The 113810-nt window shown below is 57.7% G+C and carries 104 protein-coding genes and 1 tRNA gene (2 of these 105 only partly in view); 39 read left to right on the top strand and 66 right to left on the bottom strand.

Annotated features, from left to right (window positions below):
- The 8 genes from ACR3EM_RS06965 to ACR3EM_RS06930 form a co-directional block, all read right to left on the bottom strand.
- Window positions 1-924, bottom strand: the 5' portion of a protein-coding gene (locus ACR3EM_RS06965) for a c-type cytochrome (RefSeq protein ID WP_480470071.1). It extends 339 nt beyond the left edge of the window; the window shows 924 of its 1263 coding nt (coding positions 1-924); its start codon is at window positions 922-924; its stop codon lies off the left edge, out of view.
- Window positions 925-2133: a formate dehydrogenase subunit gamma gene (locus tag ACR3EM_RS06960; protein WP_480470070.1), complete on the bottom strand. Its 1209-nt coding sequence runs from the start codon at window positions 2131-2133 to the stop codon at window positions 925-927. It abuts the gene before it with no gap.
- 73 nt (window positions 2134-2206) lie between these two features.
- Window positions 2207-2800, bottom strand: a complete 594-nt coding sequence (gene fdh3B, locus ACR3EM_RS06955) for a formate dehydrogenase FDH3 subunit beta (RefSeq protein WP_037307340.1) — start codon at window positions 2798-2800, stop codon at window positions 2207-2209.
- Window positions 2801-2812: 12 nt separating this feature from the next.
- Window positions 2813-5707, bottom strand: coding sequence for a formate dehydrogenase subunit alpha (locus ACR3EM_RS06950; RefSeq protein WP_480470069.1), 2895 nt, complete (start codon window positions 5705-5707; stop codon window positions 2813-2815).
- A 105-nt stretch (window positions 5708-5812) separates the two neighbouring features.
- Window positions 5813-6001 carry a ubiquinol-cytochrome c reductase iron-sulfur subunit N-terminal domain-containing protein gene (locus ACR3EM_RS06945; RefSeq protein ID WP_068334771.1) on the bottom strand — a complete coding sequence of 63 codons (189 nt, stop codon included), beginning with the start codon at window positions 5999-6001 and terminating at the stop codon, window positions 5813-5815.
- A 61-nt stretch (window positions 6002-6062) separates the two neighbouring features.
- Complete coding sequence (locus ACR3EM_RS06940; RefSeq protein ID WP_480470068.1) at window positions 6063-6674, bottom strand: TorD/DmsD family molecular chaperone; 612 nt, start codon at window positions 6672-6674, stop codon at window positions 6063-6065.
- A 4-nt stretch (window positions 6675-6678) separates the two neighbouring features.
- Window positions 6679-7266, bottom strand: a complete 588-nt coding sequence (locus tag ACR3EM_RS06935; RefSeq protein WP_480470067.1) for a DUF3306 domain-containing protein — start codon at window positions 7264-7266, stop codon at window positions 6679-6681.
- Window positions 7263-7817, bottom strand: a complete 555-nt coding sequence (locus tag ACR3EM_RS06930; protein ID WP_480470066.1) for a DUF3305 domain-containing protein — start codon at window positions 7815-7817, stop codon at window positions 7263-7265. The genes ACR3EM_RS06935 and ACR3EM_RS06930 overlap by 4 nt, the downstream gene beginning before the upstream one ends.
- Before the next feature lie 251 nt (window positions 7818-8068).
- Here ACR3EM_RS06930 and ACR3EM_RS06925 point away from each other — a divergent pair, with 251 nt between their 5' ends.
- Window positions 8069-10024, top strand: a complete 1956-nt coding sequence (locus ACR3EM_RS06925; RefSeq protein ID WP_480470065.1) for a 4Fe-4S binding protein — start codon at window positions 8069-8071, stop codon at window positions 10022-10024.
- Here the strand turns inward: ACR3EM_RS06925 and ACR3EM_RS06920 are convergent.
- Window positions 10018-10746 carry a hypothetical protein gene (locus tag ACR3EM_RS06920; RefSeq protein WP_480470064.1) on the bottom strand — a complete coding sequence of 243 codons (729 nt, stop codon included), beginning with the start codon at window positions 10744-10746 and terminating at the stop codon, window positions 10018-10020. The two genes, ACR3EM_RS06925 and ACR3EM_RS06920, sit on opposite strands and share 7 nt — an antisense overlap.
- On the opposite strand from ACR3EM_RS06920, the gene ACR3EM_RS06915 reads away from it, so the two are divergent.
- The 4 genes from ACR3EM_RS06915 to ACR3EM_RS06900 are packed head-to-tail and all read left to right on the top strand — an operon-like array spanning window position 10745 to window position 13111.
- Entirely contained in the window at window positions 10745-10882 is a 138-nt protein-coding gene (locus ACR3EM_RS06915; protein WP_480470063.1) for a hypothetical protein, read from the top strand. The genes ACR3EM_RS06920 and ACR3EM_RS06915 overlap by 2 nt on opposite strands.
- The gene (locus ACR3EM_RS06910) at window positions 10879-11940 is read left to right on the top strand and encodes an Mrp/NBP35 family ATP-binding protein (RefSeq protein WP_480470062.1); all 1062 of its coding nucleotides are present in this window, start codon (window positions 10879-10881) and stop codon (window positions 11938-11940) included. Before ACR3EM_RS06915 ends, ACR3EM_RS06910 begins: the two co-directional genes overlap by 4 nt.
- The gene (locus tag ACR3EM_RS06905) at window positions 11937-12635 is read left to right on the top strand and encodes a biotin/lipoate--protein ligase family protein (protein WP_480470061.1); all 699 of its coding nucleotides are present in this window, start codon (window positions 11937-11939) and stop codon (window positions 12633-12635) included. Before ACR3EM_RS06910 ends, ACR3EM_RS06905 begins: the two co-directional genes overlap by 4 nt.
- Complete coding sequence (locus ACR3EM_RS06900) at window positions 12632-13111, top strand: DUF6505 family protein (RefSeq protein ID WP_480470060.1); 480 nt, start codon at window positions 12632-12634, stop codon at window positions 13109-13111. Before ACR3EM_RS06905 ends, ACR3EM_RS06900 begins: the two co-directional genes overlap by 4 nt.
- Here ACR3EM_RS06900 and ACR3EM_RS06895 read toward each other — a convergent pair.
- The 8 genes from ACR3EM_RS06895 to acs all read right to left on the bottom strand — a co-directional run bounded on the left by ACR3EM_RS06895 (window position 13108) and on the right by acs (window position 22502).
- Window positions 13108-13608 (bottom strand): flavin reductase family protein, encoded by a 501-nt coding sequence (locus tag ACR3EM_RS06895; RefSeq protein ID WP_480470059.1) that lies wholly within the window; start codon window positions 13606-13608, stop codon window positions 13108-13110. The genes ACR3EM_RS06900 and ACR3EM_RS06895 overlap by 4 nt on opposite strands.
- 87 nt (window positions 13609-13695) lie before the next feature.
- On the bottom strand, window positions 13696-15108 hold the full coding sequence (locus tag ACR3EM_RS06890; protein ID WP_480470058.1) for a 3'-5' exonuclease: 1413 nt from the start codon (window positions 15106-15108) through the stop codon (window positions 13696-13698).
- A gap of 2 nt (window positions 15109-15110) precedes the next feature.
- Complete coding sequence (locus ACR3EM_RS06885; RefSeq protein WP_480470057.1) at window positions 15111-15629, bottom strand: hypothetical protein; 519 nt, start codon at window positions 15627-15629, stop codon at window positions 15111-15113.
- Between the two features lie 27 nt (window positions 15630-15656).
- Window positions 15657-17480: a DUF294 nucleotidyltransferase-like domain-containing protein gene (locus tag ACR3EM_RS06880; protein ID WP_480470056.1), complete on the bottom strand. Its 1824-nt coding sequence runs from the start codon at window positions 17478-17480 to the stop codon at window positions 15657-15659.
- Between the two features lie 108 nt (window positions 17481-17588).
- Window positions 17589-19373, bottom strand: coding sequence for a sodium:solute symporter family protein (locus tag ACR3EM_RS06875; protein WP_480470055.1), 1785 nt, complete (start codon window positions 19371-19373; stop codon window positions 17589-17591).
- Between the two features lie 5 nt (window positions 19374-19378).
- On the bottom strand, window positions 19379-19663 hold the full coding sequence (locus ACR3EM_RS06870) for a DUF4212 domain-containing protein (protein WP_480470054.1): 285 nt from the start codon (window positions 19661-19663) through the stop codon (window positions 19379-19381).
- Window positions 19664-19846: 183 nt separating this feature from the next.
- Window positions 19847-20530, bottom strand: coding sequence for an adenylate kinase (locus ACR3EM_RS06865; RefSeq protein ID WP_480470053.1), 684 nt, complete (start codon window positions 20528-20530; stop codon window positions 19847-19849).
- A gap of 7 nt (window positions 20531-20537) precedes the next feature.
- Window positions 20538-22502, bottom strand: coding sequence for an acetate--CoA ligase (gene acs / locus ACR3EM_RS06860; protein WP_480470052.1), 1965 nt, complete (start codon window positions 22500-22502; stop codon window positions 20538-20540).
- 397 nt (window positions 22503-22899) lie between these two features.
- Here acs and ACR3EM_RS06855 point away from each other — a divergent pair, with 397 nt between their 5' ends.
- Genes ACR3EM_RS06855 through ACR3EM_RS06845 form a run of 3 tightly spaced genes read left to right on the top strand, consistent with a single transcriptional unit; the run spans window position 22900 to window position 26012 of the window.
- Complete coding sequence (locus ACR3EM_RS06855) at window positions 22900-23916, top strand: C4-dicarboxylate TRAP transporter substrate-binding protein (RefSeq protein WP_480470051.1); 1017 nt, start codon at window positions 22900-22902, stop codon at window positions 23914-23916.
- A gap of 59 nt (window positions 23917-23975) precedes the next feature.
- Window positions 23976-24605, top strand: a complete 630-nt coding sequence (locus ACR3EM_RS06850) for a TRAP transporter small permease subunit (RefSeq protein ID WP_480470050.1) — start codon at window positions 23976-23978, stop codon at window positions 24603-24605.
- A gap of 3 nt (window positions 24606-24608) precedes the next feature.
- Window positions 24609-26012 (top strand): TRAP transporter large permease, encoded by a 1404-nt coding sequence (locus ACR3EM_RS06845; RefSeq protein WP_480470049.1) that lies wholly within the window; start codon window positions 24609-24611, stop codon window positions 26010-26012.
- Window positions 26013-26276: 264 nt separating this feature from the next.
- On the opposite strand, the gene ACR3EM_RS06840 is transcribed toward ACR3EM_RS06845, so the two are convergent.
- Genes ACR3EM_RS06840 through rocF form a run of 3 tightly spaced genes read right to left on the bottom strand, consistent with a single transcriptional unit; the run spans window position 26277 to window position 29167 of the window.
- On the bottom strand, window positions 26277-27320 hold the full coding sequence (locus ACR3EM_RS06840; protein ID WP_480470048.1) for an ornithine cyclodeaminase: 1044 nt from the start codon (window positions 27318-27320) through the stop codon (window positions 26277-26279).
- 6 nt (window positions 27321-27326) lie between these two features.
- Window positions 27327-28247: a citrulline utilization hydrolase CtlX gene (gene ctlX / locus ACR3EM_RS06835; RefSeq protein ID WP_480470047.1), complete on the bottom strand. Its 921-nt coding sequence runs from the start codon at window positions 28245-28247 to the stop codon at window positions 27327-27329.
- Complete coding sequence (gene rocF, locus ACR3EM_RS06830) at window positions 28247-29167, bottom strand: arginase (protein WP_480470046.1); 921 nt, start codon at window positions 29165-29167, stop codon at window positions 28247-28249. The genes ctlX and rocF overlap by 1 nt, the downstream gene beginning before the upstream one ends.
- 86 nt (window positions 29168-29253) lie before the next feature.
- Between rocF and ACR3EM_RS06825 the strand changes: the two genes are divergently transcribed.
- Window positions 29254-29682: an Lrp/AsnC family transcriptional regulator gene (locus ACR3EM_RS06825; protein ID WP_480470045.1), complete on the top strand. Its 429-nt coding sequence runs from the start codon at window positions 29254-29256 to the stop codon at window positions 29680-29682.
- An 89-nt stretch (window positions 29683-29771) separates the two neighbouring features.
- Window positions 29772-32378, top strand: a complete 2607-nt coding sequence (gene mprF / locus ACR3EM_RS06820; RefSeq protein ID WP_480470044.1) for a bifunctional lysylphosphatidylglycerol flippase/synthetase MprF — start codon at window positions 29772-29774, stop codon at window positions 32376-32378.
- Window positions 32379-32381: 3 nt separating this feature from the next.
- On the opposite strand, the gene ACR3EM_RS06815 is transcribed toward mprF, so the two are convergent.
- From ACR3EM_RS06815 to ACR3EM_RS06800, 4 genes are all read right to left on the bottom strand, one after another.
- A complete protein-coding gene (locus ACR3EM_RS06815) occupies window positions 32382-33932 on the bottom strand; it encodes an efflux transporter outer membrane subunit (protein WP_480470043.1) in 1551 nt (516 codons plus the stop codon).
- A gap of 11 nt (window positions 33933-33943) precedes the next feature.
- A complete protein-coding gene (locus ACR3EM_RS06810) occupies window positions 33944-35089 on the bottom strand; it encodes an HlyD family secretion protein (RefSeq protein WP_480470042.1) in 1146 nt (381 codons plus the stop codon).
- A gap of 21 nt (window positions 35090-35110) precedes the next feature.
- Window positions 35111-35473 (bottom strand): DUF3302 domain-containing protein, encoded by a 363-nt coding sequence (locus ACR3EM_RS06805; protein ID WP_480470041.1) that lies wholly within the window; start codon window positions 35471-35473, stop codon window positions 35111-35113.
- Between the two features lie 92 nt (window positions 35474-35565).
- A complete protein-coding gene (locus ACR3EM_RS06800; RefSeq protein WP_480470040.1) occupies window positions 35566-36336 on the bottom strand; it encodes a DeoR/GlpR family DNA-binding transcription regulator in 771 nt (256 codons plus the stop codon).
- 182 nt (window positions 36337-36518) lie between these two features.
- On the opposite strand from ACR3EM_RS06800, the gene glpD reads away from it, so the two are divergent.
- Window positions 36519-38087: a glycerol-3-phosphate dehydrogenase gene (gene glpD, locus ACR3EM_RS06795; protein WP_480470039.1), complete on the top strand. Its 1569-nt coding sequence runs from the start codon at window positions 36519-36521 to the stop codon at window positions 38085-38087.
- 47 nt (window positions 38088-38134) lie between these two features.
- Here glpD and ACR3EM_RS06790 read toward each other — a convergent pair whose 3' ends face one another.
- The 3 genes from ACR3EM_RS06790 to metG form a co-directional block, all read right to left on the bottom strand.
- The gene (locus ACR3EM_RS06790; protein ID WP_480470038.1) at window positions 38135-41272 is read right to left on the bottom strand and encodes an efflux RND transporter permease subunit; all 3138 of its coding nucleotides are present in this window, start codon (window positions 41270-41272) and stop codon (window positions 38135-38137) included.
- Between the two features lie 3 nt (window positions 41273-41275).
- The gene (locus ACR3EM_RS06785; protein ID WP_480470037.1) at window positions 41276-42454 is read right to left on the bottom strand and encodes an efflux RND transporter periplasmic adaptor subunit; all 1179 of its coding nucleotides are present in this window, start codon (window positions 42452-42454) and stop codon (window positions 41276-41278) included.
- Window positions 42455-42732: 278 nt separating this feature from the next.
- Window positions 42733-44451, bottom strand: coding sequence for a methionine--tRNA ligase (gene metG, locus ACR3EM_RS06780; protein WP_480470036.1), 1719 nt, complete (start codon window positions 44449-44451; stop codon window positions 42733-42735).
- Between the two features lie 211 nt (window positions 44452-44662).
- On the opposite strand from metG, the gene ACR3EM_RS06775 reads away from it, so the two are divergent.
- Window positions 44663-45559 carry a hypothetical protein gene (locus tag ACR3EM_RS06775; RefSeq protein ID WP_480470035.1) on the top strand — a complete coding sequence of 299 codons (897 nt, stop codon included), beginning with the start codon at window positions 44663-44665 and terminating at the stop codon, window positions 45557-45559.
- A gap of 5 nt (window positions 45560-45564) precedes the next feature.
- Here the strand turns inward: ACR3EM_RS06775 and ACR3EM_RS06770 are convergent, their stop codons facing one another.
- The 7 genes from ACR3EM_RS06770 to ACR3EM_RS06740 form a co-directional block, all read right to left on the bottom strand.
- Window positions 45565-46785: an MFS transporter gene (locus tag ACR3EM_RS06770; protein ID WP_480470034.1), complete on the bottom strand. Its 1221-nt coding sequence runs from the start codon at window positions 46783-46785 to the stop codon at window positions 45565-45567.
- A gap of 80 nt (window positions 46786-46865) precedes the next feature.
- A complete protein-coding gene (locus tag ACR3EM_RS06765) occupies window positions 46866-47462 on the bottom strand; it encodes a YceI family protein (protein ID WP_480470033.1) in 597 nt (198 codons plus the stop codon).
- Window positions 47459-48673 carry an MFS transporter gene (locus tag ACR3EM_RS06760; RefSeq protein ID WP_480470032.1) on the bottom strand — a complete coding sequence of 405 codons (1215 nt, stop codon included), beginning with the start codon at window positions 48671-48673 and terminating at the stop codon, window positions 47459-47461. The genes ACR3EM_RS06765 and ACR3EM_RS06760 overlap by 4 nt, the downstream gene beginning before the upstream one ends.
- Window positions 48674-48735: 62 nt before the next feature.
- Window positions 48736-49356 (bottom strand): ImuA family protein, encoded by a 621-nt coding sequence (locus ACR3EM_RS06755; protein WP_480470031.1) that lies wholly within the window; start codon window positions 49354-49356, stop codon window positions 48736-48738.
- Window positions 49357-49404: 48 nt separating this feature from the next.
- Entirely contained in the window at window positions 49405-49986 is a 582-nt protein-coding gene (locus ACR3EM_RS06750) for a retropepsin-like aspartic protease family protein (protein ID WP_480471901.1), read from the bottom strand.
- A gap of 42 nt (window positions 49987-50028) precedes the next feature.
- Complete coding sequence (locus tag ACR3EM_RS06745; RefSeq protein ID WP_480470030.1) at window positions 50029-50649, bottom strand: MarC family protein; 621 nt, start codon at window positions 50647-50649, stop codon at window positions 50029-50031.
- The gene (locus ACR3EM_RS06740; RefSeq protein WP_480470029.1) at window positions 50646-52499 is read right to left on the bottom strand and encodes an ABC-F family ATP-binding cassette domain-containing protein; all 1854 of its coding nucleotides are present in this window, start codon (window positions 52497-52499) and stop codon (window positions 50646-50648) included. Before ACR3EM_RS06740 ends, ACR3EM_RS06745 begins: the two co-directional genes overlap by 4 nt.
- A gap of 109 nt (window positions 52500-52608) precedes the next feature.
- On the opposite strand from ACR3EM_RS06740, the gene ACR3EM_RS06735 reads away from it, so the two are divergent.
- On the top strand, window positions 52609-53811 hold the full coding sequence (locus tag ACR3EM_RS06735; protein WP_480470028.1) for a multidrug effflux MFS transporter: 1203 nt from the start codon (window positions 52609-52611) through the stop codon (window positions 53809-53811).
- Window positions 53812-53913: 102 nt separating this feature from the next.
- Window positions 53914-54336, top strand: coding sequence for a nucleoside-diphosphate kinase (ndk, locus tag ACR3EM_RS06730; RefSeq protein WP_155143779.1), 423 nt, complete (start codon window positions 53914-53916; stop codon window positions 54334-54336).
- Window positions 54337-54393: 57 nt separating this feature from the next.
- Here ndk and ACR3EM_RS06725 read toward each other — a convergent pair whose 3' ends face one another.
- Window positions 54394-54741 (bottom strand): TfoX/Sxy family protein, encoded by a 348-nt coding sequence (locus tag ACR3EM_RS06725; protein WP_480470027.1) that lies wholly within the window; start codon window positions 54739-54741, stop codon window positions 54394-54396.
- A 97-nt stretch (window positions 54742-54838) separates the two neighbouring features.
- Between ACR3EM_RS06725 and ACR3EM_RS06720 the strand changes: the two genes are divergently transcribed.
- A complete protein-coding gene (locus ACR3EM_RS06720) occupies window positions 54839-56062 on the top strand; it encodes a cytochrome P450 (protein ID WP_480470026.1) in 1224 nt (407 codons plus the stop codon).
- A 58-nt stretch (window positions 56063-56120) separates the two neighbouring features.
- Here ACR3EM_RS06720 and ACR3EM_RS06715 read toward each other — a convergent pair whose 3' ends face one another.
- The 10 genes from ACR3EM_RS06715 to ACR3EM_RS06670 form a co-directional block, all read right to left on the bottom strand.
- On the bottom strand, window positions 56121-57482 hold the full coding sequence (locus ACR3EM_RS06715) for a sensor histidine kinase (RefSeq protein ID WP_480470025.1): 1362 nt from the start codon (window positions 57480-57482) through the stop codon (window positions 56121-56123).
- Window positions 57475-58155: a response regulator transcription factor gene (locus tag ACR3EM_RS06710; RefSeq protein WP_480470024.1), complete on the bottom strand. Its 681-nt coding sequence runs from the start codon at window positions 58153-58155 to the stop codon at window positions 57475-57477. Before ACR3EM_RS06710 ends, ACR3EM_RS06715 begins: the two co-directional genes overlap by 8 nt.
- A gap of 166 nt (window positions 58156-58321) precedes the next feature.
- Window positions 58322-59758, bottom strand: a complete 1437-nt coding sequence (locus ACR3EM_RS06705) for a DegQ family serine endoprotease (protein ID WP_480470023.1) — start codon at window positions 59756-59758, stop codon at window positions 58322-58324.
- Between the two features lie 747 nt (window positions 59759-60505).
- Window positions 60506-61108, bottom strand: coding sequence for a nucleotidyltransferase family protein (locus ACR3EM_RS06700; protein WP_480470022.1), 603 nt, complete (start codon window positions 61106-61108; stop codon window positions 60506-60508).
- A gap of 31 nt (window positions 61109-61139) precedes the next feature.
- Window positions 61140-63548: a GcvT family protein gene (locus ACR3EM_RS06695; protein ID WP_480470021.1), complete on the bottom strand. Its 2409-nt coding sequence runs from the start codon at window positions 63546-63548 to the stop codon at window positions 61140-61142.
- Between the two features lie 73 nt (window positions 63549-63621).
- Window positions 63622-64377, bottom strand: a complete 756-nt coding sequence (locus tag ACR3EM_RS06690; RefSeq protein WP_480470020.1) for an HpcH/HpaI aldolase family protein — start codon at window positions 64375-64377, stop codon at window positions 63622-63624.
- 39 nt (window positions 64378-64416) lie between these two features.
- A complete protein-coding gene (locus ACR3EM_RS06685; RefSeq protein ID WP_480470019.1) occupies window positions 64417-65724 on the bottom strand; it encodes an HlyC/CorC family transporter in 1308 nt (435 codons plus the stop codon).
- 63 nt (window positions 65725-65787) lie between these two features.
- Window positions 65788-66744, bottom strand: a complete 957-nt coding sequence (locus ACR3EM_RS06680; protein WP_480470018.1) for a site-specific tyrosine recombinase XerD — start codon at window positions 66742-66744, stop codon at window positions 65788-65790.
- Between the two features lie 2 nt (window positions 66745-66746).
- Window positions 66747-68273, bottom strand: a complete 1527-nt coding sequence (locus ACR3EM_RS06675) for a hypothetical protein (protein ID WP_480470017.1) — start codon at window positions 68271-68273, stop codon at window positions 66747-66749.
- Window positions 68263-68412, bottom strand: coding sequence for a hypothetical protein (locus ACR3EM_RS06670; protein WP_480470016.1), 150 nt, complete (start codon window positions 68410-68412; stop codon window positions 68263-68265). Before ACR3EM_RS06670 ends, ACR3EM_RS06675 begins: the two co-directional genes overlap by 11 nt.
- 79 nt (window positions 68413-68491) lie before the next feature.
- Between ACR3EM_RS06670 and ACR3EM_RS06665 the strand changes: the two genes are divergently transcribed.
- Both ACR3EM_RS06665 and aroB read left to right on the top strand, forming a co-directional pair.
- Window positions 68492-69082, top strand: a complete 591-nt coding sequence (locus ACR3EM_RS06665) for a shikimate kinase (protein WP_480470015.1) — start codon at window positions 68492-68494, stop codon at window positions 69080-69082.
- Window positions 69082-70194 carry a 3-dehydroquinate synthase gene (gene aroB, locus ACR3EM_RS06660; RefSeq protein ID WP_480470014.1) on the top strand — a complete coding sequence of 371 codons (1113 nt, stop codon included), beginning with the start codon at window positions 69082-69084 and terminating at the stop codon, window positions 70192-70194. The genes ACR3EM_RS06665 and aroB overlap by 1 nt, the downstream gene beginning before the upstream one ends.
- A gap of 9 nt (window positions 70195-70203) precedes the next feature.
- Here the strand turns inward: aroB and ACR3EM_RS06655 are convergent, their stop codons facing one another.
- Both ACR3EM_RS06655 and ssb read right to left on the bottom strand, forming a co-directional pair.
- Window positions 70204-71274 (bottom strand): site-2 protease family protein, encoded by a 1071-nt coding sequence (locus ACR3EM_RS06655; protein WP_480470013.1) that lies wholly within the window; start codon window positions 71272-71274, stop codon window positions 70204-70206.
- Window positions 71275-71293: 19 nt separating this feature from the next.
- Complete coding sequence (gene ssb / locus ACR3EM_RS06650; RefSeq protein WP_480470012.1) at window positions 71294-71782, bottom strand: single-stranded DNA-binding protein; 489 nt, start codon at window positions 71780-71782, stop codon at window positions 71294-71296.
- Window positions 71783-71982: 200 nt separating this feature from the next.
- Here ssb and ACR3EM_RS06645 point away from each other — a divergent pair, with 200 nt between their 5' ends.
- A complete protein-coding gene (locus ACR3EM_RS06645; protein WP_480470011.1) occupies window positions 71983-72561 on the top strand; it encodes a lytic transglycosylase domain-containing protein in 579 nt (192 codons plus the stop codon).
- Window positions 72562-72616: 55 nt separating this feature from the next.
- Here the strand turns inward: ACR3EM_RS06645 and ACR3EM_RS06640 are convergent, their stop codons facing one another.
- From ACR3EM_RS06640 to ACR3EM_RS06625, 4 genes are all read right to left on the bottom strand, one after another.
- Window positions 72617-74704, bottom strand: coding sequence for a dipeptide ABC transporter ATP-binding protein (locus ACR3EM_RS06640; protein WP_480470010.1), 2088 nt, complete (start codon window positions 74702-74704; stop codon window positions 72617-72619).
- Window positions 74705-74795: 91 nt separating this feature from the next.
- Entirely contained in the window at window positions 74796-76259 is a 1464-nt protein-coding gene (locus ACR3EM_RS06635; protein ID WP_480470009.1) for an ABC transporter permease, read from the bottom strand.
- Window positions 76260-76272: 13 nt separating this feature from the next.
- A complete protein-coding gene (locus ACR3EM_RS06630) occupies window positions 76273-77319 on the bottom strand; it encodes an ABC transporter permease (RefSeq protein ID WP_480470008.1) in 1047 nt (348 codons plus the stop codon).
- Between the two features lie 118 nt (window positions 77320-77437).
- A complete protein-coding gene (locus ACR3EM_RS06625) occupies window positions 77438-79108 on the bottom strand; it encodes an ABC transporter substrate-binding protein (RefSeq protein ID WP_480470007.1) in 1671 nt (556 codons plus the stop codon).
- Window positions 79109-79120: 12 nt separating this feature from the next.
- On the opposite strand from ACR3EM_RS06625, the gene ACR3EM_RS06620 reads away from it, so the two are divergent.
- Complete coding sequence (locus ACR3EM_RS06620) at window positions 79121-79348, top strand: hypothetical protein (RefSeq protein WP_480470006.1); 228 nt, start codon at window positions 79121-79123, stop codon at window positions 79346-79348.
- Window positions 79349-79450: 102 nt separating this feature from the next.
- Here ACR3EM_RS06620 and miaA read toward each other — a convergent pair whose 3' ends face one another.
- The gene (gene miaA, locus ACR3EM_RS06615; protein ID WP_480470005.1) at window positions 79451-80344 is read right to left on the bottom strand and encodes a tRNA (adenosine(37)-N6)-dimethylallyltransferase MiaA; all 894 of its coding nucleotides are present in this window, start codon (window positions 80342-80344) and stop codon (window positions 79451-79453) included.
- 97 nt (window positions 80345-80441) lie between these two features.
- Here miaA and pyrH point away from each other — a divergent pair, with 97 nt between their 5' ends.
- A complete protein-coding gene (gene pyrH / locus ACR3EM_RS06610) occupies window positions 80442-81185 on the top strand; it encodes a UMP kinase (protein WP_480470004.1) in 744 nt (247 codons plus the stop codon).
- Window positions 81186-81221: 36 nt separating this feature from the next.
- Here the strand turns inward: pyrH and ACR3EM_RS06605 are convergent, their stop codons facing one another.
- Window positions 81222-81602: a VOC family protein gene (locus ACR3EM_RS06605; RefSeq protein ID WP_480470003.1), complete on the bottom strand. Its 381-nt coding sequence runs from the start codon at window positions 81600-81602 to the stop codon at window positions 81222-81224.
- 274 nt (window positions 81603-81876) lie between these two features.
- Here ACR3EM_RS06605 and ACR3EM_RS06600 point away from each other — a divergent pair, with 274 nt between their 5' ends.
- The 11 genes from ACR3EM_RS06600 (at window position 81877) to ACR3EM_RS06550 (ending at window position 93894) form a co-directional block, all read left to right on the top strand.
- Window positions 81877-83103 (top strand): aminotransferase class V-fold PLP-dependent enzyme, encoded by a 1227-nt coding sequence (locus ACR3EM_RS06600; RefSeq protein ID WP_480471900.1) that lies wholly within the window; start codon window positions 81877-81879, stop codon window positions 83101-83103.
- A gap of 47 nt (window positions 83104-83150) precedes the next feature.
- On the top strand, window positions 83151-84575 hold the full coding sequence (locus ACR3EM_RS06595) for a cryptochrome/photolyase family protein (RefSeq protein ID WP_480470002.1): 1425 nt from the start codon (window positions 83151-83153) through the stop codon (window positions 84573-84575).
- A gap of 69 nt (window positions 84576-84644) precedes the next feature.
- Entirely contained in the window at window positions 84645-85853 is a 1209-nt protein-coding gene (locus ACR3EM_RS06590) for a class I SAM-dependent methyltransferase (protein ID WP_480470001.1), read from the top strand.
- Between the two features lie 15 nt (window positions 85854-85868).
- A complete protein-coding gene (locus ACR3EM_RS06585) occupies window positions 85869-86309 on the top strand; it encodes a TrgA family protein (protein ID WP_480470000.1) in 441 nt (146 codons plus the stop codon).
- 30 nt (window positions 86310-86339) lie between these two features.
- Entirely contained in the window at window positions 86340-87455 is a 1116-nt protein-coding gene (locus ACR3EM_RS06580) for an NUDIX domain-containing protein (RefSeq protein ID WP_480469999.1), read from the top strand.
- A 69-nt stretch (window positions 87456-87524) separates the two neighbouring features.
- Window positions 87525-88559 (top strand): cysteine synthase A, encoded by a 1035-nt coding sequence (locus tag ACR3EM_RS06575; protein WP_480469998.1) that lies wholly within the window; start codon window positions 87525-87527, stop codon window positions 88557-88559.
- Window positions 88559-90994, top strand: coding sequence for a DUF3772 domain-containing protein (locus ACR3EM_RS06570; RefSeq protein ID WP_480469997.1), 2436 nt, complete (start codon window positions 88559-88561; stop codon window positions 90992-90994). The genes ACR3EM_RS06575 and ACR3EM_RS06570 overlap by 1 nt, the downstream gene beginning before the upstream one ends.
- Window positions 90995-91051: 57 nt before the next feature.
- A tRNA-Ser gene (locus ACR3EM_RS06565) sits at window positions 91052-91141 on the top strand.
- 242 nt (window positions 91142-91383) lie between these two features.
- On the top strand, window positions 91384-92301 hold the full coding sequence (locus ACR3EM_RS06560; protein ID WP_480469996.1) for a hypothetical protein: 918 nt from the start codon (window positions 91384-91386) through the stop codon (window positions 92299-92301).
- A gap of 169 nt (window positions 92302-92470) precedes the next feature.
- The gene (locus tag ACR3EM_RS06555; RefSeq protein WP_480469995.1) at window positions 92471-92839 is read left to right on the top strand and encodes a group I truncated hemoglobin; all 369 of its coding nucleotides are present in this window, start codon (window positions 92471-92473) and stop codon (window positions 92837-92839) included.
- Entirely contained in the window at window positions 92836-93894 is a 1059-nt protein-coding gene (locus ACR3EM_RS06550) for an adenylate/guanylate cyclase domain-containing protein (RefSeq protein WP_480469994.1), read from the top strand. The genes ACR3EM_RS06555 and ACR3EM_RS06550 overlap by 4 nt, the downstream gene beginning before the upstream one ends.
- A gap of 4 nt (window positions 93895-93898) precedes the next feature.
- Here ACR3EM_RS06550 and ACR3EM_RS06545 read toward each other — a convergent pair whose 3' ends face one another.
- The 9 genes from ACR3EM_RS06545 to guaA form a co-directional block, all read right to left on the bottom strand.
- Window positions 93899-94513: a TetR/AcrR family transcriptional regulator gene (locus tag ACR3EM_RS06545; RefSeq protein WP_480469993.1), complete on the bottom strand. Its 615-nt coding sequence runs from the start codon at window positions 94511-94513 to the stop codon at window positions 93899-93901.
- A 59-nt stretch (window positions 94514-94572) separates the two neighbouring features.
- Entirely contained in the window at window positions 94573-95442 is an 870-nt protein-coding gene (gene ppk2 / locus ACR3EM_RS06540) for a polyphosphate kinase 2 (protein WP_480469992.1), read from the bottom strand.
- A gap of 49 nt (window positions 95443-95491) precedes the next feature.
- On the bottom strand, window positions 95492-96412 hold the full coding sequence (locus ACR3EM_RS06535; protein ID WP_480469991.1) for an alpha/beta fold hydrolase: 921 nt from the start codon (window positions 96410-96412) through the stop codon (window positions 95492-95494).
- A gap of 22 nt (window positions 96413-96434) precedes the next feature.
- Window positions 96435-97352: a homoserine O-acetyltransferase MetA gene (gene metA, locus ACR3EM_RS06530; protein WP_480469990.1), complete on the bottom strand. Its 918-nt coding sequence runs from the start codon at window positions 97350-97352 to the stop codon at window positions 96435-96437.
- A 38-nt stretch (window positions 97353-97390) separates the two neighbouring features.
- Window positions 97391-98263 carry an ATPase gene (locus tag ACR3EM_RS06525; RefSeq protein ID WP_480471899.1) on the bottom strand — a complete coding sequence of 291 codons (873 nt, stop codon included), beginning with the start codon at window positions 98261-98263 and terminating at the stop codon, window positions 97391-97393.
- 49 nt (window positions 98264-98312) lie between these two features.
- Entirely contained in the window at window positions 98313-99209 is an 897-nt protein-coding gene (locus ACR3EM_RS06520; protein WP_480469989.1) for a DMT family transporter, read from the bottom strand.
- 96 nt (window positions 99210-99305) lie between these two features.
- Window positions 99306-100523 (bottom strand): OmpP1/FadL family transporter, encoded by a 1218-nt coding sequence (locus tag ACR3EM_RS06515; protein ID WP_480469988.1) that lies wholly within the window; start codon window positions 100521-100523, stop codon window positions 99306-99308.
- A gap of 118 nt (window positions 100524-100641) precedes the next feature.
- Entirely contained in the window at window positions 100642-101547 is a 906-nt protein-coding gene (locus tag ACR3EM_RS06510) for a DMT family transporter (RefSeq protein ID WP_480469987.1), read from the bottom strand.
- Window positions 101548-101642: 95 nt separating this feature from the next.
- Window positions 101643-103202 (bottom strand): glutamine-hydrolyzing GMP synthase, encoded by a 1560-nt coding sequence (guaA, locus tag ACR3EM_RS06505; protein ID WP_480469986.1) that lies wholly within the window; start codon window positions 103200-103202, stop codon window positions 101643-101645.
- Between the two features lie 70 nt (window positions 103203-103272).
- Between guaA and ACR3EM_RS06500 the strand changes: the two genes are divergently transcribed.
- Both ACR3EM_RS06500 and ACR3EM_RS06495 read left to right on the top strand, forming a co-directional pair.
- Window positions 103273-103713, top strand: a complete 441-nt coding sequence (locus ACR3EM_RS06500) for a GNAT family N-acetyltransferase (protein ID WP_480469985.1) — start codon at window positions 103273-103275, stop codon at window positions 103711-103713.
- A 135-nt stretch (window positions 103714-103848) separates the two neighbouring features.
- The gene (locus ACR3EM_RS06495) at window positions 103849-105393 is read left to right on the top strand and encodes a trimethylamine methyltransferase family protein (protein WP_480469984.1); all 1545 of its coding nucleotides are present in this window, start codon (window positions 103849-103851) and stop codon (window positions 105391-105393) included.
- On the opposite strand, the gene ACR3EM_RS06490 is transcribed toward ACR3EM_RS06495, so the two are convergent.
- On the bottom strand, window positions 105394-105693 hold the full coding sequence (locus ACR3EM_RS06490; RefSeq protein WP_480469983.1) for a DUF6477 family protein: 300 nt from the start codon (window positions 105691-105693) through the stop codon (window positions 105394-105396). It lies immediately after the preceding gene.
- A gap of 240 nt (window positions 105694-105933) precedes the next feature.
- Between ACR3EM_RS06490 and ACR3EM_RS06485 the strand changes: the two genes are divergently transcribed.
- Together ACR3EM_RS06485 and ACR3EM_RS06480 are read left to right on the top strand one after the other, a co-directional pair.
- A complete protein-coding gene (locus ACR3EM_RS06485) occupies window positions 105934-107031 on the top strand; it encodes a DUF6456 domain-containing protein (protein WP_480469982.1) in 1098 nt (365 codons plus the stop codon).
- Between the two features lie 44 nt (window positions 107032-107075).
- Complete coding sequence (locus tag ACR3EM_RS06480) at window positions 107076-107999, top strand: hydrogen peroxide-inducible genes activator (protein WP_480469981.1); 924 nt, start codon at window positions 107076-107078, stop codon at window positions 107997-107999.
- 50 nt (window positions 108000-108049) lie between these two features.
- On the opposite strand, the gene ACR3EM_RS06475 is transcribed toward ACR3EM_RS06480, so the two are convergent.
- Complete coding sequence (locus ACR3EM_RS06475) at window positions 108050-108598, bottom strand: redoxin family protein (protein ID WP_480469980.1); 549 nt, start codon at window positions 108596-108598, stop codon at window positions 108050-108052.
- A 264-nt stretch (window positions 108599-108862) separates the two neighbouring features.
- On the opposite strand from ACR3EM_RS06475, the gene lipA reads away from it, so the two are divergent.
- Both lipA and ACR3EM_RS06465 read left to right on the top strand, forming a co-directional pair.
- The gene (gene lipA, locus ACR3EM_RS06470) at window positions 108863-109813 is read left to right on the top strand and encodes a lipoyl synthase (protein ID WP_480469979.1); all 951 of its coding nucleotides are present in this window, start codon (window positions 108863-108865) and stop codon (window positions 109811-109813) included.
- Window positions 109810-110955: an amidohydrolase gene (locus tag ACR3EM_RS06465; RefSeq protein ID WP_480469978.1), complete on the top strand. Its 1146-nt coding sequence runs from the start codon at window positions 109810-109812 to the stop codon at window positions 110953-110955. Before lipA ends, ACR3EM_RS06465 begins: the two co-directional genes overlap by 4 nt.
- Before the next feature lie 171 nt (window positions 110956-111126).
- On the opposite strand, the gene hpt is transcribed toward ACR3EM_RS06465, so the two are convergent.
- Window positions 111127-111666: a hypoxanthine phosphoribosyltransferase gene (gene hpt, locus ACR3EM_RS06460; RefSeq protein WP_480469977.1), complete on the bottom strand. Its 540-nt coding sequence runs from the start codon at window positions 111664-111666 to the stop codon at window positions 111127-111129.
- Between the two features lie 72 nt (window positions 111667-111738).
- On the opposite strand from hpt, the gene ACR3EM_RS06455 reads away from it, so the two are divergent.
- Complete coding sequence (locus ACR3EM_RS06455; RefSeq protein ID WP_480469976.1) at window positions 111739-112182, top strand: type II toxin-antitoxin system RatA family toxin; 444 nt, start codon at window positions 111739-111741, stop codon at window positions 112180-112182.
- Between the two features lie 38 nt (window positions 112183-112220).
- The gene (locus tag ACR3EM_RS06450) at window positions 112221-113516 is read left to right on the top strand and encodes an MmgE/PrpD family protein (RefSeq protein ID WP_480469975.1); all 1296 of its coding nucleotides are present in this window, start codon (window positions 112221-112223) and stop codon (window positions 113514-113516) included.
- Here the strand turns inward: ACR3EM_RS06450 and pyrC are convergent.
- Window positions 113513-113810, bottom strand: partial view of a dihydroorotase gene (gene pyrC / locus ACR3EM_RS06445; RefSeq protein WP_480469974.1) — the 3' portion only. 740 nt of this gene lie beyond the right edge of the window; the window shows 298 of its 1038 coding nt (coding positions 741-1038); its start codon lies off the right edge, out of view — the gene reads right to left on this strand; the stop codon is at window positions 113513-113515. The genes ACR3EM_RS06450 and pyrC overlap by 4 nt on opposite strands.

The following is a 113810-nucleotide window of genomic DNA, read 5'->3' as shown; positions in this document are numbered from 1 at the left end:
GCTGGGCTCGGCATCGGCCATCTGTTCGCGATCGCCCAGTGCTGAAACGGGCCAGCTGTACATTGCCTCATCAATGCCGCCTGCATGGATGTTCTGGCCGTCCGCAGAAAAAGCCAGCGCCCAGACCGGACCGCGCAGTGTGGCACGGAAATCCTGAGTGATGCGCCAGTCAGCCGTGTCGATGACCATGATGTAACCCTCGCCATCGCCGACAGCCAAAAGCTTGCGATCGGGGCTCAGCGCCATGGCAAGAATAGGACGCCGGTCGAGGGTAAAGTCACGCTCTTCCCTGTTGGTCAGGTTCAGAATGCGGGTCACGCCATCAACGGCACCATAGGCGATCCAGCCGTCTTGAGTGTTCAGGACCAATTCGTTGATGCCAAAGCCATGTTCGATCAATCGGTCCGTTTCCTGACCACTGGCGACATCCCAGATACGAAGGGCACCATCGACGCCTGCCGAATAGAGCTGCGACCCGTCCGGAGTAAAGACAACGGCATTCACGCCGCTGCCAGTTGGTCCAAGCATAGTCGGTTCTGACCCGTCAACGGGCCACAGCCCGACGGCGCCGTCCCAACTTGCCGTCGCAACGTGGGTTTTTGATGCCGCGATGCCTACGATCTTGCCCTTGTGCCGACCGACCACGTCACCTCCGGGCCAGCGTCGCAATGTGAAATCATCTCCGGCGGAATAGATCGCGGTGCCGTTGAAAGCGACCGAGTTCACTGCCGCCTCGTGACCCTCCAGCCATTCCGGTGATTGTCCGGTCCACAGACCGACTGAATTGTCGAAACTGGCCGTTGCGATTCGCCCGTCCGGCGCAGTCGCGATCCCCATGATCGGCCCGCCGTGACCCTTGAGCGTGAAAAACTCAGACCAGGCGGGCAGGGGGATCAGTACAATCGCAAGAACCAGCCAGCGCATCTATTCTGCGGGTGAGGCCGCTGCCTTGCTGGCCTCTTTTTCCTGCACCTCTTCCAGCCACAGCGAATGATGCTCGCGCGCCCATTGCTCTTCGACTTCGCCGGTTCCCATGGCGTCGAATGCGCCCTCCATGCCAACCGAGCCGAGGTAAATATGAGCGATGATGATCGCGATGAAGACATAGGCTATCATCACGTGCCAGACTTGGGCATATTGCATCTCTTCCTGCGGTGACATCTGTACGGGTAGATTCAAGCCCAATGCTTGCGGAATACCGGTCGAATTGGCGATCTGGAATGTCTTGGCGAACATCGGCAGCTCAAACGGGAACAGCAGCGACAGGCCAGACAAGCTGATCGAGGCGCCCAACAGGATGCAGGCCCAGAAGATAACCTTTTGACCGGCGTTGAATTTCTTGGCGGGTGGATGGCTTCCTTTGGTGAATAGTCCACCCCCAGCGGCCAGCCATTTCAGATCGGTCTTGTTGGGGATGTTATGGGCGATCCAGTTCACAGTGACGATGATCAGACCAAACATGAAAGCCCAGGCGAGGTTGTTGTGCAGCCACTTGCACCCCTGCGCGATGGTGGCGAACCCTTCCTTGCCGAAGATCGGGATCAGGAAGTCGCGGCCATATAGCGTCAGCAGGCCAGTGATGCCGAGCACAAGGAACGACCCCGCAAACAGCCAGTGACCGAACCGTTCGAAGCTGTTGAAACGAAGGACCGTGCGACCGGTTTTTTCTCCGTCGATGCGGATTTTTCCTCGGATCAGGAAGAACAAAACAATGATCGCGAGCATTCCGCCCAGAATGTAGGTTCCGTATTCACGCAATGGGCCGGTGCGGAAATTCAACCACCACATCCCCCCGTCTTGAATCAATACGCTGTCCGCAGGACCCTGAGATGAAACGGTGACATCCGCAGATCCGTAGCGCAGGGCGCGGTAGACGTCGCTGTCAGAGGCGACACCGCGGGTGCCGAACTGCCCCAGCAAGCCTTCCACATTGCCCTGTCCGGTGTTTTCCGACCGGTAGCTATTGTCGACCTTCTCGCCGCGTTGACGGGCCAGAATGTCCTCAAGCGTGGTTGCGCCGCCAGTCGTGGACCGGTCGGCCGTCTCTGCAGAGGCAGGATCCTCATTGGTTTGGGCGACCGCAACTTGGGTCAGTGTCAGCGACAGCAGGAATGCGATGAGTAAGCGCAACATCGGAACCTCAATAAAAATCCAATGCAGGATGACCCGCAGATGCGGGTCATCCGTTTTGCTTTAGCAGACGGGATCAGCCGTCTTTCTGGTCGTAGGCAGTGCCCCAACCCCATGCGCCCGAGCCAAACCCGCGTGCAACAACGCGCTCACGGTAGATGGCCGAGACCACGTCGCCGTCACCGGCGAGCAGGGCCTTGGTGGAACACATCTCGGCGCAGATAGGCAGTTTGCCCTCGGCGATCCGGTTGCGACCATATTTGGCGAACTCTGCGGTCGAGTGCGTTTCCTCGGGGCCACCGGCACAGAAGGTACACTTGTCCATCTTGCCGCGCGATCCGAAGTTGCCCGCCTGCGGGTATTGCGGCGCGCCGAAGGGGCACGCGTAGAAGCAATAGCCGCAGCCAATGCACAGGTCCTTGGAGTGCAGGACGACCCCTTCTTCGTTCTGATAGAAGCAGTCGACCGGGCACACCGCCATGCAGGGCGCATCCGAACAATGCATACAGGCCACCGAGATCGAGCGTTCACCCGGGTTGCCGTCATTGATCGTCACCACCCTGCGGCGGTTGATGCCCCATGGCACCTCGTGCTCGTTTTTGCACGCGGTGACACAGGCGTTGCACTCGATGCAGCGTTCAGCGTCGCAGAGAAACTTTGCTCTAGCCATTTATCGTCCTCCTTACGCTGCCCAGATTTTGCAGAGAGTACACTTGGACTCCTGCATCTGGGTCACTGAATCGTAGCCATAGGTCTGTGCGGTGTTGGAGCTTTCGCCCAGTACATAGGGATCGGCACCAGCAGGGTATTTCTCCCGAAGGTCCGCACCTTGGAAATGGCCGCCGAAGTGGAAGGGCATAAAGGCCACACCGGCACCGACCCTGTTGGTCAGCATCGCCATCACCTTGACCTTTCCGCCTTCAGGACCTTCGACCCAGACCTGTTGCCCATCACGGATACCAAGGTTGTTGGCATCGCGCGGGTTGATCTCGACGAACATGTCCTGCTGCAGCTCGGCCAGCCACGGGTTCGACCGGGTTTCCTCGCCGCCACCTTCGTATTCAACCAGACGACCAGACGTGAGGATTATCGGGTAATCCTTTGAAAAGTCGTTCTTCTGGATCGAAGCATAAAGGGTTGGCAGGCGATAGGCATGCCGGTCCTCGTAGGTCGGATAGTCCTCCACCAGATCGCGCCGGTTTGTATAGAGCGGCTCGCGATGAAGCGGGATCGGATCCGGGAAGGTCCAGACGACCGCGCGTGCCTTTGCGTTCCCGAAGGGCGCACAGCCATGCTTGATCGCGACCCGCTGAATACCGCCCGACAGGTCGGTTTTCCAGTTGGTCTCTGGTCCCGCAACGGCGTCGATTGCCGCGCGTTCCTCGGCCGTCAGATCGCCATCCCAACCAAGGTCCATCAGCATCTGCATCGTGAACTCGGGATATCCATCCTGAATTTCCGATCCAACGCTATAGACCCCTTCGGCCAACAGGTTGTCGCCATCGCGTTCCACACCGAAACGGGCGCGGAAAGTCAGGCCACCTTCGGCCACCGGTTTGGACATGTCATAGAGGTTCGGTGTCCCGGTATGACCCATCTCAGCCGTTCCCCAGCAGGGCCAGGGCAGACCGTAATACTCACCGTCGTTGGGTCCGCCAATGGCTTGCAGCGTCGTTCTGTCGAACGTGTGCTGGTTGGCCATATGACTTTTCAGACGTTCCGGTGACTGCCCAGTATAGCCGATGGTCCAGAGGCCCGAGTTGAACTCACGTGTGATGCTTTCAACATTCGGGGTTTCCGGGTCGTCCATCTCGATGTTGCGGAAGAACCGATCCGCCCAGCCAAACTTGTTGGCGAACTTGGCCATGATGACCTCGTCCGGCAAGCTTTCGAACAGGGGTTCGACGATCTTGTCGCGCCACTGCAGCGACCGGTTCGAGGCGGTGACCGAGCCACGGGTTTCGAACTGCGTACAAGCGGGCAACAGATAGACGCCATCGGTGCGGTCATGCAGAACGGCCGAGACGGTGGGATACGGGTCGATCACGACCAGCATGTCCAGCTTCTCCATCGCCGTCTTCATTTCCGTCATTCGGGTCTGCGAGTTGGGCGCGTGGCCCCACAGAACCATGGCGCGGACGTTGTTGTCCTGATCCATGTTGGCCGGGTCTTCCAGAACACCGTCGATCCAGCGGGAGACCGGGATACCGCGCTCATTCTGCAGCGGTTTGTCCTTGCCTTCCTTGTCCTTGATCGTGGCGAACTGACCAGCCAGCCACTCGGGCTCTTCACCCCAGACACGGGCCCAGTGACCCCATGCACCTTTCGACAGACCGTAGTAGCCGGGCAAGGTGTGAGACAGAACACCAAGGTCGGTCGCGCCCTGCACGTTGTCATGGCCGCGGAAGATGTTGGTGCCACCACCCGAGGTGCCCATGTTGCCCAACGCAAGCTGAAGCACGCAATAGGCCCGGGTGTTGTTGTTACCATTGGTGTGCTGTGTACCACCCATGCACCATACAACGGTGCCGGGGCGGTTGTTTACCATGGTCCGGGCCACGCGGCGCAGCTGCGAGCCGGGCGTGCCGGTGACGCGCTCAACCTCATCCGGGTTCCACTTGGCAACCTCTTCACGGATCTGGTCCATACCCCAGACACGGGTGCGGATGAACTCTTTGTCTTCCCAGCCGTTGTCGAAGATGTGCCACAGGATACCCCAGATCAGCGCGACGTCGGTGCCGGGGCGGAAGCGGACATATTCGTCCGCATGGGCCGCGGTGCGCGTAAAGCGCGGGTCGCAGACGATCAGCGGCGCATTGTTCTGCTCTTTCGCACGCAGGATATGCAGCAGTGAGACGGGGTGCGCCTCGGCCGGGTTGCCACCGATGATGAAGATGGCTCGGCTGTTGTGCATGTCATTGTACGAATTGGTCATGGCGCCGTAACCCCATGTGTTCGCAACGCCCGCAACAGTGGTCGAGTGGCAGATACGGGCCTGATGATCCACGTTGTTCGTGCCCCAATAGGCGGCGAACTTGCGGAACAGATAGGCCTGTTCGTTGTTATGCTTGGCCGATCCTAGCCAATAGACGCTGTCTGGACCGGACTCTTCGCGGATACTCATCATGCCGTCGCCGATCTCGTCGATCGCCTGTTCCCAGCTGATGCGCTTCCACTCGCCGCCTTCCTTTTTCATCGGATACTTCAGGCGGCGCTCGCCATGGGCGTGCTCGCGGACCGAGGCCCCCTTGGCGCAGTGTGCTCCCAAATTGAACGGGCTGTCCCAGCCGGGTTCCTGCCCGACCCAGACACCGTTCTGAACTTCGGCAACGACTGTACAGCCGACCGAGCAGTGAGTGCATACGGATTTGATATTCTCAACGGCGGTGTTTGCCGCCGTCTGGGCGCTGGCTGGCGTCACGGTTCCACCCGTGGTGCTGATCGCGGCAAGGCCGCCGATCGTCAGGCCCGAGCCACGCAAAAATGCGCGGCGATCGACGGTTTTCTCGCCGACCTGGGACAGGATACTTGTCCGCTGGGGGCGTCTCGCAACCCCGTTGGTCTTTTTCCTAAGCATTTCTTTCCTCCCTTGCGCGCCGTGTAAGCCACGGCTGGCTTGGTACTTCGCAAAACCGACGTCAGGGCCAATCGCAACCGTCTGTCGGGTGTGACTTCGTCCGGGTTAGAACCGGGCGCTGTCGAGGTATGCGCGCGTGTGCGCGGTGTCCTGCATCCGGGTCTCGTCCGTCGGCAGCTCGGCTGCTTCGGCTTGTCCGGTCAGGCTGGCGGCGGCGACAGCAGCGGGTGCTGCGGTTCCGGCCAGTTTGAGGAAGTCGCGGCGGGTTGCGCCTTCTTCCTTGGTCTTGCTCATGGGCTTCTCCTTTCCCATTTGCAGTTTAGCGCCCCGAAGAACGCTGGCGAATGACAGCGGTTCACGCTGCCGTCATTCGGAAGGCTTCACGCTCAATCTCCATGAACACTCGACCGGCCGTACCGACCGAGGCATAGAGGACCGAGTTCTCGGCACCTTCCAAATCCGAATAGAAATGCGCGGCCCAGGGGCCGATATGTTTGTTCCAGAACGCCTTTTGATCGTCGAGCGAAGCAGGCGCGCCAAACCGACCGACGATCATGCCCGCCATCATCTCCATCAGCGAGGCGATGTTGTCTTCGGGTTCATAGACATTCTGTGCCCGCGTGATCCCACGCGCTGCCATGTCATTGCGCAACTGGGCCAGCGGTTTTTCGTTCAGGAACCCGGTCAAATAGAAAGAGGCATAGGGCAACAGTTCTCCCCGACCTAAGCCAATGAACAACGCGTTGAATTCGCGCTCTGCCGCGGCAGGTTTGGTGACCTTGGCCACCCGTGCCATCGCCTGAATGGCCTGACCCAGATCCGAGTCATCACCGCCCAGCCCGGCCATCTGATCCAGCAGCAACTGATCAGGGGGACCGGCCAGTAGCAAACCGAGAAAATTGTAGAAATCCGCGCGCAGACGATCCTCAGCCGAGATATCCAGGGTTTGCGCGTTGTCTGCGGTCATAGAGTTATCCTTCGAATTCAAATTTCATGCGGCGTGGAGCAGGGGCGAGTTCGATCTCCTCCGGCTCTTCCAATTCCGCCATCTGCGGGGCTTCCGGTTCAGGTTCGACGGTGTTGATCAGTTCTTCACCTAACTCGATCATCTCGGACGCGTCAGCCTCTGGTTCTGCTTCGGAAACCTCTGCCTCTGCCTCGGCGGCGAGCGCTTCGATGTGCGCCAGCATGCCCTTGCCAACCTGATAGGCCGTCTGGAGGTTCTCGATTACGCAGGCGGCGTCTGTATAATCTTCTCCATAGTCGACCAACCCGTCGACATTGGCCAACACCGGGTTTAGCCGCCATAGGCGACGCAAGGCGCGGCGGCGCAGACGATCTGGGACGGCCTTGGCCATGAAGCCCGAGACATCATCACCTGCTTGCAACGTGTCGGGATCGGGAAGATCAAACTCGGCCAAAATCTCGGCGTCGCTCTTTTCTTCCAGTTCAGCTTGTTGTGCTGCGATGATCTGTTCTTCTGCCACCAGAGCGTCGGCTTTGGCTTCGGCTTGAACGGCGGCCTTGCGGCGGGACCAGAAATCGCGGGTCTCGGTCATTGCAGCACCCTGCGCGGTGCGCGGTAGACATCCGAATCCTGGCGAATGCGTGCGTCACCTTTCCCGTCTTCGACAAGATCAACGCGTTTCTTGTCGCGGCGGCGTTTTACAAACACCTCATCATGGTGATGCTGCAGGGTGAAATCCCGTAGCCATGCGATCAGGCCTTCGGTCATGGGAATCTTTTCGACGATCTCTTCACCGGTATCGGCGTAGTCCTGACCTTCGTAGGGGGAAGCGGTGATCAACACGGCATTCAATGGGGTTTCGCCCTTCAACTCATCTCGTAACACGAGATACAGCGACGGCTGCCCATCAGACAGGTTGACCATGTAAGCCTCGGTCTCGTCGGCCCACAGTGTCAATGTCAGTGTTGCAGCATGATATTCGACGGCTTCACCTTCACGGCGTAGTTCCTGCCAATCGGCTGGTCTGGCGCCAGGTAGTAAGGCGACCGCGCGCCAGTTCCATCGGGCCCAACGTGTGACCCCGGGTGTTTTGCGCACAACGACGCCAACCGGCATTTCAATCTGGCTTGCGGCCTTGGCCACTGGCTCCTCCCCTGAAGGCTCTCCCCTGCCTTCGCCTGCATGTACTATGGTACATAAAGTGACGCCCTGCCAAGTCCAGTTAGGTCTCAATCTGTCGTATTCACTATTACTTTATCCGCAAATGTAGACTGCGGCGCTGATGAATGGTGAAAAATAGTGCATATTTTTGGAATTTCGCAGGGCCTTCGCATTGTCACGGCGCGGATTAGGTCTAAGGTGCAGACGGTCAGCAAGCAGAGCCGGGAGGGGATATGGCCAGCAAGCTAGTGTTGTGCGATTGCGAAGGGACGCAAACGCTGAATGCAGATGGCATTTCTTCGGCCTGTGAGGTGAATTGCAGCAGGGTGCATACTGCGCTCTGTACGCGCGAGCTTGCAGTGGCGGCCGAATATCTCAAAAGCGGCGAACAAGTGGTGATTGCCTGCGGGCAGGAAAGTACGGTTTTCAGCGAACTTGCCGAGGAACTGGGTGTCGAAGAGCCTGGTTTTGTTGATCTGCGCGACCGGGCCGGATGGTCCGAGCAGGGCGCAGACGCGGCACCCAAAATGGCTGCACTGGCTGCTGAGGCGATGGTACCGCAACCGGTCACATCCAGCGTTGATGTCATCAGCGAAGGCACCTGCTGCGTTATTGGCCCCGGTGAGGTTGCCTATCCATTGGCCGAACAACTGGCTGGCGTATTGGCGATGACGGTTCTTGTGACGGATGATGCCGAACCCCTTAGCCGCTCGTTTGATGTCGCCAAGGCACGGGTGCGCAACCTGACGGGCGCGTTGGGTGGGTTCACCTGGCACCTGGATCAGGTGCAGCAACTGGAGCCTGGCGGGCGGGGAGGTTTCAGCTGGAGCGCCCCCCGTGACGGGGCGAAGTCGCGCTGCGATATTGTCGTCGATCTAACCGGTGAAACGCCTTTGGTTACGGCCCCCGACAAGCGCGAGGGCTATTTGCGCGCCGATCCCCGTGATGCAGCGGCAGTGGCTCGTCTTGCTTTCGATGCGGTGCAACTGGTCGGGACATTTGAGAAACCGCTCTATGTCAGACTGGATGAGACCCTTTGTGCCCATTCGCGAGCCGAGCAAACGGGGTGTTCGAACTGTTTGGATATCTGCCCGACCGGAGCAATCACTCCGGCAGGTGATCATGTGGCGATTGATCCGATGATTTGTGCCGGGTGCGGTGAATGTTCGGCCCTGTGTCCGTCGACCGCCATAACCTATGAAGACCCGCCAGTTTCAGCCGTGTTATCGCGGATGCACATTCTGGCGCGAACATTCCGGCGCGCGGGCGGCACTGCGCCACGCTTGCTGGTACATGATGCGCATGGGGCGGAGATGATCCGCATGGCCGCTCGGTTCGGACGGGGGCTGCCCGCGGATGTCATTCCGTTGGAGCTGAACGTAGTCTCAGGTTTTGGTCACGCTGAAATGCTGGCTGGTCTGGCGCATGGTTTCGCCCGTGTCAATATTCTGATGGGTCCAAAAACCGAACGCGATGCGCTGGATCGGGAACTTGTGCTGGCGCAGGCCATCGCGGGGCAGGGCGTGCTGAGCCTGATCGATGAGGCCGACCCGGATGCGCTGGCTGATCTGCTTTACAAACAAGAGGTGCTGCAGCCTTTGACGGAACCGGTTCTGCCGCTGGGCAATCGCCGTCAAATCGCGCGACTGGCGGCGCAGGCTCTGAACCCGGACGCCGACGCACCCTTGGCCTTGCCCGAAGGCGCGCCCTATGGCGCGCTTGCGGTGAACACCGATACCTGCACATTGTGCCTGAGCTGCGTTTCTCTGTGTCCCTCGGGTGCGCTGATCGATAACCCGGACAAGCCGCAGTTGAACTTCCAGCAAGACGCCTGTCTGCAATGCGGGATCTGCCGCACGATCTGCCCCGAACAGGCGATCACGCTGGTGCCTCAGCTTGATCTGAGCGACAAAGCTCTGTCGCAGCAGGTGCTGAATGAGGAAGAACCATTCGAATGCGTCGAATGCGGCGCTGCCTTTGGTGTCAAATCGACGGTAGAGCGGATCATGAAGAAGCTGTCAGGGACGCATCCGATGTTCGCGACCTCGGATCAGGCGCGGATGATTCAGATGTGCGACGATTGCCGGGTGAATGCGCAGTTTCACAGCACCGACAATCCGTTCCAGTCGGCCGCCAGACCACGGGTTGTCACCACGGATGACTATTTCTCAAAACGCAAGGATCACTGAAATTGCAGCGGAGCGCCCAGATCGGCGGCGCGGAGGGCGGCGACGAAAGCCAGAATTGCCTCAAGATCGTCAAGGCTCATCTCGACCGGGTGGATGGGCGAAGGGCGTTCGGGCGGGAAGGGCTCGGTGACACCTTCAATCTGCGTGAAGGCGGGGTGCGGGTTCAGAGCAAAGAAAGCCTGAAACCGCTCGGACCAATCCGGCATCGCGCGCAGCACCGCAAAGGAAGGGGTCGAGCCCAGACCGTTCATGCGGTTCTGCGGGCCGATCACATGACACCGCCCGCAATGGGTCATCGACAGATCTTCGCCCAGCAGCGCGTTGCCGTCGATTTCGACCTCTTCGGTGACCGTGACAATTTCGAAACTTGCGCTGAAGGGCGTGCCATCAGTGGGGGCAAAACCTTCGACCGTGCGTTTACCGATGTCGGATTGCAGCCAGTCGCGGAACCTTACCTGTTTAGCGCTGTCATCGATGCGCAGGTGATAGATTACCCCGTCACGCGCAAAGACCGGATAGCCAGGCGGGGACGAGGCTAGTGACATGACGCCACTTTCATCCGCAACAACGCGTATCCCGGTCTTGAGAGAGAAGCGTGGGAGAATATGTTGCAGAAGACCCGAGTCTGACACCTCGTCCGGGGCGGCAAGGCCAAGCGCCTCTTGCGACCAAGAGGGGGTGGCGGTGAGCGTCAGGCTCAGGCACAACAGGACAAAGCGCATGGCCAAACCTAACGGCGACAAACCCGATGCGTCAAATAAACAGAAAGAGACGGAGACACATGCAATGAGCGGCGACTATAACCTGTCGATACGCAATGCCTTTCGCACAGGGCAGATCAAAGGAAAGATGGCATGAGCATCCGTGACGCGGTTCTTGCGAACCTGAAAAAGATCACCGACCCGGTTTCAGGGCAGGACATTGTCAGCGCAGGCATCGTGCGGGCGCTGAATGTCGAAGGCGATACCGTGCGGTTCGTGCTGGAGATTGACCCGAAACAAGCCGAGAAGATGGAGCCTGTCCGCGCCACGGCCGAACAAGCGGCACAGATGGTTGAGGGGGTATCCAAGGTCTCGGCCATGCTGACCGCGCATTCCGACAAGGCTCCGCCGGATTTGAAGCCGAAGCCCAAGCCATCACAGACCGGCCCACAGGCCGTGCCGGGCGTGGATCGCATTATTGCGGTGGCCTCGGGTAAGGGGGGCGTCGGCAAGTCGACCGTCTCAGCGAACCTCGCCTGTGCTTTGGCGGCTGAAGGGCGGCGTGTGGGTCTGCTGGATGCGGATGTCTACGGCCCGTCTCAGCCTCGGATGCTGGGTGTTTCGGGGCGCCCGGCCAGCCCCGATGGCAAGACGATCCTGCCGCTGCGCAATCACGGCGTGACCATGATGTCGATGGGGCTCATGACCAACGAAGGGCAGGCGGTCGTCTGGCGGGGTCCGATGCTGATGGGTGCTCTGCAACAGATGATGAGTCAGGTGCAGTGGGGCGCGTTGGATGTTCTGATTGTTGATCTGCCGCCCGGTACCGGCGACGTGCAACTGACACTCAGCCAGAAGTTTCAGGTGGATGGGGCGATTGTCGTCTCAACCCCGCAAGACGTTGCCTTGATTGACGCCCGCAAGGGGATCGACATGTTCAACCAGCTCAAAACGCCGATTGTTGGGATGATCGAGAATATGTCGACGCATATTTGTTCCAATTGCGGGCACGAAGAGCATGTCTTCGGTCATGGCGGCGTGGCTTCCGAGGCCGAGGCGCTGGGCGTGCCGCTGCTGGGGGAAATCCCGCTGCATCTGGATATTCGCGTCGCTGCGGATGGGGGTGCGCCCATCGTTGTCAGCAAACCCGATAGCCCACAGGCTGAGTCATTCCGCAAGATCGCCCGAGATATGATCGCCAAGGGGAACGCATGACCCAGCCGGTCTTTCCACCTCTGCTCAGCGGGCATCCTGCCAAGGCCGGTGAGGATCCGTTCGAACAGGCGCAGGCCATGGCGGCGCTGGGCTGTGACGGGGGGACGGTGGTCTATAACATTCAGGTGGATCGCCTGCGGGTTGCCATCGTCTTTGCGCCCGAAGTCCCATTGCAGGACGCGATGGCAATGCTGCCGCTGTGCGCTGTCGGGTTCCAGAACGCGCTCGGCGCACTCGCCCCGCCCGAGGTTGCGGTGCATCTGGGCTGGGACGGGCTGATCTGTGTGAACGGCGCGAGATGCGGTCAGTTTCATGTCGAATCCTCAAGCCGGGTTCCGGATGAGGTGCCCGATTGGTTGGTGATCGGCTGGGAACTGGCGCTGCTGCAAACCAGCGATGCGCCGGGCGAGACCCCGGATGTCACAGCGCTATATGACGAAGGGTGCGCCGATGTCGCGGCGGATCAACTGGTTGAAAGCTGGTCGCGCCATATGCTCACATGGCTCAACCGTTGGCAGGACGAGGGCAATGCCCCTTTGCATGGCGAATGGTTGGGATTGTTGCGCGGCGTTGGTGAGCCGATTGGGGATCAGGGTGTGTTTCTGGGAACTGATGAACGCTTTGGGATGCTCATCCGCAAGGGCGATGACACGCATTTGCGCCCGCTGACGGAATTGTTGGAGACTGCAAAATGAAATTGGCCCGTGCGATTCATTTCGATGAGAGCGACATGAACGTGTTCCATTCTCCTGCGCGTACAGGTGAATGGTGCGTCTCGGGCGGGTTTGAGTTCTCAAACTGGGGTGAGGGCGATCTGGAAGGCAAGGCGCGGCAAGCGTTCGCGAATGGCTGGCTCGGTCTTGAAACCTTTGGCCGCGTTACCTTTGTCGCCGTTACGCAGATCGAACCGGCCGAAATAGACCAGGTGGCGCAGAACCTGGCTGAGCATTTTGTTCAGTTCTACGGAGCGCCCTCGGTTGAGGCGGCGATGGATGTGGCGCGGACCGAAATCTCACATATGGCTGAAATGTGCGAAGATCATGCCCCGAATACCTTATTGACCGTTGCCCGAGAATTGACGGGGGCAGGGGTGCACGAGGCGTTTCGCGTGATCACGCCGCAAGAGACGCAGCTTGAAGCCCTGGCAGTTCATGGATCGCTGGACGATTAGATCAAGTCTGCGAATCCACCAAACTGACCGCGCTTGAAGATCAGCCCCTGACCGGGGCGATGCATCACCTGCTCGACATGGCCAACCAGGATCAGGTGATCTCCTGCTTCATGACGTGCGGACAAGCGGCAGTCGAATCGAGCCAGACATTCCGCAAGACGGGGCCGTCCGGCCTCATCTTCCTGCCAATCGGCATGGGAAAAATCGAATCCGTTGCGTGCGAATTGCAATGCCCGGTCGTGCTGGTCCTGCGCCATCACATGGATCGCATAGTGCTCGCAGGTGCTGAAGGCGTCGTACCGGTTTGAATGCCGATCTAGGCACCATAAAACCAGCGGCGGGTCCAGTGAGACGGACGCAAAGGAGTTCACGGTGATCGCAGCAGGGCCTTCTGCGGTATTGGTGGTGACGACAGTGACGCCGGTGCCGAAACAGCCCAAAGCCTCGCGAAAGGCAAGGCTCTGCTCGGGGCCGGGAATGAATGTCTTTTCCGTCATCGCGCGCTCGTTCAATGGGCCTGTCTCAGGTGCCATGTGGCGCTGGGATTGTCCACGAAAAGCTGACGTGAATTCGGGATTTTCCGATCAGTTCAGGTCCTCAAGCAAACGACCATGTTTGCGGGTTTCTGCAATGACGTCGCCAAAGGTCACCATGCCGCGCGCCGTCAGCATTGGCAGCATCCGAACGAGCACCTCAGCGGTCGCGACAGCATCGCCCAAAGCCGTGTGACGCAGGGCTTCGGGGATGGTTATGCCCAGCCGCTCACAGACCGCATCCAACGTATGTGTTTCGCTCGCCCCGAACAGCACTGCCGACAACAGGACGGTGTCGAGTATGGGATGTGTCCATTCGACCCCCATGCGGTCAGCGTGACGGCGTAAAAAGGCCATGTCGAATGGTGCGTTATGGGCAACAATCACAGCGTCCCGAGCGAATTGGTGAAAGCTGCGACCAGCCTCGGCAATATCGGGTGCGCCCTGTACCATCCTGTCACTGACTTTGTGTACCTTGGTCGAGGCGGGCGGTATCGGGATGCCGGGATCGACCAGAGTATCCAGCCGCTCACCGTCGACGATCTTGCCTTTCACGACGCGCACCGCGCCGATCTGTACGATCTCGTCCTTATGCGGCAGAAGGCCGGTGGTTTCGGTATCGAAAACCACGAAACACAGGTCCAGAAGATGCCTTTCTTCGAACGCGTCATCACCGGATGTATCGAGCAGTTCAAAATCATAGACCAGCGGGCGCGCCTCGTCGGGAGCGATCTGTGCGGCGCTGTCATCAAAAACGAGCATGTAACCCGGGGCATCGCCCAAGGGTTTCATCCGGGCAGAATAGGTTTGCCGCCCATCAACGCTGGTTAGGGTGCAATGAACGTCTTTTCCGGTTTTGATCAGCTTGGCATAGGAATCTGTCAGACCCGTTGCTTCGAGATAGTCGAAAAGCGAGGCATTCAGCCGGGGATGCGCAATCTGAGCCAAAACCTCAGCGGCCTGGGCATCATACAGAACGATCTGGTGCTTGGGCCCGGCCAGAAGCATGGCAACCGGGATTTCTGTCAGCAGCGCCGTGAGGCGTTGTTTCTCCGAAGCCAGATGGGCGGTTTCCGCGGCCACAGCCTCAGCCGTGCTCATGGCATTGGCGGCCAGTTGCTCGGCCAGCCCGGCGGCGGCGGGGGCAAGATCACCCAGATAGCGTGCGGCCTGCAGGTCCAGATCCGTGCTGACCCCGGCATGGGCCCGCGCCCGCAGCTGGGCCGAAAGCCGTTCGATTGGTTTTGCAACATTGTCATCGAACAAAAGCCAGACACCGACGATCAGCGCGAGCAGCCCAAAGGCGATCAGAATCTCGGCGAAGACGTAGGCACCAATGAGATCAGGATCGTCGACCCGCTCATAGCTGATCCACAACGCCAGTGCGCTTATGATCAATCCACCTGCGGCAATCAGGAGGAAAAATAGAAAAATCCTCAGGCGCAGGCTCAGGTGATTTAGCATGGTCAGACCCCGCAGGTTGCCTCGATCACGGGATCATTGGCATCGATCTTGATCCAACTGGCGTTCAGGAGGCGTCCGTCATCGGCGAACTCGGCACCATCGGCCAGATTGGCACGGCTGTTTTCTGCGCAGTTGACGGCAACGGGCATCTTTGAAACCGGTGCCCAGCGGCCAAAGAAATAAAGATCCACCAGACGCTCATCCGGAACGCTCGTATTGGTGCGCACGGAGGCGGCATCAATTGCTGCGAAGCGATCGACAAAGGGTACGGCATAGGTCCAGGGGCGATAGAAGGCGCGGCTTTCAACCTCTTGCACCACTGTCAGGCTCTCGGGCAGTTGGTCGCGGGTGCGGTCGTACCAGGAATATTCGCTGGTGATCGTCATCGCGATCATCCCGACACCCGCCGCGACCGGTGCGGCCCATTTGGGCAAGCGGCCTCCGGTCAGCTTGTTCACCACCATCACGACACCCGCAAACGCGAAGCCTGCAAAAATCGTGCCGATCAGTTCCAGAAACATAATGTCTCTCCGTTCATTTCTGCTGTCTTAGCCCAGCATTCCTTTGCCATGACCAACAGCTGATTGCATCGTTTTTACCACGACAAAGGCATCGCGGAGATGACTTCGCTCAAAGTCGGACAAATCAGCCGGGGGAAGGTAGTTGTCGGGCGCATCACCGGCCTTTACCAGACGCGCCTGATGTTCCAGCCGGGTCTCGGCGATCAGGTCATAGGCGTCCAGAAGATCGCGCGCACCCGAGGCGCTGAGAACTCCGCTGGCCTCAGCCGCACTGAGACGCGCGCGTGTGTTTGCTTCGGTCAACTGTCCCTGCAGGCTGTAGATGCGCGCCAGATCCACAATCGGCACCACGCCGTTATGCTTGAGGTCCAACGTATTGCGATGTTCGCCCGAGCGGATGGTGGCAAAGCCGCGCAGCAGGCCCAGAGGAGGCGTGTGCTTCAGCGAGTTCGAGATCATATGCGCGACAAAGATCGAGTTCGCATTCGCCGCGGCCAGCGTATCGGCCTGCAGGTCGGTAAACAAATCAAAGGACCCGCCGATGGGTCGCAGATCGAACATAACCGAGGCAAGCATTTGCGCCTCGGGGTTGGGTTTTGCAATCCAGCCTTTGAAATAGTCGCGCCAGACGCGCACGGGCTGACACCAGCGCGGGTTGGTCGCCATCATATCACCGGGGCAATAGAAATAGCCGCAGGTATCCAGCCCGTCTGAGATGAATTTGGCCAGCGCAGCGAAGTAGGCCATGTCGTCATCCGTCACGCTATCATCCAGCATCAGGCAGTTGTCCTGATCCGAGACACCGGTCTGTTCTTGCCGTCCTTGCGAACCACAGGCGAGCCACAGGTAAGGCACTGGCGGCGCTCCAAGCTCGGTTTCGGCCAAGGCCAACAAGCGCCGCGTTGCGGTGTCGGCAATGTCAGTTATCAACCGCGTCACGATCTCGTGCCGGTTGCCGCCCGCGACGAGTTGGACCAGCAGTTGCGGTATCTCGGCGGTGACCGAAGCCATCTCGTGCGCGGTGTTGGCTCGGGCAATTCGGCCCACCAGCTCGGCGGAGTTGACCGCCTGATAGTGGGTGAGATCCGTTTGAGTGACGATACCAACCAGCCGCCCGGCCTCGGATATCGGAATGTGGCCAATGCCGCGCTCCATCATCACATGCAGCACATCTGAGCCGATATCTGTGGGGGCCAGTGTGATTGGGTTGGCGGTCATGATGGCCGAAACGGTTGTGTCAGCTGGCATCGCTTCGGCGACGAATTTGCCCGAAATATCTCGCAGTGTGGCGATACCCAGCAATTTGTCACCCTCGGTCACGCAGAGCGATGAGATATGGCGGTCACGCATGATTTGCGCGGCGTTCTGAACCGAGGTGTCGGGCGGGCAGGTGGCAGGATTGTGTGCCATCAGAACGTCGATTGCACTGGTGGCCAGACTGTCCGGTCCGGTTCGCTCGCCTCGGGTCCTGTTGAAGAACTTCGAGATGACGTCGTGCCCGTCAATCAGCTTGCGCACCAGATCAGGGGGCAACAGGATCAGGACCGACGGCGTATGCGCACGAGCTTTGGTCGCGGCCTTGCCGTCCTTCAGCAGCCCGCGTTCGCCGAAGGAATTCCTGAGCCCGAGATGAGAAACAACGGCACCGTTCTCATCAGTAATTTCGACCTGTCCTTCGTAGATAACGAACACCCCGGGCATTGCATGGCCGAGTTCGTAGATCGAGCTGTCTTGATCTAGCTCCCAAACCTCGATCTGGTCTACCAGATTGTCCAGAACCTCGGGCGGCAGGGCGTCATAGGGGTGTACGGACTTCAGAAACCGGGTGATTTCGTCATGGGACAGGGGCATTTACGCTCTCCGGAGTTCTGAATGAAAAATCCCGCCCGGTGGTGTGCCGGGCGGGAACAGTAAGTCGAAAGATGCGGTCGAAGACAAGAGCCGCCGACCGCATCACACTCAGTGATCCTGAGCCGCGCCCGCACCACGGGGAATGCGTACGCTTTCGACCAATTCAACGATCTCCGGCGGAGTCTCTTTGGTCATGCCTGCAACAGTGTAGGCAACCGCAAAGTTGATCATCGCGCCGATTGCACCGAACGAGGTCGACTTGATCGGACCCAGCAGCGGATCAGCATCGGTGAACGAGTTGGTGCCCGGAATGAACAGCCAGCCCTTGTGCAGGAAGATGTAGACCAGGGTCACGACCAGACCTGCCAGCATACCTGCAACCGCGCCGGTGTTGTTGATGCGGGTCGAGAAGATCCCCATCATCAGCGCCGGGAAGATCGAGGCTGCCGCCAGACCGAAGGCCAAGGCCACGGTTTGTGCCGCAAAGCCCGGTGGGTTCAGACCCAGATAGGTTGCAACAACGATGGCTACCGCCATTGCGATACGCGCCGCCAGTAGTTCTCCCTTTTCAGAGATGGACGGGTTGATCGCACCTTTGACAAGGTCGTGGGACACGGCCGACGAGATCGCCAGCAACAGGCCCGCAGCGGTCGACAGAGCAGCCGCAAGACCACCGGCAGCGACCAGACCGATCACCCAACCCGGCAGGTTGGCAATCTCGGGGTTGGCCAGAACCAGGATGTCGCGGTTGAACTTGGTCAGCTCGTTACCGACCCAGCCTTTTTCTTCCGCAATCGCTTGCATAGCTTCAGACTTGTCGTTGTAGTACTGAATCTTGCCGTCGCCGTTCTTGTCTTCCCAATCCAGCAGACCGGTTTTCTGCCACGTGGCCATCCAGTCATAACGCGGATCGGTGTCGATTTCTTCGACCGAAACAGCGCCACCTTCGATGCCACCATTGGGCCACATCATGTCACTGATGTTCAGACGCGCCATTGCACCAACCGCAGGAGCGGTCAGATACAGCAGAGCGATGAAGACCAGCGCCCAGCCCGCCGACCAACGTGCGTCAGACACTTTGGGAACGGTGAAGAAACGCATGATGACGTGCGGCAGACCAGCCGTACCGATCATCAGCGACAGGGTGAACAGCACCATGTTCAGCGTGTTCGAGTGGTGAGTCGTGTACTCGTTGAAGCCCAGCTCGGTCACGATCGCGTCCAGCTTGGTCAGCAGGGGTTCACCGCTGGCGGTGTCACCAAACAGACCCAGCGCCGGAATAGGAGTACCGGTCAGCTGCAGCGAGATGAAGATCGCCGGGATGGTATAGGCGGTGATCAGCACGCAGTACTGAGCGACCTGAGTGTAGGTCACGCCTTTCATTCCGCCAAACACCGCGTAGGCAAACACGACGCCCGCACCGATCAGCAGACCGGACGTGTTCGAAACCTCGAGGAAACGGCCAAAGGCCACGCCCACACCGGTCATCTGACCGATCACATAGGTTACCGAAGCCACGATCAGGCAGATCACCGCAACGATACGTGCGGTCTGGCTGTAGAAACGGTCGCCGATGAATTCCGAGACGGTGTATTTGCCGAACTTACGCAGGTAAGGCGCAAGCAGCAGAGCCAGCAGCACGTAGCCACCGGTCCAACCCATCAGGAAGGTCGAGTTGTCATAGCCCGTAAAGGCAATCAGGCCCGCCATCGAGATGAACGAGGCCGCAGACATCCAGTCAGCCGCTGTCGCCATACCGTTGGTGACCGGGTGAATGCCGCGACCGGCGGCGTAGAATTCCGATGTGGAACCCGCACGGGCCCAGATCGCGATGCCGATGTAGAGCGCGAAGGATGCGCCAACAAACAGCAGGTTGATGGTAAACTGGTCCATGGCCGTTACTCCTCGTCCACGCCGTATTCAGCGTCCAGCTTGTTCATGCGCCAGGCGTAGTTGAAGATCAGCACCAGAAAGACCAGGATCGATCCTTGCTGAGCGAACCAAAAGCCCAGATCTGTACCACCGACGGCGATGCCGGACAGTAGCGGACGCAGCAGAATGCCGAATCCGAAAGACACCAGCGCCCAGATCGCAAGGCTGATGTAGATGAGGCGCAGGTTGGCCTGCCAATAGCCCTTATCGGACTCTGCAGCCTGCGCGGAGTTAGTCGAATTATCCGCCATCGCGGGTTCCTCCTTCGCTTCCTCGTTGGCGGCCCGTTGCCCAACTCCTCCAGTGCGTTGGGCCGCTTCTCGAATGTGCCAAACGCTCCGTGACGTCAGGCAAAACCTCTCCGGTCCGCCAAGGCGGGTCCATTGAAGTATTCTGTTGTAAGGATCAAAGCCCTGCGGGCTTATCTCCTCCCCTTAACTCATGACGTCGCCAACAAGACCCTGAAGGTCACGGGCGATGTCGTCGATCTGCCCCATGGCGTCGATGCCTTTCAGCACGCCCTGATTCTGGTAGTAGTCAATCAAAGGCGCGGTCTGCGCGTGATAGGCCGCCAGACGCGATGCTACCGTCTCGGCATTGTCATCCGCGCGGCGCTTGAACTCAGTATGGCCGCACTTGTCGCACTTGCCGTCTTCGACAGGCTGTTTGTACGTGTCGTGATAACCTTCTCCACATCCAGCGCAGGTGTAACGGCCTGAAATCCGTGTCACCATCTCGGCATCTGCAACCTCGAGGCTGATGGCGGCGTTGATCTTCTGATCGCCAGAAGCCAGCAAACCGTCCAAAGCTTCGGCCTGAACCGTGGTACGGGGGAATCCGTCCAGAATGACACCCTTGGTGCAGTCCGGCTCAGCCATGCGGTCGCGCAGGATGGCGATGACGATCCCGTCACTCACCAGATCGCCGGCCTCCATCACGGCTTTGGCGGCAAGACCAGCCTCAGTACCGGCGGCAACCGCTTCACGCAGCAGGTCGCCAGTGCTGAGTTGAACCAGCCCGAACTTGTCTTCGAGCATACGAGCCTGCGTGCCCTTCCCGGCGCCCGGAGGGCCGAGAAGGATCAGTACAGCGGGAGTTGTGGTCGTGGCAGCGTCCATCATACCCTCACTTGTTCGCGCGGTTCTGGATCAGATCGTCAACGACCGATGGATCCGCAAGTGTCGAGGTGTCACCCAGCGAGCCGAAGTCGTTTTCGGCGATCTTGCGCAGGATACGGCGCATGATCTTGCCCGAGCGTGTTTTGGGTAGGCCAGGGGCCCACTGGATCACGTCCGGCGAGGCAATTGGACCGATCTCGGTCCGCACCCAGGTGCGCAGCTCTTTCAGCAGATCATCCGAAGGCTCACGATCATTCATCAAAGTGACATAGCAGTAGATACCTTGTCCTTTGATTTCATGTGGATAGCCCACAACAGCGGCCTCAGCCACAGCGGCATGTGCAACCAGGGCGCTTTCCACCTCGGCGGTGCCCATGCGGTGACCCGAGACGTTGATCACGTCGTCAACACGACCGGTAATCCAGTAGTCACCATCTTCGTCACGACGGCAGCCATCACCGGTGAAGTAGTACCCTTTGTAGTCCGAGAAATAGGTCTTCTCGAACCGCTCATGGTCACCCCACACGGTGCGCATCTGGCCGGGCCAGCTGTCCTTGATGCACAGAACACCTTCGACGCCGTTGCCGTTGATCTCGACACCCGATTGCGGGTCCAGAACCACTGGCTGAACGCCGAAGAACGGTTTCTGGGCCGAGCCGGGCTTCAGCGCATGTGCGCCGGGCAGGGGGGTCATCATGTGACCGCCGGTTTCGGTCTGCCACCACGTGTCAACGATGGGGCACTTACCCTTGCCGACGACGTCATTGTACCAGTTCCAAGCTTCGGGATTGATCGGTTCACCCACGGTGCCCAGCAGACGCAAGTCGCTCAGATCGTGCTTTTCGACAAACTCGTTGCCTTGCCCCATCAGAGCGCGGATTGCGGTAGGAGCGGTGTAGAACTGGTTCACTTTGTGCTTGGCGCAAACTTCCCAGAAACGCCCCGCGTCCGGAAAAGTCGGTACGCCTTCGAACATCAGCGTGGTCGCGCCATTGGCCAGAGGACCATAGACGATATAGCTATGGCCGGTGACCCAGCCTACGTCGGCTGTACACCAGTAGACATCGCCTTCGTGGTAATCGAAAGTGACTTCATGCGTCAGTGAGGCATAGACCAGATAACCGCCGGTCGAATGCACAACACCCTTCGGTTGGCCAGTCGAGCCCGAGGTATACAGGATGAACAGCGGATCTTCGGCGTTCATCTCGGCAGGGGCGCAGTAGTCATCAGCCTCCAGCGCCATTTCGTTGTAGTCATAGTCGCGGCCGTCGATCCAGGTGGTCTGACCACCGGTGCGCTTGACCACCAGACACTTCACTGTGTCTTTGCAGTGCAGCAGAGCGGCGTCAGCGTTCGACTTCAGAGGCGTCTTGCGGCCACCGCGTGGCGCTTCGTCCGCGGTGATGATGACCTTTGCGTCACAACCATTGACCCGTGCGGCCAAAGCGTCGGGCGAGAAGCCTGCGAATACGATCGAGTGAATGGCGCCGATGCGCGCGCAGGCCAGCATGGCATAAGCGGCCTCGGGGATCATCGGAAGATAGATGACAACGCGGTCACCTTTGCGCACGCCCAGCGATTCCAGAATGTTGGCCATGCGGCAGGTGCGGCGATGCAGTTCGGCATAGGTGATGTGCTGGGCCGCGTCCTGCGGATCATCCGGCTCCCAGATGATCGCGGTCTGATCTCCGCGTGTGGATAGATGGCGGTCCAGACAGTTCGCCGAGACGTTCAGCGTCCCGTCAGCATACCAGTTGATCTTGACCGAGCCAAAATCATAGTTGACGTCTTTGACCTGAGAGAAGGGTTTGATCCAGTCAACACGCTTGCCTTGTTGCTCCCAGAAGGCCTCTGGGGAGTTGATTGAAGCCGCATACATGTCTGCGTATTTGTCGGCGTCCACATGCGCACGAGCGACGGTTTCTGCGGATGGCGGATAAGTCTTGGCATCTGCCTGAGCAGCGGTAGTCATGGTTGAGGCTCCTCCCTCTAGAACTGGATTACATTGGATTGATACTGCCGCCGATCAGGCAATGTCGATCCGGTTCCTCCCCGACTCGAATAATACGGAGAGCAGAAAAGAAATAAATAAATTACCGTAATCCTTGGATTTGTTTGTAAACAAATTTTTGAGATCCCTCCCAGTATGTAAATAAATTTCACAATATGTGTAAAAAGCCATGCAAAACAAATAGTAGCGTGTAACTTTTACTTATGCTGCTTCTGCATGGTTTGCGCTACTTTGTGTTTCCCCTGGGGAAGATCAGTGCCGATGTGCGCCCGATAGCAGGGGTTGGCACATCAAGGACTTAGCGCTAGCTTCATTTTCAAGCGCCTCGTCAGGGGGTGCACCAATGGGAGGAAATACGATGAACAAGATGTTGAGCGGTGCGGCTGTCGCCGCGCTGAGCTTTGCGTTTGTTGCCGAAGCCGCAGCGACTGAATGGAATGCCTCGGTTTGGGGAAAGCGTCGCGCTTTCACTGAACATGTCGAGAAACTGGCTGAACTGGTCAGCGAGAAAACGGGCGGTGAGTTCACTATCAATGTCAGCTATGGTGGCCTGTCGAAGCCGCGTGAGAATCTGGATGGGATCGAGATTGGCGCGTTTGAGATGGCGCAGTTCTGTGCCGGCTATCACCGCGACAAGAACCGTGCGATCACCGTTTTGGAACTGCCGTTTCTGGGTGTGAACAATCTGGACGAAGAAGTGGCAGTCAGCCATGCGGTCTATGACCACCCCGCCGTCAAAGACGAGATGGCGCAGTGGAACGCGCGGATCATCATGACCTCGCCCATGCCGCAGTATAACCTTGTCGGTACCGGCGATGCGCGTGATAAACTGGCCGATTTCGATGGCATGCGCGTGCGTGCCACAGGCGGTTTGGGTCAAGCCTTTGAGGCCGTCGGCGGCGTGCCTACCTCTGTCCCTGCGACCGAAGCTTATAATGCAATGGAATCCGGTGTGGTCGATACCGTGGCCTTCGCTCAGCACGCGCATCTATCCTTCGGTACGATCAACGAGGCTGACTGGTGGACTGCTAACCTGAACCCGGGCACGGTGAACTGTCCGGTTGTGGTCAATATCGACGCCTATGACGCATTGCCCCCCGAGCATCGGGAAGCGCTGGACAATTCCATCGACGAAGCCATTGCGCATTACCTGGCCAATTATGGTGGGCTGCTGGAGCAGTGGGATAGCGTATTGGAAGAGAAGGGCGTTCAGAAAGTGATGATCGAGGACGCCGTGATCGAAGAATTCCGCGCCAAGGCCGCAGACCCTATCCGCGAGAAGTGGATCGCGGACATGACGGAGCAAGGTCTTCCCGCACAGGATCTATATGATCTTGTGCAGGCCACCTTGCAGCAGCAACGCGGCGGTAACTGATCGCCCAGGTCGGGCGTCGCTTGGCGCCCGGCCATTCCCGACAGCGAAGGAATGCAAAGATGGCAGGACATGCCACGGTGCTGCAGGATGGCAGTCTGATCAGCTGTCTGGACCAGAAACTATTGAGGTTAGAGCGTTTTCTGGCACTGATAAGTGGATTGGCAGTGTTCAGCCTTATGGTGCTGGCGGTGATCTCGGTCAGCGGCCGTAATGCCTTGAATGCGCCCTTGCCGGGGTATGTCGATTGGATCGAGCAGGCCATGCCCCTGATTGCCTTTCTGGGCATCTCTTATGTTCAGCGCGATGGTGGGCATATCCGCATGGACATCGTGATTTCCCGGCTGAAGGGGCGTGCTCTTTGGTTGTTCGAGCTGACTTCGGTCCTGTTGATCCTGCTCTTGATGCTTGCGCTTGTCTGGGGCAGTTGGTCCCATTTCGACCGGTCGTTTGACTTCGGTGCTCCGCTTTGGAGCCGCGACAGCTCGATCGATATCGGTATTCCCCTCTGGCCGGCCAAATTGCTCGCTCCGGTCGCGTTCTCGGTGCTATGCCTGCGGTTGGTTTTGCAGATCTGGGGTTATGGCTGGGCGCTGATCACTGGCGCTGAACACCCTGTTGCTGTTCCGCTCATACAGGATGCAGCGGCTCAGGCGGCCGCCGAAGCCGAACAGTACGAAAGGCAGAACTGACTCATGGACACGATCGATATCGGCCTGTGGGTCACTGGGCTGCTGCTGGTTCTTGTAATCACAGGAATGCGCGTGGCCTTTGCTGCCGGACTGGCAGGATTGGTTGGCCTGATCTGGATTTTCTGGGCCAAATTCGGCTACGACCCTGATCGGTTCGGCAAGGCAGTTACCGTTGCCGTCAAGACTGCTGGTCAGGTGCCCCATTCAAAGGTGGCCTCGCATACGCTCAGCCTGATCCCAACCTTCATCCTGATCGGTTATCTGGCTTATTATGCCGGTTTGACACGCGCGTTGTTCGAGGCCGCCAAGCGCTGGATCGCTTGGGTGCCCGGCGGGCTGGCCGTTTCAACCATCTTCGCAACGGCAGGCTTCGCGGCGGTTTCAGGCGCATCGGTCGCCACCTCGGCGGTGTTTGCCCGCATCGCAATCCCCGAGATGCTGTCGGTCGGCTATAACAAACGCTTTGCGGCGGGCGTTGTTGCAGCAGGCGGTACGCTCGCCTCGCTGATCCCACCCTCGGCGATCCTGGTTATCTACGCCATCATCGTTGAACAGGATGTAGGCAAATTGCTGCTTGCCGGATTCATACCGGGGGCGTTTTCGGCCATTATCTACGGCCTGCTGATCGTCGGCATCGCAGTTGTTTTCAAATCGGTCGGACCACCCGTCACCGGCTTTAGCTGGAAAGAGCGTTTCAACGCTTTGCCCGGTGCCTTGCCCATCGTCGCGGTGATCCTGATCATCATATGCTTCGTCTACAACCCGTTTGGCGAGAAAGCCTGGGGCACCCCAACTGAGGGCGGGGCAATCGGCGCATTCATCGTCTTCTGCTTTGCGCTGTTCCACGGCATGCGCTGGCCCGAGTTCAAATCGGCGTTGTTGGAAACGGCTAAGCTGACGGCAATGATCTTTGCGATCATCTGGGGCGTTTTGATCTATGTCCGTTTTCTGGGCTTTGCCGACTTACCGGGTGCGTTCTCGGACTGGATCACCTCACTTGAGATGTCACCGATGCTGATCCTGATCTGCATCCTGCTGGCCTATGCGGTATTGGGTATGTTCATGGATGCGATCGGAATGCTGCTGCTGACGCTGCCCGTTGTCTACCCGGCGGTGATGGCTCTGAACGGGGGCGAGAGCATCAGTGCTGCCGACAGCGCTTTCGGCATGTCCGGCCCGATGTGCGCGATTTGGTTTGGCATCCTCGTGGTGAAAATGGCTGAGTTTTGTCTGATCACGCCCCCCATCGGACTGAACTGCTTTGTTGTTGCCGGAGTGCGCCCCGACCTGAGCGTTCAGGATGTCTTCAAAGGCGTGACACCGTTCTTCATTGCAGATGCGCTGACAATTGCATTGCTTGTGGCTTTCCCGGGTATCGTTCTCTACCTGCCATCTCTTGCGGGATAGAGGATTTTGCGAGGCTCTGCCTCGCGCTCCGAGATATTTATAGCCAGATGAAGAACGGATCCTTAACCAACACATCGAAAAATGGTCGGGTGGTACAGGCAGGGATGATGACTGCGCTAAGTGAAGTTCTCTGGCTTGATGGTCAGAGAGCGGATCCTTGCTTCATCTGGCTATAAATATCTCGGGGGAGGCGCCCAAAGGGCGGCGGGGGCAGAGCCCCCATCACCATTGATCATGCTCGCCCGTGGCTGCACCGACAAAGCGCTATTTCGCCCGCATCAGCATCCCAAACAGATCTCGCGGGTCGTCGGGATCAGCCAGCATGTCCAGCGGCTCGAAGAAGTCAGTTCCTTCGATCGCGCGTTTGATATAGCGCAGGGCTGAGAAATCCTCGATCGCAAAGCCGACGCTGTCGAACAGGGTGATCTGGCGGTCGTCGGTACGCCCCTTTGCCTTACCTGTCATGACTTCCCACATTTCGGTCACCGGATGATCCGCTTCCAGAGCCTGGATTTCGCCTTCGATGCGTGTCTGTTCGGGGTATTCGACAAAGATATCCGAACGCAAAAGGATATCCCGATGCAGCTCGGTTTTGCCGGGGCAGTCGCCACCGATTGCATTGATATGGACGCCCGGGCCAACCATGTTGTCAGTCAGGATCGTCGCGTATTTCTTGTCGGCGGTGCAGGTCGTGATGATCTGGGCGCCTTCGATTGCGTCTTCGGGCGTTTTACAGGAAATCACTGTCAGATCTTTTTCCTGCAGATTGGCGGCACATTTCGCGGTGGCGTTCGGATCGGTGTCGTACAAACGAACTGTGTCGATCCCGCATATGGCCTTGAACGCGAGACACTGAAACTCGGACTGCGCCCCGTTTCCGATCATCGCCATGACGTTAGCGGATTTCGGAGCAAGATAGCTGCCCACGAGGGCCGAGGTGGCCGCCGTACGCAGGGCGGTCAGCATGGTCATTTCGGTCAATAGCGTCGGGTAGCCGGTATAGACATCAGCCAGAAGGCCAAAGGCGGTTACAGTCTGCAAACCCTCGGAAGTGTTCTTGGGGTGGCCGTTGACATATTTGAACCCATAGGCCTCTCCGTCCGAGGTAGGCATCAGTTCGATTACGCCATGAGGCGAGTGCGCCGGGATGCGTGGCGTTTTATCGAAGCTCTCCCAGCGTTTGAAATCGGCCTCGATCTGCGCGGCGATCTGAGTGACCATCCGTTCCAATCCAACGTGGTGAATCAGGCGCATCATGTTGTCGACGGATACGAAGGGCACAAGGGCCTTGTCTGAGGGTTGCATCAAAGACTCCTATCGGCGGGAAAGATGGATGCCTGAGATCATGCAGCGCACTGATCCACCAGCTGTTTCAATTGTCGGAACAGAGAGCGGCAACAGCACGGCACTCTCTTCGATTATATCAATTTGAGCGGATGTAAGCGCCTTTTGGGCGCGGCTGGACAACGCCAACAGCAGGCCATCCCGACCGCTGAGTTCAATCGCGTTTCCGGCAAAGTTTGCGATCTGCTCATGCGACAGATCAATTACCGTTCGACCGGATTCCTCTAACCGTGACCGAACGGTCGCGCGGCGCTCCGGACCGCAGATCATGTCCAGGCAGATCAGAGCATAGTTCGTACCGATTCCCATCAGAACGTTGGTGTGGTAAACATCACGCCCCTGGGCATCCTTCGCATCGAAAGCGATAGGTTCATAGTTGAAATGAGTGCAGAACCTTTCAAGCAAAACAGGATCGGCGCGATTTGATTTGACGGTGTAAGCGATGCGGCCAACGTGATCCAGGACCATCGCTCCTGTTCCTTCCAGAGCAAGGTCATCCTGTTCAAGACCGGAATAATCAATAACGTCCTGAACGCGGTACTCCTGCTTCAGCATTTCTATCACATCGGCCCTTCGCTCGCGTCTGCGCGATGGAACGAACATCGGATAGATGGCAACATGACCACCTGGATGTGTCGAGAACCAATTGTTGGGAAAGACACTGTCGGGTGTATTGAGCGCACCGTCATCGTCAAAGACATGGACGTTTACACCTGCGGCACGTAGTTGGGCGACCGCTTCGTCATGTTCATCTCGGGCGGCAGCTGATGTTGCTGCTTCGGATTGGTCTGCAAGCGTTTGAAATGCATTGTCGTCTCGCGTTTCAGGATTCGAAGCGAATGCATGAGGGCGCACCATTACAACAGCGGAAGGCGATTGCAGGGAAATCATCAAAAACTCCGTGTCGGGCGATCAAAGATACGACGCCCCATCAGCGAGGCAGCCAGATCAACCATCAGTTTCGCAGTTCGGCCTCGCTCGTCGAGAAACGGGTTCAGTTCGACCAGATCCAGCGAGCAGACGAGGCCGCTTTCGTGCAGCAGCTCCATCACCAGATGCGCCTCGCGCTCGGTCGCGCCGCCGGGGACGGTGGTGCCGACCGCGGGTGCAATCGAGGGATCCAGAAAGTCCACGTCCAGCGATACATGCAGGATGCCGTTCGCAGCCTGCACTCTGTCGAGGAAAGCCAGAAGCGGTGCCTTGATACCGTGTTCGTCGATGCTGCGCATATCGGCCAGCATGGCGTGATCTTTTTCAAGGGCTGCGCGTTCAGCGGGATCGACCGAGCGCAGGCCAATCATGCCAACACGATTTGTAGGGATGGGGGCGGCGAGGGGCGCGAAAGCCTCAAACCCCGGTTGCCCGGTGACATAGGCCACGGGGGTGCCATGCAGATTGCCGCTGCCGGTGCTGCCGGGTGTGTGAAAGTCGCTATGTGCGTCGAGCCACAGCACAAACAGGGGGCGATCAATGCTCTGCGCGTGCGCCGCCATGCCTGAAACCGTGCCCATCGACAGCGCGTGATCGCCACCCATGAATATTGGCAGCCCTTGTTGCGCTGCGTTCTGCGCCGTTCGATGCAGCGCCTGCGTCCAGCCCACACATTCGGGCAGCGCAAACAGGTGCGGATGTTCCGCCATTTCCACATGATCCGGCTGCGTGTCGCCGATATCCGAAACAGTGTGCCCCAGATCGGCCAAAGCCTGTTCAAGTCCGGCCACGCGATAGGCGTCGGGGCCCATGCGGCAGCCTTGGCGGCGTTTGCCGGAATCCATTGGGGCCCCGGCCAGAATGAGAGTTTTCTTGTCCATATGTCTGTATAGAAACGCGATATGGGTTGAGAAAAGGGATCAAAATGGTCAAAATGAATTGATGGAATTCGATTTGGGCATTGTTGATGGACGAACTGGATAACCGCTTGCTGAATGCCTTGCATCGGGATGCGCGGGCCTCATTGTCGGAGCTGGCAGAGGTGCTGGGCGTGACCCGGACAACCGTTCGCAGCCGCCTGCAACGCCTCAAGCAATCGGGCGAAATAGTGGGCTTCACGGTTGTGACCCGTCAGGGCGTTTCAGAAAGCCCTGTGCGCGGGTTGATGATGCTCGAGATCGAGGGTCGTGGGACCGAACGGATCAGATCCCGGATTGCGGCAATGCGCGAGGTGGGCGCTGTCCATTCTACGAATGGCAGTTGGGATCTCATTGTTGAGATCGGGACTGACACGCTTGTAGAGTTTGATGAAGTTCTGTTCGAAATCCGACGGATGGAGGGGATCACAAGATCCGAGACCAACCTGTTGCTTTCGACACGCAAAGGACGGACGTGAATTCAGGCGCAACATGCTTTGATGGCTTGGATATTTGTGTAAAGCTCTGAACTGAGGCCGAAACTGGCAGCAGGGCAGGGATACGCAGAATGACTTCAGAGGCGACAATCGACGAGTCGCGGGTCCAGAAGCTGGCCGAACGTGTGACCGGATTGCTCGAAAAGCCACTGGTCCGGGTCGCTGTGCCTGTGATGATCACGCTGATTGCGTTGTTTGTTCTGCACGATCTTTCAGCTCATGTGAAATGGGCGGACGTTAAGACCGACATCGCGGCGACGTCGTGGAAGGTGATGTTCTTCGCGCTCTGCTGGACCGCATTTAGCTTTCTGTCGCTGTCTTTCTACGATGTCCTGGCGGTGCAGAGTATCGCTGGCGGCAAAGTACCGCTTCCCATCGCGGGGATGGCCGGGGCCAGCGGCTATGCGGTTTCGAACTGCCTGGGCTTTTCCTACATCACCGGTACTGCCATCCGGTATCGCATTTATGCGTCGCTTGGGCTGGATCTGGGGCGCGTGGCCGGGGTGATCGCAACCTCATGGGTGGCGTTCTGGATGGGACTGATCCTGCTTCTTGGAATTCTTCTGACCTTTCATCCTGACGGCATCTCGAAAGTGCTGCCGATTGGAGAGACCACCGAAACCGTCATCGGCCTGTGTCTTCTAGCCGGTCTTGCGGCGTTGTTTGCCTGGCTGTCCCGGGGTGGCCGGCGCATTGGATATGGCGGCTTTGGCTTCAACCTGCCGGGCGGAAAACTGGCTGGCCTGCTGACGGTTGCGGCGGTGGGGGATTTGTTTGGTGCCTCCATGGCGCTGTATGTGCTGATGCCGGATGATCTGGGCGTTGGTTATCCCTATTTCTTCACGATCTATATCGCCGCCATCGCAGTCGGCATCCTCAGCCACGCTCCGGGTGGGATCGGCGTGTTTGAGGCGACGCTGATCGCTGGGTTGGGAGCTTCCGGGCGCTCGGACGTGATTGCCGCACTGCTGCTGTATCGGGTCGTCTACACATTCTGCCCGTTCGGAATTGCAAGCCTGTCCATCGCTGGGGCCTCGGTGTTGACGCAAAGACACAGGATCGGAGGCGCGGCGACATGGGTCTATCGCGCCATTCGCCCGATTGTGCCGATGGTGGCTGCCGGAGTAGCGGCGGTCGCCGGGATCATCCTGTTGGTTTCGGGGGCCTTGCCCGCGAGTTCGCAGAACCTTGGCGTTTTGCGCGAAGTGCTGCCGCTCTCATTTGTTGAGGCTTCGCATTTGGCGGGCAGTGCCGTGGGTGTCCTACTGTTGCTGGTGTCACGCGGGTTGTTCCGAAAGCTCTATCGCGCATGGGTCGTCGCGATGCTGTTGATGATGGCCGGATTTGTCGCCTCGCTGACCAAAGGGCTCGACACGCATGAGGCGCTTTCTTTGCTTGGCACTATCGGTCTGCTGGCGATGTTCCGGGGCGCCTTCTACCGGGTCAGCGGCGCGTCGATTTTTCGGTTGAACATCCCGTGGCTGGTCAGCGTGCTGGCACTGTTGTTGGTGATCTTCTGGGTTGGGTTGTTTGCCTATTCCCATGTCGAATACCAGAACGCGCTCTGGTGGGAGTTCGCGTGGAACGGTGATGCTTCGCGCTTCTTGCGCTCCAGCCTCGTGGTTGCGGTGATCCTTGGAGTGGTCGCGATAAACTCGCTATTCGGGCGTGAAATACCGGCCCCGAGCCGTACTGAAATCCCCGAGGTGGTCGAGCGGTTGGTGATGGAAAGCGAGGACACTGAGTCTCAGATTTCGCTGACCGGAGATAAGCAATTCCTGATCTCCGAAGATCAGGCCGCCTTTCTGGCCTATGCCGATACCGGCAATGCGTTGATCACCAAGGGCGAACCGGTAGGCGATGAAAAGGCGGGACAGCAGCTGATATGGCAGCTGCGCGAAATGGCAGATCGCGAAGGTAAGCTATGTGCCTTCTACAGTGTCTCGACCAAATACCTGCCAACGTTTCTGGACCTTGGTCTGTCAATCCTCAAGATCGGCGAAGTGGCCCGCGTGCCACTGACCGATTTCTCATTGGACGGGAAATCCCGCAAACGGTTCCGTCAGGCCAAGAACCGGGCGGAACGCGAAGGCTATGTGTTCGAGATCATTCCAAAAGAAGAACTGGCCCCGGTGCTGCCGGAGCTACGCAAAATCTCGGACGATTGGCTGGCCCGGAAGGCTGGTGAAGAGAAGGGGTTCGCGTTAGGGGGTTTTGACGAAAAGTACCTCTCGTATTTCGATCACGCGGTTTTGCGGGACGAAACCGGTAAGATCATGGCCTTTGCGAACCTGTTTCAGGGAGGACATAAGTCTGAACTGTCGCTGGACCTGATGCGCTATGAGCCCGAAAGTCCGAGCTTTGTCATGGATGCGCTCTTTGCCGAGATGATGTCCTGGGGGGCAGAGCAGGGGTTCCATTGGTTCTCGCTGGGGGCGGCGCCGTTTTCGGGGATCGAGAACCGGCAACTGGCCTCGCTGTGGAACCGCATCGGCGGGTTTGTCTATGAGCACGGCGAGCAGTTTTATCACTTCGAAGGCCTGCGCAGCTTCAAGCAGAAGTTCGACCCGGAATGGAGCCCGAACTATCTGGCCAGCCCCGGCGGGTTGGCCGCGCCTCGCATCCTCTACGAGGTGAATATCCTGATCTCTGGCGGATTGCGCGGGCTGACGAAATAGCGGTCAGTTCAGGCTGGCCCCGGTCGGTGTTTTCTCCAACAAATCACCCCAATCGGTGCGATAGGCCATTTCGGCCAGTACCGTTTCGGGTAGGAATTCCTGATTTTGCCGGATCTGCCAGCCTCCGCCTAGACCTTTGTAGATCGCGACCAGATTTGACGAGACCTCTTGCCGGGCTTCAATCAGGTTTGCTTGCGAGCGCAGAAGCGCGGTTTGCGTGTTCAGGATGCGCGAATAGCTGGCGATACCGTCGCGGTATTGATCGACCGCAATATCGGCAGCCCGGCGTGACGCTTCGACGCTGCGTTCATAGAACGCCACTTGCTTGCGTGCCTGCGCATAGGCGACCATGGCGCTTTCGACCTCGGAATATGCGGTTAGGACGGTGTTCTGATAATTCGCAATCAGCGCCTGATAGGCGGCATCCTGTGCCCGGACATTGTTCTTGATGCGACCATAGTTCAATACGTTCCAGACCACGCCTGCATTGGCCAGGCCTGTGGTGCTGTTGGTGCTGAACAAATCGCGCCCGCCCGAGGCCTGTAGTCCAATCGAGCCGGACAGTATGAACTGCGGATACAAGTCGGCCAGCGCGATGCCAACCTGAGCCGATTGCGTCGCGGCGGCCAGTTCCGCCGCGCGCACATCCGGACGCCGCCGCAGCAGCTCTGCCGGAACGCCCACGGCCACGTTTGAGCGCGCTGACGGGATGCGACCGGAGCCGCTCAGAAGGCCGGCCATTTGCGACGGGGTTTTGCCAAGCAATACGGCCAGCGCGTTCTTGGCTTGCTGCAGATCGCTCTCCAACTGAGGCACCAGCGCTTTGGTGTTGTTCAGCAGCGCCGTCGATTCCTGTACGTCCAGCTCGGTGGTCACGCCATTGTTGAAGCGCAATTGGGTCAGATCAGCGGATTCTTGTTGGATCTGGATATTTTCGCGCGCAATGCCCAAAGCCTCCTGCAAGGAGCGGACGTTGATATACAGAGCGGCCACGTCGCCGGTCAGCGTTACAAGCGCATCGTCATAGTTGGCCACTTGCAGGGCGAGATTTGACCGTGCCGCTTGCACGCCGCGTCGTTGTGCGCCCCACACATCCAACTCCCACTGCGCATCAAACCCGACTTGCGAGGTTGAGAATTCGGTATCCAAAGGGATGATCCGCCGAATATCCGAAACCGGACCGAGGTTGTCGCTGATCTGGCGTCGCTGCAGTGATCCTCCGATCGCTTGCGATTGGGGGTAGAGCTCTCCGAACGCGATGCCAAGCTGTGCGCGGGCCTGAAGCACACGGGCACCTGCGACCTGCAAGGTCAGGTTCTGGGCATAGGCCTCGGCGATCAGTTTGTTCAGCGTGGGGTCATTGAACGTCTCCCACCACCGCACCACAGGCGCGCTGCGTGAGGTCAGGCCGCTTTGACTTGCGCTGGGGCTGTTGACCTCGATCCACTGTTTCACGACCGGCGAGTTCGGGCGCACGAAATCCGGGCCTACCGGCGTGCAAGCGGCGAGAGTGGCAGCACATAGGGCAGTGCCTAACAACCGGCGGAGTGTCATGGCGCGCATCCTCAGATATCCAGAGGTCGGATAAAGTTGGCGAAGGAATAGAGGCGGATATTGATGCGCCTCAGGAACTCGAAACTTTTGCCCATGCCGGTGTAAATCGCCACGGCGGCGTGACCACCCGCTGGGAAAGTATGGCCTTCGGGCACGTCGACCGAAATCTGTACCGCGATGCGGCCAGGCAGTTTTGGCAGTTCAAAGCCGGGCAGGCGACCCGAGGGCAGATATTGGCCCTGACGCGTGGCCCACCAAACAGCCTCGACCTTGCCGGTCAGGATTTCGCCGGGATAGAGGTCCAGGGCGACCTCGACCGGCTGTCCGACTTCGACGAATTTCAGGTTCTGCTGTCGGAAAGTGGCGAGGATATAGGGGCTGTCTTCGGTCACGAAACTGGCAATCGCGCCAAGCCGTATCTCACCGACCACCATACCCGGGCGCGCCTGCTGTGAGACGATCATGCCGTTTTCAGGCGCGTAGATAGTTGTATTTTCAAGGAAATACTCGGCCTCGGCCAATTGTGACTGCGCCTCGATAATCCCTGTATTCACACCATCGATCTGCGAGGCCTCTGCCAGGTTGGCCTTTTCCAGATTTGCCTCGGCCTCTTTGACCTTGGCCTGATCTTCAGCCACTTGCTCATTCCAGCGATCCAGTTCGTCTTGCCGCGCACCTCCCGCAGGGACAAGGTTTTCGTACCGGGCCTGCTCGGTCAGGGCATAGGCCAGTTGCGCATTGGCGCGTTCAACGGCTTCGGTTGCGGCTATAACGTCCTGTTCAAGGATCAATGCGTTTTGTTGCGCGGCCACCAGTTGCGCATTTGCCTTGTCGACGGCCAGCGAAAACACGGTGTCATCAAAGCGATAAAGTGGCTCGCCCTTCGTGACCCACGTATTCGGTTCGACCAGAACCTCTGTCAGGATGGTTGGCTGCGTCAGGCGCGGGACAATCTGGATGGTCGAGCGTACGACGTGGCTGTCGATCGAAAAGGGCTGAAAGAACCGAAGCGCGACCAGGAAGATCAAAAGCAGATGCGCGCCAACCCAGAAGGACACGATGCCCCACATGATGTTGAACTTCAGCCACTTCGCCTTGAAGAAAATGAACCAGACGAAAATGAGATAGAAAAGCGTAATGCCAAGGGCGACGAACATATTTGATAGTTTCCTTTGGTCTTAGCTTTTCTGCGTATCGTCTTCGTCAAGCCGGTCCTGATATTCCGGTTTCACTGTGCCGCCCAGTCGCTTGATCTCATCCCGGATGGCTTTGCGCTCCTCGTCCGGACCGCGACGTACATCCACGGTCACGCCGTCATGGAAGGCCCAGATGAATGCATGGACCCATGGAACGATGGCCAGGAACCCCATCCAACCCATCATCTTGACCGCTTCGGCATGCGGATGGTTTCGCTTGATCGCGATACGGCCGGGCAGGCCCATGATGAACAGGAACAGAGCCATCACCGCGGCCAGCAGCAGGATCAATGCTAAAAACGTAAGATAGTCGTAGAAGCCCAGCGGCTGCCCCAAAAGTCCCATGCTCGCGCCTCCTGTCGGGAAGGTTACTGCATCCTCAGTTGTGCGCTTCGCTTCGTCAATCAGTTTATGGGTGTTCTGGACAAAGTGATCGTCTACGGATCGCTATCGCATTGTATGATCTGCGTTTGCCATTCGGCGCATTTTATCGACAGATCTCCGGGCAGGGGGGCGTCAGTATAGATGGTATCTACATCCGCCAGCGAGGCGATGCGGGCCGGAGCCGTTCGGCTGAACTTGGAGTGGTCTGCCACCAGACTGATTTGCCGCGCCTGGGCGATGATGGTCTGGCTGACCAGCACCTCTTGCAGGTCAAAATCCATCAGATCGCCATCGGTATCGAGCGCTGAGCAACCGATAATCGCGTGATCAAATTTGAACTGACGAATGGTCGACACGGCGAGATTCCCCACAAGGCCACTGTCCGATCGGCGCAGTACGCCGCCCGCAACAACGATCTCGCAATCCGGGTTCTCGGCCAGAATGGTGGCGACATTCATATTGTTGGTAACAACCATCAGGTTCTTGTGCTGCCGCAATTGCCGAGCGACGGCCTCGGTCGAGGTTCCGATATTGAGAAAGACCGAACTGCCATCCAGGATATCGGCGGCGCAACGTTCGGCGATGCGGGCCTTAACCTCTTGGTTCAGGGCGCGGCGGTCCTCATAACCGATATTCGAAACGCCCGAACGCAGCACGGCTCCGCCATGTACCCGATCGACCAATCCGGCCTCGGACAGATCGGACAGGTCGCGCCGAATTGTTTGAACAGTGACCTGAAAACGATCGGCGAGTCCTTCGACGGTAACGCGGCCTTCTTCCTTGGCTATTTCAAGAATGTCCGATTGGCGAAAGGACAAGGACATGGATGATCTCCGGTATTGCTCTTGCCTTCGTTTTTGCTCTTTTTCCTGAGTGTGGCAAGTTCTGAATGCAGTAATTGCCATAATTGGATTGAAAGCGATAAAAAGCGAAAGCAAAACTTGACGAAGCGAATATGTATCGGGTTAATGCGCTCAAAGCTGCTGGATTGGGGAATCGCATAGAAATGTCATCGGACAACACTCAGGTAACCGACCTGTTCATTATCGGTGGTGGCATCAACGGTTGCGGCATCGCGCGCGATGCAGCGGGGCGGGGGCTGTCGGTGGCTCTGGCCGAGATGAACGACCTGGCCTCGGCCACCTCTTCGGCCTCGACCAAGCTGTTCCATGGGGGGCTCAGGTATCTGGAGTTCTTTGAATTCCGTCTGGTCCGCGAGGCGTTGATCGAACGCGAAACTTTGTTGCGCGCCATGCCGCATATCTCGTGGCCGATGCGCTTTGTGCTGCCCTATCACGCCGATATGCGGTTCGATACGGAAACACCGACCTCAAAACTGCTGAGTACGGTAATGCCGTGGATGCGGGGCCGACGCCCGGCCTGGCTGATCCGGTTGGGTCTGTTTCTGTATGACAATCTTGGGGGGCGGAAAATCCTGCCCGGAACGCGATCTCTGCAGCTGCGGAACGAACCCGAAGGCGGGCCACTGCAGGACAAGTTTGAAACGGCCTATGAATATTCCGATTGCTGGGTCGAGGATTCTCGTCTGGTGGTCCTGAACGCCCGCGACGCCGAGGCGCGCGGCGCGCAGATCATGGTGCGGACCGAGGTCGTCTCGGCAGAACGTGTTGACGATCTCTGGCAGATTACCCTGCGCGACCGCGACAGTGACAAGACCAGAACCGTCCATGCGCGGATGCTGATCAACGCCGGTGGACCTTGGGTGGGCGATATCATCCAGACCAAGATCCGCATGAACTCACGCGAGGGGGTTCGGTTGGTGCGTGGCAGTCATGTCGTGACACCGAAGCTCTATGACCACGACAAATGCTATTTCTTTCAGGGCGAGGACGGACGGATCATCTTTGCCATCCCTTATGAGCAGGATTTCACCCTGATCGGGACAACGGACCAGGATCATTCCGATCCTTCTGAACCTCCGGTCTGTACCGAGGCGGAGCAGGAGTATCTTTGCGACTTTGCCTCGAAATACTTCAAGAAACCGGTGACTCGCGCAGATGTCGTTTGGACCTATTCGGGCGTTCGGCCTTTATACGATGACGGGGCCAGCAGCGCGACGGCTGCGACACGGGATTATACGTTGAAAGTCGATGCCGAGGGCGGGGCGCCAGTGCTGAATGTCTTCGGCGGGAAGATCACAACATACCGTCGTCTGGCGGAAAGCGCGCTTGAGAAAGTGGCCGAACATCTCTCAGGCGTGTCGGGCCCCTGGACAGCGGGTGTGGCATTGCCGGGGGGGGATTTCCCGGTCGATGGAGTCGATGCCTTGATCCAAAGCCTGATGGCAGATTATCCCTTTCTGACAGACGTCTGGGCCCGACGGTTGGTACGGGCCTACGGCACCGAGGCGCGCGCGGTTTTGGGCGCGGCACAGGATCAGTCTGATCTGGGTGAGGATTTCGGGGCGACGCTGACCGAGGCAGAGTTGAATTGGTTGATCGACAAGGAATATGCGCGCACCGCAACGGATGTGATCTGGCGGCGTAATAAGCTGGGTTTACGGTTGACACCTCAACAGGTCACACGGATTGAGAGCTGGATGGCTGATCGCTGAAATGAAAAACGCCCCGTAGATTTGCGGGGCGTCTTTTGTTTATCCGATCATGCGGCTTCTTCTTCGGGTCCGGGATCATTCTTGCTGCCTTTGATCCATTCCCGCAGGCCCTGCATTACAGCATATAGGACGGGAACAAGGATTACCCCGAACAGCGTTGCTGCCAGCATCCCTCCAAACACCGCAACCCCGATGGCCTTCTGGCTTGCCGCGCCAGCACCGTTCGCGGCCAGCAGCGGCACAACGCCCAGCAGGAAGGACAGAGCTGTCATCATAACAGCGCGGAAACGCTGATGGGCCGCTTCTATAGCCGCTTCTTTGATCGACAAGCCCTTGGCTCTTTGCTCCATCGCGAATTCGACGATCAGAATCCCGTTCTTTGAAGCTAGACCAACCAGCATGATCATCCCGATCTGCGTGTAAAGGTTGATGTCACTGCCCACGATCGCGACTGCCGCGACCGCGCCGAACAGGGCCACCGTTACCGACATCAGGATCGATACAGGCATGGTCCAACTTTCGTATTGGCCTACAAGGAACAGGTATCCGAACAAGATCGCCAACCCGAGGATCACAACGACGAGGTTGCCAGAGGCCAACTGTTGTTGCGCCGTGCCGGTCCATTCAAAGGCATAGCCGGAGGGCAGGGCGTTCGCCGATTCCTCGGTCATGACATTGATTGCGTCACCCGTCGAAAGACCGGGTGCCGGAACTGCTGTCACTGTGGCCGAGCGGAACAGGTTGTGCCGTTTCAGCAGAACCGGTCCCAGCACATTCTCGACATCGATAAGCGTGCCGAGTGGTACCATCTCACCCTTGGTGGAACGCACGTAGAGGTTTGAAATATCTTCGACCTTGTTCCGGTACGAGCCTTCGGCCTGGATCATCACGCGATAGACTCTACCAAACAGGTTGAAGTCGTTCACGTAATACGAGCCAAGCTGCGCTTGCATGGTCTGGAATATCTCAGCCACCGAGACCTGCAGGGTTTTGGCCTTCTCCCGATCCAAATCAACGAACAGCTGCGGTACGTTCGCGCGGAAGGTGGTGTAAGCCTGCGCAATCTCGGGTCGTTGGTTGGCTGCATAAACGTAAGACCCAACTGCCGATGCAAGATCCTGAGGCGAGCCGCCCCCGGTTTGCTGTACCTCCATTTCAACACCGGCGGACATACCGAGGCCCTGAATTGGGGGTGGGTTGAAAGCCACGATTGAGGCTGCTGATTCTTGGTTTGCAATCGCCAGCACCTTGCCCAGAATAGCGTCGGCACTGAGATCGGGTTCCTGTCGTTCCTCCCAGTTGGTGAGGTTGACGAAAATGGCCGCCCCGTTCGTCGTGGTGCCGTTCAGCAATGAGAACCCGTTCACCAGAACGGTGCTTGAAACACCTGGGATCTCCTGAATCTGCGCGTCCAAACGCGCCGAGACGGTTTCGGTCCGTTCCAACGTTGCCGCGTCGGGCAGCTGGACATCGACGAACAGATAACCGTTATCCTCAAGCGGAATGAAGCCTTTCGAGGTGGCGCCCATGATGGACCCTGTACCAGCCGCGAAGGCCGCGATGATGCCTAATGAGATCACCGGCAAGATCAGTAGCTTGCGCACGATCGCGGTATAGCCGTTACGCATTGTACCAATGAACCCTTCGAACACGGCCAGCAGCCCCTTGGGGGGACCCGAGCGCGCCTTCAGGACCAGTCCACACAGTGCCGGGGACAACGTCAGGGCGTTGATCGATGAGATTACAACGGCGGTCGAGATCGTGACCGCGAATTGCGAATAAAGCCGCCCTGAGATGCCGGGCATGAAGGTCACCGGTACAAACACCGCAAGCAGAACCAGCGTGGTTGCAATCACCGGACCGGTAATCTGGCCCATGGCTTTGCGCGTGGCCTCCGCCGGGGGTAGGCCCTCTTCCGCGATGATACGCTCGACGTTTTCCACCACAACGATGGCGTCATCCACCACGATCCCGATTGCCAGCACCAGCGCGAACAGTGAGATCGTGTTCAGCGACATGCCAAAGGCCAGCAGGAACGCGAATGTCCCGATCAACGATACGGGGATCGCCACCGCCGGAATGATCGTTGCGCGCCAACTGCCAAGGAAGATGAACACAACCGTGATCACCAGAATGAAAGTCAGGATGAGCGTCGAAACCACGTCATTCAGCGATTGCTCGACAAAGTCGGTTGTATTGAACGGGACTGAATATTCCACATCGGTTGGGAAAGAGCGCGAGAGGCGTTCAAGCTCAGCCTCGACACGTTCAGACACCGCCAGCGCGTTGGCCCCGGGCGCTTGATAGATGCCGATTACCGTTGCGGGAACGCTTTGGAAGTAGCCCGAAGCCGAATAGAACTGTGCGCCGAGCTCGGTGCGTGCGATATCTTTCACACGCACAATCGCGCCCGCATCTCCTGTCCGGATCACGATGTCACCAAATTCATCCGCCGAGGTCAAGCGACCCTTGGTCTTGATCGTGTATTGAAAGGTCTGACCTTCGGGTACAGGTGGCGAACCGATTGAACCAGCAGATACCTCGATATTCTGTTCGCGGATAGCGCTGATCACGTCACCCGGAGTGATCGACAGCGCCGCCATCTTGTCCGGGTCCATCCAGATGCGCATGGCGTATTCAAGATTGGTCAGAACGTCCGCCTTACCAACACCCTGAACCCGCGCCAGCGCGTCTTTCAGGTTGATCGAGGCATAGTTCGACAGAAATACGCTGTCATACGTGCCGTTGGGCGAGGTCAGCGTGATCAGCAGCAGCATGTTTGTCGACGCTTTTTGCGTCACCACGCCCGATGAGGTCACCTCGGATGGCAAGGATGCCATCGCCTGCGCCACGCGGTTCTGCACGTTTACCGATGCGATGTCAGGATCGGTTCCCACTTCAAACGTAACGTTCAGCGAGTATGATCCGTTATCCGACGAGGTCGACGTCATGTAGATCATGTCGTCCACACCGTTGACCTGCGCCTCGATCGGGGCGGCCACAGTGTTTTCCACGGTTTCGGCGTTTGCGCCGGTATAGTTGGCGGTTACGCTCACGACCGGAGGCGTGATGTCCGGGAACTGTGCCACCGGCAGAACCAGATAGCCGATCCCTCCCAGAATGGTCAGAACCAGCGAAATGACAAGCGCCAGCTTGGGCCGGCTGATGAACAGAGCAGAGAACATCGATTATTCTCCCGGCTGTTCAGAGGCGACAACCGCATCGACGGCCACGCCCGGGCGTACCCGTTGCAGGCCCTCGACGATCACACTTTCGCCTTCGCGCAGACCGTCCGACACGATAATGGCCGAGTCCACCGTGTCACCGGTGGTGATATAGCGCTGCTCGACCATCTGTTTGTCGTTGACCACCAGAACGAACTCTCCGCGCTGGTCGCGTTGTAGCGCGGCCTGCGGGATCAATACCTGCAGCGTGGGCTCGAGTGCTTCGATCTGGACGTTCAGGAACGCTCCGTCGATGATCAGGCGGTCGGTATTATCGAACTGAGCGCGCACCGTGATCGCCCCGGTCAGAGGGTCGATGCGGTTGTCGACAAAGATGATCTCGCCAGTTTCATCCAGTTCGGTGCCATTGGGCAGGGTGACGTGGACATTCGGGCTTTTGTTGCTTTCTGCCAGAGATGCCGCGCTTTCGCCAACTTGTTGAAGAACGGTCGTAAACTGTTTTTCGTTCAGCGAGAAATTCACATAGATCGGCGCTTCGCTGACGAGGTTGACCAATGGCGGATTGTTGGGGCCAACCACGTCCCCGACACTTGTCGTAACGCGTCCAAGACGACCGGTGAAGGGCGCATGGATTTCGGTATAGCTCAGGTCCAGCTCGGCCTGTTGAATGGCGGCATTCGCAGCTTTGACTTCAGCCTCGGCCACCAATTCGTTGGCTCGCGCAATATCGCGTTCGGATTCGGGTGTTGCTTCGCGCTTATAAAGCTCTTCTTTACGGGCCAGGTCGACTTTGGCCAGTTCAAGATTGGCCTCAGCCCGGTCGAGATCCGCCTTTCGCGATTGCACCGTGGCTTCGTAAAGGTCAGGTTCGATCTTGAAGAGAAGTTCGCCTTCATTCACCAGCGCGCCGTCCTCAACTTCCTGACTTTCCAGAAATCCACTGACACGCGCGACGATATCGACTTTGTTAATGGCTTCTGCGCGCCCGATAAAGGTCGCCTCATCCGTGATCTCTTGCGTATAGGCTGCCGCGATCGAGACCTTGGGGGCAGGTGCTTCACTTTGGTCCTGCGCAATCGCACTCTGCGCGAGCACGAAACCGAACAACAGAGCGAGGGTTGCGCCCAAAGCTCTGGCCGATCCGCGGCGGTGAAGGGGCGTAGGTGCAAATTCAGGGGACATGATGAATGCCTCGTCAAGATTACAGAAAGCGCGCCGCAGCAGAACGGTTGCTGCGACGAGTCGAACACATTTTGGTCAGGATGGCCGCTTTGACATAATTTCTCAAGCGTGTTGACGAAGCGAGCGCCGTATCAAGCTGCGGAAATTTTTCAGCCGGGCGGCAGGGTTAGGTGCGGAAGCTCAGCCGTGCGGCGTGGCGTGCAAGACGAAGAACCCCAAAACGAAAAGACCGGATGCCAATGCAGGCCCCCGGTCTAAGAAAGGTGAGTTAGGTTAGATTAGTCTCGCACTCCGGCGAACTTTTCCTGCCATTCTTCGCGTTGTTCGTCCGCAATCTTGGCAAATAGCACATCAGGTACGGTGAACTCGTGACCAGCGGGCAGGGCGGACAGTGCGGCCTCCACATCATCAGGCCAGCTGGTGTCGAGCGTGTTCATCGCGCTCAGCATCCGTGCAGATGTGTCGGGAATGAAGGGCGCGCTGAGCACGGCGTAAAGCCGGATCAGGTTCAGACCCAGCCGCACCTGCGCGGCGGCCTGTTCCGGATCTTCCTTGAAGGTCGACCACGGTGCTGCAGATTGCAGATATTCATTGCCCGCAACCCAGATGGCCCGCAATTCCTGAGCGGATTTGCGAACTTCCATCGCCTCCATAAAGCCTTCGTATGCCCGCACGCGTTTGGTCAATTCAGCGACCAAAGCCTTCTCACGCTCGCCAAACGCACCGCCTTCGGGTACGGCTTCGCCGAATTTCGAGCGGCAGAACTTGGTGATCCGGCTGACAAAGTTGCCCAGCACGTCGGCAAGGTCTTTGTTCACCGATTGCTGGAAGTTCTCCCATGTGAACTCACTGTCGCTGCTCTCGGGCGCGTGGCTGAGCAGCCACCAGCGCCAGTAATCAGCGGGCAAGATGGCCAGCGCCTGGTCCATGAACACACCGCGCCCCTGGCTGGTCGAGAACTGACCCCCATCATAGTTCAGATAGTTGAACGATTTCAGGTGGTCGACCATCTTCCACGGCTCGCCCGAACCCAGAATGGTTGCCGGGAAGCTGAGCGTGTGGAATGGGACGTTGTCCTTGCCCATGAATTGCACGTAACGCACATCATCGGCACCCTTGTCGGTGCGCCACCAACGCTCCCACTCGGCGTCCGGCTTGCCGCTCGCGTCTGCCCATTCCTTGGCGCAAGCGATATATTCGATGGGTGCGTCGAACCAGACATAGAAGACTTTGCCCTCCATTCCGGGCCAGTCCTGATCACCTTTCTTGACCGGCACGCCCCAATCCAGATCGCGGGTGATGCCGCGGTCTTGCAGGCCGTCTCCGTCATGCAGCCACTTCTTGGCAATCGAGGTCGTCAGGATCGGCCAGTCGGTTTTGGAATCGATCCATGCGTCCAGCTGGTCTTTCATCGCGGATTGACGCAGGTACAGGTGCTTTGTCTCGCGCACCTCCAAATCAGTCGAGCCCGAGATGGCCGAACGCGGCTCGATCAGATCTGTCGGGTCCAGCTGCTTGGTGCAATTCTCGCACTGATCGCCTCGCGCGCGGCCATAGCCGCAATTGGGGCAGGTGCCCTCAATATAACGGTCAGGCAAAAAGCGTTTATCTGCGTTGGAATAGACCTGCTTTTCACTGACCTCGCGGATCAGTCCGGCCTCATCCAGCTTGCCTGCGAAATGCTGGGTCAACACTTTGTTCTGCTCGCTGGACGAGCGGCCAAAGTGATCGAAGCTCAGGCCAAAGCGATTGGCGATGTCGGCCTGAACGCCATACATCTCGGCGCAATACTCGGCTACCGGCTTACCTGCTTTGGCCGCTGCCAGCTCGGCCGGGGTGCCGTGTTCATCCGTGGCGCACAGGAACATGACCTCATTCCCCCGGCCACGCTGATAACGTGCATAAAGATCGGCAGGCAATTGCGAGCCGATCAGGTTGCCGAGGTGCTTGATCCCGTTGATATAGGGGATCGCCGAGGTGATGAGAATCCGAGCCATTTTGCGTTTCCACGTAACTAACTGCGCGCCCGTCTACAGTATGTGAGGGATTAGCAAAAGCCCGGTTTCAGCGTTGAAGCTTCAGAAACCCATACAAACGCCACCTTCGCGAAATCCCTGATCTGTGTATGATGGTCCTGCAAGTGATTTTACGGGGGAATTTATGCATCACTCGTATTTGACGCGGTGTATTCGCGTAGCCGTCATTTTCATGACCACACTTCTATCGCCGACCAGCCTATCGGCAGAACAAAGCGACGCCCTGACCGCCATCGATACCTTCGACAAGGCGATGCTTTCGATTTTCAAACGGGGTCAGGCTGTACTGACGGCTCAAACCCGGCCAGTCATGGTCATTGCCCGCGACGTAACCGTCATGACCGAGGATGGCGAGATTTCTTATCCGCGCAACGATTCAGACTATCTGATCTTCAAATCCACTTCACACGTTCTGTTGGGGATCATAGGTGCAGTCACCCCATGGCCTGAGGATGAGGCTGGAGATGCGCGTTGGAAGGAAGATTTTGAGGGGATCGCGCAAGCAATAGATACGTTGCTGGCGTCAATTGATCAGCTTGATCTTTCAAAGGACGCGATCGCGAAACAACGGCAATTGCTGGAAACAGCCCGTACATTCGTCCGTGGATCGGTCGACCGCGGAACGCTGACCCCTCAGGATGTATCAAAGGCGATAAATGACATGCGACCGATTTGGGCGGCCAATATGCGGGAGGCTGCGCGTGTTGAGTTGACCGCATTGCACAAGGCCGTCTCAGATGCCCGCGCGGCACTCAGTCAGGATGATTGGGACAAGATTTATGTCGTACATCACGGCGGCTCGAACGTGACCGGGGTTAATGTTGTTGAGCTGTATCTGGAACGGGTGATGCCCCAGAAAGTTGCCGCCGGACAGGTTATGTTTGCTGAGAACGCGCACGGAAACAAAGCTATGGCCGATTATGTCGGGTATGAGCGCATGCAGCGACATGTGGGGGCCTGGGCGTTCGGTGATCCAAGGCGGATGGAAGTCGATTTGCTTGGGTATGAAGCCGGGGCTATTTTGGATGAAATGATCCAGTCGTCTCCACCATCCGAACCATCTGAATAGGGTTTCTATTCCTCCCGCGACCGTTTCAGAAGGCGTCCGATGGTGAAGGATGTGCGTGGGGCATAAACGTAGTTCGTTCGCTCGTCCGGTGTTGGGCGCGACCGCATCCGGGCCAGCCCGAACATGATGAGCCCCAGATGACCCACGGCCACAAAAGCAAACAATGCGCCTGGCCCGAACTGTTGAATCAGCGTCGAAGAAACATAGGGCGAGGCGATGGCACCGAGCGCATACCAGAACATCAGCGCCGCAGACAGCTCAACGCGTTGTTCGGTGGTGGCGAAATCATTGGCGTGGGCTGAAGAGACCGAGAAGATCGGAAAGGTAGTCAGGCCAAAGAACCCGGCGGCCAGCATTACGCCCAGCGTTCCAGCCCCGCTTGCAGCCATGGTGATGCCGCAACTCAGTACAGCCGCAGCCGATAGCCAGATCAATACCCATCGACGATCGTATTTGTCGGCGAGCCATCCCAGCGGATATTGCGCCAGCGCCCCACCCAGAACGAATGAGGCGAGGAAGAATGCGATCTGATCCACGCCCAACCCAACCTCCTGCCCGTAGACCGGACCAACCATCCGGAACGAGGCCGAGCTGAGCGCCGAGACGATCACTCCGGCGACGGCCAGCGGTGAGTTCTGCCATGCCATCCGAGGGCGCAGTCGTGGTGCCTCAGGCGTTTGGGGTTGGCTGGCACGTGTTAGCGCCAGAGGCAAAAGCGAGGCGCAGCACAAGATCGCCAGCAGATTGTACGAGACATATGACGCGGGTGGCAGAACCGCGATGATCAACTGCGCGCAGAGCGACGCACCAAGGTCCGCGATGCGGTAGCTGCCCATGACGCGACCGCGCGAGTCGTTTGTGACCTTGGCGTTCAGCCAGGCTTCAATCACCGTGTAGCATCCTGCGACGCAGGTGCCCGAGGCGATCCTCAGGATGGCCCAGATGCGCGGGTCTTCCGTCAGGGTATGCCCCAGAAGACCCATCGCACCCAAGGCCGTGCAGACGGCAAATGCACGGGAGTGGCCGACGCTGCCCATCAGGCGCGGGGCCCACCAGCAACCGATGAAGAAGCCCAGGAAATGCGCCGAACCCAAAAGGCCGATCTGTTCCGTAGAGAAGTTCAGCGTCAGGCCCGAGATCGCGTCCAGCGGGCCAACGCCGCCGGTCGAAAGCTGCAGCAGAATGACTGAAAGAAACAGGGCGGCAAAGGAAATGATCGTGCGCATGATGGGATCAACTTGGCGTCACGCTCAGATTTTTCGCGCAACTATTCGACTTTAGCAGGTCGTTTTTCTGCTTTTCTAACTCAGCTCTCCCGCAGAATCTCAGCATGGATATTCAATCCGACAGTCTCCTGCACCAGATCCGGATAGCCTGAGGCACCGAATTCATGCCGGTTCAGCGCACCGACCAGCCGTATGGACAAGACATCCAGATCGTCAACGGCACTTCCTGGCATCCGGTAGAGGTTGGCCATCAGCGTTACGGGTCGTGTTACCCCGCGTACGGTGAGGTCACCGGTGACAGTTGCGCCCTCAGAAATGCGACCAGTGGGGCCGAGTTGTATCTTGGTCGAGGTGAAGCGGATCGTTGGGTGGCTTTTTGCGTCCAGCACGCTTTGGCCCAGCATCGGACCGCGGGCAAAGGGCAATTTGGTGCGCGCGTCCGCCACGTCCAGCACCACATCGACCCGGCTGTTCTGAAGGCGTTTGGTGTCGATCTGAATATCGGCGGACCGGATCGGCATTGTCCCTGATTGCGCCACGCCCGAAAGATCGAAGGTGAAACCGACCGAGGTCCCCTTGGGTGCAAGAACATAAGGAATCAAAGCCGTTTGCGCGGTGCTTGCAAGGGGCAGGGCAAACAGGCCCGCGATCAGGGTGCGTCGAGTCAGATATGTCATGCCATGACCTCTCGTCCTCGGGGGCGTGACCGCTTCATCAATGTTAGCAGGATGGCGATGTTCAGGCCGTTCCAGAGGATGCCGTTGATAAAGGCCAATTGATAATTTCCGGTTACGTCGTAAATCCATCCCGACATCCAGCCGCCAAGTGCCATGCCCATGATGGTCATCATCATGACAAACCCGACTCGAGCGCCCGCTTCTTGCGGGGGCATGTACTCACGCACCACCAGCGCATAGCTGGGAACGATGCCCCCCTGCGCAAGACCAAAGAGCATGCTGATGACATAAAGCGAGACCATCCCGTCATAGGGAAGAAACAGAAACAGCGCTATGCATTGCAGGACCGAGCCGATCAGCAAGGTGGTCAACCCACCCAGCTTGTCGGCCACAAGGCCCGAGATTACCCGGCTCACCACGCCGCCTAGCAGCATCAGTGACAGCATCTCGGCCCCGACCGCCGGACCATAGCCCAGCCCCACGCAATACGAGACGATGTGAACCTGTGGCATCGACATCGCCACGCAACAGCCGATCCCGGCAAGCCCGAGGATGTATTGCAGCGCGCGCGGCGACAGGCCCACGCTCTGCGCTCGGAACTGGGCCGCGGCAGCGGCGGTGCTGTGTGCATCGACGGGCAGGGGGCGGCGCAGCAAAAGGGACAGAGGGATCACGGTGGCCAGAGTGATCAGGGCGAGGGCCAGATAGACCTCTTGCCAGCCCTCGCGCTCCAGAATGCCCGAAAGCAGCGTGGGCCAGATAGCACCCGACAAATAGTTTCCGCTGGCGACCAGAGCCACGGCGATCCCGCGCCGCCGCATGAACCAGTGAGAGATATCGGCGATCAGTGGCCCAAACCCAACCGCTGTACCCAGCCCCAACAACAGATGCGCCAGCGACAGCAGCATCATGTTCGGGGCCAGCGTGGCGAGTAGATAGCTGATGGCACTCAGAGCTGCCGCGCCAATCAGGGCTTTGGTCACGCCTAGCCGATCCACCAACTGGCCCAGCCACATATTGCCGAGCGCAAAGCCGATCATGGTCAGGACATAAGGCAACGACGCCTCGGCCCGTCCGGCACTAAATTGTGCCTCGATGGCGGGCATTACCACGATGACGGCCCACATGCCCACATTGACCACTGTGGCAATGGCCAGAGTGATCAGCAGGCGCAGCCAGGAATAGCGGCTATCATGGATCGCGTGGGTCATCCCGGAACGCTAGGGCGCGACTGCGGTTTTGACCAGTCACAAGTTGCGTGACTGGTCGGCTGTCACTCAGTCGTGTCTTTGGTCTCGGTCCGTTGCAGATGTATCGTGGTCTGATCGGTGGTCTGCGTGACGATCCAACTGGCAGGCGGTTGCGAACGGGCGCGGCGGCGGGTCAGGGTCCAGCCTTGGCCTGCATCGCAATAGGTAGGGGCCATATGCCAGCGCGTCTCGATCCCTTGCGCACCTCCATCATCGGGGGTCAACAACACTCCCAGCGGAGCTTGCCCCACCGCGCCGCCCTGTTCTGCGGCCAGATGCAGGCGCCGGACCGGGGTCAGCCCCGGCGGGCCGGGCAGATCGCCGATGACAAGTGGGACTGCGCCGCTGCGCAGGGCCTCCTCCATACACCACAGCAGGTCTTCGGCCTTCGACGGACGAACCAGCAGAAAGCGCGAGGGATCGGCAAAGGGCAGCATACCTTCGGGGTGCAATTGCCCGATCTCCCATTCAGGGCAAATCCACATCACCGGCCCTTGCGTCTGCCCTGCCAGCCACATGGCAAAGCTGCGGCGCGCGGGGCCGCAGGCCTCGTGCACACGGGCCAGTTGCAGGCTGATCTGTGGATGCAGGACCACTCCGGGCGGGGTGCGTGCGGGTTTGCGGCCAAGAAGCTGGGTGGACATGCCAGCAGATTAGCATGTTCTCACTTTGTTCTCAATTGGGGAATGTCGTCAGCGCGACAATATCAGACGTCCATCAGCGAATTGGACGTTCGAGAAGCGCTGCAGGTACGCCATACCCAGCAACGACTGGTTCAGTTCGCCCTCGGTGATTGAGGCCTGCACATTGCGGTCCGTGATCGGCCCGAGCGCGAGGCTGTCCAAACGCACCGGAGCCGTGCGTACCATACCATTCGCAGTCGCAGCGCGCCCAAGATAGGTCAGCCGCGTAGTATCGATCCCGGCGCGCGCGGCATCCTTGTCGCTCAGGACAATGTTGCTGGCACCGGTATCGACCAGAAAGGTCACCGCTTTGCCGTTCACCAGCATCGGCAGGTAATAATGCCCGTCATATGACCGGGGCACCTCGATCCGGTGGTCAGTCACTGTTAGCTGAGTCGAAGGGCCAACGGTCGAGCGGATGTCGTCCCAAAGCCCGATCACAGCAATGACGCCGACAAAGATGAACACCCAGGCGGCGACCTGTTGCATCGTCTTGCCCAGTGATTGACGGTTTTGGGTGATGAACCACATCAGCAGTGCAGCAGCCAGCAACACCAGATAGGTCAAACGCCCGATATTCTCGCCATCCATTCCGTCACCCGTACTCAGTTGGTTAGCCATATATATGGGGGCTCAGGAAGCGAAACCAAAGGCCTTGAGACCATCCAGAATGAACTGCACCGACAGCGCGGCCAGCAGCATACCCAGTAGCCGGGTCAGCACGTTCAGCCCCGTCTTGCCCAGAATGCGAGCGATCACGCCTCCGGCCAGAAAGAACACAAAAACCACGATCATGACTGCCAGCATCACGGCACAGGCGGCGGCAATGCCCTGAATGCCCGGGTTCTGGCCAGCCAGCAGGATGATGGTAGCAATTGATCCGGGCCCTGCGATCAGGGGAATGGCCAGAGGGAATACGGACGGGTCAGGATGCTCTTCCTCCTCGGCCCGATCCTCGCGGCGTTTGGTGCGGCGGTCGAACAGCATGTCGAGCGCGGTCAGAAACAGCAGCGCACCACCGGCCACGCGGAAGGCCTCCATTGAAATGCCGACAAAGCCCAGTACAGCCTCACCAAATGCGGCGAAGGCGATCAGGATACACACCGCAGTCAGGCAACTGCGGATGGCGATCTTGCGGCGCGTCGCGGCATCCATGTCTTGCGTCAGGGCGACGAAGATCGGTGTGGTGCCAAACGGGTCGATCACCACGAACATGGTGGTGAACGCTGTGATGAAGAAGGCCATTTCAATCATGCTGCATTCTCTGCCTGTTCCAAGCGTTCGGCGGCCGCGACCCAGAGGGTTTCGGCCTTTTGCATCGCTTCAGTGACCTCGGCGAATTTTCGGTTCCAGGTTTCCAGATCGTTGATCTTGTCATCCTCATATAATGCCGGGTCCGCCAGTTTGGCCGAGAGTTTGTCGTGCATGTCCGTCAGTTTCTCGATCCGATCCTCGCATTTGCGCAGATCAGCGCGCAGCGCCAGCATGGTATCGCGCGAGGGGCGCTTGGGCTTGGCGGATTGCGGTTTCTCTTTCACCGGCTTGTCACGGGCCAGCAGCAGGGCACGATAGGTCTCCAGATCGCCGTCAAACGGCTTTACCGTCCCGTCCGAGACCAGCCACAGCCGGTCTGCTACGAGCGACAGCAGGTGCATGTCATGACTGACCAGCACAACCGCGCCGGAATATGCAGTCAGTGCTTCGACCAGCGCTTCGCGGCTTTCGATGTCCAAGTGGTTGGTTGGCTCGTCAAGGATCAGCATATGCGGTGCGTCGATTGTGGCGATCAGCAGTGACAGGCGGGCTTTCTGACCGCCTGATAGTCGACCGACCACAGTCTCTGCCTGATCCGCGTTCAGACCAAACCCGGCCAGACGCGACCGCCATTTGCCCGGAGCCTCGTCTGGGCGCAGGCGCCGTAAGTGGTCCAGAGGGGTCTCGTCCACATAAAGCTCATCTACCTGATGCTGCGCGAAATACCCGATGCGCAACTTGTTAGAGCGGCTCATCTTGCCTGCCATCAGGGGCAGGCGGTCGGAAAGCAGCTTGGACAGGGTCGACTTGCCCTGACCGTTCTTGCCCAGCAATGCGATCCGGTCATCCTGATCAATCCGCAGATTCAGGCGGCGCAGTACCTCAATCTCGCCATAGCCGGTCACACCGCCTTCAATCTGGATGATCGGCGGCGATAGCTCCTCGGGCTCGGGAAACGAGAATGCGCGCAAGGCGGCCTCTTGCGGGGTTGAAACCAGTTGGATGCGCTCGATCATCTTCAGGCGGGACTGGGCCTGTACGGCCTTCGACGCTTTATAACGGAAGCGATCCACGAAACTCTGCAGATGGGCGATGCGGGCCTTGGCCTTGGCGTTCTCCGACTCCGCTTGCGCCAGACGTTCCGCCCGGCGTTCGGCGAACTTGTCGTAAGGGACTGCGTAATAGGTGAGCTTGCGATCTTCCAGATGCAGGATCGACCCCACGGCGCGGTTCAGCAGCCCGCGGTCATGGCTGATGATGATCACCGTGTGAGGATACTTCGCCAGATAGCTTTCAAGCCACAGTGCGCCTTCAAGATCCAGATAGTTGGTCGGTTCGTCCAGCAATAGCAGATCGGGCTGAGAGAACAGCACCGCCGCGAGGGCCACGCGCATCCGCCAGCCGCCCGAGAAATCGGAACAGGGTTTCAGTTGATCTTCGTCATCAAACCCCAGACCTTTAAGGATCGACGCTGCCCGTGCCTCAGCCGACCAGGCGTCGATATCGGCCAGACGGGTCTGGATATCGGCAATGCGCGCGGGGTCTTCGGCGCTTTCAGCCTCGGCCATTAACGCGCTGCGTTCGGTATCGGCGGCGAGGACAGTATTGATCAGCGAAACATCGGACGAGGGCACCTCTTGCGCAACACCGCCAATCCGGGCGCGTTTCGGGATCGAGATATTGCCCGACTCCAACGCAAGCTCGCCCCGGATGAGGCGAAAAAGAGTGGTTTTGCCGGTCCCGTTGCGGCCCACAAGGCCAACCTTGTGACCATCAGGGATAGTCGCGCTGGCCCCATTGAACAAAGGGCGGCCCTCAACGGCATAGCTGATATCTTCGATCCGTAACATGAGGCCGCTCTTAGCAGAGCCACGATGCCGCCGCCAGCGGCTTGGCATGTTCAAACGTCAGGCAATGTGTTAGCGCTGTTTCGTTTGCTTTTTTGAAACGGTTTTCGACATGCGCGCGGCCCAGACGCCCCCCAGTTTGATCACGCTGATCTTTGCCACGGCGCTGTCTGTGCTGTCCCTGAATATGTTTCTGCCCTCACTGGCGCATATGAGCGAGGATTTCGCGGTGGACTACGGCCTCGTGAACCTGTCGGTTGCGGGGTATCTGGCCGTATCTGCCGTGCTACAGTTGATCATGGGACCGCTGTCAGATCGCTTTGGACGCAGGCCCGTGCTGTTGGTCTGCATGACGATCTTCGTCATTGCCTCGATCGGCTGCGTCATGGCCGAGTCGATCTGGCTGTTCCTGGGCTTTCGCCTGCTGCAGGCGGTAGTCGTGGCAGGATCGGTGTTGTCCAGCGCCTCGATCCGGGACCGATATCCTCCGAATGAGGCCGCGAGCAAACTGGGTTATATCGCCATGGCGATGGCGCTTGCGCCGATGTTGGGTCCGATGTTGGGCGGCGCGTTGGACATGCTGTTTGGATGGCGCGCGGGGTTTGTTCTGTATTCGCTGTTGGGGGCAGGGCTGCTGGCCCTTCTGTGGCTTGATATGGGCGAGACAAATCTCATCCGCGCCTCAACCTTCTCGGCCCAATTGCGCGAATACCCACACCTCTTTCGAGCGCGCCGATTCTGGGGCTATGCCCTTTGCGTATCGTTCTCGATAGGGGGTTTTTTCAGCTTCATCACCGGAGCGCCTTTGGTGGCTGCGGCATGGTTCGATTTGAGTCCGGCCATGCTGGGTCTTGGGATCGGCATCATCACGGGCGGATTCATGGTCGGTAATTTTGTGACGGGACGGATCGCGGCACGCACACGACTGACCACAATGATCCTGATCGGGCGGATAGTGGCCTCGACCGGACCGTTTTGCGGGTTACTTCTGTTCATAGCTGGCCTGGGGTCAGTCTGGGTGTTCTTCGGGTCGGCCATCTGTGTGGGGTTCGGCAACGGATTGACAAACGCCAATGCGACCGCCGGTGTCATGTCCGTGCGCCCCAAGCTGGCCGGCAGTGCGGCGGGGCTTTCAGGTGCGATGATCGTGGCGCTTGGGGCGATCCTGACGTCGATGACCGGCGCGTTTGTCAGCCCGGAAAACGGACCTTATCTGGTGCTGAGCATGATGTGCGGCAGCAGTTTCATCGGCCTTCTTGCGGTACTCTATGTGCGTCGCGTGGATCGTCTGGAGCCGCTTCCCGATACGATCTGACCGCAAAGGCATCATTCTACTTTTCTTGAAGCAAATACCATGTTAGGCGGCGCGCGATGGATTTCGGCGCGGACCCGCGCCACATTGTAAGGAGAGGCCGATATGGCACTGGAACGCACATTCTCGATCATCAAACCCGATGCAACCCGCCGCAACCTGACTGGCAAGATCAACGCCAAATTCGAAGAAGCGGGCCTGCGCATCGTCGCGCAAAAGCGCATCCACATGACCAAAGAGCAAGCTGGCAAGTTCTACGAAGTACATGCCGAGCGTCCGTTCTATGACGAACTGTGCGAATTCATGTCGTCGGCCCCTGTTGTTGTTCAGGTTCTGGAAGGCGAAGGCGCCATTGCCAAGAACCGTGAAGTCATGGGCGCAACCAACCCTGCAGACGCAGCAGCTGGCACCATCCGCGCTGAGTTCGCTGAATCAGTTGGCGAAAACTCGGTCCATGGTTCGGACGCACCTGAGACAGCAGCGGTTGAGATCGCCTACTTCTTCTCGGGCATCGAGCTGGTTGGCTAAGCCTCCACATCGGTGAACAGATTGGGCCGCTCCTTTTTGGGGCGGCCTTTTTCTTTCTCAAACGGGTTTGAGGTCCGCAGCGGTCACACGAACGCCCACGGCGTCCAGATCCGAGACCATCTGGCTTTCCGGCGCCCGGCTCACCCCGGCCTTGATCGCATCAAACCTCTTGCGCAGCGCCTTCTTTTCTTCGCCTTTGCAGTCGTTCCAGGGACGGCCCTGCAGACCCATCACCAGCACATAGTAGCCAATGAAATGCGGGCGCGAGCCGGATTGCAGAAGGCGCGCATAGGCCTCATCCGCGCCTAAGTCCCGCAACTCTTGAGCGGAATGAATGCCCGCACGCGCGCAGGCTTGCTCGAAGGCTGGGCCAAGGTTTCTGATCGAAGAGACCGGTTCAGACATGCCTCTGTCTTAGCCTGAGCCTTGTCGAATGTCACCCGCGCAGAGTTGTTTGGGTCTGTTCCTTGCGTTAGGCAAGTGACGGGGCAGGGAGGATGCAATGAGTCGTGTAAGCTACGAAGAATTGGCGCAAAATCTGGACCTGATGAACCCACCTGCGGGCTTTATCGATGATCCGTTCCCGATCTATGATGCGTTACTGGAACACGCGCCGGTGCTGCCGCAGCCCGATGGGTCTGTTCTTTTGTCGCGCCACGCTGATCTGGATCGCGTCTATCGCGACACCACGCTTTATTCATCGGACAAGAAGGCCGCCTTTGGACCGAAATTCGGAGCGGGCTCACCACTCTTCGAACACCATACCACTTCTCTGGTATTCTCTGACCCGCCGTTGCACACGCGGGTGCGCAAGATCATGACCTCGGCCCTGACACCCCGCGCCATTGCACGAATGGAGCCGGGGTTGATCCAAACCGTCGATACGCTGTTGGATGCGATGGCAGGCCGGGATCAGGTGGACCTGATCGAGGATTTTGCATCGACGATTCCAATTCAGATCATCGGGAACCTGCTGGACGTGCCCATGTCAGAACGCGGGCCGCTGCGCGACTGGTCTCTGGCTATTCTGGGCGCGCTGGAACCGTCTTTGACCGAGGTACAGTTGGAGACCGGGCATCGGGCGGTGACCGAGTTCAAAGCTTATCTTGAAGACCTCGTTGCGCGCCGTCGTGCCAATCCGGGTGACCCGGAAACGGACGTATTGACCCGCTTGATCCGGTGTGAGGGGGCGGATGCACAACTCAGCGAGATTGAACTGCTGCAGAACTGCATCTTCATCCTGAATGCGGGTCATGAAACAACGACCAACTTGATCGGCAACGGTTTGGCGCTGCTGCATGATCATCCGGAGCATTGCGCGCGTCTGTTGCACGATGACGCGCTGATCAACTCGACGGTTGAGGAGGTTTTACGCTTCCGCTCACCGAACCAGTTCGGCAATCGTGAAACCACGGCTGATATAGAACTTGAGGGCCTGCATATACCCAAAGGCACCAATCTGCACCTCTGCATCGGCGCCGCCAACCGGGATCCTGCGGTGTTCGATGATCCGAGCCGGTTCGACATTGCCCGCAAACCCAACCGGCATCTGGCCTTCGCAGGTGGTCCGCATGTCTGTGTTGGCCTGACGCTCGCTCGGCTGGAAGGGCGGATCGCACTGGGTCGTTTTCTGCACAGATACCCCGAGTACAAGCTTTTACCTGATCGCAAACAAGGCGGTCGTATCCGCTTCCGGGGTTACACTGCTTTACCTGCAGTTCTTTAACGCTATTTATTTGATACAGCAGTGTATTAACTGCCATTGTTAATGCGCTTCGCGACGTTCACGCCAGCTTTATAATAGTTTCCAGACCGGGCTTTCGGTTCTTTGCAATGAACTTGCCGCCATGCATGTGCGAGATTGCAGCCACCAGAGCCAACCCGAGGCCCGCATTGCGCTCGGTGCGGGCAGGGTCCAGAGTGACGAAGGGCATCTGCAATCTTGGCAAATCACGCTCGGGCACACCGGGGCCACGGTCACGAACGCTCAGCAATGTGAAGGCGCCATCTTCGCGGATTTCGATGGTGATCGCAGTACCCGCCGGAGCGTAGCGCATGGCGTTTTCCAGGAGGTTTGAGAGGGCCTGTGACAGTAAAGGGCGGTGACCTTGTATCGGCTCGGTTCTGCCTTTGACCTCCAACCGAATATTCTGATCTGCGGCGACGGGTTCATAGAGTTCGACCACGTCGCTAACCAGTTGCTGTAAATTCACTGGTTCGAACTGCTCGCGGCCCAGACCGGCTTCGGCGCGCGAGATTTCGGTAAGTTGGCTGAGAACCCGTAGCAAATGATCAATCTCACTTGTAGCGCGGGCCAGATCGATATCACGCTCCTGGTCGCTTTTGTCAGGCTCAGCCAGCGACTCGACCCGCTGGCGCAGGCGCGAAAGCGGTGAACGCAGATCATGCGCAATGGAATTCGAAGTGGTTCGAAGATTACTGATCAGCTCTTCGATCTTATCCAGCATGTTGTTGAGCGTGCCCGAGACCTGATCGAACTCGTCACCCGTACCGCGCAATGGCATACGCAAAGCCAGATCGCCCGAAACGATGTTATCGGCCGTGTCAGCGATATCTTTGAGACGTGAGAACACCAGACGTGTCAGCAGCCAACCTGTCAGCAGACTCAACGCAAGGGCAGTCCCGAGCGCCAATGCGACGGACCGAAACAGAGCGCGGTCGAACTGCTGGCGCGCCAACGCATCGCGTCCGACCAGCAACCGTTCGCCACCGGGCAGCCGAACGGACGCAGCCGATATTGGAACCGTCTGGTCGCTGTCTTCGCGGCGCAATTGCAATTCGACCCAGCCGCTGCCCGGCGTGATCCCTTCGGGCCAATGGGCCAGGTTGCCTGCCAGCTTGGTGCCTTGCCGACCTGTAAGCAAATATAGGGCGTCCCGCTGGGCTGCGGTGGGCAGGCGACGTTCGATTGCGGTGATCAATCCGATCATGCCAAGGCGTTCGTATTCATCCGCCAGACCCGTGAGTTCTGCCTGTACGACGGATCGTGTCTCATCCGAGATTGTGCGATTGGCGGTCACGTAAACGGTTACCAGTACCGCTGCGGTCAGCAATGTACTCAGCACCATGCTGGCCATGACCAGCCGGGTGCGCGCATTCCTCAGCGACAGGCGCAGGTCAGGCATCCGAGACCATGTACCCAGCGCCCCTTACTGTCTCGATCATCGGGTCGGCACCTTCTTCATCAAGCTGGCGGCGCAGTTTCGAGATATGGACGTCGACTACATTTGTGTTGGGGTCAAAGTGATAGTCCCAGACGCCTTCCAGCAGCATAGTGCGAGAGACGACGCGGTTTTTGCGGCGCAGGAAGTACTCCAATATCTGGAATTCACGCGGGGTGAGGGTGATCTCGCGCCCGTTGCGTGTGACTTTACGCGTAAGCAGGTCCATTTCGAGATCGCGGCAAGCCAGAGTTGGAGTTTCTTCTGCTTCCTGCGGACGGCGCAGCAAGGCCTCGATCCGGGCGTGCAATTCCTGAAACGAGAAAGGTTTGACCAGATAGTCATCCGCCCCGGCACGGAGGCCTTTGACCCGTTCATCAACCGCGCTCATCGCGGTCAGCATCAACACGGGCGTCTTCAACCCCGCAGCCCGCATGGACTTGATCAACGACAAACCATCCAGCCCCGGCAGCATTCGATCCAGAACAACGGCATCGAAACCGCCATCAGTCGCATGATAAAGGCCCTCGCGGCCATCCGACGCGACTTCGACCACATAGCCTTCCTCGCCAAAGCCTTTGGCGATGAAATCACGGGTCTCCTGATCATCCTCAACAATCAACAGGCGTCTGCTCATGGTCGGGGCTCCTTTCCCAATAGGATATAAACACAGATACTCTTTGAAAAAAACATGCCGGGTGCGATGCCGCACCCGGCTGTCCCAGTGGTACGTGGACAATCCGCACCCTCCGGAATAAGCGCACCAGATTTCCCCATCATGTGGCGCGCTTAGGTGTTGTGGCTCAGGCGATCTTGACCGCGACGAAGATTTGGTTGCCGCCGCGATTGATCAGCACCAGAGCCGGATCGGTCTTTTCGCTTTCCAGCGCGTCTTTCAGCGCGTCCGGGGTCGCGGTGTCCAGATTACCCAGCCGCACGATCACATCGCCGCGCTGCAAACCAGCCTTTGCTGCAGGGCTTTCGGGCTTGAGGTCGGTGACAACCACGCCGTCCACATTCTCGCCCACGCCCATTTCCGCACGTGCCGTTTCGGTCAGCGGAGCAACCGTCACACCCAGCGAAGTGCCTTCGAACTTGTCCTCGACTACGCTGTCGGTCTCGGCTGAGGCAGACTGATGCTGGCCAATGGTCAGTTCAATCTGTTCTTCTTTTCCATTGCGAAGAACTGTCAGAACACTGTCAGTACCCACCTTGGTGGTGCCAACCAGGATCGGTAGATCACTACTGGAATCAACGGGTTCTCCGTTGAAGCTGAGAATCACGTCACCTTGTTGCAGCGCGCCATCCGCCGGGCTGTCGGTCACCACATCGGACACGAGCGCGCCGGTCGCCGTCTCGACGCCCATCGCTGCCGCCAGTTCGGGGCTGACATTCTGGATCGACACACCCAGCCATCCGCGGCTGACCTGACCGTCATCGCGCAGGTCCGCAGTGATGTGATCCACGATGTTTGAGGTCACAGCAAATCCGAGGCCGACCGAGCCGCCGCTAGGTGAGTAGATGGCAGAGTTCACGCCGATCACTTCACCTTCCATGTTGAACAGCGGACCGCCCGAGTTGCCCTTGTTGATGGCCGCATCCGTCTGAATGAACTCGGCATAAGGTCCTTCCGAGATATTGCGGCCCTTAGCCGACACGATACCCGTTGTGACAGTTGAGTTGAGCCCGAAGGGGTTGCCGATGGCGACCACGTCTTCACCCACTCGGATGGCATCGCTGTCGCCCATTTGTACGGCTTGCAGATCTTCGCCTACATCAATCTTCAAAACAGCGATATCAGTCAGCGGGTCGGTGCCTACGATCTCTGCCTCGAAGGTGCGGTTGTCACTCAAGCGGACAGTTATTTCCGTCGAGTTGTCGACCACATGGTGGTTGGTGACAATGTATCCAGCCTCGTCCAAGACGAAACCAGAGCCAAGACCTTGGCTCGGACCACGCTGCGGCATCTGGAAACCTTCCGGTCCGCCGAAGCGTTTGAAGAACTCACCAAAGGGGTGCCCTTCGAAATCGAACTCCTGTCCCTGCGTCAGGACTGGTGCTGTGTCTTGCTTGGCGATGATCGTAACGACTGAGGGTGATACGGTTTCAACCAGTTCTGCCAGCGCCTCGTCTGCCATCGCGGGCAGGGCGGTGGTGGCCAGCATGGCCGCGCCCAGTGCGCTTGCGCCCATCCAGCTAGTCGTGCGTGGGAAAAGCAGTGAGGATTTACGGATGCTCATTTTGACTCCTGTCTTTGTATGGCGGTTGAGCCCGCGCTTGAGACAGGAGATGCCCAGTCAATCTTTGCAGTTCCTGAGTGAAAAATTAAGAAACCTTAATTTTGCCGTTTTCTGTCCTTCCTATGCGGTTGTTCACCAACCGCGCATGAGCGGGAATCAGCCAAGCTTACGTAGGGCGAATCGGTCGATTGTTGCCGACATCGTCGACAGTCAGGAAAAAGCGCCGAATTGAATCAGTTTCGTTAACAAATAAACCGCACCTCTGGTCAAATCACCGAAGATCACCTTAAAGTTGTTTCTCCCCGAGGGACGTGTTTCTGGCGATTGGTAAAGATGCCTTAAAACAAATTGGAAACAATAGGCCCCAAAGGCCATATTCACATTAGGTAATGTGGTGAGCGGCTTAATGTACAACTCAAGCGAGATTCCAGACTGTTGCATTGTTGCGCAAGCGCCAAGTCGATTTTGTGGAAATTTACCAATTCTTCCAATTTTACGTTGTTTGAAAGCACCTGATAGGCGACGATGTAATTGCCCAAGTGAGGGGGGCCTGAGACACTAGGGGGTGTTGAAGGCGCATCTCAGTCTCCATAGCGCTGAGCGGCATGTTAACGAGGGGGTCTTGTTTAGGTTCGGCAGCGTATAGTCAGACAACCTGTTTGGTGATCTGACCGCGCTAGAGAGATTGGTGAAAGTGGTAGTCCTGTTTTTGGGCAACCGGCCCGGTCGTTCGCGACCGGGCCGTGTTCATTTCAGCGTTCGGTTTGATCGCCACTTCTCCCAATCCGTTGGCGTATCCAGATCCAGCAGAGCGTGATTGTCCGGCAGGCAGTGCAAGTGAACTTTGCCCTTGCACTGTTTAACGATTTCCTGGGCGCCGGTGTCGCCGGTCAATTCCTTGAGAGCGTGGAACAACGCTTGATCGAAAATCACCGGATGGCCGGGTGCGCCATCGTTGGTCGCACCACGCCAAACCAGATTATCCGGATACTGTGACCTCGACAGCAGTACGGAGCGGAGATCACTTGATGTCAGGTCAGGCAAATCCGCCAAAAGTACCATCACCGCAGGCGCGGTTGCCGGGACCAGAGCCATCGCGCCACGCAGACTGGCATTCATGCCTTCTGTGGCGTTGGCAATTTCGGCGCGGGTGATATCGAGCCCATCCAGCGCCGCATAGCGTGGATGCGGCCTGGGCGGCAGGGCGGCGATTACTGGGCCAGCGGCCAGTGCTGCAAGGGCAGACCGACGCAGGAGCGGAACCCCGTCAATCCGTTGCAACAGCTTATCCGCACCGCCCATGCGACTGGATTGCCCGGCGGCCAGAAGGATAATGGGAATCGCGCTCATCTAGCGACCATGCCCCCGGTTGTGCGCCGAGTCACCCCCGCATTCGCGCTCCATCCGGGTCGAACAGGGGGGAGGTGGTCACGCGTGCACCGCGCATCTGCCCGAGGATTTCAATCTCGACTTCCTGACCTGCCATCGCACGTTCGATAGGCAGGAAACCCATCGCGATAGATTTCCGAGCGTAGTGGGAATAGCCGCCTGAGGTGCAGAAACCGACAACCTCGCCCTCCAGCCAGATCGGTTCATAGGCGTTGACATCTGCGTCATCAGCGTCGACCTCGAAAGCCACCAACTTACGGGCCGGGCGTTCGGCTTCTGCTGCCGCGCGCCCGATGAACCGGGCGGATTTCGAGAAAGAAATGAACCGATCCAGCCCGGTCTCGGCAGCTGTATAATCGGGTGAGAACTCCCGCATCCACGAGCCAAAGAACTTGTCCAATCGCAGGCTCATCATTGCGCGCATCCCGAAGGGGACCATGCCAAGCGGTTGCCCTGCCTGCCACAAGGTCCACCAAAGCTGCCGCTGCGCCATAGGATCGCAATAGATCTCATAGCCAAGATCGCCGGTGTAGCTGACGCGCTGAACGATACAGTCAGTCATGCCGACCGTCATGCGACGCACGTCAAGGAAACGAAGAGCGCTGATATCGTCGCGCGTGCAACCGGCCAGAACCTCGGTCGCTTTTGGCCCGGCGATTTGGAAACCGTTCAGGCGATCGCTGATATTCTCGACCTGCACACCATCCTGAGCGTTCTGCTGGAACCAACGTAGGTGAAAGGCTTGGCTGCCATATGAGGCAGTCAGCTGGAACTCGGTCTCGCTCAGGCATGAGACGGTGAAATCGCCGATCAGCTTGCCCTTGGGCGATAGCATCGGCGTCAGAGACAGGCGGCCGGGTTTCGGAATCCGACCCGCCATGAGCTGGTCGAGCCAGCCCCGCGCACCGGACCCGGTGATGCGGTACTTGCCGAAATTGTGCACCTCGTTGATGCCAACCCCTTCGCGCACCGCCCGTACCTCGCGCCCTGTGGCGTCAAACGCGTCCGAGCGGCGGAATGAGGGCGTTTCATATCCCGGCTCATCGCCTTGTGCGAAATAGTTCGGAACCTCAAGCCCGTATTGCTGTCCCCAGACCGCGCCGAGATCTGAGAAGATGTCATACATCGGCGTGGTGCGGTTTGGGCGCGCGGCTGGCAGCTCCTCGTTGGGATAGGCCACACTGAATCGTTTCTGATAGTTCTCGACCACCTTGGGGCGTGTGTAGCCGGGGCTGATCCAATCACCAAAGCGAGCTACGTCCATCGCGAAGACGTCCCGTTCCGGTTCGCCTTCGATCATCCATTGCGCCAGCGTCAGGCCGACACCGCCACCCTGGCTGAAGCCAGCCATGACGCCGCAAGCTGACCAGTAGTTGCGCACGCCGGGGATCGGCCCCACCAGTGGGTTGCCATCTGGCGCAAAGGTAAAAGGCCCGTGGATGACCGATTTGACACCAGCCTCGGCCAGAACCGGAAAGCGGCGATAGGCGAATTCGATACTGTCGGTGATCTTGTCATAATCATCGGGCAGCAGCTCATGCCCGAACTCCCATGGTGTGCCATCCACAGCCCAGGGCTTGCAGGGCTGTTCATAGAAGCCGATGCACAGACCGCGCCCTTCCTGCCGCAAATAGCTTTCGCCCGCCGGGTCCATCACATGCGGATGCTCGCCGCCCGCGTCGATGATCGCCTCAATCTCGGGGATGGCGTCGGTGACCAGATACTGGTGTTCCATAGGGTGGAGCGGGAAGTAGATGCCCGCCATCGCCCCAACTTCGCGCGCCCACAAGCCACCAGCATTAACCACGTGTTCGGCATGAATGGTGCCTTTGTCGGTGACCACATCCCAGGTGTCATCCGGGCGCTGGTTGGTCTCGCGCACCATGCAGTGGGTCTCAATCGTGGCGCCTCCCATTCGCGCGGCCTTGGCATAGGCGTGGGTTGTGCCTGACGGATCCAGATGCCCGTCCAGAGGATCGTAAAGCGCACCGAGGATACCGTCAGTGTTGGTGATAGGGGCGATCTTCTTGATTTCGTCCGGACCGACGATTTCAGTCTCCAGCCCCATGAAACGATGCTTGGCACGCTCGGCCAGCAGCATGTCGAAGCGGTCCTGATTGTCGGCCAACGTAACGCCGCCAACATGGTGCAGGCCGCAGGACATACCAGTGATCTCTTCCAGCTCCTTGTAAAGCCGGATCGTGTAACCCTGAAGTGCGGCCATATTGGTGTCGCCATTCAAGGTGTGAAACCCGCCCGCTGCGTGCCAGGTTGAACCGCTTGTCAGTTCCGAGCGTTCCAGCAGCATGACATCAGACCAGCCCAATTTGGTCAGGTGATACAGAACGGAACAGCCGACGACCCCACCGCCGATAACCGCAACGCGTGTAGTAGTTTTCACGTTGGAACTCCCTCAGATTTTTCGGAAGCCTGTATCCGGTTCAGAGGCAATACTGTCCTGTTTGCGACATCGCTTACGTATTGCACCAGCCCCGGATTTGCAGCGCCTTTTCCCGCAGCCACAGGGCGTCAAAGCCGCCGACCAGCCGATAACCATTGTCAAACAAGCTAAGGGCGCGGTCCTCGGTCAGGGCGACATTGCCGAGGGGCAGATTCGCTTTCCTGGCCGCAGCTTCGATACGCGCGACCGCAGCCAGAATATCAGGATGATCGAATTGCCCCATGAGGCCCAGATCGGTGCTTAGATCAAACTGAGCGGGTATTAGCAGATCAATTCCGGGAACGGCGCAGATTTCTTCGATATTCTCTACGGCTTCGGCGGTTTCAACGAGAAGGCAACAGATTAGTTCGGGCTGAATGTCTGGCGCGTAAGTCCCGAAATCCTTGCCCCAGCGCGATTGAGAAATGAATGGGCCGAACCCGCGCGTCCCGTCGGGTGGGTACCGCAGGCTGGCCACGGCTTGACGCGCCTCGTCTGCCGTGCGGATCAGGGGGAACATGATCCCTTCCGCTCCAAGATCCAGCGCGCGTTTCACCTGTGCAGGGTCATTCTCGGCCACCCGTACCAAAGGCGCACAATCTGTGCCTGCGGTCGCGGCGATCATGGCGTGGGCCGAGGCATAATCGACCGCGCCATGTTCCAGATCGACGACAATCGAGTCGACGCCACAGGCCGCGATTGCCTGCGTTACAACTGCCGAGGGGATGGTACAGACCACACAACTGAGTCGGTCACCACTGTGCCAGAGTTTCCGTTTCAAGCTGGGCATCCGGCACATCTCCTCAAGTCAGAATTATGAAACCATAGATCAGAGAGGACGGACTTTCAGCCCGGTAATCCGGTTCCCTTCGCGTGCTGTGACCTCGAACCGGAAGCCGTGGAACGAAAACACCTGTCCAACGATAGGGATCATCTGCGCCTCGTGGATTACCAGACCGGCCAGCGTGTTGGCCTCTTCGTCCGGTAGGGACCAGTCGAGTGCGCGGTTGGCGTCCCGGATGGTCATCGCGCCCTCGACCAGATATTGGCCATCATCGGTCCGGGTGACGGGCACCTCTTCGTCGATGTCGAACTCATCGGCAATCTCGCCCACGATTTCTTCCAGAATATCTTCGAGCGTGATCAGTCCGCGCAGCGAGCCGTATTCATCCACCACCAGCGCAAAGTGACTGTGCATCCTAAGAAACTCGCGCATCTGGTCGTCCAGAGTGGTGGTTTCGGGTACGAAATAAGGATCGTTGGCCACCTTCGCGATGTCAAAGTTCTTGAGCCGCTCGGTATCTCCATCCGCGCCGCCCACTTGCGCATACATAGCTCGGAACAGGTCTTTGGCATGGACGACACCCACAATGTTTTCCTGCTCATCCCGATAGACGGGCAGGCGGGTATGCGGGCTTTCCAAACATTGCTGCAGGATTGCCTCGGGTTCGTCATCGGCGTCGATCATCTCGATATTCGAGCGATGCAGCATGATCTCTTCAACCGTACGGTCGCCCAGATCCAGCGCGCCCAGAATGCGGTCACGGTCTTCTTTTTCGACCACACCTTCGGAGTGGCCCAGTTGCAGCGCCCCCGCGATCTCCTCGCGCACGGCCAGGATGTTGCTGTCGGGATCAATCTGCACACCGAACAGGCGCAGCACGCCACGTACAAACAGGCGCACGGCAGCCACCACGGGTGAGAACACTGTGACTACGATGCTGATGACGGGCGCGACCAGCGCTGCAGCCTTTTCGGCATTGGTGATCGCATAGGTCTTGGGCAGCACCTCGGCAAAGATCAGAACCAGAAGGGTCATCACCAGCGTGGCCAGCGCGACACCGCTTTCACCGAACAGCCGGGTGAAAAGCGCGGTCGCCAGCGAGGCTGCCAGAATGTTCACGAGGTTGTTGCCCAGCAGGACGGAACCGATCAGGCGCTCATTGTCGTCGGTGATATCAAGCGCCTTCTGCGCGCCCTTCGATCCTTTATCTGCCTGCGTCCTCAGTTTCCCGCGCGAAGATGCCGTAAGCGCCGTTTCCGAGCCAGAGAAGAAGCCCGAGAGTACGAGCAGGAGGAGAATAGAGCCTGAGGTGATCCAGAATGCGCCATCAAGCAGAGAAGAGGTGGGTTCCATCGGTCCTTGAATATGTTTGTTTCTGCATCGGTTATGGGGGTGCGGCCCCCTTGGATCAAGGGGTTAGCCCTGATCGGGGGTGTCGTCTTTTGCCAGAGGGTGGTGTTCAAGCACCAGTTCTGACAGGCGTTCATCTAGCACGTGAGTGTAAATCTCGGTCGTGGCCACATCCGCGTGCCCCAGCAGCGTCTGGATCGAGCGCAGGTCAGCCCCGTTAGCCAACAGATGGGTCGCAAAGGCGTGGCGCAGCGTATGCGGTGTGACTTTTTCGGGCGAAACGCCACCCTCAACCGCCAGATCCTTGATCAGCAGAAAGAACATATGCCGGGTCAGATGACCGGATTTCCCGCGCGAGGGAAACAGGAAGCGCGAGGTTTGGCCGCCTTTGGCTACTGTTTGTTCTTCGGCCTCGTCCCGTACCACCAGCCAGACAGCTAGCGCATCGCGCGCGTCTGGGGACAGTGGCACCATCCGCTCTTTCCCGCCCTTACCAAGCACCAACAGCATGCGCGGATCGCCACGGGCGGAAGAAACCGGCAGTGAGACCAGTTCGGTTACGCGCATGCCGGTGGCATAGAGCAGTTCCATCAGGCAGGTGTTGCGCACCTTGTCTGCCTGCGTCCTTCCGGTACGGCGTGCGGCAGCGAGCAGCCGGTCAACTTCGATCACGTCCAGCGTTTTGGGCAGGCGTTTGGCGCGGCCCGGGCCTTTGATCTGGATCGCCGGGTTGGTTTCGCGCCAGCCCTCTTCGAATGCAAAGCGGTAGATCTGCTTGATCGCCGACAGTCGTCTTGCGCGCGTGGAACGGGAAAGCCCCTGTGCATCGCAGTCGATCAGATAGGTCTCGATCCTGTCCCGGTCCGCGTCTGCGAAATTGGTTTTGCGACGTTCAAGCCAGCCCGAGAAATCCTTGAGGTCGCGCCCATAGGCCAGAAGCGTGTTGGTGGCAGCGCCAAGTTCGGCTGCTTGTGCTTCGAGAAAAGTGGAGATCCACAACTCCTGTGAGGCAGGCGCGGCCATACTCAGGTCCCGTTGAGGATCATCAACTGCAGCGCTGCCCGGCGAGCAGTGTCTTCGAGGCCCACGCGGCGGAACGCGGCGATCGCGGCGGTCAGATCGACCAGATTGCCACGCGCACCATGGGCGAACAGCTGCATCGTTTCCAGAATGGCCTCCCCCAGCTGATCGTTGTTCAGCAGCGCATTGATATCCGAGGGGATCGGCGCAGACCATGCGAACCCTTCCGAAATTGCATCCGCCAACGGAGTGGGCGCTTCGGCGCGTCCGGGATCGCCAACCGCCAGAGCAGCCAGGAACGCATTCGCATCGGAACCGTCTGGCGCAGCCTGCGCGGCGTCTTCATAAAGTTCAGACAGTAACAGAATCCGCCAGCGCAGATCCTCGGCGGAGGGATTTGGCAGCGTCAGCGGGGCGAGCTGCGGGGCAAAAAGCTCGGCAAAGGCAACCTCAAGGCCTACGGTCTGCATCTGTGACCATGCAGCGGTCAGGGTCTTGGCAATCGCTTTGGGGTTTCCGGTATTCAGCGCGGTCTCAAAGCGTTGGATTGCGGCGACACGATCCCAGACCGCGCCTGACGCAGCAGGAGAGCGCTCTGTGTAAAGACCCAGTAACTGGTTCGGCGTGAGCGCACCGATGCGGGTCAGACGTTCGGCCGCCTCAACCTGCGCTTTCCATCCGGCCACGTCCCGCAGGTCTGCATTGGCGAATGCGCGGGGCAGTGAGGCGGTGGGCAGGCGTTCACCGATGGCTTCGAACAGGCGAAATGTCAGCGGGTCAGGGTTTTCAGGCTGAGGTAGATATTCGGCGTCTTCAAACAGCTCGGGGCTGAGGAAACGGTCGAGCAAGGCAAGCTCGTCATCGGGCAGAACCTGAAGCGCATGCGCGGCTTCAAGCGTCAACGCGGCCGACGCCCAATCTCCACGCCGGGCTTTGCAGAAGATCTGTGCGGCGTAATCTCGTGACAGATGCGGCTGCGCGATGAGCGCGGTGCAGCTGCGATCCTCGTCCCCGGTCAGCAAAGTCGCATCGAACCAGCGCTTGAAGCGGTCCTGCGTGTCGGTCGGCCCTGCAAGTTGCACCAAGGATTGAACCGGGTCCGATGCGCCCAGTTGCATCAGGCGGTCCAGTCGTGCCTTCAATAAGGTATCCTGCGACTGCGTGCCCGAAGGCGGGCGCGCCTCGGTCAAAAGCAGGGTGAACAGCAGGCGCTGCATCGCGGGGTTGGCCTTGACCGGTACACGGGCAATCAGTTCTGCTAGGCGTTCAGGTTCGCTACCTTGCCATAAATCCACTGGCAGGCCGGTTACGGAAGATGGCACCAAACCCAACGGCGGTGACAGCGCTTCAAGCGGGGTCACCTGCACTTCGGGTTGCAACCCGGTCTGGGTCACTGGCGGCTCCAACAGAACGGTGCCAGGCAGATTCTGGGGCGGATCGGTCAGCCAGTCGATAACCGACAAGGGCTCTGACGTTTGTGCCTGGGCGGTTCCGGCAAGAATAAGCGCCAGCAAGGTGGCTCTAGTCGGCATTCAGAGTGACCGGTTCGCGGATTTCGCTTTGGGGCGCAGAGAAGTCTACACCAAAGAATGGCCCGACATATGCATACCCGATCAGCCCAATGAATCCCAGGCAGATGAGGTATATCAGGAACTTGATCAAACGGCCCATGGGTGAACGCTGCCTCAAATTTTGGTTTTGCCCAAGTTATAACTGGCATTTTTTCCAAGATCACGTCATTCACGATGAAATGAGCGAAATTAAGTATAACCCGTCGCGCCCCGGCACCTCTGATCGGTTTCGATTGCACAAAACCGTTGTTTTGGTTGGCATGATGGGCGCAGGAAAGACGGCTGTGGGGCGTGCATTGGCGGCGCGTCTGGGTGTGCCGTTTCTCGATAGCGATGCCGAGATCGAATCGGCGGCCAATATGACCATCCCCGAGATATTCGCCCGCGATGGCGAACGCTTCTTTCGCGGCAAGGAAACTCAGGTGATCGGGCGGCTGCTGGATGAAAAGCAGAAGGGCATCCTGTCAACGGGGGGCGGGGCGTTTCTAGCTGAGGGCAATCGGCAGATGATCTCGGACCGGGGTGTTTCGGTCTGGTTGCGGGCTGATCTGAATGTGCTGTGGAATCGCGTTAAGCATAAGGACACGCGACCCTTGCTGCGCACCGCGGATCCCTATGCGACATTGCGTGATTTGTATCAGGCACGCGTGCCCGTTTATGAACAGGCCGATCTGGTCGCAGATTCGGATGGCGAGACCGCGATCGAAGATATGGTGGACCGGGTTGTAGCCGCGCTTGAGACGCGCCCGGATGTTTTGGAACGGAATTAATGCATCAGACCGTACATGTAGATTTGGCCGAGCGTTCTTATGATGTCGAGATCGGCCCGGACCTATTGGCGCAGGCCGGCGCGCGTATCGCACCGTTGCTGCCGCGCCCTCGTGTTGCGGTTCTAACGGATGAGAGGGTCGCTGGTTTACATCTGACTGCTCTGCAAGATGGGTTGGCCACCTCCGGTATCGAGATGACGGCACTGTCGCTTCCCGCCGGAGAGGCCACCAAAAGCTGGCCGCATTTCGAACGTGCGGTAGAATGGCTGCTGGCTGAGAAAATCGAACGCAACGATGTCGTCGTCGCGCTCGGAGGCGGTGTAATTGGTGATCTGGCAGGCTTTGCCGCAGCGGTGATGCGGCGCGGTGTACGGTTCGTACAAATCCCAACTTCTCTACTGGCGCAAGTCGACAGCTCGATCGGAGGCAAGACTGGGATCAATGCACCTCAGGGTAAGAACCTGATCGGAGCGTTTCACCAACCCTCGCTGGTGCTGGCGGATACTGCCGTGTTGGGAACACTGACGGCGCGCGATTTTCTGGCCGGTTATGGCGAAGTGGTGAAATATGGCCTGCTGGGGGATGCGGATTTCTTCGATTGGCTCGAGCGAAATGGTCCAAGCCTGCTCTCTGGCGATATGGCAGCTCGCGTTCAAACAGTAACCAGATCGGTTCAGATGAAGGCGGATATCGTTGCCCGCGATGAAACTGAACAAGGTGATCGCGCGTTGTTGAATCTGGGCCATACCTTCTGCCACGCGCTGGAGGCGGCGACTGGCTATTCCGACCGTCTTTTGCATGGTGAGGGTGTCGCCATTGGCTGCGCGCTGGCGTTTGAGCTGTCCTCGCGGTTGGGGCTGTGTTCGCAGGAAGACCCGAGCCGCGTGCGGGCGCATCTGCGCGCCATGGGCATGAAGACCGACCTGGCAGATATTCCCGTAAAGTTGCCGAGCGCTGAGGCTCTGGTCGATCTGATGGCTCAGGATAAAAAGGTGGTCGATGAGCAGCTGCATTTCATTCTGGCGCGTGGCATCGGGAAGGCGTTTGTCACATCGGACGTTCCGAAGGACGCGGTGATCTCAGTGCTCGAAGACGCGCTCGAGATGTGCTGACTACGCGGCTTAGCGCCCTTGTATGATCATCAGCTCGCCGATATTCTCGCGGGTGATATAGCCGACCATCTTGCCAGTTGTTGTGCATACCGCAATGGCTGGCGCACCCTCGTGTAACGCGTCCAGAACCTTGTTCAGCCCACTTGTCAGGGAAACCTTGGGTATGTTGGGCTCAACAATCGAAAGGGCCAGTTCCGAGCGTGGGTGATCGCCTGCAAGCGCGGTAAACAGGCGGTCTCGAGTAACAAACCCCAACAACTCGCCTTCATGATCCAGCACAGGAAACTCATGCTGTGTTGTATGGATGACGGCCTGCGCTGCGGTTGCCAGCGTATCCTCGGGCGAAAGCGCGTGGAATTCGGTGATCATCGCGTCGCGCGCCTGAACCCGCCGCGCGACTGAGCGCATGGCGACATCCTGACTCTCGGCATTGGCGGCGACGAAGACAAAGATTGCAATCAGAACCAAGATCGGATTGCCCGATGTCAGCCCGAGGAACCCCAATCCAATCGCAACAATCTGCCCGCCGACTGCTGCGAAACGGGTTGCCTTGACCCGATCCATCTTCAGGCACAGCAAGGCGCGAAACACGCGTCCTCCGTCCATTGGAAAGGCCGGGATCAGGTTGAATGCGGCTAGCAGCAGGTTCACATAGGCCAATCGGGTCAGTAGATCTGCATGCGTTGATTCAATCTGAGCGAAGGTTTCAAGCTGCGTTCCAGCGCCGAGTAATACCAGAACAAGCCAGATCGCCACGTTCACGGCGGGCCCGGCGAGCGCGACCCATACCTCTTGCAACGGTTTTTCCGGCATTCTTTCCAACCGGGCCAGTCCGCCGATCGGCAAAAGCGTGATGTCGGGGGTTCGAATGCCATAACGTCGGGCCATCAAGGCGTGGCCGAACTCATGAGCAACCACACAGGCAAACAGGGCCAGAACGAACAGAAGATTGTGGATGGCAGCGTGTAAACCTCCGCTGGAATAAGCGGCGAATCCGACCCATGCCAACAGAAGGAAGAAGGTGACATGGACCCTCAGTTCCGAACCGAGTAATCGGCCGAGCGAGAAGGACCATGCCATTTTTTATCTCCGTCTTGGTTTAGAACGGGATTTCGTCGTCATCGATCCCGCCCGATGCGGGGGTAGGGGCGCTGGATTGACTTCCATATGGGTCGCCATAGCCACCGCCAGCTTGGCCGCCGCCATAACCTCCGCCGCCACCGCCGCCGCCTTCACCGCGACCGTCCAGCATTGTCAGCTCGCTGCGATAGGGCCGCAGGACCACCTCGGTCGTGTATCTGTCTTGGCCCGATTGATCCTGCCACTTCCGGGTTTCCAGCTGTCCTTCGATATAGACTTTACTGCCCTTACGCAGATATTGCTCGGCAACCCGGACCAGAGGTTCCGAGAAGATAGCAACCGAGTGCCACTGGGTCCGGTCCCGACGTTCTCCGGTATTGCGGTCTTTCCAGGTTTCGGACGTCGCGACGCGCAGGTTGCACACTTTTCCACCATTCTGGAACGACCGCACCTCAGGGTCGGCACCGAGATTGCCGATCAGAATGACTTTGTTGACTGAACCTGCCATATATTCCCTCGTTCTTTTCGTCATGGATTGCGCCCGAATCTGGCGCATTGTTCTGTTGGTGACCCTATACGGGCCGGGTCTTGGTTGAAACACAGTGCAACGTTAAGCGGGAAAATATTAGCATGATCTTTACCAAGCTTTCATTTCCAGCTGATTTTACTATAATCCGTCTGGTTGTTGAGCGTGCAGGATTAGCATTAATGCGTTTTCTGGTTGGTGGTCTTTCGATCTTGAGTATTTGTCTGGTGGCCTCGGTTGCACAGGCACAGACACTATCCTCGAAGAACCGCAAAGACATTTTCCTGAAACAGTCCAAAGTTCTGGATAATCGCGCAGCCACGCAATATCGCGGGTCGGAACGGCTCAAACCCAAGACCGAGCGCGGAAAGTTCTCCAAACGCTATACCGGCAACTATCGGGGGCAATTTCTGGAACATGCCCGGAAAGCTGCCCGTCAACACAATATCCCCGAGGATTTGTTCCTGCGTCTTGTACAGCAGGAAAGCGGTTGGAATCCGGCTGCCAAGTCACATAAGGGGGCATTGGGCCTTGCCCAGCTGATGCCGCAGACGGCGCGGCTGCTTGGCGTAAACCCGCATGATCCGATTCAAAATCTGGAGGGCGGCGCTCGGTATCTGTCGTGGCAGTACCGTAAGTTCAAATCCTGGCCATTGGCGCTCGCGGCCTACAATGCTGGGCCGAAAGCTGTCGAGAAGCATGGCGGTATCCCGCCATATAAAGAAACCCAGAACTACGTGAAAGTGATCTGGGGCGGATAACCCTACGAAAAAAGGCCGGTATTGAACCGGCCCTCTCTTCTGATGTTGTGACGGCTTATTCCGCCGCAACTTTGATGACGGGCTCCATGCGCGCCAGTATGTCTTCAGCCAGATGGCATTTGACCTGATGGCCGTCCGCCAGCGTCTGAACCGGCGGCACATGGGATTCGCAGCGCCCGTCCGGCACCTCGGATTTCCAGCGACACCGTGTCTGGAACGGACAGCCCGGCGGCGGATTCATGGCCGAGGGGATGTCGCCTTCAAGCACGATATGCTGTTTCTCAACCGACGTATCCGCGATGGGAACAGCACTCAGCAAAGCCTCGGTATAGGGATGATAGGGCGGGGCGAAGACCTGATCGGTCGTACCCAGCTCGACCACATGACCCAGATACATCACCATCACCCTGTCGCTCAGATAGCGTACGATTGACAGGTCGTGGCTGATGAACAGCAGCGTGGTTTTGTGTTCCCGCTGGATTTCCATCAACAGGTCGGTCACCGCCGCCTGCACCGACACATCCAGCGCCGAGACAGGCTCGTCCGCCACAACAATCCGAGCGTCACCGGCAAAGGCGCGCGCGATACCTACACGTTGCTTCTGACCACCAGACAGCTGGCGCGGCATCCGGTCGGCGAAAGCGCGCGGAAGCTTCACAAGATCCAGCAATTCCAGCATCCGCTTCTTCCGCTCGGCCTCAGAATTGCCAACACCAAAGATCTCAAGCGCCCGGATGATCTGGCGACCCACTGTCATCGATGGATTCAACGTGTCGAACGGGTTCTGGAACACCATCTGAACCTCGCCAACGGTTTTGGCGTCGCGCTCTTCAATGGGCACGGCTTCGATGTTGCGATTGTCCAGCAGGATCTGCCCGTCAGTGGCTGTCTCAAGCCCCATCAACACTTTCGCAAACGTGGATTTGCCACAGCCGGATTCACCCACAATGGCAAGTGTCTCGGATTCATGCGCCTCGAAACTCAGCGTTTCGTTGGCCTTGACCACCTTGGTTTCGCCGCCACCGAACAGCGCATTCGCGGCAACCTCATAGTATTTTTTGAGGTTGTCCATCTTCAGAACAGTCCGGCCGATTTCTCCTTTTTCTTTCTGCTCTCCCACAGCGATCGGAGCGTTCCAGTCGATCTCCTGGAACTTTAGACAGCGCGTGTGATGCCGGTCATTACCGGGCACGGCTTCCATCAAAATGTCCTTGGCGTCACAACGCCCTTCCTCAAAGTAATCGCAGCGCGGTCCAAAGTTGCAGCCCGGAGGCCGTTCATGGGGCAGGGGGAAGTTCCCCGGAATGGCCACCAACGGACGCGAGTTCTTGTCGGCCCCAGGCAATGGGATCGAGCGGAACAGCGCCTGCGTATACGGATGCTGCATCTCGTCAAACACATCCTTGATCGAGCCGCGTTCGACCGCCTCACCCGAATACATCACACAGAGCCGGTCACAGGTTTCCAGCACGAGCCCGAGGTTGTGCGAGATAAACAACATCGACGTGCCGTATTTCTTGCCCAGATCCTTAACCAGTTCGACCACCGCGGCCTCAACGGTCACGTCCAGCGCGGTCGTCGGCTCATCCAGGATCAGCAGTGCCGGTTTCGACATCAGCGCCATCGCAATCACGATCCGCTGCTGCTGACCGCCGGAAAGCTGATGTGGGAACGAACTTAACATCCGCTCGGGATCGGGCAGGCGGACATCGGTCACAACTTCAAGGGCGCGCGCATAAGCCTCTTCGGCGCCGACGCCCTCGTGGATCATCGGAACTTCCATTAACTGCTTGCCGATCTTCATCGCCGGATTCAGCGAGGCCATCGGCTCCTGATAAATCATCGCGATCTCATTACCGCGAATGTCGCGCAACTCTTCGGTGGTCATCTCACTCAGGTCGCGACCCTTGAACTTAATCGAACCACCAACAATCCGCCCGTTCTTGCCGAGGTCCTGCATGACCCCAAGCGCCACAGTGGATTTGCCGCAACCGGATTCACCAACCAGCCCCACAGCCTCGCCGGGCTGTACGCTGACCGAGAAATCCATCACAGCGGGGATTTCGCGAAGACGGGTGAAAAACGAAATCGAAAGCTTGTCGATCTCCAGAATTGGCCCGTCATAGTCTGCCAGTTTGTTCATCTTGTTACTCCTCGCGAGAGTCCGGGGCATCCCCTTCATCTGGCTAAAAATATCCCGGGGGTCCGGGGCAGAGCCCCGGTCTCGATCACAATCAGTCCTTCAGACTTTCTTCGCGCAGACCATCCGCCAGCAGGTTCAATCCAAGAACCAGCGACAACAAGGCCAACGCGGGTGGAAGGGCCGGGTGCAGGTAGATCGACAAGAGCTTGCGCCCTTCGTTGATCGTCGAACCCCAATCCGGGCTTTCCGGGGGAAGGCCCAGCCCGAAGAAACCCAAGGTTCCCAGAAGGATGGTGGTGTAGCCGATGCGTAGACAGAAATCGACGATCAGCGGACCCCGCGCATTGGGCAGGATTTCCCACAACATGATGTACCAAGGACCTTCGCCGCGGGTTTGGGCAGCAGCCACGTAGTCACGGGTTTTGATGTCCAGTGCCAGCCCGCGCACGATGCGGAACACCGTGGGCGAGTTCACAAAGACCACCGACACAAACACCACCAGAATGCCGCCCGGAATATCGAACAAATCCAGATAGGTCGGTAAACCCCAGATGCGGTAGCTGTCGGTGCTGATGATGTAGCCCCCCGTCGAGATCAACGAGAGATAAAGCCAGAGCGCGACACCCAGAACCCCAATCAGCAACGGCGTCCGGAAGTTTGGGCGCGTGTAGTAGCGTGAGTTCAGCAAAACGCCGAGGAAGATTATCGGGAATACGAACAGTACCGCTGCCATATAGTTCGGCACACCGGTTGCCACGATCTCGGGTGTGACCAACAGGTAGAACAGCAGGATCACCGGGAAGGCGAGAATCAGGTTGGCCAGGAATGACAGCAGCGTGTCCAACCGACCACCGTAGTAGCCTGCGGGCAGACCCAGAGTGATACCGACCATGAAGGCAAACATCGTCGCCAGTGGCGCGATCTGAACAACGATCCAGGCACCTTTGACCATACGGCTAAAGACGTCTCGGGCCAGGTTGTCCCCGCCCAGCAGGTACCAGGCGTATTGGCCGTCCTCCAGATTGGGCAGAGGCGTACCCGGCACCTTGTTCTTCATGCCTGAAATCTGCGCCAGCGGATCATGAGTGACGATAAGATCGAGCGCCCCAAAAATCCCTGTGAAGACCCAGAACATCACAAGGCCGAAACCGATCATGCCGATAGGGCTGTCGAACAGCTTGCCATAAAGGCCCAGCTTGCGTTTGAACGCGATTGACATCGCATAGAGGATAATCAGTGACAGCCATACCGGCAGGAACTGTTGGGATATGGCACCGATGATGCCGGCGCCTGTGCCCATCAGAATGCCCAGCACGATGTAGGCGACTGCAAGTCCCACGCTGGCCAGAAAGCTGTAGCGTAGTGCAGCCTGTATCAGGTTCCGAACGCTTGAGCTTGAGGTCAACGTGCCGTCCGGGTTCACCGTCATCTGGTCCTCGGGTAGCACAATGCTGGCCAGCATCCAGACGACGATGGACAGCACCATAAGCCCAAGTGCCAAGGCCAGCAGCGGATTCAGGAAGGCGATAGAGCCGGTCCAGGTAAGTGGTTCCATGATCTAACCCTCCTTATGAAATGCGGATGCGCGGGTTGAGGTAGACATAGCCGATATCCGAGATCAGCTGCGTCACCAGCACCACAAAGACCGACACGACCGAAATCGCCAGCAAGAGCTGGATGTCGTTGTTGCCCGCCGCCTGAACCAGCGCCCAGCCAAAGCCTTTGTAGTTGAACAAGGTCTCGACGATCACAACGCCGTTCAGCAGCCACGGGAACTGCAGCATGATAACGGTGAAGGGTGCGATCAGCGCGTTGCGCAGCGCGTGCTTCATGACGATGTTCGGGAAGGACACACCTTTCAGACGAGCGGTTCGGATATATTGCGCCGTCATCACCTCGGTCATCGATGCGCGGGTCATCCGGGCGATATAGCCCATCCCGTAAAGCGCGATGGTTAGAACCGGTAGGAAGAAGTTCTCAAAAGTCGGATTCTCCATCGCTTGAGTTGCGGTACCTTTGAACCATTTCAGACCGACAGCAGAGGATGTGAAGATCGCAATAAAGATAACGCCTGACACATATTCTGGTGTCGCTGTCGTGGTAATGGCAAAGGTCGAAAGTGTCCGGTCAGTTGCCGAGCCTTCTTTCATGCCTGCCAAGATGCCGAGGATCAGCGCCGAAGGGACCATCAGCAGCATCACCCAGAGCATCAGTCGACCGGTCAGAGCGAGCCTGTTGCCAACCACGGTTGAGACCTCGTCCTTGAAGACGGTCGAATATCCCCAGTACCCCTGCAGAATACCGCAGAAATTGGGGGACTCTTCGGCAGTTTTGCCCGGCAGAATGCATCTGCCCTGAACCGTGCCGTCCTCATTCGTGTAGCGAAACGAAGGCAGGACACCCAACCACTCGCCATATTTGATCGGCGTGGATTGGAGGTAACCGTTTTTTTCGAGATAGCTCTCGACCTGCTCATCCGACATCCGGAAATTGCCTTGCGTCTTGGCAAGTTTTTCGAGGTTCGGATAGAGATTGGTCAGAAAGAAGACCAGGAATGTCAGACATAATGCTGTCAAAAGCATGATGCCTACGCGCCTTAGAATGAAAAGTCCCATATTAGCCCCTGTTGGTCGGCCTGCGTGAACTGCAGATTACTTCAGGCATCGCTGATTTTTTGTCGCCGTGTTCAGGACGAAAAGGCCGCGCCAATCGGCGCGGCCCCTGTTTCTTGGGTTAGGATGTCAGGCCGAACTTATACAACTGCGGTAGGTCCGCGATGTGTTTTTCGACGCCAACCATGTTGTCACGATGGTGGCGCATCGCGGTCCGCCAGTACGGCTGGATGGTCACACCTTCGTCAATCATGATCGCCTGCAATTTGGCCATCACCTCGCGACGCATGTCGACATCCGCGATCGAGTTCGCCTCGGCCAACAGCTTATCGAACTCTTCATTGGCGAAACCGGACTCGTTCCACGCCACACCCGACTTATAGGCCAGCGCCAGAACCTGAGTGCCCAGCGGGCGGTGGTTCCAGTTGGTCGATGAGAAGGCGTATTTCGTCCAGTCGTTCCAGAAGGTCGAGCCCGGCAGAACCGTGTGCTTGGCCTTGATGCCCGCGTCGTTCAACTGCGCGACTACAGCAGCGGTGGTATTCCGGCGCCAGTCATCATCGATGGACTGAACTTCGTGCTCGAAATCACCCATGCCGGCTTCGTCCATCAGCGCCTTGGCCCCTGCGGGATCGTAAGGAATACGGGTTATCGCCGAATCGTATTCGGGGTGCATCGGGCCAACATGGCAGTTGTCTGCCGGGATACCGTAACCTGACATACCCAGCTCGAGGCACACTTCGTTGTCGACCGCCATAGCCAGAGCCTGACGTACACGCTTGTCGCCATAGATCTTGTTGCCGTCCGCATCTTCCGCCAGCTGGTTCGGACGGATTACGATCGTGAAACCCGACGGGATTTCCGAACGAACAAGGCCAATGCCGTCAAAGATGTCGACGAATTCACCAACCGACTCCCAGTTCATGTCGATCTCTTCGGCCTCGTAGGCGGCCAGGAACGCGGCCGGGTCGGTGCCGTAGTCGATGAATTCGATCCGGTCGATATAGCCGCCTTTGCCGGCCTCATAGCCCCACCAGTCGAAGTCCTCGTTGCGGACAAGAACGCCCTTGACGCCAACTTCATGGCTTTCAGGGATCATGAAGCCGGTGCCCACAGGGTTGGAGAGCATGTCGTTTGCGTCAAAGCTGCTGTGGACGATGGCACCCGGATAGTCGGCCATACCTGGGATGATGGTGATATCCGGTGCGCTACACTTCAGCTTCACAGTGTGCGAGTCGACAACGGTGATCGCACCGTCTGCAGCTTTCTGAGTGCTATCGTCGATCAGCGACGCCATGCGGGACGCCATCGAGTTGCCCTCAAGCGATGCGTCGCACCAGCCTTCGATGTTGCGCGCCACGTCTTCGGCAGTGAAGTCGTCGCCGTTGTTCCACTTGACGCCTTTGCGGACGTTCAGAGTGTACTCGGTCGCGTCGTCATTGGCTTCCCAGCTTTCCAGCAGCATTGGCTTGAACGAGCCGTCATTGTTGTACTCGACAAGATACTCCAGCCAGCCTGCGGTGAAGGTCGCAATCTGAGTCCAGTCATAAGTCCGCGGATCCTTGAGCGCGCGTACTTCCATCTGATAGCGGATTGTGCCACCGCGCTGCGCCTCTTGCGCGGCAGCCGGTGATTGGAGGCCGATCATCCCGTAAGCGGTCGGAACGGCCACACCCAGCGCAGTGACACGAGCCAGAAATTCGCGGCGATTCAGGTCGCCATTACGATATTCCTGCGCGTGCATCTCTGCCGCCCAATGCATCGGCTTTCCGTTGATTGTCTGATTTTCCATAGATGTCTCCCTGTGACACTGAATTTTTTTGGATTTTATAGTGCGGATTTATTGATCCTGACCCTGGTGCCGCCGGTTCTTGCCGGTTATCTGGGCCGCGCACTCTATTTCTGGATTTCTGAACATCCCCATGCGGGCATTCGGCACCAGTTTTTTGCTGCCGTCAATGTCGGAAATCGTCATCATTTGTACAAAAGCGACATCCGAAAGGAAAGTGCAATGGATAGGGCATCAATCTGAAACTTGCCTGTGCAGTCGCGCCGACATTGTCGAACCTGTGATTGCTCGCAAATTCGGTTGATGGTCAAGCTTCTGTTATTTCAATGTTTTTGACCAAATGATCTAAATTGCAGCATTCAACTGATGCCAGGCCTTCATCCGAGCCCGAAACCAGGTGCGCTGCCGTTTGGCGAACTGACGTGTCGCAATCGTGGCCCGTTCGCGTGCGTCAGTCAGCGACATCCGGTCGTCAAGATATGCCATCAGTTCAGGTACGCCGATTGCCTTGAAGGCGGGCAGGGCGGGGTCATAGAGGTCGCGCATCGCAGCGACTTCTTCTATCGCGCCCTGTTCCAACATCTGGTCAAACCGGCGATTGATCCGGTCCAGCAGCCAATCCTTTTCGGCGTCGAAAACGATGGGGACAGTATCCTGCAGGTTCAGGACCGGCGGCGGGGTATCGGCCTGCCATTCAGACAAAGGTCGACCAGTGGCGTGCTGAACCTCCCACGCGCGCTGGACGCGGGCGCGGTTGCGACGGTCCAGTCTAGCAAGCGTTTCGGGGTCCACACCTTCGATCAACTCTTCCAACGACAATGCATCGGCTTGCTCCCGGATTTCAGGCGGAGTTGCAGGGATGTCGGCCATACCCTCAGTCAGCGCCGAGAAATACAGGCCCGTTCCGCCGACGATGATCGGACGCGTTTTGCTCTTCAACAGCGGCGTGACTTCGCGGACCCAATGCCCTGTCGAATAGGTCTGGTCCCAAGCGACATGGCCATAGAGCAGGTGCGGCGCGCGCGCCTCCTCCTCGGACGACGGCCGGGCAGAGATGACGCGCCAACATTCGTAAACTTGACTGGCATCTGCGTTCACGATTACGCCACCGAAACGCTCGGCAATCATCAACGCCAACGCGGACTTGCCCGAGGCTGTCGGGCCCGCAATCAGTACAGGTTTGTCGTCCGGAATCGAGGGCAACTGGCTCCATAGCCGGTCGGCAGTCGTGTCGGCCATCGTTACTTGCCCTATTCCTGACTATCCGCATTGAACCTGCGGAAGTTTTGCTTCATTTTGCGCCGGAAAATAACCCCGTGCCAGCCCGGAGCGCAACATGACCCTTCCCTCATCCGTCGAGACCCCGAAAACAAAGTACAATCGCGTCATGTTGAAGATATCGGGCGAGGCATTGATGGGGGATCAGGGATTCGGCCTGCATCCGCCCACCGTCCAGCGCATCGCGCAAGAGGTCAAATCGGTCCATGATCTGGGTGTCGAAATCTGCATGGTGATCGGCGGAGGCAATATCTTCCGTGGCCTCAGCGGATCAGCTCAGGGGATGGAGCGGACGACCGCAGATTACATGGGCATGCTGGCCACGGTCATGAATGCGCTGGCTATGCAATCTGCGTTGGAGGCGGTAGGGGTCTTTACCCGCGTTATCTCGGCCATTCGGATGGATGAGGTCTGCGAGCCCTACATTCGCCGCCGGGCTGTGCGTCACCTCGAAAAGAAAAGGGTCTGCATCTTTGCTGCGGGCACCGGCAATCCTTATTTCACCACGGATACCGCCGCCACGCTACGCGCCAATGAAATGGCGTGTGAGGCCATTTTCATGGGTAAGAATGGCGTGGATGGGGTTTACGACAAAGATCCCAAGACCAATGCAGATGCAGTCCGCTATGACACCGTCAGCTATGACGATGTTCTGGCCAAGCGCCTACGCGTCATGGATGCCTCAGCCATCGCTTTGGCACGCGACAACAACCTGCCCCTTATTGTTTTCGGTCTGGATGAGCCCGGTGGATTCCGGGGTATCTTGGCTGGCGAGGGCACTTATACCAAGGTGCAAGGCTAAAGGACCAGGCCGGGCGATTACGCCCGGCCATTTTTGTCAGGTCTGGCCCTCAAAGAAGCCTACAGAATTCCCGTCGGGATCCGTGGCATAGAAAAAGCGTCCGGCGGGGATTTGTACGGGGTCCGAGACTACTTGTCCGCCGCCGCGTTCAACCCGTTTCATGACGTCTTCTAGGCGACCGCTGGCGGCTAGGTGCAGGGTTGGTCCCTGACCGTTTTCTGCAGGTTTGCCGGGATACAGATGCAGGGCGACACCCGTATCAGGGTCTGCGGGTTTAAAAACCGCCATTGGGGTGGGACAGTTCGGATCAAGCCGCAGATCGGCTCCGGTCACGTCGGAATAAAACGCGATGGCTTTGTCCAAATCGCGGACGGGCAGTTCGCCCCAGACCAGAAAATCCTTTGGAACATAATTCATTATCATACCTCGTGGGTTTCAGGGTGACCCGAATGTTGCATGGCATGATGACAGTTTCTGACATTAGGTCGGTGGCTTGACTGAATGAGAATCCTCTGGCTATTTGGCGTCGTCTGTCGGGAGAATGTGTTTCGCCCGACGGGTTGCCGACGATCCCTCAGCGCAGCGATAGGGGCGCGGCTTGGCTGGAAGACCTGCCATGTTTTCGGAACGGTCCGGGATCATGCGCGGATCGTCCGCCAAGATGTGGACGCTGACTGAGGAGAGACGCGGGATGACATCCCTTGATATCGATTTTGTGCGGGCGCAGTTTCCCGCCTTTGCCGAGCCCAGCTTGCAGGGGCAGGCGTTTTTCGAAAATGCTGGCGGTTCTTATACCTGCAAGCCGGTGATCGACCGCCTGTTTCGGTTTTATACGCAACGCAAAGTTCAGCCCTATGCGCCTTATGAAGTTAGCCAGCTTGCGGAGGCCGAGATGGATGAGGCCCGTACCCGCTTGGCTGCGCTGATGGGGGTCGAAGCGGATGAGCTGAGCTTTGGCCCATCGACCACACAGAATACTTACGTGCTGGCGCAGGCCTTCCGGCAATGGATGCGACCGGGCGACGCCATTGTTGTCACCAGTCAGGATCACGAGGCAAATTCCGGCCCGTGGCGTCGGCTGGCGGATGACGGCATCGAAATCCGTGAATGGCAGATCGACCCTGACACCGGCTCGCTGGACCTACAGGATCTTGAGAACCTGCTGGACGACAAGGTCCGGTTGGTTTGCTTTCCGCATTGCTCGAACGTGGTGGGTGAGATCAACCCGGTGACCGAGATCACTGCGATTGCGCATGCCGCAGGCGCGTTTGTCTGCGTCGACGGCGTATCTTATGCGCCGCATGGAATGCCGAATGTCGGTGATCTGGGCCCCGACATCTATCTGTTCTCGGCCTACAAGACATATGGACCGCATCAGGGCCTTATGGTCATCCGTCGCAGCCTGGGTGAGATGTTGCCCAATCAGGCGCATTATTTTAACGCAGCATCGCTTTATAAACGGTTTACTCCGGCTGGCCCTGATCATGCCCAGATTGCGGCCAGCGCGGGTATGGCCGACTATTTGGATCAGCTTTGCGCTCATCATGCCGGGCCAGATACCGGTGCCGCTGCGCGCTGCGCATTTGTGCACGACCTGATGCGTGCGCATGAGGTGACGCTGCTTCAACCGCTGCTTGATGCAGTGAAGGACCGAAACACCCTACGTCTGATCGGACCCTCGGACGCGACACGCCGCGCGCCCACGGTTGCTTTGGCGCTGAACACAGCGGCTGAGCCTGTTGCCGCCGAACTCGCCAAGTATGGCGTCATGGCCGGAGGCGGTGATTTCTACGCTGTCCGTCCCTTGCAGGCGATGGGCGTCGATCCTGAACAGGGCGTCTTGCGGCTCAGTTTCACGCATTACACCACAGAACAGGAAATTGGCCAGCTTTTGGAGGCGCTTGATCGCGTTTTATGATCCACTATCTGTCCCGTTTCGTATGCTGAAGAAAACACGGGTCGGATATGGCAACAGAGCAGCCTGCAGTCATTCTATGGTTTCGCCGCGATCTTCGGCTTTGTGATCATCCCGCACTTCACGCTGCGGTCCAGTCGGGTGCCCCGATCATTCCCGTTTATATTCTGGATGATCAGGTTCACGCCCTCGGCGCGGCACCAAAATGGCGTTTGGAGAAGGGTCTAGAGGTTTTCTCGCGCACTCTCAAAGACGTCGGTAGCCGTCTGATCCTGCGCCGGGGTAGCGCTCTGGACGTTCTTCAAGAGCTGGTGAACGAAACCGGTGCCCGCGCAGTTTACTGGACGCGGGCCTATGATCCCGGGGCAATCGCACGAGACAAGCAGATCAAATCCACGCTTTCAGAGCAGGGGGTCGAAGTACGCTCGTTTCCCGGACATCTGTTGTTCGAGCCTTGGACTGTTGAAACCAAGGCAGGTCAGCCTTTTCGAGTCTTCACTCCGATGTGGCGCGCGGTGCGGGACCGGGATGTACCGCCACCCGAACAGAGGCCCGTCCGGGTACCGGCACCACAGAACTGGCCGTCGTCAGATCTGCTGTCCGAGTGGCAGTTGGATCGAAGGATGCAGCGCGGAGCGCGCATCGTCGGTCGGTATGTAAGGGCAGGTGAAGACGCGGCCTTGGATCAGCTAGCTGCATTTCTGGACCGCCTCAGCTTCTATTCTGATCAAAGGGATCGGTTGGATGTGGCTGGCACTTCTGATCTCTCCGAATACCTCTCGCTCGGAGAAATCGGTCCACGCACGGTTTGGCACCGGGTGCAGGCGGCTGCTCAGATGGGTGCCTCAGGGGCCGAGGCTTACTTACGGCAACTGGTCTGGCGTGAGTTCGCCTATCACCTGATGTACCACTGGCCGCATCTGTTGTATCGCAACTGGAAGCCGGAATGGGACGCGTTCCTCTGGAACACCGATCCGGACAGGCCCGAGGTTCAGGCCTGGAAGCAGGCGCGGACCGGCGTTCCGCTTGTGGATGCCGGGCTGCGTGAGATGTATGTGACTGGCCGAATGCACAATCGTGCGCGGATGATCGTTGCAAGTTATCTGACCAAGCATCTGACAACGCATTGGAAAATTGGAATGGACTGGTTTGCCGATTGCCTGATTGACTGGGATCCCGCTGCGAATGCGATGGGGTGGCAATGGGTGGCAGGTTCGGGCCCGGATGCTGCACCCTATTTTCGGATATTCAACCCGGACACGCAACGAGAACGCTTTGATCCAAATGCCAAATACCTGGATAGATGGATCGCGGAAGGGCGGGCTGAGCCCTCGACAACTGCACTGAGCTATTTCGAAGCTATTCCCCGATCCTGGGGTTTGTCGGCACAAGAAAGCTATCCGAAACCGGTCGTGTCTTTGACCGATGGGCGTGCCCGTGCGCTGAGCCTCTATGAACGTCGCAAAAACCAGTAAGGAACTGAAAACTTGCCAGAAACCGAATCCCGTCCTAGCCTGAACCCGCAACCGCAGAGGGGAGAGCGGATGTTTCTGACGTCCACAGATGGGCAGGACAACCTGCCGAGGTATTTTGCGCAGGTCTTCAAGATGCTGAAGCGGATGGAGTCCGGGCGGCTTGATATCGCCCTGCCGGATGGCCGCGTTTTCCGCTCGGACGCGCCCAAGCCCGGCCCTGTTGCCCATATCGACATACATGACCCGGATGTTTTTGCGCGCCTTGTACGAGAGGGCGAATTGGGTTTTTCCGATGCTTATCTGGAAGGCGACTGGAGTACGCCCGATCTGCGCAGCTTCATGGACCTTGTGCATCTCGGAACGGAAACAGTCTATGATGATTTCACCGGAAAGTTTCTGGTTCGCGCTTATGAACGCCTGAGGTTCTGGTTGCATCGCAATCACAAGTCGCAGGCAAAAAAGAACATCTCATACCACTATGATCTGGGGAACGAGTTCTACGGTTTGTGGCTGGACGACACGATGACCTATTCCAGCGCAATCTTCGAAACCGGGCAGGAGAGCCTGGAAAAGGCGCAAACTGCGAAATACGCCAGCCTGGTGGATGAGATGGAGGCCAAACCTGGTGACCATATCCTTGAAATCGGATGTGGCTGGGGTGGGTTTGCCGAGTATGCTGCCAAGGAACGCGGCCTGCGCGTGACCGGCCTGACCATAAGTCAGGAGCAATTGAAGTTTGCACAAGAACGCATTGATAAGGCAGGGCTTTCTGATCTTGTGAAATTCAAGCTGCAGGACTATCGCGATGAACAGGGACAATATGACGGGATCGCATCGATCGAGATGTTCGAGGCCGTAGGTCAGAAGTATTGGCCTGTCTATTTTGACACTGTGCGTGATCGTTTGAAGCCAGGAGCGCAAGCGACCCTTCAGATCATCACGGTCGCGGATCATCGCTGGGACGTTTATAAGAACGGCGTTGATTTCATTCAGAAATACATCTTTCCCGGGGGTATGCTGCCTGCGCCGACGATCCTGAAAGAACAGATCGCACAATCGGGGCTGAGTGTTGTGCGCTCCAAGGAGTTCGGCAAAAGTTATGATCTGACGCTTCGGCGCTGGTACGAGACGTTCAATGCCAAATGGGATGAGATCGCGGACATGGGCTTTGATGAGCGTTTTCGCCGCATGTGGAATTATTATTTGACCGCGTGTGGCGCAGCCTTTGACACCGGCAATTGTGATGTGACACAGATCACAGTAGCCAAACCGAGTTAAAGACGGAAAAACCGAATGCCTACAGCCTCACGTCTTATTGCAGCTATTTGCCTGCTGGTGGTGGCGTTTCTCGTGTCGGGTATGGTGATCAGCAACGGGGAAGAGGGCAAGGACTATGGGTATTTTACCTATGTCAACATGGCCCTCGGGGTTGTTTGCGGTTGGGTCGTTATGGGCAAGCGCGCCGGGCGCGGTTGGACTGCCGGGATCAATAATGGTCTGACCGGAGTGGCTTCCCTGGTGTTCTGGGGTCTGTTCGTGCAGGGCACTTACGAGATGTTCAGTCAGGCGATGCGCCATCGATACGGGGGGCCGTTTGAGGCGCTGCTCGCGATTTTCAAGCTCGGCGTAGAGTTTGGCCAGCAACTGCTGGCACCTGAGATTCTCTGGACCTTTGCGATCGGTGCGGTGATCAGTGGCATACTGACCGAAATCGCCTTCCGCCGCTGGAAATAAACACGCGTGATCCGGTTGGGGCACTGATTGATGTCAAATCTGTTTTTTTACGGCACCTTGCGGCATCTCCCTTTGCTTGAGCTCGTGCTTGGGCGCCCGATTTCAGAATTGGTCGCAACGCCCGCCGCGCTGCAAGATCACGCGGTTTATGGCGTCAAAGATCAGATTTTCCCGATGATCTTGAAGGAGAAAGGTAGCACCGCCGACGGACTTTTGGTTCAGAATCTGAGTGTTGAGGATTTGGAAAGGCTGGCTTTCTATGAAGGCGGATTTGATTACGATCTGAGCCCTCAGCAGGTTGAGTGTGAAGATGGATTGATCCTTCCGGCTCGCGTGTTTTATCCTCAGCCGGATCTTTGGACGCGCGACCAAGCGTGGTCTTTGCAGGACTGGGTTGATCGTTGGGCCGAGGTCAGTCTGTTGGCCGCGGAAGAGGTCATGGCCCTCTATGGAACAATCGAGACCGCGGTGGTCGCGCAGAGCTATCCTTCGATATTGATGCGCGCTTGGGCCCGATTGCTCAACCGCCAACGGGGCAACGAAGATCAGGGCGATGCAGAACAAGATGTGATCGTAATGCATCATGAGCGTCCCTATGTCGGTTATTTCGGTATGGGCGAAATGGACCTGCAGCATCGTAAATACGACGGTTCAATGAGCCCCGTTTTGCGGCGCAGCGCGTTGATGCAGGGGGCAGCGGCGATTGTACTGCCCTATGATCCGGTGCGCGATACAGTGCTATTGGTCGAGCAATTCCGTGCGCCGGTTTTCATGAGCGACGATTCCGATCCATGGTTGTGGGAGCCGGTTGCGGGTATGGTCGATCCCGGAGAAACCCCGGAACAGACGGCGTATCGCGAAGTGCGAGAAGAGGCACATGTATCGCTGAATAGGTTGGAATATGTCGGGGGTGCATATTCATCCACCGGGTCTTCGACCGAATATGTCTATCTGTATGTTGGGCTGGCCGATCTGACTGGCACGGTCGAAGGTGTAGGTGTGGCCACCGAGGGTGAGGATATTCGCAGTAAAATACTGCCCTTTGGTACATTCATGGACAAGGTAGATGCCCATGTTTTCAAAGACCTGAAGCTTTTGACATTGGCACATTGGCTGGCGCGACACCGTGATCGGCTGCGGGCTTAACTATCGCGACTTGTGGTTGCGGCGGGGCGCCTGTAAATCTTCTGCAATACCAAATGACAAGAGGGTGCCATGCGCATTGCACGAGACCTTGCCGACGCGGTCGGTAAAACACCTTTGATCCGGCTGCGCCGCATCAGCGACGAAACTGGCTGCGAGATTTTGGGCAAGGCCGAATTCATGAACCCTGGCCAGTCGGTCAAGGATCGCGCGGCGCTATATATCATCCGCGACGCTATCGCGCGCGGTGATTTGAAACCGGGCGGCACAATTGTCGAAGGCACCGCTGGTAACACCGGTATTGGCCTTGCGCTGGTTGGGGCCTCGATGGGCTTTAAGACGGTGATCGTGATCCCCGAGACCCAGTCGGAAGAGAAAAAGGACATGCTGCGCCTGGCCGGGGCGCAGTTGGTGCAGGTACCTGCCGCACCCTATCGCAACCCCAACAACTTTGTGCACTATTCACGCCGCCTGGCCGAAGAGCTTGCCCAGACTGAGCCCAATGGCGCGATCTGGGCGAACCAGTTCGACAATGTGGCGAACCGGCAGGCGCATGTGGAAACCACCGGGCCCGAAATCTGGGAACAGACCGGTGGAAAGGTTGATGGTTTCATCTGTGCCGTTGGCTCGGGCGGGACCCTTGCGGGCGTCGCCGATGCGCTGCAGCCCAAGGGCGTCAAGATCGGTCTGGCTGATCCGATGGGAGCAGGGCTCTATTCCTACTACACAACAGGTGAGATCGCGATGGAGGGCGGCTCGATCGCAGAGGGAATCGGGCAGGTGCGGGTGACAAAGAACCTTGAAGGGTTCACCCCTGATCATTCCTACCAGATCACCGATAACGAAGCGCTGCCTTATATCTTCGACCTGCTGCGCGAAGAGGGGCTGGTCATGGGCGGCTCGACCGCGATCAATATGGCGGGCGCGGTTCGGTTGGCGAAAGAGTTAGGGCCGGGTCACACCATTGTCACCATCTTGTGCGACTACGGCACGCGCTATCAATCGAAACTGTTCAACCCCGAATTCCTGCGTGAAAAGGAACTGCCGGTTCCTGACTGGATGACCGAAGCGCCGCGCAGCATCCCCGGTGTATTCGAGGACGTGTGATGTTGCGACAGGTCCGCCTGTTTCTGATCCTCGCCGCCTTATGTCTAATTGGGCTGGGCGGCATGGCCTCGGCCCAGCTGACCGACCGGCAGAGCGAATATTATCAGGGATGGATCAGCACGGCGGACCGCGCAGAATCGGTGATCAGCGCCAATCGGGCGTCGAATGCTGCGCTCGAAAATCTGCGTTCGGAAATAAATGGTTACCGCGAAGACTTCAACAAGGCTCGTGGTGCCAATACCGATCGAATTCAGACACTGGAAAGCCAGCTCAAGGCTTTGGGTGATCCTCCAGCCGATGGTGAAACGGAACCTGAAGACATCGCAAAGCTGCGCGAGCATCTTGAAACGCAGCTCAATAGTCTTCGAGTCCCACGCATCATCTCGGAAGAAGCGTTCAGCCGGGCGAACGGCCTGATCAGTGAAATTGACCGTATCATCCGCGACCGGCAGGCCAAAGAGATGCTTGAGAGAGGGCCATCTCCGGTCAACCCAGTTTATTGGGGCCCTGCATGGAATGATGTAAAAGAAGCCACCCGCAGATTGGTCAACGAGACCACCAAGAATTTAAAGACGGACGTGGTGCGTGAGCAGATACGCGAACGCAGTCTGGGCATTTTTGCGCTGCTCGTTGTCTCGGCGGTTTTGCTTCTCTATGGGCGGTACTGGTCCGAGAAAGGCGGTGCGTATCTGCGCTCGCTTGGGGGGCAAGGCAGCGGTGTCTGGACATTCGTTGTCTCACTCTTTCGCATTTTTTTGCCGTGGCTTGGCGTCTGGGCACTGGTCGAAGCGGTAATGTTGACCGGTGTGCTGGGACTGCGTGGCATGCTGTTGTTCGACAACATACCGTACTGGGCCGCGATCATCTTCTATTTCGACTGGATCGGCAGACAGATCTATCTGATGGGCGCCGCGCAGGATTTTCAGCGTCTATCTCAAGGCAAAATCAGGGAAATTCGAGTTTATATCGATCTTTTGGCTGTCATGCTCATACTGCACGAACTGGTGCAGTTGTTCGAGCAGATCGAGAACATCTCGGATGCGACACGGGCTGTAGTTGGATTCCCGGTCGTATTGGCGACGGCTCTGCTGTTGTTGCGGGTGCGCCAGATTCGTCAGACCGATGTGAGAAATGATGGATCCGAGCAAGACGCGCCTCGTCGCGCGGCGGGCTTCAGTCAACTGATTGAGTTTCTACGACGAGCTCTGTTTCTGTTGGGAGTTGCCACACCGGTTCTGGCGATTTTCGGCTACATCAACGCAGCCGAAGGGATCGTCTTTCCGGCGGCGAAGACTCTGGTCTTGATCGCGGCGCTGGTCATTGTTCAGCGGTTCTTCAGCATGGTTTATGGCTGGCTGACGGGGCAGGGTGAGGCTGCGCGAGATTCCTTGTTCTCGGTTCTGGTCGGGTTTGCATTGGCGATACTGGCGCTTCCTATTCTAGCCATCTACTGGGGCGCGCGCGAGACCGATCTATTGGAGGCCTGGTCGCGACTATTGCTGGGGTTCAATATCGGCGGCGTCACGATATCGCCCAGTAATTTTCTGGTCTTTGTCGCGGTGTTTGCCATTGGCTATACGCTGACCCGGTTGCTGCAAGGCGGTCTGAGAAACTCACTGCTGCCCAAGACCAAGATTGACCCCGGCGGCCAGAACGCAATTGTTTCCGGCACCGGCTATGTCGGCATCTTCCTGGCCGCATTGATTGCGATCATCGTCGCGGGCTTTGATCTTTCCTCGCTCGCGATTGTCGCAGGGGCCTTGTCGGTCGGTATTGGTTTCGGGCTTCAAACCATTGTTTCGAACTTTGTGTCAGGCATCATCCTGCTGGTTGAGCGCCCGATCTCGAAGGGGGATTGGATCGATGTGAACGGGATGATGGGGTATGTTCGCGACATCTCGGTCCGTTCAACACGGATTGAAACCTTTGATCGGACGGATGTGATTGTTCCGAACTCGGATCTGATCAGCGGCGTGGTCACCAACTACACGCGCGGGAATACGATTGGTCGGGTGATCGTGCCTGTGGGCGTGGCCTATGGGACAGATACCCGCAAGGTCGAAACTATTCTGGGTGAGATTGCGAATTCTCACCCGATGGTTCTGGCGAACCCCGCGCCCAGTGTTGTTTTCCAGGGATTCGGAGCGGATTCTCTGGATTTTGAGATCCGCGCGATTCTGCGCGATGTGAACTGGGTTCTATCGGTCAAATCCGACATGAACCACGAGATCAACCGCCGCTTTGTCGAAGAAGGAATCGAGATTCCATTCGCCCAGCGAGATGTATGGCTGCGCAATGCCGAAGTCTTGCGTGATGACAACGCACGATCGTCAGAGTCGGAAGCAATGACGCAGGACAAGCCCGCAGATCACCGCAAGGGCCCTGCTGATCTGACTGAAACCGATCTGGATTCGCCGGACGGAGAAGAGCTGTAATTCGACTGCAATCGGGCCTTGCAAATCTGGTTTCGATGGTCCAAATATCGCCGGCACGGAGAGGTGGCCGAGTGGTCGAAGGCGCACGCCTGGAAAGTGTGTAGGCGGGAAACCGTCTCCAGGGTTCGAATCCCTGTCTCTCCGCCATATTCCACAGCCGCAGCCGATAATTTATCGAGGTCAAACAATGCAATGTGCATTTGTGATCGCGAGATTATTTTGGCGCGTCCATGTTGCGAATTTAGACGAACACCTGCCATATTTTGGTAAAAAGAAAGAGCGAATATCTGATAGACGAACGAGATAGACTCGAAATCATCGCCGAACTGGTGTTTTGTTTTCGAGCGGATGTTGAAGACTGATATCAGTAAAAGTGAGGTTGGAGCGTAATGTATAGAACTGCTTTGAGTTTAGTGGGTTTGTTTTTGTGTATGGGTGTTTCACAACCTGCATGGTCCTCAGATTATCCTCCGCGTCAGGCCAATCCGGTAAATGTAAAACAAATACATAGCGGGCATAGCTTAACAGACGCATATATGGGGCAGCCTTGGCCTGGGCAGTTGATCCTGGCGACAAGCTCACTGCGTGGCGCTCAGCCTCACGACAACATTGCAAAATCAACCACTCCCGGCGCTGGACTGAAATGGCGTTGGCAAAATCCGGTAGGGCATGGAGCGCCTGACGCGCGTCAAGATATTGGTAGGTTTGAGCTTCTAGTTACGACGGAAACCGTGCCTTTGTACCCCAACCCTCAAGCTTTTAAAGAAGATACACTCGATTACGTCGAGAAATGGGTCAAACACGCTTGGCAGAACGGTAATCGTGGCAAGGGTGCCGAAGTCATGCTGTATAGCACCTGGGTGTGGTGGCAGAATCCCGGAGATGTACGATCCGATGGAGAGGGGCATATACCGTTTCGAGAACGCCTTGATATCGAGGGAGCTCGTTGGGAGCAAATGCAAGATCATGCCAACGCGGTTCGGCCGGATGGCATGCCTCCGATCTACATGATCCCAGGGCACAGATTGATGATGCGTATATATGATGACATCGAGGTTGGAAACGCACCGGGGCTTAACAGCATTGGGGATATCTTCCTGGATGATATTCATCTCAATGAATTGGGCAATTATGCTGTGACCTGCCTCATCTGGGCAGTCGTTTATCAGAGGAACCCGCGCGAGATACCAAACACCTTCATCCACGGTGACAACCAAAAACTTGTAATTCCTTATGAACAGGCAAACTACTTCAAGAAGGTCGCTCTTGAGGTTGCTCAGGACTACGATCGTGCTGGGGTGCCGTGACGCCTGCGTGTTTTTCTTTCGTCTAATCGACGATCAGAATTTGCCGCAGAATATATGTTGGCGATATTTTCAACACGCTATCGTCAGCCTTGGTTCAAAAAAGTTAACAAAACTGTCAGTTTGATATAACCTTCTAGTGTTATTGCCAATAATCATTCGGTTTTGTGTTGTGAGTCAGACGATCTATGAAAAGTATGGTGGCTTCAAAACCATCAGCCGCATTGTAATGTCATTCTATGAAATGGCGTTGGAATCCGATGAAATCGGGGACTATTTCGACGACATCGACATGCCGCGTCTGATTGATCATCAGACAAAATTCGTCTCATCGTTGGTCGGAGGCCCGGCTTCGTTTAGCGATGACCGGATAGAAGCGGTTCATCGGCATCTGAAGATCACGCATGCGGATTTCGACGAAATGGCTGCGCTGTTTAGCGAAGCGTTGGCGATGCACGGTATGTCAGAGCCAGACATAAACGTCGCACTGGACGCGATTGAGAGCAAACGGTCAATTATCGTTGCTCGGAACGCTGCATGAGCATTCTTGCCATCAACGAACATTTGCTGCGCGCGATTGGTGTCGGCGTCGCGGTGCTGCGCGCTTCGGATTTGACCTTTGTGTTCCATAACGGGCCGTTTGCCGAATGGTTCGGAACACCCGAGGAAGGGCAGACCTTATTGGATATTTTGCCCAGCCTGGACCGGAAAGAGCTTGAGGACGTAAAGCAATCCGGCCTGCGCTATTCAGTGGAACTGCAGATTAAGCCCAAACGCCGGACGCTGATCTTTGCCACGACAGTCTCTCTCGCCAATGGGTTGGATGAACAGGTTCTGGTGGTTGAGTGCCAGAACATCACGCGAATCCGCGAACTGGAAAGCATGATCGACAGCTACTCGACCATGGTCGAGCGGAACACGCGTGAGCTGGAGCGCGAGAAAGAGCGCGTTGAACGGTTACTGCTGAACCTTATGCCGAAAGCGGTCTATGAAGAATTCAAGACATTTGGCGTTGTTACCCCTCAATTGTTCGACCAAGTATCGGTGGTGATGCTCGATTTCGTGGGTTTCACTGATTTTGCGGCCAAGACCGATCCCACTGTCACGCTGAGCGAGTTGAATGATATTTTCACAGCCTTCGATCGCATCGTCGAACAGTTTGGCTGTGAGCGGATCAAAACCATCGGCGATGCTTATCTGGCCGTTTCCGGAATGCCGGACGAGACGCCAGACCATGCGACTGCAGTCGCTCATTGCGCGGTTCGGTTCCTACGGTATCTTGAGCGTCGCAACGAAAGCCACCCGCATAAATGGCAGGCTCGGATCGGGTTGGGGATGGGGCCTGCTGTGGGCTCGGTCGTAGGGATTCAGAAATACGTCTATGATGTTTTCGGCCCGGCGGTGAATATTGCGTCTCGTCTGCAGGTCTTTGCCAATCCGATGCGGATCGTAGCACCGGAAGAGATGAAATATGCGCTGATCGATGAATTCCAGATCACTGATATCGGGCCGGTCGATATCAAGGGTATGGGGCATATGGACCTGATCAACGTCACTTCACGTTTGAACACGCCCAAGCCCAGCCGGGTGTTCTGACGCTTTAGTCGTCCTGATCCACCAGCCCCAGACCGCGCAGATAGATGCCGATTCCGGTCTCCAGAAGATCTTCGGGCGGAAACGGAGAGCTTGCGCCTGTATTGCGCGCGAAAAGTTCAACCACTCCATGACTCATCGCCCAGATATGCGCGCTGAACATCGACGCAGGCGGGCGCTTTTCGGGTGGGATATGCTGCGAAAGATCGCTTGCTGCCTTTTCGAGCACGCTTTTCGCCCGGTTGGCTGCAAGGGCGAGCTCTGGCGTCCGATTGACCGAAATTCCGCTTTCAAACATCGCAATGTAATGCCCGGGGTGCTTGCGGGCAAAGGCCAGATAAGCGCGGCCCGTTGCCTCAAAAGCGGCCAGTGCCGAGGGTTGTCCTTTATCATAGGCGAACTGCATCAGGTCCGCGAACATCTCGAACCCTTGTCGGGCGGCCTCGGCGATCAGGTCCTCGCGCCCTTCATAGTGCCGATAAACGGCAGCTGGTGTGACGCCGGCAGTCTTGGCAGCCTCAGAGAGGGTGAAACCGGTTGGGCCTTTCTGCTCGATCAGCGACAAGGCCGCTTCGATCAGTGCTTGTTTCAGGTTCCCGTGGTGATATCCGCGTTTTGTCATCCCGGCCTCAGGCGCGTTTTTTCTTATATATGTATGGGCTGTGCCCGGAACCAGCGCGTTCAAGCATCCCAGATGTCCGGGCCGCCACTAATCTTGTCATCTGGAATGCCAACCACTTCTGGGTCTTTTCCATCATACTCCAGAGCGCTTAGCACAGTGCGAATAGCCGCCAGTCGCGCACGTTTCTTGTCATCCGATCGGATGATCGTCCAAGGACAGTCGTCGGAATGACTGCGCGTGAGCGTCTCTGAAATCGACTGGCTGTATTCATCCCATTTGCTTAACCCGGCCACGTCAATCGGACTGAGCTTCCATTGTTTCAGCGGGTCAGTCTCGCGGGCGAGGAACCGGTTCAACTGCTCAGCGCGCCCGACATTCAGCCAGAACTTGAACATGTGAATGCCGTCATTTCGGAACCCGTTCTCCAATGGAATAACCTGGCGAAAAAACCTCTCACGTTCGTCTGTGGTGCAAAAACCGAAAACGTTTTCAACGACACCCCGGTTGTACCAGCTTCGATCGAAGAACACGATTTCACCCGCTGAGGGTAGGTGAGAGATATAACGTTGAAAATACCACTGACTGCGCTCCGCATCCGAAGGCTTGCTGAGCGCCACGTTGCGCGCTCCGCGTGGATTAAGGTTTTTCCGGAACCGTTTGATTGTGCCACCTTTTCCTGCAGCATCACGGCCTTCAAACAGGATGGCAACCCGCTGATCCGTCGCTTTGACCCAGGATTGCATCTTTACCAGTTCGATCTGAAGCGCTTCCATTTGTTCATTGTAATCCTTCCCCTTCATCTTGTCGGAATATGGGTAGTATGGGTTCAGGATGTCGCCTTTCCCGGCGTCTTCGATGGCGGTTCGAACCTCTTTCGGCGCTTCATTTCGGAAGTAACTTTCGATAGCGCCTTGATCTGTTCGGGTCATGTGCAGCCTCGCCATAAAATCCATATCTTACTATGGATTACGGATCGCCCTAACGCAAACCCGCGCGTTCGGCAGCGCGGTCTATAGCGGCTGCGACTTCGGTGGCGGCAACGACTTGTGGCATGTGGCCGATTCCATCCAACTCGATAAGTTCGGCGCCTGGGATTTGTTCGATCAGACGTTCGGAATGCCAGCTTAGACCAACGGTATCATCCGCGGTGCCGTGGACGATTTCCGTCGGAACCGATATTTCGCCATAACGCGGTTGAAGCTCGGTCACTTCATCCAACAGGTTTGCACGCTGTTTCGCGTTTGCGTGCATTGACGCGCGGCGCATCGTCAAGCCTGGACCGAAATGCTCGGCATAGCCCTCAGGAGCCTTCTGGGGTGCAAAAACCTTATCCAAAGCCTTGGTGACATACCAATCCGGCACATAGGCGGAAATCAAGGGCAGAGCCAGCGCATTCCCGACCGAAGTTGCGCCAATGGTATTGAAAGCGTCAAGCGGTGTCTCCCACGGGATGGCGGCTGGGGCGATCAGGACGAGTGCGGAGATGTTTTCTGGCCGAGTCACAGCCCATGCCAGAGAAACCGATCCGCCATAGCTTTGCCCGGCAACAATAGGCTTTTCTGCGCCAAGCTGTGCTGCGGCGCGTTGCAGTATTTCTGCTTGTTCTACAATTGTTTCGCCGCTGGGATTAAAGCTATCGGAATACCCAAGGCCAGGTCTGTCAAAGACGATGACGCGATAATTCTCTGCCAGAATCGGGGCCAGTGCAAAGGTCATATCGCGTGTATTGCCGCTGGAGCCGTGTATCAACACGACATCCGGACCTTCGCCCATGATCACGGCATGCACCGCAACCCCGTCAACTTCGACGATTTGCCCTTCTGGCGGAAACGAGGCCTCGGCCCGCGCTTCCCGTTGGGCGCTGCGCCAAGCAGTCGCTGCGACAAGACCTGCGGCCACGACACAAAGGGATATGAGAAGTTTACTGGCCAATTTTGGTCAGATCGAACGGGGTTGTCTGGTAGATGGAGTTGATCCAGTTGCCATACAGCAGATGCGCGTGACTGCGCCATCGGTTCTGCGGATCCTGGCTTGGATCGTCATCGGGATAATAGTTGATCGGTACGTTGATCGGCGTTCCGTTGGCCACGTCACGATCATATTCCTGCTTGAGCGTGTCGCTGTCATACTCAAAGTGATTGAAGATATAGAGCGCGCGATGTTCGGGGTCTTCGACCAGACAAGGGCCTACGTCGTCGCTTCCCAGTAGGGTGGTCAGACCCTTCGCTGCATCGATCTCATCCTGTCGCATCTCGGTCCAGCGGCTGACAGGAATGACGCAATCGTCGGAAAATCCACGCAGATATGGTGATGCGGATGCCAGGTTCCTGTGACGGAAGCAGCCAAAGGCCTTGGCATCCAGCATGTGTTTCTTGACGCCGTGGAAATGGTTGATCATCGCCATTCCGCCCCAGCAGACGCCAAAGGTCGAATGCACGTTGGTCTGAGACCAATCGAAGACTTCGCACATCTCTTCCCAATAGGTGACATCGGGAAATTCCAGATGCTCGATCGGAGCGCCGGTGATGATCAGGCCGTCGAACTTCTGATCCTTCACCTCCTGAAAGGGGTGATAGAACTCGGCCATATGCGCAGCGGCGGTGTTCTTGGTCTTATGCTCGGTCATGCGGATCAAAGACAGTTCGATCTGCAAGGGGGTCGCACCGATCAGACGCGCAAATTGATTTTCCGTCTGAATCTTCTTGGGCATCAGGTTCAACAGACCAATACGCAATGGTCGTATATCCTGACGTGCTGCCTGATCCTCGGCCATGACCATGACGCCCTCATTGGTCAGGACGTCAAAGGCGGGCAGGTCTGAGGGTATTTTGATAGGCATATGGTCACGCTGCTGAAACTGCGAAAGAAGTCTGGAACTTAGGTGGGGTTGGCGCGGGTCTCAAGAGTGCGCTCGATCAACTCATCGAAATCACCGCTGTCGCGCACCTTGGCGATGTCGTCGGCTTCGATTGTGACGCCCCAGTTGCGCGCCATGGCCGCATATCGCGGCTGCCGATGCGCCAAAGCTTGGGCATAGGTCCAGCGGATGAAGGCGTCTGGATCGACCTCAACCCCGGAACAATCGTTGAGGGCCAAATACTCGGCCCAGACGCGAGCCAGAAACTCGGCTTGATAGGACATAGGTTTAGGGGCTTTGTCAAAGCGGCGGATCAGCTCTTCGGTATGCGCGTCGTCGCCCTTGATCCAGATCATCAGAGTCTGGTTGGAGAGTTCACTGAGGATCTGATCATTGGGATCGCCGGGTTCGACCCATTCGCAGATCGAGCCTCCGGTATCGCAGATGAAGTGTGGATAATGGTAAAGGCGTTTGGCGCGTTCGATGAAGTACTTGGTGTCTAGCAGGGCGTGGATCTCGGCCAGCCGGAATTGCTCCTGTCGCTGCTGATATTCAGAGATTTCAAGGCCACCCAGTTCCGAGTTGCCGGGTTTGCCCAGATAGGTCGATACCGGCGTCAGGTTTTCAAAGCTGATATTCGATCCGATATAGATCGAGTCTGACAACAGCAGTTCACGCAGAAATGGAACCTTCATTGCTTCGGCTTTGGCATTGTCGGTGATGTATTCGCCCATGTAGCGGGTGCCGATGCGATAATCGATGGAATAGTGGAACCAGTCCCCGGCTTCACGCAGAGTGTTCGAGACATAGGATTTGCCCAGCCCGGACATGCCGAAGAACAGCACTTTTTTCCGTTCAGCTTCGCGCCAGTCTTTTGCCGAGCTATAGATCATCATCCGCCGTCCCTTGTTTTGCATTAGCTAAATCGGGCGGTTGGCGGCGTCAATCGCGTCTGCGGGATTGGCTGAGGATTAGCAGCCCTAGTGCCAAGATAGCGAAACCAACGAAGGCGCGCGTGGGCAGGGCCTCGTCCCTGACCAGAGCGCCAAGCAAGATTGAGACCGGCGGGATGATCAAGGTTACCAGCAATACATTGCCGCTGCCCCCTTGTTGGAGCACGCGATAGTAATGCAGATAGGCACCCGCCGTAGCCACCAATGCGTAATATGCGATGGCGATCCATGTCACCGCGGGGAGCGCAAGGGTAGGGGCACCGTCTACCATTAGCGTGACCGGCAGCATGATGAGGGTTGAGGTCGTCAGCATTCCTGCGGCAGCGATCTGCGGAGAGAGATCGCCCAGTTGCTTGCGGGCCCAGACTGCGGCCAGGGCGTAGGAAAATGTGCCGAACAAAATGGCCAGTTGCCCAAGATTGCCCAGATTGAAGGTATGAAACTGATTGAGGCCGATTGTAATTGAAACGCCCAGAAAACCCAGCACGACCCCCAGCAAGCGTGTCTTGGTCAGGCGTTCATCACGAAAGAAAAGGGCGGCAAGCAGAACACCAAAGACGGCTGTCGTGGCGTTCAGAATTGAGGTCAGCCCGACTTCGACATGAAGCTGGCCCCAGGCCATAAGAGAGAAGGGCAACACATTGTTCAGAATTCCCATCACCAGAAATGCGCCCCAGATGCGTGGATCGCGGGGAATGGTCTGCTTTTGCAACCAGATGACGATCCAAAGCGCAAGAGAAGCCCAGAAGACACGATGAAATACGGACGTTACGAATGGGATCGTATCCAACGCGATGCGGATCGACAGAAAGGATCCGCCCCAGATTACTCCGAGTAGGATCAGTTCGGCCCATGCGCGAGGAGAGAGTGATTTCTGAATAGCCATGGCCTGTTCTGGCATCTCTCTGACAAGTGATCGACCCGAAACATGCGAAAAAGCCCCGCCGAATGGCGGGGCTTTGCAGTTGGTTTTCTGGCTGTATCAGTCCAGAGAATATGTGATCTGGAAGCCGACGCTCCAGGCGCTGTTGCCAGTAAAGGTCGCGCGGTTGTCCGGGCCGGTTCCATTTGCGGTCGCATCACCGATATCCGTATAGCGTACACCGCCCGAAAGTTGAGCTTTCTCGAAGGAGTAGGTGCCGCCTAGGCCGATGCTCCAGAACCCGTCTGTCGGGCCCAAATTCGAAACCGAGTTACCTTGCGAGCTTTCGTAGCCCAACGTCACTGCGCCTGAAAACTGTTCTGAGAACTGGTAGCCAAGGCCAAGCGAGTAGGTCCACGTGGCTTCTTCATAATCGACCAGATTGATCCCGGTCAGACCTTCGTAAACCGGCGGAGCATAAACTGTCTGCGGCCAGTCAACCCAGCGGACCGACCCGAACAGCAGCGTTTTCGGGGCGACGCCCGTCTGAAAGTCGAGGTTGACGGATTGAGGCGTTACGACTTCGGTTGTCGAGTCGGCGCTTGTACGACCTATCGTCGGAATTCCGGGTGGAATGAATCCGTTGATGAAATCGTTCGCTTCGGTTTGCGACAGATCGTGTGTGATCTTCGAGTTATAGGTCAAGGCTACACGGGCTGCTATGTCAGGTCGTTCCCAAGCGACGCCGACAACATATCCAAAGTCGATTTCATCGTCGGTTTCGACGCGGTATCCGCCTTGCGGCGGCGTGGTGCCTGCGCCCGCGATCGGTACCGAAACGCTTGCTTTCAAGCGCTGCGCCCGAACGCCACCGATTACGCTGAATCCACTGTCCAACTTGTACCGCAGTAGCGCGGTGACAGCATCTGTGTCTGCCTTCGCTCGCAGCACGTCTGTGCTTCCTCCAGGAAAGCCGGACAGCACGTTCTGAGACAGCGGATAATCTGCTGAGTAGTCGATATCGGCGCCAAAAGGTTGGTCGTAGACCAGAGCGAAGTCGAGTCTTTCAGTCAGAGATGTCTTATAGGCAAGATGCGGTGTAAAGAAGTCGTTTGCGACATTACCAGAATCGATGGTTTCGCCGAATGTCGGGCTGCCGGTAATCCGGTCCTCCATCGAGCCACTTACGCTTGGGTTGGTATAACCAAGTCGGAATTGGGCGACGGACCCTTCCTCGAACAAAATGTTGACACCCTGACCGCTTCGGTCAAGACCGCCCGCTTGCACAGCTGTGGCCCCGACACACAGCGCACACGCCTTGAACAGCGCTTTTTTCATTTATTCCTCCCTAACTCTGTCCATTTGCCTGTTAGATGCACCCTCACATGCACACCCGGCTTCGTTACCGGGTGTTACTGTCTTAATACTTAAAATAAGGTCAACCGGTGACGGAGCGTTAGTCCGCGTCGGCACGGTGAGCGTGTGTTGCCAAATTGGCACGATTCTCGGACCAAACATTCAGGAAGATGCCTGAGAATATCACCACAGCACCCAGCAGTGTCCAGTGATCCAGCGGCTCCTGATAGAGGATCATACCTATAATCGCGATGGTCGGGAGGCGGGCAAAATCGAATGGCACGACGACCGTCGCCGGAGCGATCGCCAATGCATTGGTGATGCAGTAATGCGCCAGCAATCCCGCCAACCCGATCAGCAGCAGATAAGGGGCGGTGTTGAACGAGGGCAGCGCAATGTCACCGTCAAACCCCGAGGCGATGAGGCCAAGCGCCGCCTGCATGACTGTCAGCCAGAACATGATGCAGCCGATGCTGGCAATGCGCGTCAGGGATTTGGTCGAGATGTTGGTTAGGGCAAAGAAGATTGCAGACAGGGCGGCTGCAATAACGCCCGGGCTGATCGAGGTCACGCCCGGTCGTGCCACGATGAGGATGCCTGCAAACCCTATGAACGCTGCTGTCACACGCGTGGCAGTCAGGCGTTCTCCTAAAAACAACGGGGACAGCAGGATGACCCAAATCGGGTTTGTGAATTCAAGGGCGAAGACCTGCGCCAAGGGGATGACAGCGACGGCGTAGAACCAAAGGTTCTGTCCAATAAAATGCAGCAGGTTTCGTGCGCCATGTAGCCCCAGACGTTTGGTTGTGACCTGATGCCACTTGCGTGTCACGCTCAGTACCAGCGCAACTACGCAGATACCGACGAGACTGCGGTAGAACATGATCTCGAACGTGTCGTGCACCAGGCTTAGTTCTCGGCCCGCCACAGCCATGGAGGAAAACGAGGCAATCGCCCCGGTCATCCAGAGCGCGGCTTTGCCGATCTGCGTTTTGCTCTCATCCATCGCTTAAATGCCGTTTCGGGGTATAACACGCTGACTAAAGGGCGATTTGTCCGGGATTGCAAAATAAAAAGCCGGGCTGTGACCCGGCTTTTCGCTCATTCCCACTCGATGGTTCCGGGTGGTTTTGAGGTGATGTCGTAAGTGCATCGGTTGATGCCCTTGACCTCGTTGATGATGCGCGTGGCGGTCTCACCCAGAAATTCGTGGCTGAACGAGTAGTAATCCGCCGTCATGCCATCGACCGAGGTCACCGCGCGCAGGGCGCAGGCATAGTCATATGTGCGCCCGTCGCCCATCACGCCGACGGTGCGCACGGGCAGGATGGCCACGAAGGCCTGCCAGATCTCGTCATACAGGCCGTGCTTGCGAATCTGGTCGATATAGATCGCATCCGCCTCGCGCAGAATCTCAAGCTTTTCGCGCGTGATTTCGCCTGGGCAGCGGATGGCCAGGCCGGGTCCGGGGAAGGGGTGGCGACCGATAAAGCTTTGCGGCAGGCCCAGTTCACGGCCCAGGGCGCGCACTTCGTCCTTGAACAGTTCGCGCAGTGGTTCAACCAGTTTGAGGCCCATCTTTTCAGGCAGGCCGCCGACATTGTGGTGGGACTTGATGGTTACCGAAGGACCGCCCGAGAACGAGACAGATTCGATGACGTCGGGGTACAGTGTGCCCTGCGCCAGAAACTCGGCACCGTCGATGGTATCGGCATGTTTCTGGAACACGTCTATGAACAGTTTGCCGATGATCTTGCGCTTGGTTTCCGGGTCGCTTTGCCCGTCCAACTCGCCCAGGAACAGGTCGCTTTCATCTGCATGGATCAACTGGATATTATAGTTGTCGCGGAACATGCCAACGACCTCGGCGGCCTCGTTCTTGCGCAGCAGGCCATGGTCGACAAACACGCAGGTCAGCTGATCGCCAATCGCCTCGTGGATCAGGATCGCCGCGACCGAGCTGTCGACGCCGCCCGAAAGGCCACAAATAACTTTCTTGTCCCCGACCTGCTCGCGAATTTTGCGGATCATCTCTTCGCGATAGGCGCCCATGGTCCAGTCGCCGGTGAACCCTGCCAGTTTGACAAAGTTCTCATATAGTTTGGCGCCCTTGGGTGTGTGATGCACTTCGGGGTGAAACTGCACGGCATAGAAATGACGCGCGGGATCGGCGGTGATCGCAAAGGGGGCGTTCGGTGAGGTGCCAAACACCTCAAAGCCCGGGGCGATTTCGCTGACATGGTCGCCATGGCTCATCCAGACCTGCTCATCGCCGTCCGCGAACCAACCATCAAGGATATCGAGCTTGCTTTGCGGGGTCACGAAGGCGCGGCCAAATTCGGCGGTGCCATGTCCGCTTTCGACCTTGCCGCCCAACTGGTGCATCATCACCTGCTGGCCATAGCAGATGCCCAGGATCGGAACGCCGTAATCAAAGATCTCTTGCGGGGCGCGGGGCGATCCTTCGCGCGTGACACTGTCCGGCCCGCCCGAGAAGATCACGGCCTTGGGGGCCATTTCCCGGACAAAGTCCATCGTCACGCTTTGATAAGGGTGGATTTCGCAATAGACGTTCAGCTCGCGCAGGCGACGGGCGATCAGCTGGGTTACCTGGCTGCCGAAGTCGATGATCAGAAGGCGGTCGTGGGTGTCTTGGGTCATGACTGGCTATTAGGTCGCAAGCCTTGCTTGTGCAAGCGCAATGACGTCAATTGAGCAAGGAGGCTGACATATGACGACCCTAAAGCTCAGGACTGCCGAAGACGGCGACGCCAAAGCGATACGGGCCTGTATCGCAGACGCCTATGCACCGGCAATGCGTGACATCACCGATCTGCCCGATGTAACGAGCGGGGTCGCCGAAGAAATTGCGGCGCATCAGGTTGTTGTTGCTGAAGAAGCTGGGCGTCTTTTGGGCGTCATTGTCTTTGATCAGCAGGCGGATGCGATGATGATTTTTAACCTTGCCGTTTCGCCAGAGGCGCAGGGCAAGGGCGTCGCGCGACAGCTGCTTGCGGTCGCGGAACTCAGGGCGGCTGAGGCGGGGATTTCGATTCTCCGTTTGCGGACCCATCGGCTGATGCGTGCGACGCGTGCGATGTATACGCATCTGGGCTGGCATGAGGTCCAAACCTCGGGAAACTCGGTCGTGATGCAGAAAAAAGTGACGTAGGGGCCAAACTCAGCAGGGCCGCGATCAGCGGCGGTTCATGTCGCTTTTACCCCTATTGCGCCGTAAACTACCTGCGGCGGTGATTGCCGTTCATGTAACTAATTTACCAAACCAACCAATCACGGGATTTTCTCAATGGCAGAGGCAAACACCCGGCGCAGGGCACGGGGTGGCGGTGGTGCCGCCCGTCGGGCCGAGCGCACGGCGGTCAAGATCGAAACCGCGAAATACATCGAACGCAACATTCCCAATTTCGAGGTTCTCAACGAAGAAGCGTTGCAGATCATCGAAGCCAACGCAGAGACCATATTGGCCGAAGTTGGGGTCAACTTTGTCGACAATCCGGCTGCGCTGGAACGTTGGAAAGATGCCGGTGCCGATGTCGAGGGAGAGCGTGTGCGACTGCCGCGCGGTCTGGCGCGCGAATTGATCAAGACCGCCCCCAGCGAGTTCACCCAGCACGCCCGCAACCCCGAGAAATCGGTGGTCATCGGCGGTCGCAATATGGTTCTGGCCCCGGTCTATGGCCCTCCGTTCGTGCGCGATGCGCAAGGCGGTCGCCGCTATGCGACCATGGACGATTTCAACAAATTCGTGAAACTCGCCTATATGTCCAAATGGCTGCACCATTCGGGCGGCACGGTGTGCGAGCCGACCGATATCCCGGTGAACAAGCGCCATCTGGACATGTTGATGGCGCATATGACCCTGTCGGACAAGCCGTTCATGGGCTCGGTCACCGATCCCAGCCGGGCACAGGATTCGGTTGAGATGTGCGAGATTCTTTTCGGTAAGGAATTCGTGCAGAACAACACGGTGATGACCTCGCTGACCAACATCAACTCGCCGATGACGTTCGACGATGTGATGATGGGCTCGCTGGAGGTTTATGCGAAGAACAATCAGGCCTGCATCATCTCGCCCTTTATCGTGGGCGGTGCGATGGCGCCGGTTTCGGTGGCCGGGACCCTGACGCAGGTGCTGGCCGAGGTCATGGCTGGTGTGGCTTATAGCCAGATCATCCGCCCGGGTGCTCCGGTGATCTTCGGTGCGTTTGTATCGTCGATCGACATGAACTCGGGCGCGCCGACCTTCGGGACTCCCGAAGCCTCGCACGTGACCTATGGTGCAGGCCAATTGGCGCGGCGACTGGGACTGCCCTATCGCTCGGCCGGTTCTTTCTGCGGCTCGAAATTGCCGGACGCGCAGGCCGCGTATGAGACCGCGAATTCGCTGAACATGGGTCTGATGTCGGGCGTGAACTTCATGCTGCACTCTTGCGGTTGGCTTGAAGGTGGTCTGGTGGCGGATTTTGAGAAATTCGTCATGGATGCCGACCAACTGGGTGTCTTGCACGGTCTGGCCAAAGGTGTGGCCTATGACGAAAATGCGCAGGCTATGGATGCGATCCAAGAGGTCGGACCCGGTGGCCACTATCTGGGCTGCGCGCATACACAAGCGAACTTCAAAGAGGCGTTCTGGAAGACCGATCTGCTGGATTACAAGCCGTTCGAGACCTGGGAAGAAGAGGGCGCCCGCGATACACGGACGCTTGCCTCGGCACGGGTCGAGCATCTGTTGGCCAATTACCAGCAGCCGCAGCTCGATCCCGATGTGAAGGCCGCGCTTGATGCCTATGTCGCTGAGAAAAAGGCGTCCATGCCGGATGCCTTCACCTGATCACTGATACCGCGTGGCACGGCTGGCCTGATACAGCTGTGCCTCGCCGATCAGAGCGATCAAAATATCCAGATGACGCACCAGAGAATAGGCTGCGTCATCTTCCTGCCTTTGCAGATCAAGCTCCCGCTCCAATTCCATGAGGCGGATCAACGCCGACCCTGTGCTGGGTATCGACCCATAGCCCAAAACGCGTTGCAAGTGCCGGTCTCGATTATAGTCCTTTGCTCCGATTTTCGCGGCTCGGCTTAGCAAGCGTGGGCGGCGGAGTGTGGCGATCATGGTCATCAGGTCCTGCACGGCAGCGTTCCTTCGTTTTTGTTCTGACGCCAAAGATGTCGCACAACTTAAGCGGGTGTTGCCTTGTTTAAGCTCCCTCCGAACGATGGTTTCATGACTGTTTATCTTTTTGAATCAATTCTGCTCCGTGCCGTCTGTGATTAACGAACGAGTAACGAAAGCGACTCTAGTTAGATTTGGTTAACTAAGAATCCGACGGCGAAAACTGTCAGTTTGTTTTGTCGACGAGGGCATTGAACTATGGAAAACAGCGTGGCTTTCAACGTACCGACCTGGGTCCCTGAAGGGGCGCAACGATATCTTGACCATACCGAGTCGGGCCGGTCCATTCGGGATATCGCCCGGGCGGCGGGATGCCATGCGTCGACCATCTTGAGACAAATTCGCCGTGTTGAGATGCGCCGTGACGACCCGCTGGTCGATGCTGCGTTGCGATCATTGGCGCAGACCCATTTCGCCCCTATGAAAGAGGCCTCGGCCCGGTATCCTGCCCCCGATTATCCATCTGATGAGCCAAAAGATGATGCGTTCGAACGCGAAGCGCTGCGGGTGCTGCGCCGACTATGTGAATCTGGTGCGGTGCTGGCCGCGGCAGAGAATATGGATAAGGCGATTGTAGTGCGCGATAGTGGGGATTGTGGAACGACCCGAACAGCTGTCGTTGACTGCAAGATCGCGCAAGCCCTGGCGTTGAAAGATTGGATATCATGCGACAATCCGGGGCGAATTTCACGGTACCGGATTACAACGTCGGGCCGCTCGGCGCTGAGCCATCTGCTGGCCGATTCCGAAAATCGTGCCCGCGCGCAGAGTGAGTTCGGCATGGTCGAAGCGCAAGCTCCGTTTAAGACCGTTGGAGCGGGAGCGAAATTTCAGCCCAAGGCGTCGGCACGAGCCCGCTATAGCACGACCGAAAGCCCGTTGATCGCCCTTGCGCGTCGACGGGACCGGGACGGAAAGCCGTTTCTTGATGAAACACTCGTCGGTGCAGGTGAACGCTTGCGCGAGGATTTCGAACTTGCGCAAATCGGGCCTCAGGTCACGCAGAACTGGGATCGTTTCCTGACCGGTGGTGGCCGAGGAGATTTCACCGTGGATGCGCCTATCGGACGGGCGTCGTCCGGTGCGCGCGATCGTGTGGCGCGTGCTTTGTCGGACCTGGGGCCGGGGCTCAGCGATGTTACACTGCGTTGCTGCTGTTATCTTGAGGGGTTAGAGCTCGCAGAAAAGCGCATGGGCTGGTCGGCGCGGTCGGGCAAGATTGTACTGCGCATCGCCCTGCAGCGGCTCAAGCGGCATTATGAAGAGCAGACTGAACGTGACCGCATGATCGGTTGATATATAGATATTGTGGTTCTGGCGGAAAGTGATAATCCAAGATTATGAATTTCACATTTCGCCAGTTGCAGTATTTCCGCGCCGTTGCCGAGCAGCGAAACTTTGGCCGTGCGGCACAGGTTTGTCATGTCTCTCAGCCGGCGCTGTCAGTTCAGATCAAAGCGTTAGAGGAAGCGATGGGTGGCCCTCTGTTTGAACGGCAGGCCCGTGACATTCTGCTAACGCCTTTGGGCAGAGATGTTCTGGATCATGCCGATCAGGTGCTTATAGCCGCTGATCGGTTGGACCGGTTCGCGCGTGACCATTCCGGCGGGCACCGGTCCTTGTCGATTGGCATCATTCCAACCGTCGCGCCCTATTTGTTGCCAGGGGTATTGGCAGGGTTGCGCTCTGGTGATGTTTCGTTGCGTGTCAGAATACGTGAGGCCCGGACCGAACGCTTGCTTGCGATGCTGCGCGGGGGTGAAATCGATGCGGCGGTGTTGGCGCTGCCCACAGCCGGGACCGCTTTGCACGAAGAACCCTTGTTCGAAGATCGTTTCCTTCTGGCGGGCAGTCAGTCGCGCCTCAATCGACTGACCATCAGCCCCGAGGCCCTGCGTCCTCTGGATCTACAAGCGGCACAATTGATGTTGCTTGAGGACGGGCATTGTCTGACCGATCAAGCGCTTGAAGTTTGCGGTCAGGATCGGGCCAGCGGGCAGATCAATATGGGGGCCTCATCCTTGGCCACTCTGTCGCGACTGGTGGCCGAGGGCTTTGGCTTGACCCTGATGCCGGAACTGGCAGCCAGGGCAGAGGCCGACGCGGTGCCGGGCTTGCGTTTGCTGCGCTTTGCGGCCCCTCAACCGGCGCGAACGATTGGCCTAGTGCGGCGTTCTTCGACGGGAGGTGAGGGGTGGTTCGATCGCCTGTCCGAGGTGATCCGGCAGGTCGGAGAAGACGTCGTCGCGCAAACCCGCACCTGATCAAAAAAAGGCCCGCCAAACGGCGGGCCTTGTCATGCAATCACACCTGATCAGGCCAGAGCGGGCTCGCGCGCTTCATCCAGATGCTTCATCAGGTTTTCGGGCGATGACACGCCATAAGGATCCTCGGGGCAGTTATCCATCAGGCCGGGCTCTTCGAACCATGCTTCGACCACGCCATCGTTGACGATGGCCGCATAGCGCCACGAGCGCATGCCGAAACCCAGATTGTCTTTGTCGACCAGCATGCCCATTTTCCGGGTGAACTCACCCGAACCATCCGGGATCACATCAACATTCTGCAGACCCTGATCCGCTGCCCATTTGTTCATGACAAAGCTGTCATTCACGGACATACAATAGATTGCATCGATCCCTTTGGCAGCGAAATCCGCGAAGCCGTTTTCAAAACCTGGCAGCTGATAGGTCGAGCAGGTCGGCGTGAACGCACCTGGCAGCGAAAACAGAATGACGCGCTTACCTGCGAAATAATCAGCGGTGGTTTTGTCTTCCCAGCGGAAAGGGTTCGGGCCTTCGATCGAGGCATCGCGAACACGCGTGTGGAAGGTCACTTCAGGCAGTTTTGCACCGGTTTTCATCATCAAACTCCTGTGATTCACATATGTTTGATGCGAGAGTTAAAACGATTCTAAATCAGCTTCAACAATAGATATGCTGCATCTGCCAAATATCTAAGATCTAGTCATGACCATTGAAAATAAACAGGAAAATTTGTAAGCTATGTCTATGTTTCTGCGGTTGCGTAGTTGAAGCGCATAGCGGCTATGCGTCACTGGCCTAACCCCTGCAGTCGGTTTATGTTAAGCGCGAAGTGAATTGACCCAAAGTCAGGAAAGCCCGTTGTGCGTGATCTGAAAATTCCCGAGCAAAGACACCCGGAAAAGGCGCATCGGCCTGACAATGCGGCCCCGCGCAAACCGAAATGGATTCGCGTCAAGGCTCCGGGCGGCGAAGGGTATGCCGAAACCCATAAGATCATGCGTGACAACAATCTGGTGACCGTCTGCGAAGAGGCTGGTTGCCCGAATGTTGGTGAGTGCTGGAGCCAGGGTCACGCCACCATGATGATCATGGGCGAGATTTGTACCCGCGGTTGTACCTTCTGCAACATTGCCACCGGTCGACCGGATGAGCTGGATGCGTTTGAGCCCGGACGTGTCGCCCATGCAGTACAGAAACTGGGGTTGAACCATGTGGTGATCACCTCGGTCGACCGCGATGATCTGGAAGATGGCGGGGCTGAGCATTTCGCGCAGACCATTCGCGCGGTACGCCACCGTTCGCCCAAGACCACGATTGAAATCTTGACGCCGGATTTCCTCAGATGTGATCCTTCCGTTCTGGAAATCGTGGTTGAAGCCAAGCCGGATGTGTTCAACCACAATCTCGAAACGGTTCCGGGGCTTTATCCGCAGGTGCGCCCGGGCGCGCGTTATTTCCACTCGCTGCGTCTGTTGCAGCGTGTGAAGGAAATGGATCCGTCGATCTTCACCAAGTCGGGCATCATGGTCGGATTGGGTGAAGACGAGCAGCAGGTTCGCCAGGTTATGGATGACATGCGCGCAGCCGATATCGATTTCCTGACAATTGGTCAGTATCTCCAGCCAACCCCGAAGCATCACGGTATTGATCGTTTCGTCACACCGGAAGAGTTCGCATCGTATGAAAAGGCGGCCTATGGCAAGGGATTCCTGATGGTATCGGCCACGCCTCTGACACGGTCCTCTTATCATGCGGGGGATGATTTTGCCCGCCTGCGCGATGCGCGCCAGAAAAAACTGGGGCAGGTGTGAACCCTGAGCTTCAGAGCTGGCTTATTGAAAAGCGCCATGAGTTACATCAGGTGCCAGAGATTTCAGGTGACGAGCGCGGGACAGCTGCGAGCATCGCGAACTTATTGCAGGCGTGCGATCCCGACACTGTCTTAACTGATATCGGCGGCTACGGGGTCGCAGCGGTTTATGACAGTGGTAAACCCGGACCGACCGTTGGTGTCCGTTGCGAGTTAGATGGCCTTCCAATTCAGGAAATCTCGGAAGTGCCATATGCATCGCAATACCCTGGTAAGGGGCACCTATGCGGTCATGACGGCCATATGGCGATGGTCCTTGGGGTCGCCTTCATGCTGGGTGAAAAACGCCCGTCGCGAGGGCGGGTGGTGCTGATCTTTCAACCTGCCGAGGAAACCGGGAAGGGGGCCAAAGCCTTTCGCAGCGATCCGAAATTTAACGACATCGCCCCGGATTACGTGTTCTCACTGCACAATCTTCCGGGGCTTGATCACGGAGCGGTTGAGATCTGCAGCGGTCCGACCAACTGTGCATCGCGCGGGATGCGGATTGCACTGACTGGAAAAACCTCTCATGCCGCGGCGCCGCAGGATGGGGTGTCTCCGGCGCTGGCGATCTCGGAGTTAATGCCTGCGCTGGCTCGGCTTGGGCAAGGTGGTGCGCTGGATGCTGACTATGCGCTGACCACCGTTACCCATGCGCAGTTGGGAGAGCCCGCTTTTGGCGTTGCACCGGGATATGCCGAGCTGTGGGTGACGTTGCGCACGGTATCGGATGCCCGAATGGAGCGTTTGATCGAAGAGGCCGAGACATTGGTCGAATCCACCGCACAGGCCGAAAGGCTGACGGTTGAGATCACTTACGACGACATCTTCGAGGCTTGTACGAACGACGAAGAGGCCGCTCAGATCCTGTCAGATTCTTGTGATGCGCAGGGCGTGTGGCACAGGCTGGTTAAAGAACCCCAGCGGTTTTCCGAAGATTTTGGTCAGTTCGGCAAAGGTGCGAAATCAGCGATGTTCTGGTTGGGTGCAGGAGGGGATCATCCGCAATTGCACAATCCCGACTATGATTTTCCCGACGCGCTGATCCCGATAGGCACCGGCATTTTTCTGGCTGCGATTGAGCGTACCCTTACGGCCTGAGTTTTCTCGGCTCGCTGCCCGCCCAGTCCGGCCACCAGCCCACAAATTCTATGCCTACAATCAGCAAGCATAACAAGATGACGCCAAAAACCAGTTTCACGCGGCGCTCAGATGGCGGATTGCGCGCCCATAAGGTCATGCGAAGGAAATGGCGCAGGTTCATTTCTGGTGCTATTCGACGAACCGAACCTTGCCGATAAAGGGCAGGTTGCGGTTGCGTTGGGCGTAATCGATACCGTAGCCCACAACAAATTCATCCGGAATTTCGAACCCGATCCAGTCTGAACGGAAGTCAACTTCGCGCCGGCTTGGTTTGTCCAGCAATGCGATAGATTTCAGCCGCGCGGGCTTGCGGCTTTGCAGCAGCTTGGTGACGTGGTTCAGCGTGTGGCCGGTATCGACGATATCCTCGACCACCAGCACATCGCGCCCTTCAATAGCGCCACGCAAATCTTTGAGAATACGGACCTCCCGGCTGCTCTCCATCGAGTCTCCGTAAGAAGATGCCTCAAGAAAATCGACCTCGATTGGCAGATCAAGCTCGCGCACAAGGTCCGCGATGAAAACGAAGCTGCCGCGAAGCAGTCCCACGACAATCAGCTTGTCGGTGCCGCCGAATTCCTCTGTGATTTCGCGGCACAATGCCTCGATCCGCGCGGCAATGGCCTTGGCCGAGATCATCTCATCTATCACATATGCGCGGTCACTCATCGCTGCCCCCTTGATCTTTGGCGCGCAACATACGAAATCACGCGCCATTGTCACCAGTGAATCCCGGATATCATGCCAACACACTCTGAAACCCGACCGCTGCCTTACACCGCCCAGCAGATGTATGATCTGGTCGCGGATGTGGCGAAATACCCGGAGTTTCTTCCTTGGTGCGCCGCAGCCCGTATCCGCCGCACCTATGCTGCAGGGGACGGCAAGGTGATGGAGGCTGATCTGGTCATCTCGTTCAAAGTGTTCCGCGAACGTTTTGGCAGCCGGGTCACGCTGTTCGATGCGCATAAACGGATTGATACCGAATATCTGGATGGACCCTTCAGATACATGCGTTCGGATTGGGAGTTCGAAGATACGGATGAGGGATGCAACGTCTCGTTCCACGTTGATTTCGAATTCAAGAACGCGGTGCTGCAAGGCATTATTGGTGTCGTATTCAACGAGGCGATGCACCGGATTGTGCGTGCCTTCGAACAGCGCGCGGCGGACCTCTACGGCTGAGGCTTTACGACCGGGCAGTGCGCGCTAGACTGCGCTGCATGAGCATCCTGACTTCTACGCTTGCTGAATTTTCTGCAGGCCCCGTCTCAACCACGAAGCAAGCGCGCATCGTGACCTCTTTGTCCGTTTTGGATTGGCTTGCTGTCGGGCGCGCGGGGGCAGAGGAGCCGGTGTCGCGGATTGTACGGCAGATGGTCCTGTCTGAGGGCGGCATGGAACAGGCCCGATTATTCGGTGGAGGCGCCGCACCTTTACGTGCGGCTGCGCTGGTGAACGGCACCATTTCCCACGCGCTGGACTATGACGACACCCATTTCGCCCATATCGGCCACCCCTCGGTGGCTGTTGTCCCCGCAGCGCTGGCTATTGCGGCGTGGGAGGATCGCCCTCTGGTCGACTTCCTTGAGGCTGCCCTGATCGGTATGGAAACTTCGATCCGGATCGGGTTATGGCTGGGGCGCGCGCATTATCAGGCCGGATATCACCAGACCGCAACTGCCGGTGCGTTCGGGGCTGCTGTCGCAGCCGGGCGTATCATGGGGTTCGATGCGGCGCAGATGTCTGCGCTTATTGGTCTGACCGCGACACGTGCGTCTGGTCTAAAAGCGCAATTTGGAACCATGGGCAAACCTTACAACGCAGGTATCGCCGCATCGAACGGGGTGGAAGCGGCGCTGTTGATTCGAAACGGATTTCTACCTAATGCCGATGCTCTCGGAGGGGCATACGGTTTCGGTGCCACGCATCTGGGTACAGACGATGCCGACAGTGCGCTGCAGGGATTGGGTGATGAATGGCTGTTTGAGACCGTCAGCCATAAGTTCCACGCTTGTTGCCATGGTCTGCACGCGGCCCTTGAGGCAGCGCTTGATCTTGATATCGCCGAGCCTGAGGTTGCGGAAATCAAGGTCAAAACTCACCCCCGCTGGATGAGCGTCTGCAATCAGTTGGAACCTTCGACGGGGCTTGGGGCCAAGTTCTCGTATCGCACTGTTTTGGCGATGCAATCGCTTGGCTATGACACGGCACTACCGGGCAGCTATTCTGACAAAATATGCGCCGACCCGCGTCTGCAATCCCTGCGAGATCGGATCACCGTTGAGGCGGATGAGAGTCTATCCGAAACGCAAGCTCACCTGTCGCTGCTGCGCCGCGATGGTGCGCGGCTGGAGGCAAGCCATGATCTGCTGGCCCCGATGTCACTTTCGGATCGGGAGGATCGTGTGCGGGGCAAGGCTGCTAAACTGATTGGCGGAGATGAAGCAGACGCTATCTGGTCCATGCTGCGCACTGGCGGGCGCGCAGCGGATTTGGCAGACAGGCTATCCGATTAGGCAACGCGCCAATGCAGCGGAAAGCCCGGATCGAATACAGTCACAGGCCCGTCGCCCGTTTCGATCTTGGATGGGTACGCGACCGGTTCGCCTTTTGTCAGAGTGATGATCTCTTCGTTCACCGGCAGTCCATAGAACGCAGGGCCATTCAGGGAAACAAAGCCTTCCAGCTTGTCCAGCGCGCCTTCGCGATCGAACATCTCTGACACCAGTGACATGGTGTTGGTGGCCGTAAAGCACCCGGCACAGCCACAGGCCATTTCCTTGTTGTCATCCGTATGGGGGGCACTGTCT

The sequence above is a fragment of the Ruegeria sp. AH3 genome (assembly GCF_056536265.1).
The sequence above is the reverse complement of the archived record's forward strand: the minus strand, read 5'-3'. Positions and strand labels throughout refer to the sequence as shown.

Excerpts from the sequence above, each read along its gene's own strand:
- ACR3EM_RS06960 (WP_480470070.1), bottom strand. The coding sequence starts at position 2,133 with ATGTTGCGCTTACTCATCGCATTCCTGCTGTCGCTGACACTGACCCAA.
- fdh3B (WP_037307340.1), bottom strand. The coding sequence starts at position 2,800 with ATGGCTAGAGCAAAGTTTCTCTGCGACGCTGAACGCTGCATCGAGTGC.
- ACR3EM_RS06950 (WP_480470069.1), bottom strand. The coding sequence starts at position 5,707 with ATGCTTAGGAAAAAGACCAACGGGGTTGCGAGACGCCCCCAGCGGACA.
- ACR3EM_RS06945 (WP_068334771.1), bottom strand. The coding sequence starts at position 6,001 with ATGAGCAAGACCAAGGAAGAAGGCGCAACCCGCCGCGACTTCCTCAAA.
- ACR3EM_RS06940 (WP_480470068.1), bottom strand. The coding sequence starts at position 6,674 with ATGACCGCAGACAACGCGCAAACCCTGGATATCTCGGCTGAGGATCGT.
- ACR3EM_RS06935 (WP_480470067.1), bottom strand. The coding sequence starts at position 7,266 with ATGACCGAGACCCGCGATTTCTGGTCCCGCCGCAAGGCCGCCGTTCAA.
- ACR3EM_RS06925 (WP_480470065.1), top strand. The coding sequence starts at position 8,069 with ATGGCCAGCAAGCTAGTGTTGTGCGATTGCGAAGGGACGCAAACGCTG.
- ACR3EM_RS06915 (WP_480470063.1), top strand. The coding sequence starts at position 10,745 with ATGGCCAAACCTAACGGCGACAAACCCGATGCGTCAAATAAACAGAAA.
- ACR3EM_RS06920 (WP_480470064.1), bottom strand. The coding sequence starts at position 10,746 with ATGCGCTTTGTCCTGTTGTGCCTGAGCCTGACGCTCACCGCCACCCCC.
- ACR3EM_RS06910 (WP_480470062.1), top strand. The coding sequence starts at position 10,879 with ATGAGCATCCGTGACGCGGTTCTTGCGAACCTGAAAAAGATCACCGAC.
- ACR3EM_RS06905 (WP_480470061.1), top strand. The coding sequence starts at position 11,937 with ATGACCCAGCCGGTCTTTCCACCTCTGCTCAGCGGGCATCCTGCCAAG.
- ACR3EM_RS06900 (WP_480470060.1), top strand. The coding sequence starts at position 12,632 with ATGAAATTGGCCCGTGCGATTCATTTCGATGAGAGCGACATGAACGTG.
- ACR3EM_RS06895 (WP_480470059.1), bottom strand. The coding sequence starts at position 13,608 with ATGACGGAAAAGACATTCATTCCCGGCCCCGAGCAGAGCCTTGCCTTT.
- ACR3EM_RS06890 (WP_480470058.1), bottom strand. The coding sequence starts at position 15,108 with ATGCTAAATCACCTGAGCCTGCGCCTGAGGATTTTTCTATTTTTCCTC.
- ACR3EM_RS06885 (WP_480470057.1), bottom strand. The coding sequence starts at position 15,629 with ATGTTTCTGGAACTGATCGGCACGATTTTTGCAGGCTTCGCGTTTGCG.
- ACR3EM_RS06880 (WP_480470056.1), bottom strand. The coding sequence starts at position 17,480 with ATGCCCCTGTCCCATGACGAAATCACCCGGTTTCTGAAGTCCGTACAC.
- ACR3EM_RS06875 (WP_480470055.1), bottom strand. The coding sequence starts at position 19,373 with ATGGACCAGTTTACCATCAACCTGCTGTTTGTTGGCGCATCCTTCGCG.
- ACR3EM_RS06870 (WP_480470054.1), bottom strand. The coding sequence starts at position 19,663 with ATGGCGGATAATTCGACTAACTCCGCGCAGGCTGCAGAGTCCGATAAG.
- ACR3EM_RS06865 (WP_480470053.1), bottom strand. The coding sequence starts at position 20,530 with ATGGACGCTGCCACGACCACAACTCCCGCTGTACTGATCCTTCTCGGC.
- acs (WP_480470052.1), bottom strand. The coding sequence starts at position 22,502 with ATGACTACCGCTGCTCAGGCAGATGCCAAGACTTATCCGCCATCCGCA.
- ACR3EM_RS06855 (WP_480470051.1), top strand. The coding sequence starts at position 22,900 with ATGAACAAGATGTTGAGCGGTGCGGCTGTCGCCGCGCTGAGCTTTGCG.
- ACR3EM_RS06850 (WP_480470050.1), top strand. The coding sequence starts at position 23,976 with ATGGCAGGACATGCCACGGTGCTGCAGGATGGCAGTCTGATCAGCTGT.
- ACR3EM_RS06845 (WP_480470049.1), top strand. The coding sequence starts at position 24,609 with ATGGACACGATCGATATCGGCCTGTGGGTCACTGGGCTGCTGCTGGTT.
- ctlX (WP_480470047.1), bottom strand. The coding sequence starts at position 28,247 with ATGATTTCCCTGCAATCGCCTTCCGCTGTTGTAATGGTGCGCCCTCAT.
- rocF (WP_480470046.1), bottom strand. The coding sequence starts at position 29,167 with ATGGACAAGAAAACTCTCATTCTGGCCGGGGCCCCAATGGATTCCGGC.
- ACR3EM_RS06825 (WP_480470045.1), top strand. The coding sequence starts at position 29,254 with ATGGACGAACTGGATAACCGCTTGCTGAATGCCTTGCATCGGGATGCG.
- mprF (WP_480470044.1), top strand. The coding sequence starts at position 29,772 with ATGACTTCAGAGGCGACAATCGACGAGTCGCGGGTCCAGAAGCTGGCC.
- ACR3EM_RS06815 (WP_480470043.1), bottom strand. The coding sequence starts at position 33,932 with ATGACACTCCGCCGGTTGTTAGGCACTGCCCTATGTGCTGCCACTCTC.
- ACR3EM_RS06810 (WP_480470042.1), bottom strand. The coding sequence starts at position 35,089 with ATGTTCGTCGCCCTTGGCATTACGCTTTTCTATCTCATTTTCGTCTGG.
- ACR3EM_RS06805 (WP_480470041.1), bottom strand. The coding sequence starts at position 35,473 with ATGGGACTTTTGGGGCAGCCGCTGGGCTTCTACGACTATCTTACGTTT.
- ACR3EM_RS06800 (WP_480470040.1), bottom strand. The coding sequence starts at position 36,336 with ATGTCCTTGTCCTTTCGCCAATCGGACATTCTTGAAATAGCCAAGGAA.
- glpD (WP_480470039.1), top strand. The coding sequence starts at position 36,519 with ATGTCATCGGACAACACTCAGGTAACCGACCTGTTCATTATCGGTGGT.
- ACR3EM_RS06790 (WP_480470038.1), bottom strand. The coding sequence starts at position 41,272 with ATGTTCTCTGCTCTGTTCATCAGCCGGCCCAAGCTGGCGCTTGTCATT.
- ACR3EM_RS06785 (WP_480470037.1), bottom strand. The coding sequence starts at position 42,454 with ATGTCCCCTGAATTTGCACCTACGCCCCTTCACCGCCGCGGATCGGCC.
- metG (WP_480470036.1), bottom strand. The coding sequence starts at position 44,451 with ATGGCTCGGATTCTCATCACCTCGGCGATCCCCTATATCAACGGGATC.
- ACR3EM_RS06775 (WP_480470035.1), top strand. The coding sequence starts at position 44,663 with ATGACCACACTTCTATCGCCGACCAGCCTATCGGCAGAACAAAGCGAC.
- ACR3EM_RS06770 (WP_480470034.1), bottom strand. The coding sequence starts at position 46,785 with ATGCGCACGATCATTTCCTTTGCCGCCCTGTTTCTTTCAGTCATTCTG.
- ACR3EM_RS06765 (WP_480470033.1), bottom strand. The coding sequence starts at position 47,462 with ATGACATATCTGACTCGACGCACCCTGATCGCGGGCCTGTTTGCCCTG.
- ACR3EM_RS06760 (WP_480470032.1), bottom strand. The coding sequence starts at position 48,673 with ATGACCCACGCGATCCATGATAGCCGCTATTCCTGGCTGCGCCTGCTG.
- ACR3EM_RS06755 (WP_480470031.1), bottom strand. The coding sequence starts at position 49,356 with ATGTCCACCCAGCTTCTTGGCCGCAAACCCGCACGCACCCCGCCCGGA.
- ACR3EM_RS06750 (WP_480471901.1), bottom strand. The coding sequence starts at position 49,986 with ATGGATGGCGAGAATATCGGGCGTTTGACCTATCTGGTGTTGCTGGCT.
- ACR3EM_RS06745 (WP_480470030.1), bottom strand. The coding sequence starts at position 50,649 with ATGATTGAAATGGCCTTCTTCATCACAGCGTTCACCACCATGTTCGTG.
- ACR3EM_RS06740 (WP_480470029.1), bottom strand. The coding sequence starts at position 52,499 with ATGTTACGGATCGAAGATATCAGCTATGCCGTTGAGGGCCGCCCTTTG.
- ACR3EM_RS06735 (WP_480470028.1), top strand. The coding sequence starts at position 52,609 with ATGCGCGCGGCCCAGACGCCCCCCAGTTTGATCACGCTGATCTTTGCC.
- ndk (WP_155143779.1), top strand. The coding sequence starts at position 53,914 with ATGGCACTGGAACGCACATTCTCGATCATCAAACCCGATGCAACCCGC.
- ACR3EM_RS06725 (WP_480470027.1), bottom strand. The coding sequence starts at position 54,741 with ATGTCTGAACCGGTCTCTTCGATCAGAAACCTTGGCCCAGCCTTCGAG.
- ACR3EM_RS06720 (WP_480470026.1), top strand. The coding sequence starts at position 54,839 with ATGAGTCGTGTAAGCTACGAAGAATTGGCGCAAAATCTGGACCTGATG.
- ACR3EM_RS06715 (WP_480470025.1), bottom strand. The coding sequence starts at position 57,482 with ATGCCTGACCTGCGCCTGTCGCTGAGGAATGCGCGCACCCGGCTGGTC.
- ACR3EM_RS06710 (WP_480470024.1), bottom strand. The coding sequence starts at position 58,155 with ATGAGCAGACGCCTGTTGATTGTTGAGGATGATCAGGAGACCCGTGAT.
- ACR3EM_RS06705 (WP_480470023.1), bottom strand. The coding sequence starts at position 59,758 with ATGAGCATCCGTAAATCCTCACTGCTTTTCCCACGCACGACTAGCTGG.
- ACR3EM_RS06700 (WP_480470022.1), bottom strand. The coding sequence starts at position 61,108 with ATGAGCGCGATTCCCATTATCCTTCTGGCCGCCGGGCAATCCAGTCGC.
- ACR3EM_RS06690 (WP_480470020.1), bottom strand. The coding sequence starts at position 64,377 with ATGCCCAGCTTGAAACGGAAACTCTGGCACAGTGGTGACCGACTCAGT.
- ACR3EM_RS06685 (WP_480470019.1), bottom strand. The coding sequence starts at position 65,724 with ATGGAACCCACCTCTTCTCTGCTTGATGGCGCATTCTGGATCACCTCA.
- ACR3EM_RS06680 (WP_480470018.1), bottom strand. The coding sequence starts at position 66,744 with ATGGCCGCGCCTGCCTCACAGGAGTTGTGGATCTCCACTTTTCTCGAA.
- ACR3EM_RS06675 (WP_480470017.1), bottom strand. The coding sequence starts at position 68,273 with ATGCCGACTAGAGCCACCTTGCTGGCGCTTATTCTTGCCGGAACCGCC.
- ACR3EM_RS06670 (WP_480470016.1), bottom strand. The coding sequence starts at position 68,412 with ATGGGCCGTTTGATCAAGTTCCTGATATACCTCATCTGCCTGGGATTC.
- ACR3EM_RS06665 (WP_480470015.1), top strand. The coding sequence starts at position 68,492 with ATGAGCGAAATTAAGTATAACCCGTCGCGCCCCGGCACCTCTGATCGG.
- aroB (WP_480470014.1), top strand. The coding sequence starts at position 69,082 with ATGCATCAGACCGTACATGTAGATTTGGCCGAGCGTTCTTATGATGTC.
- ACR3EM_RS06655 (WP_480470013.1), bottom strand. The coding sequence starts at position 71,274 with ATGGCATGGTCCTTCTCGCTCGGCCGATTACTCGGTTCGGAACTGAGG.
- ssb (WP_480470012.1), bottom strand. The coding sequence starts at position 71,782 with ATGGCAGGTTCAGTCAACAAAGTCATTCTGATCGGCAATCTCGGTGCC.
- ACR3EM_RS06645 (WP_480470011.1), top strand. The coding sequence starts at position 71,983 with ATGCGTTTTCTGGTTGGTGGTCTTTCGATCTTGAGTATTTGTCTGGTG.
- ACR3EM_RS06640 (WP_480470010.1), bottom strand. The coding sequence starts at position 74,704 with ATGAACAAACTGGCAGACTATGACGGGCCAATTCTGGAGATCGACAAG.
- ACR3EM_RS06635 (WP_480470009.1), bottom strand. The coding sequence starts at position 76,259 with ATGGAACCACTTACCTGGACCGGCTCTATCGCCTTCCTGAATCCGCTG.
- ACR3EM_RS06630 (WP_480470008.1), bottom strand. The coding sequence starts at position 77,319 with ATGGGACTTTTCATTCTAAGGCGCGTAGGCATCATGCTTTTGACAGCA.
- ACR3EM_RS06625 (WP_480470007.1), bottom strand. The coding sequence starts at position 79,108 with ATGGAAAATCAGACAATCAACGGAAAGCCGATGCATTGGGCGGCAGAG.
- miaA (WP_480470005.1), bottom strand. The coding sequence starts at position 80,344 with ATGGCCGACACGACTGCCGACCGGCTATGGAGCCAGTTGCCCTCGATT.
- pyrH (WP_480470004.1), top strand. The coding sequence starts at position 80,442 with ATGACCCTTCCCTCATCCGTCGAGACCCCGAAAACAAAGTACAATCGC.
- ACR3EM_RS06605 (WP_480470003.1), bottom strand. The coding sequence starts at position 81,602 with ATGAATTATGTTCCAAAGGATTTTCTGGTCTGGGGCGAACTGCCCGTC.
- ACR3EM_RS06600 (WP_480471900.1), top strand. The coding sequence starts at position 81,877 with ATGACATCCCTTGATATCGATTTTGTGCGGGCGCAGTTTCCCGCCTTT.
- ACR3EM_RS06595 (WP_480470002.1), top strand. The coding sequence starts at position 83,151 with ATGGCAACAGAGCAGCCTGCAGTCATTCTATGGTTTCGCCGCGATCTT.
- ACR3EM_RS06590 (WP_480470001.1), top strand. The coding sequence starts at position 84,645 with ATGTTTCTGACGTCCACAGATGGGCAGGACAACCTGCCGAGGTATTTT.
- ACR3EM_RS06585 (WP_480470000.1), top strand. The coding sequence starts at position 85,869 with ATGCCTACAGCCTCACGTCTTATTGCAGCTATTTGCCTGCTGGTGGTG.
- ACR3EM_RS06580 (WP_480469999.1), top strand. The coding sequence starts at position 86,340 with ATGTCAAATCTGTTTTTTTACGGCACCTTGCGGCATCTCCCTTTGCTT.
- ACR3EM_RS06575 (WP_480469998.1), top strand. The coding sequence starts at position 87,525 with ATGCGCATTGCACGAGACCTTGCCGACGCGGTCGGTAAAACACCTTTG.
- ACR3EM_RS06570 (WP_480469997.1), top strand. The coding sequence starts at position 88,559 with ATGTTGCGACAGGTCCGCCTGTTTCTGATCCTCGCCGCCTTATGTCTA.
- ACR3EM_RS06560 (WP_480469996.1), top strand. The coding sequence starts at position 91,384 with ATGTATAGAACTGCTTTGAGTTTAGTGGGTTTGTTTTTGTGTATGGGT.
- ACR3EM_RS06550 (WP_480469994.1), top strand. The coding sequence starts at position 92,836 with ATGAGCATTCTTGCCATCAACGAACATTTGCTGCGCGCGATTGGTGTC.
- ACR3EM_RS06545 (WP_480469993.1), bottom strand. The coding sequence starts at position 94,513 with ATGACAAAACGCGGATATCACCACGGGAACCTGAAACAAGCACTGATC.
- ppk2 (WP_480469992.1), bottom strand. The coding sequence starts at position 95,442 with ATGACCCGAACAGATCAAGGCGCTATCGAAAGTTACTTCCGAAATGAA.
- metA (WP_480469990.1), bottom strand. The coding sequence starts at position 97,352 with ATGCCTATCAAAATACCCTCAGACCTGCCCGCCTTTGACGTCCTGACC.
- ACR3EM_RS06525 (WP_480471899.1), bottom strand. The coding sequence starts at position 98,263 with ATGATCTATAGCTCGGCAAAAGACTGGCGCGAAGCTGAACGGAAAAAA.
- ACR3EM_RS06520 (WP_480469989.1), bottom strand. The coding sequence starts at position 99,209 with ATGGCTATTCAGAAATCACTCTCTCCTCGCGCATGGGCCGAACTGATC.
- ACR3EM_RS06515 (WP_480469988.1), bottom strand. The coding sequence starts at position 100,523 with ATGAAAAAAGCGCTGTTCAAGGCGTGTGCGCTGTGTGTCGGGGCCACA.
- ACR3EM_RS06510 (WP_480469987.1), bottom strand. The coding sequence starts at position 101,547 with ATGGATGAGAGCAAAACGCAGATCGGCAAAGCCGCGCTCTGGATGACC.
- guaA (WP_480469986.1), bottom strand. The coding sequence starts at position 103,202 with ATGACCCAAGACACCCACGACCGCCTTCTGATCATCGACTTCGGCAGC.
- ACR3EM_RS06500 (WP_480469985.1), top strand. The coding sequence starts at position 103,273 with ATGACGACCCTAAAGCTCAGGACTGCCGAAGACGGCGACGCCAAAGCG.
- ACR3EM_RS06495 (WP_480469984.1), top strand. The coding sequence starts at position 103,849 with ATGGCAGAGGCAAACACCCGGCGCAGGGCACGGGGTGGCGGTGGTGCC.
- ACR3EM_RS06485 (WP_480469982.1), top strand. The coding sequence starts at position 105,934 with ATGGAAAACAGCGTGGCTTTCAACGTACCGACCTGGGTCCCTGAAGGG.
- ACR3EM_RS06480 (WP_480469981.1), top strand. The coding sequence starts at position 107,076 with ATGAATTTCACATTTCGCCAGTTGCAGTATTTCCGCGCCGTTGCCGAG.
- ACR3EM_RS06475 (WP_480469980.1), bottom strand. The coding sequence starts at position 108,598 with ATGAAAACCGGTGCAAAACTGCCTGAAGTGACCTTCCACACGCGTGTT.
- hpt (WP_480469977.1), bottom strand. The coding sequence starts at position 111,666 with ATGAGTGACCGCGCATATGTGATAGATGAGATGATCTCGGCCAAGGCC.
- ACR3EM_RS06455 (WP_480469976.1), top strand. The coding sequence starts at position 111,739 with ATGCCAACACACTCTGAAACCCGACCGCTGCCTTACACCGCCCAGCAG.
- ACR3EM_RS06450 (WP_480469975.1), top strand. The coding sequence starts at position 112,221 with ATGAGCATCCTGACTTCTACGCTTGCTGAATTTTCTGCAGGCCCCGTC.